Raw genomic sequence first — 115,343 nt, 5'->3', positions numbered from 1 at the left:
CTTGGTCAAGGCGTAGAAGTTTCAATGTGCTGGTACCTAGTGCTATAGCCCTCTCCTACGAACGCAGTTTATTGGAGGCTAATCAGCCGTACGCCAAGGGAAACTGCCGGGCCTATGGCAGCCCTCTTTCCCGTTTAACCAACGCCGCCGGGGTAACGGCGCAACCCCTCATCCTTTTTTGATGGTCAAACAGAACGAACGTTTGTCTATCCTTAGTCGGGCTGTTTGCCGTCACGCAGCACGGGAGGACAATTCGGCAGTTCCAGAGAGCGTGGGGAGCGTGCGCCCAAGCGCCAGTGTTCCAGCTGGAAGTCGCCCTTATTCGGGTGGGCATCCTTGCATCCACTAAGCAGCATTTTCCACGAAGCCGATAAGGACGTAGCTGCCCTCTTCTTCCTTCTGGTGCCCGCCACGACTACCGTCGGGCTGAAATCTTGCCACACTGCCATTGGTGCCTCCCTCCACGCGAAGAGTAATATTGCCACCGGCGCAGGCTTGGCTGACGGCCCATCACAGGCTGTCACAAAATTCAAACAATCATGGGAGGGTGGCCGGTGAGCACCATCTACTATTCGGTGCGAATCGGAGCATTCATCATTGAGGAGCAAGGATGTATTTCACCTTCACGAGACCGGATCTGTTTGGGCCAATGCGCACATTCGGCCGCGGCATCGCCGTCGCGCCTGAAAATCATCTAACGGAACAACGGGCCGTACTCCTAGTAAAGACGTCGAAGGAGATCATACTGACGGCTCGCTCCCGAAAAGGGCTGAAGTGGTACCTGGCTCCCGTTGAGATGAAGGGTACGCACGGCCTGGCTCTGATATCTGCATTTTTTGACGATCTGGACAATCCCCTCGCTATCACTACACCGTTAGTGCCCAGTGATTCCCTGTGCTCAGCGTTGGCTGACCTACCGGACGAATTCGATGTCTGCTTTCTCGATGAACACAACAGGGAGCAGCTCAGCTGTCGAGCATCCGCATCACTCGCATATTTGCGGGCCAAAATTCGAGACCTACCGGTGCTATGTGACCCCGATTCTCACATGATGATTGATCAAGCGGAGCAATGGTTCTCTATACGTACTGATTCAGATGACCGCGAAGCGTTTCCCGTTCTGCTTGGTGAGGAGCTGTTCCCTAGCGATTTCGTATATTTCGATCTGCGTGAAGATCAACACGCATTCCATGGATCATCCGGATTTTCGACCAGCACGTTGGTTCGCCCTGAGCCAGGCCGTTACCAGGAACAGGATATCGTGTTTCTCTTGCAACGGGTGTTCTCAGCCAACGAAATCATTCACGGCCCGATCAAGCCTAGTGACAACGAAGAGCTTGTCGACGTCGCCGTTCTGGGCGGCGAAATAAATCTCTTCCTGCAGGCCAAGGACAGTCCCAACACGGAAGCGATGATCAATAGATCAATGGACAGAAAACGCCGGGTATCGCTCAACCAGCTCGTTGGAGGGTTATCCCAGCTTGGCGGCGCGTTCTCGACGGCTCTGCGGGCACCGGTTCAGCAACTGAGACTGCCATCCGGTGAAAGTATCCAAGTCGATTTTTCTGACAAGCCAATGGTGGGCATAGTGATCGTGAAGGAGCTCTTCACAGACATGTATGAGGAGTACAGTGAGCGGGCTCTGGCTTTCATGGATAAACATCAGGTTCCTGTGGTGTTCTTCGACTACCCCGAGCTGGAGGTACTAACACGTCGGTGCGAGACTGAAGCAGCCTTCCTTTCTGCATGCCATGCCGTATTTCGGTTCGCTGTCGAAAACGGCGAATATCCAAAACTGCGCTTCTAGGAGAGCCTCCAATGGACGTTCTCCCCTTCCCTTCGCCTGTAAACTGGAGTCATAGCTAGGGTGATCACGGGGCGTTCGATAAAGCCGAGGGGTCAACTGCGTCCATGGGCTCGCGCCGCAGCTAATCCAAGAATATCAGGATCGCTATTACCAAGATGGAACCACTAGTGCTCAGTACTTTCGCCAAAGGTGATCTCTTCGAGGAGCAGGTTTTCCAATTCCTGAATCGCGAGATCGATGAGGGGCGGTTTTTTTGCCGACCTGAGCATTGCCGGATTTTCAGGAAGCGGCGCTATTACTCTCGCGATCGAGAAGACGACATCGTTTTTGACATCGCCATAGAGATCTTCCTTCCTGGCCAACCTAAGCCGTCAATGATCGTTCTTGTCGAATGTAAGAATTATGCGGGCACCGTTCCGGTTGGAGATATCGAGGAGTTTGGGACCAAGATCCGCCAAGTCACAGGATTCAATGCAAAAGGGATATTCGTATCGGCAAGCGCCTTCCAGTCCGGCACGATCAACATCGCCAGGAATCAGGGTTTCGGTGTTATTCGGTATTTTCCGGACGAAGGCTTCCAATGGGAGCTGGCTCGCGCCCTCCTCACGGGAGTGAGAAATGCGTCGTCGCGAAAGCGTGCTGAAATTGAGTACGCTCTGACCCAGCCTGGCTTCCGGCCGACTCTCACGGGAGCTTATGCTGTTACCCCTGGGGGCTACACTAATGCTTGGGGGGGGATCTGGACAGGGCTTGATCTGGCTGGCAGTTTCGATCCAGCCATATTGGAAATCATTCGGCCTCCTCACCTGCCAGTCCTCAGAATTGGCTATATCTCTAAGGGAGCAATTGAAAATCTGTCAGAGCAGGTTTTGCGATCTGCCGGTTATACAAGGGGGGTAGTAGATCTGGAAGCCGTAGTCGCTGGTGCGACCACGTCGAGTGCCTTGACCGTTAGCTACGTAGATGAGCCAGACGGTGCTTTAGGTAGGATCACATTTGCCCCCTTGGAGATAAAAATCAATTCTCGCGACAAAACAGCCCCGATGACCCGGTTCACGCTTGCTCACGAGCTGGGGCACTATTATCTCAATCACGGCCGCTACATTGCACGGGAGAGCCTACGTTCGAAGGACATTGATCAGCTTGAGCGCATCGCTGTCCCCAAAAGCGAATTGGAACGCCTCGAATGGCAAGCGAATACATTTGCGTCTTACCTACTGATGCCTGAACGGCATTTTCTCGAAGCTTTCTCGCTTCTGGTTGAGCACCACGATATTCGCAACCGAGGACATGGCGCCCTTTTTCTCGATGACCAGCGGGACAACATCAGAAATTACCACCTGGTGCTCGACGCACTGAGCCGATATTTTGCTGTTTCTAAAAGCGCCGCGGCCATCCGTTTGCGTGGTCTTGGAGTCTTAGTCGAAACCTGATCCAGCGTAGGTTATTCAGTGGCGCGGAACGCTTGTGGCGAACGAGGAGCCATCTCCGCGGGCGAAAGTGACTTGCATAGCCCGCTTCTTCAGCAGCGCCCTAACCCAGATAGGATGCAGCATCGGGCATTTTTATGGGCAGGCTGCCGATCTGGTGGGCTACAGTCCCGAGTGCCCGGCCCGCTGTTAAAGACCAAGACATGCCAGCGATTTTTCCCAGCCACCTATCGACGAGCCTATATGGAACGACACCTGTACCGCTTCCGGACAGCGGAGCGCTTATTGGGGAATGAGGCTACTGACATCAAGAAAGGCCTCCCCGGCGAGCTAGAAAATCTTGAGATTTATTTTGCGCCACCTGAACAACTCAATGATCCTCTAGAAGGCTACAAAGAAATCTACTGGGCAGGCGATGAGATCATATGGAGAAACTTCTTCAGGCACTACCTCCTGGTGCTGGCGCTCAGAAGTTGGGAGTTGGATGAAGCGGTGCGACTCGGAACGCCCCTGCCAAAAAATCTTCCCATAGAGCAGTACCCCTCCAACCTACGTGGAGCTTTCCAAGCCGGGTACCAAGAGATGGATGCGCTGATCGGTGGCTGCGATGTCATCCAAGGCTATGTGCGCGCTCTTTCAAAGAATGAAGCGAGGCACTACAGGCCAGAGCTGTCGTTCTATCTTGCGACCTTGCACACTCGCTTGTTGTCCACCGTGCTGCTCGTCAACTTCAAGCACGGACTGTCTGGTGTGTACCCCGACCAGACGTCCGAGGATCCGCTAGGTGATCGCGACCTACACCTTCAGGCCATCTCTAACATCGAAGCTCAGGATGGCACGCTTCGAGACGCTGGCTCGTATGAAAAAATGGCGTTACTCAATGCGACATACGCCATTAGAACCGCGCACGTTATGCCAGGTGGTCACATCGGGGCACGTGAATTAATCACCGCTTTCGTGCCCCACTACCTGATCAGATCGAACGACTGATGCACCCGCAATGGTATGTCGCCTGCTTCATGAAAGAGTGCAATAACTCGGCGATTTGGGGTAGCTATGGTGATAATCATAGGGGAATCTGTTTGAGATATCGCGTTCTCGGCGACGCGCCCTCAATGACAATGGAAATGAATAAGCCAGACGGCAGAGGATACAACGGTATCTCTCACAGCTTCCAAAACATGAGCTTTAAAGAGGTGTTTTATGATCGAGAATTTTCAGAGATGGACTTCTTCAGATTCCTCGGTAACGTTTCGAATGAAGCCCTGAGTGGCTTCTGGTACAGCGATGCCCAAGGAAATCTCAGCAGCAAAAGCGAGTGGTTGAGATCCCACTCGAATGAGCTTTGGATGGAGCACCACAAAAATGTCGATTTCGCGCTGACGTCCAAGCTTCCTCAATGGGGATCAGAAAAAGAGTATCGCCTGGTGCTGAGTTCCTACCTCGATATTTCCGACGAAAAGCACCGGATCCTCAAGTACCGTTTTACAAGCCTGGATGGCCTGATTTTTGGCATCAAGACTCCGCTGGAAGACAAGCTGAAATGCATCCGAATCATCAGAGCCCACTGCGAGCGGGAAGACATTCAGTCGTTCAATTTCTATCAGGCTTACTACGATCCGCAGACTAAATCCATCGAGCATGGATTGCTACCGATCACCCTCTATGAAGCTGATCCTGAGTCCGAAGAGCCGTCAGACCGCGAAGTTTTTTAACGTTGCAGTACCTATGAACACTGTAAGCGTCTGCTAATCACACCTTGCGACCCTGGCTTTTAGCTGGCGCTACTCCTTGGATAAAAATCGTTCGGTGATCATCGCCACCGCCACCGCCTGCGCCGGAGACGTCAGGGCTGTGTCTATCTTAAACGGAGCGCTTCCCACGCCTCGTATTCATGATCCAGTACAGACTGCCAGGTTGGTGGAGTCAGTCCAGGAATATCAATCTTTCTGGTTTCTACCCGGCGCTGGTGTTCATATTTATCAGAGCAGATCACTTGGATGTTCACTAATGGAGCACCAGAGCGTGTGGCGATATCACTCCACGTCTTTCGGCTTTCGATTACTGGGTTAACACAGTCAACTATAACAGTGCTGCCAAAACGAAGATTGCTCAGAGCAAGCTCATTGGCGACCATGTAACCGCTCCGCCCTACGTCTTTTGCAGGAGCACCGGAGTCACGAATAGCCTGTTCAATCGTATCGACCCGCAGATACACGGCACTCGTTCTGCTAGCAAGGTCACTTGCGATAGTCGTTTTTCCGGTACCTGGAAGTCCGCTGAAGACAATGAGCATTCTATCCCCTTAGGTTAGTGAGTTAACCCAGTTTAGGTAGCTGCCAGTTATGCGGCAGCAACTAATCGAGTTCACTAGCCCGCTGCATCGGCAGCGCGCGTTAGAACATCCGAAGCGTCCGGCGAAGTCAACTATCCGATTCCCCATGACGATGCTGTCCAGGGATTTTCAAGCGGGCGTGCGGCACCCACCGCTTTTTGTGAGGCATCTTAAGATGATCCGCATCAACTCGGGGTCATGCCGAGATAAAGGAAAATTAGGACACTCTTAATGTAACCGTATGATATATATATATATATATTAAATTTTTTACTGTGTTGCTTTTCCTCGTCCCGAGTTTAGCCGTCTATGCTGAAGCTTTTGCTTTTTCTTGAGGGAAGAACTCCATGGCCTCTCTGGAGCGGACAGCCTATCCGAAGCTGCCGACGAATCTGTCGTCGAAAGAACTTCATCAGAGCTATTCGCTCTCAGAATCGGAGCTCGAATGGCTCTCTAGAACGGCTAAAAGCCCTGCTCTTACCATTGGGTTAGCCGTTCTGCTTAAAGCATTCCAACAGCTTCATTACTTCCCTGTTTTCGAGGAAATTCCAGCTGAAATCGTCAACCATGTCAGGTCTTGCCTGAGTTACGGGGCGCGCATAGTTCCTCGTTATGCAACCCCCCGAACCCTGTATCGTCATCAAACAGCTATCCGCCAATACCTACAGATCACTCCATTTTATGGGACCGATGCCCTAAAAATTGCGCAGGAAGCTGCCCACGAAGCGGTAGTGATCCTTGATCAGCGTGTTGACGTCATCAATGTCCTGATTGGCGAGCTGCTTGAGCGAGGCTACGAACTCCCGGCCTACTCGACGCTCAATGACGCGGCTGAAGACGCCCAAGTTGTTCTCCAGGAAAAGATTTTCAATCGAGTCGTCGATAGAGCTCCGATAGATGTGATCTACCGTCTCAGAGAGCTTCTTGACACCGATTTCGGTCGTCGCCAAAGCGACTTCAATGCCCTGAAGCATGTCCCCAAAAAGCCCTCTCGCAAACACTTGGAGATACTGATCGATCACTTAAGTTGGTTGGAGGGATTCGGTGATCTCGACTCCATCTTTGAAGGGATCGTTGATACTAAGATTTGGTTTTTTGCGAATCAAGCGGAGAAAGCGGATGTTTCTGAACTTAAGGATTGTTCGCTTCCAAAGCGCTACACTTTGATGCTGGCTCTGATCTACCTCATGCGTGTACGAGCACGGGATCACCTTGCTGAGATGTTCATCAAGCGTATCGCGACTATTCACAAGCGAGCCAAGGATGAGTTGGAGCAAATCCAGCAGCGTCAGCGCAAAAAACTAGAGCTGCTCGTGGCCACTTTGGATGGTGTGATTCAGATTCTCAGCCAAGAACCAAGCGATCAGGAAGCTGGCAGTTTGATTCGCGAGTATCTGTCCCCCGAAGGGAATCTTGATCACCTTCGCGAGGCCTGCGCCGAAGTCCAGGCCACAGGCGGCAGTAACTATCTCCCGCTACTCTGGAAGCACTTCAAATCCCATCGATCATTGCTGTTCCGCCTGAGTCATCTGCTGCAACTGGAGCCAACAACCCAGGATCGCTCGCTGATCGAGGCTCTGCACTTGGTCCAGGCCAACGAGATCCTGCATAGGGAATGGATCGACGAGCATGTGGACCTGTCATTCGCCTCGGATCGCTGGATCAAAGTTGTCCGTCGTGCCCCCAGCGAAGGGCCACCGACCAATCGGCGCTTCCTGGAAGTCTGCGTTTTTTCCCATCTGGCCAATGAGCTTCGCTCTGGCGATATCTGTGTGCTTGGCTCGGAGTCGTTTGCTGACTACCGCAAACAGTTACTGCCTTGGGATGAGTGTCTGGCTCGTCTGCCGGAGTACTGCGAAAAGGTCGGCCTGCCGAGTACGGCCACAGAGTTTGTCGCCAGCTTGAAGGAGCAACTTGAGAGTACTGCTCAGCAGTTGGATGACAAGTTTCCCAGTTGCCGCGGTGATGTGTCGATTAATGAGGCCGGTGATCCTGTGTTGCGCCGAGTGGTCGCCCGTGACATCCCGCCTTCAGCAATCTCGTTACAAACGGCTATCACACAGCGTATGCCTGCCAGGCATGTGCTCGACATCATGGCCAACATCGAACACTGGATTCAGTTCACCCGTCATTTCGGGCCGATGTCCGGCAGCGATCCCAAACTGAAGGAGCCGGCCGAGCGCTACCTGATGACGATCTTCGCCATGGGCTGCAACCTAGGGCCGAACCAGGCTGCTCGCCATCTGGCGGGTAACGTGACCCCACACATGCTGTCTTACACCAATCGTCGGCACCTGCCACTCGACAAGCTGGATAAGGCTAACCGGGAGTTGGTCGAGCTTTATCTCCAGCTTGATCTGCCCAAGCTCTGGGGCGACGGTAAGGCGGTAGCGGCCGACGGGACACAATTTGACTTTTACGATGAAAACTTGCTCGCAGGCTACCATTTCCGATATCGCAAGATGGGCGCGGTCGCCTACCGACATGTGGCAAATAACTACATCGCAGTCTTTCAGCACTTCATCCCTCCAGGCATCTGGGAGGCTATCTATGTCATTGAGGGCCTGCTGAAAGCGGATCATAGCGTTGAAGTCAATACGGTTTATTCAGACACTCAAGGCCAGTCCGCAACAGTGTTTGCATTCACCCATTTGCTGGGCATCAATCTAATGCCTCGCATTCGCAACTGGCGCAACCTAGTAATGTATCGGCCCGATCGCTCGGTCAAGTACAAGCATATCAACAGCCTCTTTACTGATACCGTCAACTGGAGCCAGATAGAAACCCATTGGCAGGATCTGATGCAGGTGGCGCTGTCGATTCAGGCCGGCAAAATATCCTCGCCAATGCTGCTGCGTAAACTCGGTTCTTACAGTAGGCGCAACAAGCTCTACCATGCAGCGCAGGAGTTGGGATGTGTGATCCGGACCATTTTCCTACTCAAATGGATTGGCAACCGTGAGTTGCGCCAAGAAGTAACCGCCAATACCAACAAGATCGAGTCCTACAACGGTTTCTCGAAGTGGCTGTCCTTCGGCGGCGATGTCATCGCCGAGAACGATCCAGATGAGCAACAGAAGCGCTTGCGTTACAACGACATGATTGCTTCCTCAGTGATCTTGCAGAACACCGTTGACATGATGCGCATCCTGCAGAAGCTCGCCCGTGACGGCTGGCAGTTTACCGATGAAGATGTATCGTTTCTCAGCCCCTACCTGACCAGCAACGTCAAACGCTTTGGAGAATTCAATCTCAGCCTCAAGCGCCCCCCTGAGCCCTGGATCAAAGACTCCATTTTCCAGCAGGCTGCGGGTTCGATTCGTGGGCAACAGATGTCCCATAGCAAAGTTGAGGAGACGAACTGATGCACATCCCACCCGCTTCGTTTCGAGTGACACCCTATGGGGAAGTTGATGCCAAGGCACTCGATTCCCTACGCGTGAGCTACGACACCTCTCAATTGCTTAATTTGGTGGACCGGCTAGATGCCTGTCTTGCTGAAATTGGTGGGATCGGCGGCATTCGGGACAACTTCTTACGTCTGCATGCCATGGCCATGACGATATTGGAAGATTCTCCTCTCGCCGTAGCTATCACTGATGTTGACAGTATTTGGGAACAGGCGGTGGTCCTTCAAGAGGATATTTCTACCCTGTGTTCTTGCTTGCAAACAGGCTCTAAACATCTGGCTCCTTTGGCAGCACTTGCTCCTGACTTTTAGGACTGGACCTCAACGATGGTCACGGTAAGAGAACTCACGTATCGAGGTTCTGCGCTAGAAAGTCCACTAGCTCGAGCGGGCTTCGGCTATTAATCACCGTGTAAATGAGATCACGTTTGCCGCGCGGCAACTTCTTTACACAGCTCTTCGCAGAGGCCCTGACAGCCTCATCTGTCCCATGAATGCGCGCCGCCAAGAGCAACACGAGAGTAGCGTCAGTGAGTGTCATAGTAGTGCTCACGAGGTTTCTCACACAGTATATCGACTTTTTCTAACCCGGCTCTAACTCGCTCTCGGCGCTTCACCTGATCTTGTTCCCACGCACTCGCTTTTAGCTGGCACTCCTCGAGAACCAAGGGGGCATAAATCGAATCGCCAGCAGAATACCGAGTGGCAGAATGATTACATCGTCCAGATACCCCAACTTCGGGATGAAATCAGGAATGAGGTCGATGGGACTTAGCGCATAGGTCATCACGAAACCGAAATCCATTTTGGTAGCCAAGGCGTTTGAGGGTGGTGGTAGCAAAACCATAGAATCATGGTCTGCCGTTTCAGGTTTTTTGCCCAACGCCGCAGATGCTCAAGAAGACCTTTCATTTCTACATTGAAAGCCCAAATAGCTGGACAGGCCAGCGAGGCGGCTTATGACAGGCTGGTCAAAGGCTTGATCAAGCCTGCGCCCTGATTTCGCACGTTGCCAACACCGGGGTTGACCCTAAACCACTCAAAGGCCTCGGTCGGATCGCCATGGCGCAGCACCATCTGCTCTGCGCGCTCCTTTGACGTGGTCGGGTCCAGCCATTCCCGAGCTAACTTTGGCTCCAGAACCACCGGGCGCCGGTCGTGAATGTCGATCATGCCACCGGCGCTGTCGGCGGTGATGATCACAAATCCATCATGCTCCCCTGGGCCTTCATTTGTGTCAGGGAACTGGCCGATGGTCGCACACAGGATGGGCGATCTGTCTCGGTGCCGGATGAGATAGGGTTGTTTTTTTATTCCGTTCTCAACAACCCATTCGAACCAGTTGTCGATCGGCACGATGGCGCGGTGAGGCCAGATCGCCCGGAAGAAGAGGCCATGTGCGACTTTCTCGGCGCGGGCATTGATCGGCGGCAGACGATCGGTAGCCCAATGAGGGTGCCACCCCCAGCGTACCAGGTCGGCACGAAGTGTTTCATCTTCAAGATGAAGCAGGGCAACTTGAGTCGATGGCGCCACGTTGTACCGTTCCAGCGGTGCTTCTCCGACTGAGTTGACCACGGGGTTTGGCATGCTCAGCGCGGCGACGAAATCGTGAATACCGTGGTACTGGGACAGTCTTCCACACATCAGGACATCCTCCAAAAGGAGAGTTCTAAGCATAACTGGCCGAAGAAACCCGAACGCGCTGCTGGATTACGCGAGGAGTGACATCCGGGTGAAGTTGTAATTACTGGAGAAGGACGCTCTGTCGAAGCGCTGTTTCATTGTAACCGTCCTGCCAACACACCTTCATGATCTCAGCGCTTGGGGTGATGGTGTCCACCTAATGTGTGATCTGACCCCGAAGGTTGGGCATCGCTTTCGGGGGGCAAATCAATTTAGTTGGACACCATGTCCGGGCTTTACCGACGCTTACATTTAAGCGAGTGCCAGCTGAATGACCTTGTAAATCACCATGACCATTGCCACCACCAGATAGCCGCGCAGCACGCCCATCCAGATACGGTTACGTTGCGACAGTACCATCGGCTTCAGTTGTGCCAGTGGAGGCATCCGCCAGGCGTGCATCATTTGTTGGGTGAAGGTAACGGTGTTCTCAGGCAGCGCCCCGTTGTCGACTTCTTTGCGAGCGTGCAGCACATTTACCGCAATGGCGATGACGAGTCCCACCAAGCCGCCACCGATGAGGATGTTGGTGATGGTTTCACCGGACATATCCGGGAAGGCCACCGCAGCTGTCAAGACGATCGACAGCAGTACGAGTACCGCGACAATGACCGCAGTAATGAGGTTGGTGAAGCGCTTGTTCGTCCATGGGCCCAGCACTTCCTTGTCGTTGCACAGCAGCAACAGGAACACGGTGGCGCTTGGCAGCAGTACACCCGCCAGCGTCTGTACTGCGTTGGTCAGCAGACCGAGCGGCACACCCGGAATCAACACCAGCGCCGCAGCGAGGGCGATCAAGCCGCAGTACATCAGGTAAAAGCCCTTGGCATCGCTTGGTTTACGATGCAGCGAGTGTTTCAGGTTCAGTACATCGCCCAGTGCGTAGGCGGTCGACAGCGACACCGCCATTGCACCGATGATGCTGGCGTCGATCAATGCGATGGCAAACAATACGCCCGGCAGGCGCCCGTGATATTTGGCGATACCTGTGGCGATGGCGCCGGCATCGGTGAACTGGCCGAACTCAGGGTGACCGACAAACACTTGCGCGGTGAAGGCGATCATGGCCACTGCACCAATCACCACCATCGCAATGCCCAGCCATAGATCGGCGCGTTCGTACTTGATGAAGCGCGGGGTGATACGTTTGTCGATCACGTAGCTTTGCTGGAAGAACAGCTGCCATGGTGCGACGGTGGTACCCACGATGCCGATGATCAGCAGCAACACCTCCGACAATTTGCCATCAGTCGGCAGTTGCGGGATGAAAAAATCGTGAGCGACTTGTGCCATCGGTGGATGGATCATCACGAAAATGGGTACCAAGAGCAGGCTGCCAATCACCAGGATCAATGCGAAGCGTTCGAAGCGCCGGAAGTCGCCGGTACAGGCTGCGAGCATGATGAACACCGCTGCCACGCACACACCGGCCACCTTGGGCACACCGAGAAACTCCATCCCGAGGCTGATGCCGATGAACTCGGTGACGATGGTCAGCGCGTTGAGGATGAACAGGTCGATCGCACTAAACGCACCCCAGAACTTGCCGAAGCGTTCGATGATCAGCCGGGCGTGGCCGACACCCGTCACAGCACCCAGACGCAGCACCATTTCCTGGTTGACATACAGCACCGGGATCAACAGTGCCATGGTCCACAGCAGCATGGTTCCGTAGTTCTGGCCGGCCTGGCCGTAGGTGCTGAATGCGCCGGCGTCATTATCGCCGACCATCACGATCAACCCGGGGCCGAGGATGGCCATCAGTGTTTTGAAGCGTTGCCACCAACTATTGCGCGGGGCGATGTCGTCATGACGGATGGTGCCGAATGCTCCTCGGATGTCTCCGACGTGGGCACTGTCAAGAACAGCAATTTCAATCTTCAAGTTGGACATAACGAAATCTCTCCAAAGCGTAACGCTGGATGCCGCTTTCGATTCCCGCCGGACAGGTGCGCAGGTGCTTTCCCTCTGCAAACCAAAGCCTAAAGCTGGATCAGAGTGGAAAATCAGCCATCCTGGCGCTGAGGGGCGCGAAATAAACGGGCACTAAACCGTCGACCAAAAGTGGTCAGGGTCGTGAAGAGGTCACGCGGAGAGAAATGCGGGGGGAAGTACAGGGAGGAGATCAGCCAGTGATGGTTGTACTGCTACCCGCTAGACGCCGCCCTTTCAATCAGAGTGACCGGACTACTACTACTACTACTGGGGTCCATAAGAGGTCTCTCCTTCATGTTTTTCGTGGAGGCACAGCTTCAAATATTGAGATGGCCTTGGATTATTTTCGGGTGGCATGACGCCCTCCTTTACGTACCCGGTGGTACGAACACGTTAAAACAATCGCTGCTGCACAAACGGAGGCAGACGATGGGTGCACAAACCTGCGATCGTAGCGAGCGCAAGACGCAAGCGACGATCAGGGCGAGTACAGAAAAATCTGCTCGCTCAGGCTTGATGTTTTAGTTACGCGAAGGAGTTTGATACTGATGCGCGCAACGCCTGCACTTGGCAAGACGTTGGCTAAGGGAATCTAGCTGAGGTCGTGCCAAGCTTGTGCGGAGAATTTCTCCGAGTGACGACAATGACTGTCCAATACAATACGACCTCAATTGTTACAATATGTGAATTCTAAGCGTGCCGCGTTACGAAAGTCAACGCAGCTCAGCTCATTCCGCCGCCAGCCGGCTATCTGATGGCCGGCAGGTGCAGTTGTCCACGGCGCCGTGCCGGATGAAAATTCCGCCAATGGGCGTCTTGCGGGGCGGCCAGCAGTTCTCGATCACCCGGGTATCGCCCCAAGCTCTGAGTCGGACTGACTCAGAGGACCATAGACAGCCTCAAGGCGAAGAACTTTATTCTCGCACCGACAGTTGTTGCCGGTGATATGTCCTATCAGCAATCCTTCGATGACCTCCAGTTCGGTGCCAATCAGCTTGATGCCGAGGCCATCGGCGAAAGGTTGCAACACCAAGGTTGGAAAAGCAGAACAGAGCGTTACTACCGCCCCGGACTCGACTTCGGTCGCGACTGATCGTAAACCTGCTTATCGCATCAGCCTAGTCCAAAACACCCTCCTGGAATCCTCAGCTTTCTGCTTGACCCATTCCTTTCCCCCTTCAGGAATGTGCTGATCAGATGAGCCTTGAGTTCATCACGGTTGAGCCGACGTGTGAGGAATCGCAGGCTAGGCACCGCCAGTCTTGCATTCTCCGGCTGAACTCTCGCCTCCCAAAAGCAAACCTCAGGAATGGAAAAAGCTGTTGTGCCTGGTCAGGTGCCCAAAGTCAAAGACCGACAGCACCTTGACTCCCGGCCGATCGGATTCGAGTATCCGCTGGCTCACCGGCTGGCCTCGACCATGTGAAACGGTTTTTCACAGCCCTCAGACTGGGGTTCATGCGCAGGATTCAGACAGGAGGCGGTCACCAGATTTAGATTCTCTAACATTACAGGTCAGTCTGAGCAGCACGGAGAGAGAACCAGCGTCCACTTGAGTTTCCGGATTGCGAACGGTGGATAGCGCTTGAACGCGCACGGTTCACATGTGCGGCGCGCGCTTTCTGTTATATCGATGAATGCATCACCCGGATCTTGGGGCGTTAGGATGACGGGGTCGGTTCCATCCTCCTGAACTCCGCGAGCTGACTGGATAGCACTGCTTTTTCTTGCAGGAGTAGCTGCTTTTCTGTGGCCAGCTCAGTCAATTGCGTTTCGGCCTGAGTTAAACGTTCCGCCACAAAGCTCCGTTCTCTCTCGATCACGGCCAGGCGCGTCAGTGTCTCGACCAAACACTGCTCGCCCTGGGCATGGTGCTGTTGCAGAGTCATATGGCCCTGTTTCAGTTCGGTGAGTTGATATGTCAGGTGCTCCTGCGCACTGCGGCTCTGAGTGAGCGCCTCCTCGGCCGTGAGCAGGGCGTCCTTGAGCAGATCATTGTCCTGCGCCCGGCGTTGTTCCTGTGCCTGCAGCTCACCCAGGCGGGTTTGCTGCGCGAGCCGGAGCTGGCGGAGTTCTGTCAGCTCCTGTTCCAGGCGATGGTGGCGTTGTTCAGCGCTCTGGCGCTCGTCGGCGCGTTGTTGCGCGACCGATGCCTGGTAGTGCTCGAACTGCACCCGCGAGTGTTGCAATTGCTGGGTCAGCGAGGCGACTTCGGCGGCGCGGTCAGCCAGGCGCTGTTCGAGCCCGAGCTTTTCACTGCCTAGACCGGCCAAGACGATCTCCTGACGCTGCACGGTGTCAGCCAGCTCTTGGCTGCGGGTAGTGGCTGCGGCCAGTGCATGGGTCTGCTGCTTCTGAACGTTGAGTGACGCGTCGCGCTCGACAAACGCTTGCTGCAACTGCTCCTGCAACGCGGCGGTCTCTGACTGGTGAGCCTCTACGGCCTGCTGGAGTTGAATGGCCGCCTCCGCCTGAACTTTTTCGTACAGTCCCTTCAGCGCCAGGACGAGCTCCGCGGGCAACCCCAGTTCGGCCTGCGCCAGCGTGCCGGGATGCGCGGCTTTCCAACGTTTTAACAACGGGGCAATCGTGCTTTTGCTGCCCGTCTCGCCTAGGGCGGCGCGGATGCTGTCAATCGTCGGATTGCGGCCGTCTGCGACGAGCTGGGCCGCCGCATGGGCGACATGCACATAAAGGACGCCGGAACGGGCCATGAACGAACACCTCAGATTTTTTCGTACCGTATTATGGGAAACGTAATACATCGATTTAAGTAAAGAATAGTTAAGCTCGTCGAGAGCGCCAATTAACCCACGATAAGCTTGGTTATCGTGAGTTAGGTGCACAGGTTTGGCATGCGCTTCTATAATCCGCAGTACACACGGCCTAAACAGGCGTTTTGGGATGACAGCCAGCCATCACGACGAAAATCTCCCCGCCAGGTGGCTCGACACACCCGCGGTGCCCCCGCGTACCCCCGGTACGCTGGCCACGCCCGCGCAGTTGGCCGAGCAACACCAACGTTTTCTGGCGGCGGCCACCGCCGACAACACCCGGCGCACCTACCGCTCGGCCATTCGCCACTTTCTCGCCTGGGGCGGCGTGCTGCCGTGCGATGAAGCCGCGCTGATTCGCTACCTGCTGGCCTTCGCGGAAGTGCTGAACCCACGCACTTTGGCCCTGCGCCTGACCGCGCTGTCGCAATGGCATCGCTATCAGGGCTTTCCCGACCCAGGCGCCAGCGCCACCGTACGCAAAACCTTGCGTGGGATTGAGCGAGTGCACGGACGCCCTCGACAAAAAGCCAAGGCCCTGCTGCTGGAGGATCTAGAACGCATCGTGGCGCACCTGGACACGCTTGAAGGGCTCACCGCGCTTCGTGACAGCGCATTGTTACAAGTGGGGTACTTCGGGGCGTTCCGACGCAGCGAGCTAGTCATGTTGGAAGTGCAATATTTACAGTGGGAGCGGGAAGGACTGCGGATCACACTGCCTCGCTCCAAGACCGATCAGGAGGGCGAGGGACTGGACAAAGCGATCCCGTTCGGCGACAGCATATGCTGCCCAGCGAAGGCACTACGGGGCTGGTTGGATACGGCGCAGATCGAGCAAGGTCCACTGTTCCGGCGCATCAGTCGCTGGGGAGTACTCGGCGAGGTTGGACTGCACGAAGGTAGCGTTAATGCCATCCTGTCGGCACGTGCCGAAGCAGCAGGGCTGTCGTATGTGCCCGAGATGAGCAGCCATAGTCTACGCCGTGGACTGGCCACAAGCGCCCATCGGGCTGGGGCGGGCTTTCTCGAGATCAAACGTCAGGGTGGCTGGCGGCATGACGGCACCGTACACGGTTATATCGAAGAGGCTAGAGCCTTCGAGGAGAACGCTGCGGGCTCTTTACTGCGGCGCAAGCCATAGCTAGATACGGGATGACAGCCTCTTGGGTATTGGCTTAAGCCACAACGAGAATAAATAAAAAACAACGTAATTACAGTCAGTTACAGAACGAATGTCCTAAATTTCCTTTATCTCGGCACAACCCCTCGATATCTCGCAGCTCAGGAAATTGAGGGGTTGTTGCTCGACCCACTCCCCTCCTATTTTAAACGCGCAATTGAAGACCTGGTGGGCTTACGTGGACGCCTAAAATCCCTGGATAAATTGTCCTATGATCAGCTTGTGCATGTGCTCCATACGCTAGGGTTGGAGGCTGTTTATCCGGTGTTCGACACCACCATGCCCCATAAGACAGGGTTCACCGCACATAACAAGTTTTGCCGACTCACTATGTCTGTGCGGCGACGAGAGACTGGGCGAGGCATCGTCTTCTTCAACCAGAAATCTGAAGAGCAGGCTATAAACGTATTGGTCGCGACCGGGGAATGGACGGTTGCTGAACTCCGTACAGTTCTGAATGAACAAACCCAGTTTTTACACGATCGAATGATCCTGATTTCAGGACGAGATCTGTCAAACGACGAGCGTAACGACCTCGCAAGCTTCTCCAAACGAGAACGACATACGCTATTGCATGTCGACCCGATTTTGCTCACCGTCCTTGCAGGTTTGAACGTCCAGGAAACCTCGCGCCTTAAGACCTTTTTGCAGCTGAGTCTACCGTGGACGTTCTTTAATCCGTACACGGGTAACCAGATGCAGCCGGCGCCCCCTGAGATGCGCTACGGTCGAGAGAACGACATCAAAATGCTGACAACGATGCGCAATGGCGCAGCGATGATCTTTGGCGGCCGGCAATTGGGTAAGACGACACTACTCAATGAGACACAGCGTCGCTTTCATAATCCTGAGCAACGATCCCACGCCTTCCTGCACCAGATGGATGGCAATCTTGACCGAGCCAACCTGTCGGGTAACGAACTCGATAAGCATCGCGCTTTCGTCTGGAAGACTATTTATAACTATGCCGTGACCAGCAAACTGATCAATGAAACCTATGGGATCGATACAGCCGGTCAGGTTGCGGCTTTGCAGGACTATTTCCGCCGAGAGAACCCGGATGCGTTCATGGTGTGTCTCGACGAAATCGATCCGATCCTTGGTTTGGACGCTGCTAACGGTTTCCGGATCTTCCGCGAACTAAGCGGTCTGGTTAACAATAGTAACGGGCGCTTCAAGGTAGTCATCGCAGGCTTGGAAAACGTACGTCGCTTCGCTGACGCCCCAAACTATCCGCTACATCAGCTCGGGAGCGCGATCCAGGTGTCCATTATGACTCCTACCGAAGCTCTTCAGTTAATTCGCGAGCCTTTGGGTCATCTGGGCTACGAGTTCGAAACACCGCTTCTCATGAACCGTATCCTGGTAGAGACCAACCGCCACCCAGGTCTGATTCATATCGTTTGCCATGAACTTATCCAGACCTTGAGTGCTCGCCATCAAAACAAAGTTGGCAGCCTCGTCATCACAACGGATGACATTGAGCAGATCCGGCGTGACCACAACATTAACCAGCTGATTTGTGATCGGTTCGACATCACGCTCAACCTTGACCTGCGCTACAAGCTGATCGCCTACAGCCTGATCGCGCAGAGCAAACGAACCTTCTCGCCAAGCCGAGCCAAGGCGATTGTCGAAGAGTGGGCTCCCGATATTTTTGAACCAATGACCGTCGCACTGTTTGAAGCATTTCTGGATGAGTTGTGCGGGTTAGGGGTGCTGCAATGCACGCGGCGCAACGAAGGTGGCAAAGAATACTCCCTGCGCAACGCCAACATCATGAACCTGGTCGGCGGCCCGCAGAAAAAAGTCGAGGACAAACTCCTCGAAGCCATTGATGCGATTAACGAAAATGATCCACTTTCCGCACACGCCTTCCCTGAAAAAGCGGTTCGCCCGTCACCTCTCACCTTACGGGACGAAAAGCTCCTCATCAGCGAAGAAAAAAACGAAAAAACTCAAGAAAGCACGGTAGAGGCTAGATCGTCCAACTACTCGGTCGGTGTCATCACCGGGTCAGAGGCACTCGGTTTGAATCCCCTCTGGATGGTGGAGTCTCTTCTTGCGATCGGAGAAGAAGAACCGGTTCTCAACGGCAATCCATTTGGTCGCTATCAATCCGCTCACAAAAAAGACACAGACCTTGGCTCGGCGGGCGACTTCAAAAAGCTTCTCAACGAAAGCGTTCTGGGTGTCCAAGCACTTAAAAAACATATCATGCTGTTCGTGGAACTGACCGGTGATCAACCTATTAGCAAAACGCTGGACTTGCTTGATATCGCCCACGAAGCACGACTTAACATCAACGCTAAGCGCAACCGCGTGCGGGTCATCTTCCTCATGACACCGAAGGCGCTGTGGCAGTGGGAAAGTCATACCGAGCTTACGGCAGGACGTGAATCCATGCAGCCGTTCGTGGCGCTGGACGTTTGGAAAACAACCGCACTCGCTCATCTCCTCAACAAGCTGGAACTGGAGAACACCTCAACGTCCGTCACCACCCTCGAAAAATTCAGTCAGGGCTGGTACTTCTCGTTGGATAGGCTGTTTGAGGCCAAAAAGAAAAAGCCTGACGTAGTGCGCGTCAGCGCCTTCGGGCAAAACTACCAGTCGCTACTGCAAGCGAAGCCGAAGAGCATGGATGAATTTCTCGTCAAGGCCGGCGTTTCCGCTGTTCCTTGGGCGACATCTGTGCTGAGCGCGGTATGCGAAGAGGAAAAGTTTGATGAAGACGACATCGCACTTCAGCTCATGGACGTCTACCCCGATGTGAATCCGCAAGACGCGCTTCGCTGGTTGTCTCGTCTGCGGTTGATCGCACCCGTGAAGAGCAAGAAAAACTTCTACAAAGTACCGGAAAGCATCAAGGCGGCGCTGCTGTCTAAATCTACCCAAGAAGCCAAGGCCTAATCATGGCCATGGAAATCGCAGTCCCTGCTCAGTGGCTTACGCAAATGCGGGAGTCTTGGGGCGCTGTACCCGCTGGCGACTTGCTGAACCCCTCCTCCACCGCGTGGGGCACCTTAGGCTTGTTGCCATCCGACTCTGCGGAAGCAGCAAGCTTCGCCGTGGCCGGGCGCGCGCTGAAGTATGGGCAATCGATCGCCATCGCATTGCCCGTATTGAGTGGCGAAGGCATTACACGGCTAATGGTGTATTTGCATCGCATTCGGATGGATGCGCTTCAAGGCGGGATTCGGGCTCCATGGCTCAATCCCGGAAACGTGGAACAGTATCCAGACATAGTATTTATATCTAGGCCTCGTCTTGGGGCCCAAGATCTTTCACGAGTTGCTGCCTTGCATACTCGCGTTCTTCGCCCCGCAAACCTAAAGGAACACAAAACCTCGCACACATCTCAGACGTTGGTGGTGGATGGATCCGCTGATCTGATGGAGCTCACTGACCTTATCAGTCGAGGCTCTCGCCCTTTTGTCATCGTGGTCGATGGTACGCGCGGCGGTAATGACAACGCTTGGGCGGTAGACAGTGCGCTTGACGAGTGTTTCCCACAGACTCCCCGAATAGTATTGCTATCCTTGGGCGACAGCGACGCAATCGCCAAAATGCGAACGAATCGAACTCGCACCCATCTGTGGATCATGCGTCTTTCAGATAAGGCATCGCTAGACTCCGTGACGCCTCCCCAGCTGGATTTCCAGCAGGCGTCCATCAGCGACGACATCGCAAATGCAGCTCTCGCAGATATCGCTACCCGTTTTTTCCAGCTGCGACGCGAACTTGAACGCTCCAAAGATCCTGCCCTCAAAGATCGGCTGGCCATTATCGGAAAGCTGTTTCGCGGACTAAACGAGCTGATTGTCCCTCTGGCGCGCCTTGAAGCAGTCCTTCAGGCAGCGACGCGCCCTGGCCTGTTTCCTGTGCGATCGCTGTATCGCTGGCTGGAAATGGCGGAGAAAGGAACATGTCACTATGGCGAGACCGAAATGGCATCGCGCTATTTGATCAGGCAAATTTCTGAGTTACATGGCTTGCTGATGCAATCCGTCTCAGGCAAGGCCGGGTGGCTAAAGCAGCACCTCATCAGAGCCCGGGCTGGCAAGGTGAAAACGCTCGTCTTATGTGGCAGCCCACACGAGGCTTTGGCCTTAGGCAATTGGCTGGATGACATACTCGATGCTGAGTGGATCGAAATAATACAGCTAACGGCTATGGATGGTGTGAAAGCTTATCGGCAATACCACGGCATGCTCGATGAAGTCATCATTACCGGCATGCTGTGGCCGACGCGGCAACACTGGGTCGCTATCCCGTGCAAAAAAATGATAATACCCGTGTATGCCTATGAGGCAGACCAGATAGTGCGCGTGCTGCAGCGCTGGTGGTTGGAACATGGTACGGCTAGCGCAGACCGAGGCGACAAGTTAAGACATTGGCAGCTAGATTGGGGTGGCATTCGCTGCAAGGACGGTGAAACAATGCCCCAATCTCTGGCACTCACCGTTGTCACTGAATCTGATCACAGCGAATATCCGCCACGCAAACATCACGCGGTAATCCCGCTCGAAATGGAAATGGATAACTGGCTGGAGCTGTTACTGGAGCAGCCGGCTGAGCCCGTGACTGAAGTCCAGGATGGTGATGTTTTAAGCCCGGAGCTTGTCTGGATTACGATTGATGAATCGCCTACCCCCCTGCCGTGGAGTAAGACACGCCCAGTGTTGGTTCTCCAAAACGAGGACATTCACCCTACTCCGGCGGAACAACTGGAGGCCGGTGATCAGATCATCCTGCTCAAGTACACCAATGAGCGCTTGGCAACTCAGGAAAAACTCTTCGAGATGGTGGCCCTTTCGGAAGGCATGCAGCAAATGATTCGGGCGGCCGATCGATGGAAATTAATGGTCGACGCCGTCTCAGCCCGTTTCAAGCCATCTCAGGTGCAAGTTCACTTGAAGAAGGAAAATGTAAGCGTCAGCGATGCAACTGTTTCGAACTGGTACAGGCATAACGTGTATGGCCCACGAGATCGTACCGCTGTGCTGGTATTTGCGCGTCTTGCAGGCGTCAAGCAGCCGGAAAATGCTGCAGTCTACGTTTCAAATGCTATCGAGCAAGTACGTTGCGCTCATCAGCAGGTGGGTAAACAGCTTAGAAAAGCCCTCCTTGATCGAAGCAAGGGTGCCACTACCATCACCATCGGCACCCTCACATTAGATGGGCATGCGTTTGATGACATGATTGAAATTGCCACCGTGAGATCAATCCGGCTGCCGGTTACTCAGGCTGTCGCCGTAAAGGATGAAGGTCTGTCGGATGTAGTGAACAGCATCCTGGCGATGCACCCGGAACGCATCCATTTGACGATCCCAGCCCTGAAATCGATGCGTGATTCGGTCTATCGTGATACCGCCAAGTTTCGGGCATGTCTATTGCTCATGGCCACCAAGCTTTACGAGCACTATCGGAATAAAACCGAGCGTCTTCACGACGTCCTCGAAAACTTCACACAGGAAAGCATCGACTTTCAACCCAAGATGTCCACCGTGACGATGGGGCAGCACTCCGACAACCGAAAATATAAAGGCAAGCCAGCCGATATCAACAGGCACTTTTGTCTGGGCAACGCACGCGATCCTTCACGCACGTTACGCATCCATTTCGACTGGGATGAGGACGATCAGCTGCTCGTCATTCATCAAGCTGGCAAACACCTGGAAACCACACAGACTTAAGGAAGCTCCATGACGCTCAATTATCGAGAGGAAATGGGACTGACAGCCGCATTTCTCAGTGAGATGCGCCTGCGACTCAGTGACAAGGATGCGGACGTACTGCCTCCTGAAGGCAAATTGTATGACGGCACTGAGCCTAATCGGCTTAGCTTGGTGGGCTGCATTGGCCCCGCACCGGACATTGACTACACCGGGCCGCAGCCCCCTAACTCGGTGGGAATTGTGCTGCTGGTCTCGCCGGACGCTGAAGGGCTAATCCAGTGCGAACTAAGCGGGCAATTTGATCTGGTGCACAGATACATACCGGACATCCGCAGCATGGCGCGAGACGTCATTCTCGACGGTGCAACGCCGCGCAGAAGCCAAACCATTTCGGTAACGTTCAAACGATACACGGTCTGTTTTTCGGAAATCACACTCGCGTTTGATCCAGCTAAGCCAAACGAGTGGATGTCCGCCAAGTCGGTGGTCACCGCTACCCTCAACATAGAGAAAAATCGGTGGTTGGACGACCCCCGAATCATGCGCCGCTGCCGCCTGAACCCCAACGGGGGGGCCAGACTCAGTTTCGAATGGAGTGAAGCTGCGTTAGCTGATCAGCGAGGGCTGAACTACGCCGTATATGAACAAATTATCTCTGACCCCAATGAGATTCTCAGCTATGAGATCAACCTCCGCGGTCGTTTGCGCCCTGCGCCAACTGCCTTTGGGGCGAACATGGAAGGCCGCTTTTTGCTTGAGCTGTTTTTGGAGAACCAGACCACCACCGCAAATGCCCGTGCTTTCGGTATCGAGTTTCCATACCTCCTCGATGCTCGCCTGGTGGCACAGCTGGCTGCCGGGACAAGCCACAAAGTTCCTCACCGCCTGCAGCCCGAGGACTATCGGTACAGGGATGATGACGGTCTGCCGGGTTATGGGGTCAGTTGCGGTGTTATTCAGCTCGACGACAATAAGTTCATGACCGATGGCATGCCCACTTCAGCCCAGGCCCGGGTTGACGCACCCCGGCCAGGCGATGTGGGCATGACGCACGCTCCTGATTATAAACGACTCGCGCACGACCCTTTGGTCGTCTGTGAAAGTTTCCTCAACGCCCAGGAACAATACTTGGGGCTGTGGGCCTCTAGAATTCATTCTCTGGAGTCAGCAGGGCTCATGGCAGATCGTGATATAGCCATTGCAGACCGGGACTCCTTCCAATTTGAAATCAGCAGGATCCGAGACGGTGTAGACCTGTTGCGAGAGCATGACGATCTGCGCCAGTGCTTCCAGTGGATGAACGAGGCCATGGCCCGGGCCATCAAAATGCAGGGTAAGAAGTTTGCCGGCTGGCATCTGTTTCAGCTCGGCTTCATCCTGACCCAAATACGCTCGATCTACGAACGCCATGCTCCTGTAACAGAACTTCGGGGCAGCATGGAAACCGCAGACGTTCTATGGTTTGCCACCGGCGGCGGTAAGACAGAGGCGTACTTGGGCATCATCAGCATGGCGATGCTATTCGCACGGATGAGAGGCCGGGATCACGGTACCACCGCATGGATACGGTTCCCTTTACGCATGTTGTCGGTGCAACAATTCCAACGACTTTCCTTCGTGCTAGCCCAAACCAATAAGATCCGCCAGCGTGAAAACCTCGGCGGCTGGCCGCTGACGATTGGCTACTACACCGGTGACGGAACGCCCAGTCGCATTAGCAGCACATTTGGGGACGACGTACAAAAAGGCTTTTTACCTGCTATTAGCGAAGAACGGCTGAAGGCCTATCAATTCATCAGTGACTGTCCCTACTGCGGTTCATCGGGCTCTGTAAGCATCGAGAAAGATCTGGTTCGCGCACGCATCAAGCATGTGTGTACCAACGAGGGATGTTGGTCAAACACCGAAGCGGACGCCGGGATCCACGGCGAGGGGATCAGGGGTGAAATCGGCATCTACGTATCAGATGAAGAATGCTACCGATATCTGCCCTCGGTTCTGGTTGGCACCGTGGATAAGCTCGCGGTGATTGGCCACAACAAAAGGTTCGCGAATTATTTCGGCGGCGCGCGCTATTTTTGTCCCGAGCATGGATTTACGCAGGCATCCAAATGCGAGCATCGTCGGATCGTAAAGAAAAACGACGCTTGGGAAGGTGTCCAGTGCGGCAATAACACCAGGACAAGCGAACTGAAAGTGGTCGCCGTACCGCCAATGAAAGACCCTGGGTTTGCCCTGCTCGTGCAGGACGAATTGCACTTGTTGCGCGAGTCGCTGGGAAATTTCGACGCGCACTATGAAACGCTGTTGAGCACCCTCCAGATCAGCCACCATGGTCGGGCCCCCAAAGTGCTGGCGGCCACGGCTACGATCAAGGATTTCGAAGACCATATCCATCATTTGTACCTGCGAAAGGCGGTAAGATTCCCAGCCCCTGGGGTACATCAGGGTGAGTCTTTCTATGCGCGTAAAGTTCAGGATACTGAAACCGAAGTACCACTGATTCGTCGGTGGTTTGCTGGCATTCTTCCTATTGGCCGAGGAAGAATTGCGATGCAGGCGGTGGCTGAAGTCAGCTCTCGGTTTCTGGATCAGGTGGATCAATGGCGGATCCGCCTCGCCGCCGGCGATCCCTCCCTACTCACGCAGTTGGAACTCACCGCGGCACAAGCTGGTGACGCATTGCGCTACATTGAGAAAAATCTCAACACTGATCTGGTGTATGCGAACAGCAAGCGCAATATCACGGAAATCATGCGCTACATGGAAGAGGTCAACAACAAAACAGGGGTAGAGCGTAACGCCCGCTTGTTAGACGGTGAGACCCGTTTGGACATGATCCTCGATGCCATCCGCCATGTCGAAACGAAAGCCCCGGACGATAACTGCCGGCACATTATTGCCACCAGCGTGGTATCACACAGGGTGGATATCGCTGAACTGAATTTTATGATCATGGCCGGATGGCCAAAATCCACAGCTGAATATATCCAGGCATCTGCACGGAGTGGGCGCGTACATCCGGGAATCGTATTTTGCGTGCTTTCTTCGCACCAACTTTTCGAGTCCGGCGTATTCATGAACTTTGGGGACTACCACACCTTCCTTGATCGCCTCGTCGACTCGGTTCCGATCAACCGGTTTGCACCCAATATCATCGACCGTACACTGCCGGGAATCCTCTCATCAATCATCCTGAACTGGGCACGGCAACAACCGTGGGGATCAGATATCTCAAACTATGTAAGCCCACTGGTCTCTTTATTACGCGGCAGCAGTGGCAAAGCGATCGCTGAGCAAATCAAAACCGTGGTCATCAATTCCCTACGTATCCCCGCATCGCTGCAGGGAAAGTTCGATCAGCGCGTCATATCCGGATTCAATACCGCCCTCAAGGAGCGCGTAGACAATGCGTTTTTTGAACTGGAAAACTGGCCCGGGAGTAAAAATGCTCAAACGATAAGCGAAGCGCTAGGTGACATATTTGGCTATGCGCCCTTCCGTTCGTTTCGCGATATTGAGAACCAGATTTTGATCAAACCGGTCAACAGCGCTGCTGACCAGGTTCTTATGGCCCTAGCCAGGTAAGGATACGAATATGGATAAGGAATATGTGAGCCGCAGCCGTCTCTTCAGAGAGTCCTTTCTCCCTGGTGCCTACACGCGACTACGAAACCAAGCTTATGGCCGTGTGGTTGGAGTGCTTAGCAGTGGTTCCTCGTTGGATGGTGTAGACAAAGAGCAACTGCGTGAAGCCGTGCTCAACTTCGTGAACGACTGGGTTAGATTAGGCGGCGTTGTAGACCCTACTTTCATGACAGCGGCTGAAAAGAAGCGACTTGAAATTCAGTCGCCTTCGGAAATCTCGGTCACTCCCGCGCCGTTGATGCTTACTTGCAAAAAATGCAAGGTCATCGACTTTCACGACTCTTGGTTAACCGAAGACCAGGCGCTCTCTAAGATGGAATCTCGGATCAAGAATCGAGCCGGGCGAAGCTATATATCCTGCAAGCGCGCTGGATGCTCCGGAGAGATGATCCAGATTCCGTATCTGGCAGTACATCGATGCGGCTACGGCAGCCCGATCTACATACATCATTCGGCGCGGCGCAACAGGAATATTGGGTATCGAGATGCTGGCTCGTTCATTCACTCCTCTTTTTTTGACGTCGAAACTAACGACAAGCTGGCAGGTTCGCTTCAAGACAACTGCCCTGCCTGCAACGACCGCTACCAACAAGAAATCAACAAGCGGGGCACCCCGCTCACGAGCGGAGAATCGTTTTACGCCCAAAGCACCCAATACATCGCACTGAGCGAGGATCGAGGCAAGCTCATTGCGAAATTGCTGCAGTGTCTGCATGACGAGCAGCCCGCAGGAACCGGGCCCGCGCAAGACATTGCGCAGGGTGTAGCGCTCGCCCTGCTACGCAAAATCACCGGACGCGAGCTGGAACAAAAACTTTCACAACTGTTGTCCTCCAGTGTTGCAGATGAGGCCGAACAAGAGGCGCTTCGGGCCATTAGAGCCAAAAAATACGAAAGCGTCCTCAGGTTCACCCAACTGGCCAAAGCCGATGAGTTCATGGCCGAGATGCTGAAGTCCACCAATAAAGAAATTGCGGAAATTGACGCCAAGCTTGCTAGCTCATCAGGTTGCTTTAAGGAGGTGCGCTCCCTCGTTCCAGACGAGAGCACGCTGATTGGATTGATGCAGCACCGCCGATCACTTGAGGCCGTTTTCCTTCAGCATGACGTTACCGGCATATCGGTTGAGCAACAAATCGCAGCGACTACTGACCCGTTGGAGCGCGCGGCCCTTAGCGAGCAATGGAGCAGCGTACAAGCGCGTTACGCAATTGAATCGATCTCTCACATTCCGGACTTGCGAGTTGTTTTGGCTACACTTGGGTATACACGTGAAAAAAGCAGCCCATCCGGCACTGAAGGAGTGCCGCCAGTCGTACTCAACGCGTTTGCTGATCGGATAGACGAGGCCATGAGAGGCAAAACGTCGGTGTATGCCATGTCAGCAAAAACTGAAGCGCTCTGGATCCGGCTAGATCCTTGCAGGGTGTTGCGATGGTGTATCGACTCTGCGCACCTGGAAACACCAGGCGATGATGTACTTGTAGACAGGTCTAAGAGCCATGCCTATATCCTGAGCCATTACCCGACGCTGTCGCTGCATCCGGGCATGGTTGCGAAAGCGATCCCTCAGGCCCATCCGGAGAAAGGTGCTCCTTTTCATCTGTTGCACTCAATCAGCCATTCCCTGATGCTCACGGCGCGCCGCCACACGGGGTACGACTCCAAGAGTATTCAGGAATACCTGCTGCCGATGGATTTGTCAGTGATCTTGTACGTCTCATCAGTCCAGAACTATACCGCAGGGGGTCTGCTGACTCTTTTTCAGCATTACCTGAAGCGTTGGTTCGACGATGCCAGTATGTTTGCCTTCAGCTGTGCTTTCGACCCGGTGTGCACGGACATGGGGAGCTCCTGCAGCGGCTGCGTGCAGGTTGAGATCGGATGCGAAACCTTTAATCAAGGGTTGTCCCGTGCATACATTCATGGAGGGCCCGCAAACAGGGAAGCGTCGCTGACGATTCGGAAGGGGTTCTGGAGCGGCTCATAGAGCAAACGCTGGCCTAGGGACGTTGATTGAACTGTCTTCGCTCCTAGGGCGTTAGTTTTTCGCCGGGTGGTGTTGCTTAATTTGCGTCTTTGTTAAAGTATAAGGGCGCAGGTTTACAAATTCACTAGCAAAAGCATCTCCTCGAAGACGTCTGCACCCATGCCTCTCTACTACCGCCCGCCCTGCAGCCGGACAGACCATTGGAATATCAAAGGATTGTTCGGGTATTTTCACTTTGAGCCAAAATTAAGTGAGTGACCATCCGGATTGACAAATACTCAGCATGCCACCTGAGCGGGTACTATATACGATAGGCAGATACCAAAACTTCCGATATCAATACTGATTTTATCCTCCACTCGGATTCTGCAGACTTCAAAAACTCCTTTCTCACTTGTTCTCCCGTCTTTGATGTTTTTCAGCTCTATCTATACCTCGGCATCGCTCTAGCGCATGCGTATTTAGGCGGCAGACTAGTGCCTTAGCCACTGAAAATATCAGAGCAGAGAAGCGTACTCCAGCCTGCCCTAAGTTAGCATTGCCAAAAAAACGGTAAGTTCCTGGGTATCCGACTTTCATAACTACCGGTCGCCACCTGTGCGGCACCGATTCAGAAATAACACTTGCACGCTGCGCTGGCGGACGCGTGAAAACGTCCATCACATAGGAGTATGTATCATACCCGTTCAACCTTCCCGATTGGATCAAATTCATAATCGCAGCCGCCCGTTTTCCGCTACGTAGTGAAACAGTAAATAACCAGTATTTACGACCCAGAGCCCACGGCCGACCTTGGTTGTCGGATAGTCAGACGCGGGCGAATAGAGCGATAATCAACCCTGTTAGTCACGACTGCTTGCAAAGCAGGCAAGTACCCTCATCATCCAAAACGTTCGCGCCACAATTAGCAGGGCACGGCTTCCGCCTCACTTTGTGCTCGGAATCACATACAGGGCAATACAATTTTCTTGTCTTAGCCCCCTTAGGATTCAACACTGCCAAAGGGTATTCAAAACTATCGTCGGAACTAGCGTCTTGTATACACTGTGGGCAAAAAAAGCGATGTTGCTTCTTATCGATGCCAAAATACCGAGACACCGAAGCCGGAGGAAGTTTGTCGATCGCGATCTTTGCTTCCCAACAAACTCGGTTAGTCGCAAATTCGCCGCTACCAAGCTAAGATGCTGGCCCCGTTTTCAAAAAATCTCTACGAATACCTAACCAGGATTCGTTCGGGCAAAGTTCAGAGTAAGAAAACAGGATCACCTCAACGATTTCAGTAGCCTGGATGCGAAAGTCTTTACCCGTCGAATGCATAATAGCGTTACGTTGTTCACGTTGCGAGCGGAAAGCTTCCGCGAACTTCTTAGATAAGGGAGAACTGGAGAAAGTATCATATATTCTGGGCAAGTCTTGAGCATCAGGCATCCTGAAGGTATTGAAGCTTATAGACTTCCCTCCGTAAGGTGATGGCCATTTTGCAGGGGGTTCACTGATTAAAAGGAATGGGGAAATTTCGCATATTTTTCCCTTCAACAATTGTTCAACACCCTGCTGGGCAACAGCAAGAGAGGTGCTCAGTCGGCGTTTAGCTGCAATCCAATACGGCTCAGACATCTCCGCCTGATCATAGCCAAAATACTCCGCTTGATCTAAATCAGTGAAAAGATCAAAAAGTGTACCCCAAGCAAAGTCCAGCAACTCTTTACCTGCGGAAAAAAACTCATCTGACGTCGGAAGATCATTAATCAATTGCTAATTCTCTTAAATTCCATATATAAAAAAACTGACACATCTCCGATCAGCTCTATTATGTACCTCAGTATAGTCTGGGTCGGTACCCAGGTAGCAAGCCAAATTCCCGACATCCTTTACCGCCTTGGTAAAATGCTTCTAGAGATACTCTGCCGACGCACGCGCATTGACTGCCCAGCCTGCAGTAGTCGGTACGGCCTTGTGATCGGCGGCTGCCAGGGAGAGAGTAAAGTGACATAAACGCCCCATCATCAAAATCGAAGCTGCTTGAGCAATCGCTTAATCGTCTGCGAACCTCGCGCCTACCAATAAGCGCCCATCCCACGGAAGTCAGAGATGAATTATCTAGAGCAGATAAAGCACCAAGCCGAACAGACTTTTGGCAACAAAGAAAAGGCAGATGCTTGGCTCAATCAGCCCAAAAAGCTTTCGGTGACCGAGCGCCTCTGGAGCTTGCACGCGAGGCTGAAGGATACCTACTGGTCAGGGATGAGCTTGAGCGAATGACCCACGGGTTCTTCGCTTAGCGGCCGCTCGGATTCAATCAAAATGATGCAAATTCCCTGCTTTAATATGTTGATTCATTTATGACTGGGGATCCCGGATGCTATCGCCTGAAGTTCGACCCGGTGGAGAACATCCAATACGTTGGAAACATTAGGATCTCCTGAGCTCGCGGCCTCACCTTGCCGAGGCTCATCATCTGAAGTCAATCGCAGCATGCAGGGCGGCAGGTGCCAAGCGCTGGTAAAGCTCAACACGCCTGAGGGAATCATCGAGATAATGGAGCGGTTACAAACAGATAGAGTCGACGGTGAGGGAAACCACGCTTCTGATCCCTATGCACAAGTGATACCCATGTATAGCTATTGTACAAGTATGTGCAAGTTCGTATCATCAGTCATGGCCTCGTGCTGGCATGGTTCTAGCGCTCTTGGGCTCACAGTTTAAGGCCACCTCCAAACCGCTCTGAAGGACGATTAATGAACCTCAATATTGCACGCCTAATGTTTGGCAGCGCGACCACAATGGTTCTTGTGGCGTTAGGTCTTTCTTTATGGACGTCTTCGCAGGTTGAGAGGATGGATGAGCTTGGCTATCAATCAGAGAAAATCAGCGAGGCGCGCGAAGTCGTTCAAGAGCTTCGTTATCACGCTGCACAAGTCCAGCAGTTCTACACGGATGCCAGTTTGACCAGTGAGCGAGACTCTGTTGTTCAAGGTCATCAAAATTCTCTACAGGCAGTTGAAAAACTGAATGAGCTAAAAACGTTGATACCCGAACTGGGCCGTGAGCTGGAAATTTCTCGTGGGCCTATAGAGGCGCTTGATCGCATCGGCGACCGCATGTTTCAGGCCTACAGCGCCTCAGGCAAAGCCGCTGGCGATAAGGTGATGGAGGATTTTGACAAGCGCTCGGAAGAGGTAATAGAAAATTTCTCTGCCCTTCATGAGCCTTTGGTCAAAAAATATCAGGCGAACCAGGACGTCACAGCAGCAGTACGTAAGTCTCTCAAACTTAATAATTTGCTGGCGTGGGGGCTTGTACTGGTATTCATGCTCATCACGCTGTGGCTGATCAACCGAAGAGTGTTGCCGCCGCTAAATCACTTGTCGGGTTCATTGCGAAAGTTGAGTGCTGGCAGCGGTGACCTACGCGTCGTCTTGCATCAGGAGAATGATGATGAAATTGGTGTGGTGGTCGCCGATTTTAATCAGTTCATCGCTGGGCTACGTGGGCAAATCGCAACAGTTGCCGAAGTGGGTAATACCTTGGGGCAATCGTCCGGCTATCTGGTCTCGGATGCATTGGCGGCTGAGCAAAGCGCCGAAGTACTGCGGGTCGAAATTGAACAGGTCGCCACCGCCATCAACCAAATGGCCGCCACCGTTCAAGGTGTCGCCTCCAATGCCCGAGCTAGCGCAGCTCAAACAGAAGATGCTGATCGTGAGGCGAAAACCGCAATCGGTGTGGTTAATCAAACAATTGATGATATACGCACTTTGGCCGAAGAAATGCGTGAAGCCGCCGAGGTTATTCAAGCACTGCAGACGCATTCGCAGTCCATCGGCGGTGTACTTGAAGTTATTCGCAACATTGCTGACCAGACAAATCTACTTGCACTCAATGCTGCCATCGAAGCCGCGCGTGCGGGTGAACAGGGGCGCGGATTCGCTGTGGTGGCCGATGAGGTGCGGACACTGGCCAGCCGCACGCAAGCCTCAACACAAGAAATCCAAAGCATGATTGAGCGACTACAAAGTGTCTCGCAACACGCTGTAAAAGTGATGCAGGAAAGCCGTGAGCACGCCGAAAATGGCGTAGCTAGAGTTGAAACAGCAGGTCAGGCCCTTATCAATATTAGCGTGTTAGTGGCTTCCATATCGAAAATGAGCCTGCACATTGCGGAAGCTGCCCGCGAGCAATCGACGGTAAGTGACGAAATCAACCAGCGGATAACCAATGTAGCCAACGTTGCTGGACACACCGCCAAGCTGTCGGAAAGCACCTTGGCACGTGGTCGCGCGGCAGGAGAAGATGCGCAACGTCTTGGGCATATTGTGAGTCTGTTTCAGCATTGAGTAGCGCTTCATAATCTCCGACGCCCCACCATAAATGCTCGCCACGCGTGTATCAACCCACGCAGATACCAACCATTCGAGAACGATTATATCGAGTGTCGATTTATCAAGGGACTAGCAATGACGCAACTTATACCTCTGGCTGTCGGATGCGCGGAATGTCGAAATCTTGAAGGTCTGGGCTTCGAATTCACCATGGCTTTTCAACCCATCTACAATGTCCGCACAGGGGCACCTTACGCCTACGAAGCATTAGTACGTGGTGTCAATGGTGAATCAGCCGCACACATCCTCGGCTTGGTGAATGACACCAATCGCTATCGGTTTGATCAGGCCTGCAGAGTTAGGGCAATTGAACTCGCCGCCCGCCTTGGCCTGCCTGCCATCCCCGAATGCAAGCTAAGTATCAATTTTCTACCCAATGCCGTGTACAGGGCTGAGACGTGCATCCGCGCAACCCTGGAAGCAGCTCGCATATTCGACTTTCCGGTCAATCGCCTTATGTTTGAGGTGACAGAGGGCGAACGCGTGGATGATCCGGATCATTTGAAATCCATTTTCCAAGAGTACGAGCGCCAAGGCTTCACCACGGCTATCGACGACTTCGGATCTGGCTATTCTGGCCTCAACTTTCTGGCGATGTTCCAGCCGCAAGTCATAAAGATCGATATGGCGCTCACGCGCGGAATCGACAAAGACCGAGCGCGGCGCGCCATAGTCGAAAGCATCGCTTTGCTTTCAAACCGGCTGAACATCACCGTTGTTGCTGAGGGAATTGAGACTAGCGAGGAGCGCGATGCCCTACTGGAGTTGGGAGTTGAACTCATGCAGGGTTATTTATTCGCCAGGCCAGTGATTGGGGCGCTGCAATCGATGCCGCTGGAGCTGGTCTGCCCATAGACATCTCGTGTCCCTGGCCCCACATAGCGCAGATGCCTGACCTTGCCCCTCAAGTCCACTGTGCAACGGCTTGAGGGGCAGCTGTTACAGCAGGCCGAATAGTGCTTGTCGGTCAGCGATGGCAAGTCAGCGGATGGCGTGTACACTCTCATGCAATCGCGACTTCGCCCTTACGCCAAATCCTTCAAAATTCAGGTCACCCAGGAGTACGACCGCCCGGCACTTCGACTGCCAGCGTCGTACTTAGCCACAACATCTGATAGCCAACACACGGCGGGCCTGTAGAGAACGTCTGACCAGTCGCTCAAAAAATTATAACCACTGCCGATACATCGATGATAGAGGCACGCCTCCCCTTTCATTGCTTGGTACGATATGTCACAGCCTAACTTTCCCAAGGGATCCCATAGGAGCCCGACTCTTACAAGCGTGGCGCTTGTCAGAAGATCTCTGGTCAATTTCGCGAGGCTGTTGGCTTTTGTTTTTGTTCTTGCAAGCTGTCTGCTTATCTACGTAGCGCAAAATCTCGACAGCACAGAAGAACAAGAAAGCGCGTTTTACGCTAAGAAAGCGGTGCAAACTCTCCAGAAAAACCTAGTAATGACTGTCAAGGATTACGCTTTTTGGGGCGATGCCTACAAACATTTGCATACAGCCATAGACACCGACTGGGCCTTCCGTAGGCAAAACCTTGGATCGACGCTCTACTCTGACTTTGGCGTCCAAGGCGTGTTCGTTGTGAACGCGTTGGATCGCACCGTCTATTCGGTGGTAAGAGGAAAGCTAGTTGCAACCAAGGCTGCCGATTGGCTTGGACAGCCCGTCGGAGCCCTTCTTGATCGGGCTAGGGCAGGCGCGAGAAGTGAGACCCCGGTGGCAACATTTGTCGATGTTGGTGGTGTGCCTGCTTTGGTTGTGGCGGCCGCTTTAACGCCAGGGGCTGATCCGACTGTTGAGAGGGATGATGGGCCAGCCTCGGTTTTGTTCTTCGTTGAAACGCTGGATAGCAGTAGATTGGAGACGATAGGCAAAGAGTACGGGGTTGAAGAGTTGCACTTGTCCACGTCCGATGAGATTGAGGGGGCGTCTATTCTGCCTCTGGGTAAGGACGGGGCCGCTGGCCGACTTCACTGGAACCCTGCGAAGCCTGGCCGCCACCTGCTTAGTTTCATGCTGCCGCTTGTCGCCGTTGCCGCCTTTCTAGCTTGGCTCATGACGTGGGCGATACTTCGCCGAACAACAGTTGCTGCCCTCGCCTTGGACTTGAGCTTTGAGTCCCTGAAGCAAAGTCAGGCGGCGCTTGCAACCAGCGAAGCACGTTTTCGCGATGTCGTTGGGGCTAGCTCGGACTGGATATGGGAAATCGACAGAGACTGGCGATTTACTTACCTTTCCGAGCGGTTTGAAAGTGTGACAGGGCTGCGCAGAGACGATTGGATCGGTGCAACCATTGATGACCTGCTCCATACCGACCTCGGCGCGATATCTCAATGGCTAAGCATCCCAAACCGTCGACACAACATCAGCGTGCAATGTAGCTACGTTGACATTAGAGACAACGCCCGAATTACTCGACTATCGGCACGCGGATTAATCCGTGAGGGATTTCGAGGCACCGCAACGGACGTAACCGACGAAGTTGAAGCGCGTCGGCGTATTGAATACCTGTCGCAACACGACGCTCTGACCGGACTGCCAAACAGGACTCGGCTACAAGAGTTCCTCGACGGGAAACTTAAGTCTGCGCCCTCCCAAGAACAGCCTTTGGTGATGCTCAGTCTCGACCTTGACCGCTTTAAGCCTGTAAATGATCTGCTCGGCCATGCCGCCGGTGATCAAGTTCTTAACGAAGTCTCTCGTCGGTTGGGCGACTGCGTCCGCAGCGGTGACCTGGTTGCGAGAATTGGTGGTGATGAGTTTGTATTGATTCTTAATGATGTCAGCTCCCCAGACGAGGTGGAGGCGGCGTGTCGGCGCTTGATCGATTCTATTGAACAGCCAATAGCGATTGAGGATCAGGAGGTTTTTGTGAGTGCGAGCGTTGGCATTGCCATGGCCCCCCACGACGCTATTCAGGCAGCGGAGCTGCTGCGGTATGCCGACATTGCGTTGTATGAGGCTAAAGCCGGAGGGCGCAATACATGGCGATTCTATGCCAGCGACATGAATACAAAAATCATCGAACGCCGCCAGCTCGAAAACGACCTTCGTTACGGGATAAAACATGGAGAGTTGCGCCTGCATTTCCAACCCCGCTTCCGCATTAATAATGGAGAACTGGTTGGAGCGGAAGCTTTAGTGCGCTGGCAGCACCCCAAGCGAGGCCTGATTTCGCCGGATACATTTATACCTATCGCTGAAGAAACCGGACTCATCCTCCCACTTAGCAACTGGGTGCTAACAACGGCCTGCGCAACCGCAGCTCGCTGGCCAGAAAACCTCTTTGTGTCGGTTAACTTATCTTCCACCGAATTCCAACGCGGTAATTTGGTTGAGCGAATCGGCAAAGCAATCGAGGACACTGGACTCGAAGCGAAGCGCTTGGAGTTAGAGGTAACCGAAAGCGTTATGCTTGAAGACGCTTCTGGAGCTCTTGAAGTGATGCGAGTTCTGAAAGATTTAGGCGTGCGCATATCCATGGATGACTTTGGAACCGGCTACTCATCCCTCAGCTACCTACGTTCGTTTCCGTTCGACGGGCTCAAAATAGACCGCAGTTTCGTCAGCCGACTGGGTGAAAGCGAAGACGATAGATCGATCATTCAAGCCATTGTAGGCCTGGGCCGCGCATTGTCTTTGACTGTAACTGCGGAAGGTATTGAAACCATCGAGCATCTTGATTTACTCAAAGCAGTCTGTTGCGATGAGGGCCAAGGGTATTTCTTGAGCCGACCTTTAGAGAGCGATGCTTTCGACTCCTTACTAATGGCGAAGATACCGGTGGGTTAGATTTAACACTCTAGTTGTTTGTCTCGCGAACACCTATCACTGTGGGAAAGGTAATAGGTGACGGTTCGCCAACCATTGCCGCACCAGTTACCCCCCGTATAACTCAGCCTGAGGCGCGCGGGTGAGCATGCGCGCAACTTGAACGGCAAGGTGGTTTTCGATGGTTTTACGGGCTACAAAACAGGCTTGGAGAAAGGCATGACCGAAATCGAGCCTCATCCGGTTACTGTCAGCAAGTTTTTCTGGGCGTTGTCAGTTAGCCTGCGGATTCCACGCCATTCGGCCACTCATTCCACTAACATCGGGCCACCTGTTCCACGCTTATCCGGCCGGGCAGTCGGAGCGCAGCGACGCAGATTTGCATTGTTTACCCGCTGTCGTCAATTTCGTTGAGCGCCTGCGCATCGATTCGCCCTTCAGTTCGAGGCGGTAAGCGTTGTGTACTACCCGGTCGAGGATCGCGTCGGCCAAGGTCGGCTGCCGATCAGCTCGTGCCATTTGTCCACCGGCATCTGGCTGGTCACCAGTGTTGAGCGATGGCCGTAAAGGTCGTCCAGCAGTTCCAGCATGTTGCGCCGTTGCGCAGCGGTAAACGGAGCCAAGCCCCAGTCATCCAGGATCAGCAGATCTGTCTTGGCGTATCCGGCCGTAACCAGGGGCCGCTGCCCAGTTGCAGGATCAGTGACTGTCCGGGCCACGGGGACTGCGGTAATCGATGTCCTCTAGGCAAGCGTTATGACGCAGTCGGGCCGCTTTAGACGACTACTCATGGCTGAGGCGGTACTCTTGCCAGAGCAGAGCCAGCATGACACCGGGGTGGCGCAGTTCAGCGTGAGCCTTGGTATCGGACGTTGATCCCTGGGAACCGCAGGCGGTGGTGGGAAAAGACGTCGTTGCAGCTCGGTATCGGTCACAGCCGAGGGCCAAATCAGCCCGCTGGCAGCAAAGCGATTGAGATAGTCACCGACGCTGGCTCGACTCACTTGCAAGCTGACGGCGATCTGGCGAGCAGACAGGCCGACCTCGAATTTGAGACGTAATACTTCTCTAATCTTACGCATGGATAAGCTTTCCACGACGACCTCTTTGCTTCGATAAAAGAGGTCGATAGTAGTGGATTAATCCTGCTTCGCTGCCTGCCTTAGGGGTGGCCAAATGGCCGTGGAATCCCCTCCCCGCGCGTCTATCGCAAGCGTCGCGTGGGCCACCGCATCCACGCCAATCTTGTGCGAAAAGGGAAACCGAATTTCCGCAACGTGGACGATAAAAACCTGCGATTTGCGTATCTTTAAAAAACTAGAGCCGGACGTCCCCAAGCTTACCGAGTCGTGCTGGCGGCAAAAGGACAAAAGGCCCGGTTGGACGCTAAGCAAGGTATTTTGAAAAACGCCGACACGTCGATTTATAACTCCATATATCGATCACGAATTTTAAGTATTTCGTCCAGATGCTCCAAGAAAATGGCCACAACAGCAGGGTCAAAGTGTACGCCAGCCCCGTCATTTATATGTTGGACAGCATCATCGATTGACCAGGCCACTTTATAGGGGCGGTTTGAAGTCAGCGCATCGAATACATCCGCAACCGCAACAATACGCCCCTCCAGAGGTATTGCGGCTCTCGACAACCCCTGTGGATAGCCACTGCCATCCCACTTCTCATGATGTGTCAGCGCAATGCTGCGAGCCATACAAATGAGTGGAGCGTCGCCTTGCTCAAGAATTTTCGCGCCGATACGCGAATGGGTTTTCATAATCTCCCATTCATCGTCATTGAAATTTCCAGGTTTGAGCAAAATTCGGTCAGGAATACCAATTTTTCCAATATCGTGCATCTGGCTAGCGTATTGCAAAAGCTCGCATTGTTTGTCAGAACAGCCTAAATATTTAGCTAGCAAGGCGCTGTACTGACTCATGCGCAGAATATGAAAACCTGTTTCGTTGTCTCTATACTCGGCAGCACGTCCCAAACACTGCACAGCCTGAATTCGAGCATTATTGAGTTCCTGCGTCCGCGTCTGAACCAATTGCTCTAATAGCGTGTGGTTGTCGTGCAAAAGCCGATGAGCTATTTGCGCATCTAGCAAATTTCGCACCCGCATCAAGAACTCTACACGGGAGAATGGTTTGCTGACGAAGTCGCGGGCGCCCGCAGCAAGCGCTTTCAACAGCTCATCCTTACCATTCTGTGCGGTCAGGATGATCACAGGAGGCAGCAGTGGGTCATCCAGTGCCTGTAACTGCTCCAACACCTTGTACCCGTCAAGATACGGCATGTTGATATCAAGCAAAATGAGGTCTGGACGTGCCTCTAGGTAATGCGCAATAACCTGCCGGGAGTCTTGGATTAGGACAGGGGCTGGATAGCCCTGACGGACGAGCATTTTTTCCAGTAGCTTAAGATTACTGGGTTCGTCGTCTACGGCAAATATACGGGCCTGCATAACAGGTGGGTGACTCATGCCAACTCCTCGACGCCCAGATTAAGGTGCCGGTTCAATATTTCAAGTAACTGATGAAAGTTTATCGGCTTGGTTAGATAACTATCGAATCCGGCTTGCTGTGCTCGCTCAACATCAGATGGCATGGCATTGGCCGTGACGGCAATGACTGGCACTACGCGAGTGCGGGGATCTGACTGAAGAATGGCTAGTAATTGGTAGCCGTCCATTTCCGGCATGTTGATGTCGAGCAAAATCAGATCGGGTGTCTGGGTGAGGGCAATTTCGAGTCCCTGCGCCGGGGAGCTAGCAGTGAGGACTTGAATATGAGGGTGCTTTTTAAAATACGTGCTGATCAGTTTCAGATTGATCGGATTGTCGTCCACGCACAGCACGCGCTGAGCTGCAAAGTTGTTGCCAGCCTGCCGAATGCGGATGCAGTCAGGCTCAATGGTGGTGCTTTGAGTGAGTGCTTCGTCAGCATATAGTTCAAGCCAGAACGTACTGCCCTGACCTTCAATGCTATTGACGCCAATGCTACCCCCCATGAGTTTCACCAGACGTTTGGCAATGCTCAAGCCAATGCCAGTCCCTTCTATTTCGCTGTATTCCGCATCAAGTCGACTGAATGGCTGAAATAACTCATCGATACGAGTTGCGGGAATTCCCATCCCAGTGTCAGAGACTTCAATACGCAACATGCCCACATCGCAAGGGGTCGCTTTTAGCGTTATCTGACCACCAACTCGATTGTATTTCACTGCATTTGAGAGCAAGTTCAGTAGCACTTGTTTCAAGCGCATGCGATCAGCTTTTACAATGATTTCCTCGGAAATGAAAAAATGGGTCGATAGGTCGCGAGCATCTGCTAAAGGCTGAATAAGGCTCCAACACTCAGCCACAATACAGTGAAGTGCTACAGGCTCTATAGACAGGGTGAGGCTGCTGGATTCAATTTTGGCTAAGTCTAAAATTTCATTGATCAACGCCAACAGATGATCACCGCCGTTGAGAATCTCCCGGACGCTATCAAGTTGATCGGCACCCAGACTATCGTCGCACTCAAGCATTTGGGCGAAGCCGAGAATAGCATTCATCGGCGTACGCAATTCATGACTCATGCTCGATAGAAAATCAGTTTTAGCCTGATTAGCTGCATTGGCAGCCACCTTGGCTTGGCCAAGTTCTCTATGGCGTGCAATTTCTTCGCTAAAGTCAGTAAAAATATTAAATCCGTACTGGAACTGACCTTGTTCATCCTTAACAAGACCTACACAACTATTAGAGATGAATTCAGAACCATTTTTTCGTCTAAGAGGTAACTGTCCTTGCCAATTGCGTCCTTCTGAAATGCTTCTCAGCAATTTTTTTGACGACGGCGACTCTTTGTCGACGATGAAATTCTTGAAATTTTGCCCAAGGAGATCAACATCTTCGTATCCTAACTCGATACGTAGCGCTCGGTTTTGATAGAACATATGACACCTATCATCGAAAATGCCGATGCACTGCTCGCTAGACTCAAAAATCTGCCCGAATAGGGTAAGTCGGTGCTCTGCTGCTTTGCGCTGGGTAATGTCTTGAACTTGGCAAACAAAATGCAGCGGCTGCTGATCGGCATTGCGAACCAAAGAAATATTAAGCTCGGCGATGACCGTCCGTCCGCCCTTGGTGAAGTACCGATTCTCAAATTGTTGAGGCACACAGTCATTACAAATAAAACGATTAAGAACCTCTTGATAATGGTTTAAATCATCAGGGTGGATAATTGCTTGAGGGAAGCTTTTCAACAACTCATCGTTGCTAAAATCAAACATCGCACAGAGCGTTTGATTTAACTGCAACCAGCGGCCATCCAAACCGATCAATGCCATGCCTATGCCAGAGGAGTCGAAGGCGCTGCGAAAGCGCAATTCGCTCTCCTGAAGGGTCTGCTCTACGATTTTTAATGCATGTATATCCTGAGTGACGCCAAAAAGCCGAATTGCTCGCCCATTGGCATCGAACTCCGCCTCTCCACGCTGAAGTAACCAGTGCCACGACCCATCAGGCCAAATCGCTCGATGCTCGACTTCGTATGTGTCGATATTCGAAAGCATGCGATTAATACTGTTGAGTACATGCGGAAGATCATCCGTATGAATAAGGCTCAAAAATGTTTCGTAGCTGACTTCTGCAAATTCCTCTGTGCGCCCAAACAGACCTATCATCGAAGAGGATAGCTGGAAGGCGCGCGACCTCATGTCAAACTCCCATGTGCCGACTCGACCCGCAATCTGGCTGCGCTGAAGACATTCATGGCTGACTCGGAGGGCCGTCTCATTCGCTTTGTGCTGAGTCATGTCAGTGCGTATGGAAATGTACTGTATGGGTTTCCCCTGCTCGTTGAGGAACGGTACGATGGTGGTCTCAACCCAATACAGTTGCCCGTCCTTACGTCGGTTACAGACTTCGCCATGCCAGATTTTACCGCAGCGAATAGTCATCCACATATCCTGGTAAAACTCGTGAGGGTGTATACCCGACTTTACAATGCGATGAGTTTTCCCAATAAGTTCTGCGCGGCTATAACCGCTTATTTCACAAAAACTATGGCTTACATGAAGAATGCGCCCTTGGGTGTCAGCCAAACTGACAGTCGAGTGTTGGTCGATCGCGTGGCGAAAGTTTTTCAAGCGCGCTCGGGCCCTCTCGGCGTCCTTAACACATGTTTGATGACTCCTCCTACGATTTTGCGCTGCCCCTGCGCGTTGTTTGGCAATGTCGGCTAGCAGTCCGGGGGCAATCTGCTTAGCATGCCAGTCGAGTAGAACGAGCGCTTTGGCCTGACGAAGTTGGAATATGCAGTCCTCACTGAACAACGCAATTACCGGTAAGTCATCAGTTTCCGGCCATTGTTTTGCGATCTCCGCTATCTCCAACACATGGGAGCATGCATCGGTCAGATCAATAATAAGAACGTCCGGTCGCACCTGCCCTAGGGTTTGCAGCGCATGATCTACCTCGCGATTTAAAATGATCTCTAGACCCTCTTCATTTAATGCATCGACGAGCAGATCAGCATGCACATCATCAGATAGAAGTAATATCTTTGGCAGTGCAGATTTTTCTGGCTGATTGAGGTTGAGGCGGCCGATCAATTGCTCAAGCGAACTACGCTGATGTATTAAATGGTGGGCGCCCATGCCAATCCAATAGCGTTGTTGCACTACGGTGCTGTGATCATCGGTGATCACGATCCACTCATTACAGTTACGCGTTTTGTCCAATAGCAATGTGTGTTGCAAATCTTCAAGTGATTCAAGCCAAGTCAGCTCGGACAGCAGGCAATCGCTATTTCTCAATAAGGGTAGGCACTCAACATCAGTGCAGGTTATGAGCGTGGAGCCTTGAGCGTTTAATTCCTCAGCGAGGGGCGCCAAACTCAGTAAAAACGTGCCTAATGTATAGACGCCCAACAATGGTGGCTGATTACCCTTCTTCATGCTGAAATCCGTCATGGTAATAACAGTCTTAAATTATCGTGAGCCAGTCGGCTCTCTTGATTTTTCGTTCAGACGGAGTGCAAAATCACGGCTTCAATGCCGAGTTTCTCGTGATTTCAAAAGCCTGCATGCCGCGTTGGTCAATCTGGAAATAGACATCGCGGTGCCCAAGTTCGAATCAGAACAATCAGTGGTAGGCCCTCGTAACCAGGTCTACACCGAAAAACTTGCCACCAATCGATTCAGGTCAACGGCAAGTAAGGAAAGTTCATAGCTGGCCGCTGATGTTTGACTGGCGGCAGACGAGCTTTGTATGGATAAGTCTCGAATACTGATAAGGTTCTCATCTACGGATCGAGCGACCTGCGCTTGCTGCTCAGAAGCAGCAGCAATCATCAGATTTCGATCATTGATTTCGGAGATAGCGACCGCTATTTGCTCAATCGCAACCCCCGCCTCACGGGCGATCAGCAGGGTCGACTCAGCTTCTTCGCTGCTTTGCTTCATTGACTGTACGGCCGTAGAGGAATCTTTCTGGATACTTTGGATCATCTGCTCTATTTCTTGGGTCGATGACTGGGTACGGTGCGCCAGCGCCCTGACTTCATCGGCGACCACTGCGAATCCACGTCCCTGCTCTCCCGCACGTGCCGCTTCGATGGCAGCGTTCAAAGCCAAGAGGTTAGTCTGCTCGGCAATTGAGCGAATCACATCAAGAACCTTAGCGATGTTCTGTGTTTGATTTGCCAAACCTTCGACTTCCACGCCGGTCTGCCCAACGGTGCTACTTAGCTTTTGAAGCGAAGCAATCGTCCGGCCGACACGCTCCTGGCCAGTATGGGCAGAACGTTCGGAGGCTTGGGTGGATTTGGAGGCCGAGACAGCGTTGCGTGCGACTTCCTCGACGGCAGCAGTCATCTCATTGACCGCTGTAGCAGCCTGGTCGGTTTCCAGGCTTTGGCGTTGTATTCCAACGTTCGACTCGTTGGTAATCGCGCTCATCTGTTCGGCGGCTGAAGCCAATTGGCTGGAGGATTCAGAGATATGTTGGATCGTATTCTTGAGACTTAAACGCATCGCTGCGGTTGCGTTTTGTAGGTCAGTTATCTCGTCGGCACCATCAACCTCCACGGGAGTGCGCAAGTCGCCGTTAGCTATTTTGCGAGTGCTGAGCAGCAGTGCCAAGATCGGTTGGCTGATACTTCGAGTAAACACGACCGCAACTACGATGGTGAAAAAAATAGCGAGGACGCTCAGGACAATGGTAATCATCAATCCACTTTTGAAGCTGTCGTCAGCAATTTTGCCTGACTGCTCAGCACCTTTCTCATTGAGAGCAATCAATTCCTCAATAGAGGCTTGCAATGCGACAGCTTGAGGTTTGGTAGTATTTTTGACAAAAGCTGCCATCTCTGGATATGACGCTATTTTGCTTAGTTGTACAAGTTCGTCGACCTTGGCTTGATACGCGACTACATTTACCTTCACTTGATTGAATAATTCTTGTTCGGCAACACTAGAAACCAAATGTGTATACGCTTCAGCCGTTTGGGTTAATGCGCGCTTCGTGAGATCAATTTTTTGCAGAGAGCCTTCGCTCAATCTGTCATCGTCCATCACGTAGCGCCTACTATCCACGCGGTAAAGCAGTGCTGCCGTTTCTATTTTTCCAGCCTGTAAAACACTGGGAAGCCAATCGGTCTGCAGCTGGGACGCAGACTTGTGCACGTCGTTAAGCTTAGAGAGAACAGTTACGGCCAGTGCGATCAAGATAGAACAAATAACGCCGAAACTGAGAAGGGCTCTCGCGGCTAGTCTTACGTTACGTATTTTCATATCATAATTCTCGAAACATTACACTGCGGTGAATGGCGCTCAATGTGCCATAGTTGGTCAGTATGTATTGATTAGATTAGCACCTGCGGATTTAGACCTTCCCTCCTCGAGCTAACGTTATCGACGACCGCAGCGATATTGACTGAATAGAATCAATGACGTTTCTCCCAAAACTGTTTGGCCAGTTCGCTCATTGTCGAAGATAACTGTGCAACAGCTGCTGCGCTTTCGAAATTGCTCAGTACTGTCTGGACGTTAGCATTAGCGGTATCTCGAATGCTGTTGATACTGCGGTTAATGTCCTCACTAACCCCGCCTTGCTGCTCGACAGCTGCCGCTATCTGCGCATTCATATCGGTGATTTCATTTACTCGCTTCCCGATACCGTTAAGTGCGGTGGCGGCGTCTTGGGCATGACTGACACTGGAGTGTGCTTGCTGGCTGCTCTGCTCCATCACAGTCACGGCAGCGCGGGCCCTTTCTTGCAAAGCGCTGATCATGCCTTGGATATCTGTCGTTGACTGCTGAGTACGGGCCGCAAGGTTGCGTACTTCATCCGCCACCACGGCAAACCCTCGCCCCTGCTCTCCGGCGCGAGCAGCCTCAATCGCAGCATTCAGGGCTAGTAAGTTGGTCTGATCGGCAATACTGCGAATTACGTCCAACACCTTCGAGATTTCATTGCTTTGACCCTCAAGCTCATGAATAACTTGTGCGGCCTGCTGAATCTCACCTTCCAGTTCGGTAATAGACTGACTGGTATGAGCAACCAAGCGTTGTCCCGACGAGGTTTCGCTGTAAGCCCTTCCCGCTCTATCGGCAGCATGTTGAGCGTTGGCGGCCACTTCCTGAATACTAGCAGCCATCTGATTAACAGCCGTCGCAATTTGGTCTGTCTCTGCGTGTTGCTCGGCGGTCAATAAGTTGCTTATCTCGATCTCACTAAGAAGCCGGTTGGCGTGCTCCCCCAGTCGATTGGACGCATCGCCAATGCGTCCAATAATAGATCCTGTTTAAGACTCCATCATGTGTAAGGCGAAGTCTATTTGGCCGAACTCATCGCTACGTCCTGTGTAGAGCAACTGGCTAAGGGGATTATCTGCAATAGCCAGGGCCCTTAGAGTGAGGCGATTCAGAGGAGACAACAAGGCCACGATAGCGACTGAGCTCAAGCCGCCAGCTAAGAGCATCGCAAGCATCGTGCCGCTGAAAGTCATAGGCATGATAAAATTTGCCACTGCCACGCTGACCAGATTGCCCATCCAAACAAGCAAAGCCAATTTAATCCCAAGACCCGGCGACCACTTTCCTGGTAGTGATTTACCCTCTCTCAAATGCGCGTATAACTTTTTCGCAGCCAGAATCTGCGCAGGTTTTGGCTTGGTTCTTATGGACTGGCATTCAACAACTTTACCATTCTTGCTGATAGGTGTGACAAAGGCGCTGACCCAGTAATGGTCACCGTTTTTGCAACGGTTTTTCACTAAACCCATCCATGAGCGACCTGCTTTCAGCGTAGCCCACATGTGCGTAAAAGCGGCAGGGGGCATGTCCGGGTGTCTTACGATGTTATGTGATTGTCCCAATAGCTCCGCTTCGGTGAAACCACTGATATTGATGAAGTCATGGTTAACGTATGAGATATGGCCTTCAGGATCGGTCGTCCCGGGACAGTTCCAGATTACGTCCCGTCACAGGGAGGTTTTGGCGCATAAATAGTCCTGTAAATATTAGAGTTCACAACGGGTGGCACCACGATATAAGACCAATTAACTATGTCTCCATTTGGATAAGTGAGTTTCCGACCTTAAATAAGTCTAGAATTGGCGCCCTTAAACTGACGCCAATATTACTCCCTTGTCTATTAAGAACACTGCCGAACTAGAATCATATCCTAAATACCTCTATTTTCTGATTCGGATAATGTCATAGGAATAAAACTCTGCGCAATGCTCTTAGGAGTATATATGTATATAGATACCATTCATCCGAGTGAATTTTGAAATAGTATTGCGAAAGAAAACAGAAAGCCTTCATGCCGAAGAAGTCGGCGCCGCGCAATCCGTAGGTCACTAACAAGTACGAGCCTAAATACAATGAGCTTCAACTTCAGGTAATAGGCCAACCGGTTTTCTTGGCCGGACTAGAGTGACCATTGCAGTCGGCATGTTGCTCAGACCGCTTTTAAAAGTATTCAGATTTTTATCAACATAAATCAAGACTGCACAAAGCGGCCACTTGTCTAAAGGTAAACTGTCTTCAGTTGCCTCTACAAGTTCTGTTAATAATTCAAAAATAGCTTTTCACTCTATCATTTCCATGAGTAAAGCTTCAGCCGAAATACCCGCCTTTATCGGCCAGTCGCTTTGTTTACCCATTAGGTTATGTGGCAGCGTCAGGCCAAAAGTGAACGCTTTAGGGCGTTCAACTGCCATGAGATTACGTATGCACCAGGCATGTAGGAACGCCTCTAGAGCCTCATGGTCAACATAACCTTCGACAGGCACGATGAAGGCTTTCAGGCGTTCACCTTCGAGCGCAGACATAAGCCGAACAGCCGCAGCCGCAACCTCGGGGAGACTCTGCAAACGCTCGGTAATGCGGGACGGAAACACATTGATCCCACCCACCTGTACACACTCATCGCGGCGACCTTCAGGCAGAAAATGTGTCTGACCCAGCCACTTCAGTTCATCGTCCAATTCATATTCAGTGCCAGTTTCACACTCTGCCAAGGTGGTGGCATTATTACCGCGTTGCCATCGAGGAAGTAATTGGAAGGGTGAGTCGGGATTGCTTCGAACACCAATTCCAGCTGTCTCACTTGAGCCATATACCTCGACCATGCAATCAATGCCTTGATTTTGCAACTCGCGAATTATCGTAGGGTCGCATGGGCCAGTAGAGGTGATGGCTTTAGTCCCCGCCGGAAAGCTGGTGCCCTGACGACTTAGTTGTCGCCAGATAAACGGAAAACCAATCATCAAGTCGCCTGCCCGCAGTTTGCGCTGGTGGATCATCGCGAGTGCTTTCGGCGCGCGTATTACGGCTGGTAATTGCAGCTGTAGCGGCAACAGTATGCTGAAAATAAAGCCATAAATATGGTGGCATGGACTGAGTGCGATGATTCGTTGCGTCGGCAGGTTAGAGCTGGAGCCAAAGTACTCAGCAAAAAAAGATGTCTCCGTGACTAGGGCATCCCACTGCTGCAAGCATTGCTTAGGTGTACCCGTGCTTCCGGACGTAGCAAACGTAACGTTCTCAGTTCCTCGACGGCGGGCAGTTGCAACCAAATCTGCCCACTCCCCTAGGGTCTTAAAGCGCAGCAGATAGTCTTCAAGACCACTCTCATAGATGTTGAAGAACATTGCGACACACGTCGCTAGACTCAGGAGCTCCAGTGAGTCGGCGCCGATTGCTATCTCGTCTTGGTCGAGCGGGGATGTTTCCTGCATTTCACCTATCAGGGTCGACGCGCTCCAGCGCTCGCTACCCGTCTGGTGTGAAGATAGGTGACGCAGGGCTTTGAGCTCGTCAGCCAGTAGCGAGATTATGACAGCCAGGATGCTGGCTTTATCCAGTTCAAGTCGGTTCAAGATGATCCCTGCTGGCTGATTAACGTAAAAGAAGGGTCAGAGACGCTTGACGAAAACCCAATAGGTTTCGCCGGTTAAGGCCTTCTTCATGTGCACTTTTACTTTGGTGGGCTTCATTTGATAGTCGAAGACATATTCGAACATCGTATTGAGGTTGCCATTCTTGACGCCGTCGGCAAAGCGGCCTTGGAACTCGGGTCGATTGGTGCAAGGTGCTACATCACGGAAAAAGTTTTTACCTATTACTTCGCCCGGCTTGCGGCCGGTAATGTCCCCTTCCGCAGCGTTGTACTGCAAGATTTTACCGGATGCGTCGAGCTGAATAGCGCCAAATGCAACCTTGTCGAGCTGTCCAGCCGACATCTTGGCGAGAGTATTCTCGATGTCATTAGATCCAAAGCTTATCAATTGCATGGGTAACTCCTGCTGCTTAACTGCAGCGACATTGTTCAAAATCGTACAAATCTGTACAAACAATATCTTATGTACAGGGGTTGTACAACTCCGGTTTTAAGCAGTTGGTCATTTGTGAATGTGCTCAGGATTAGCGTCCCCGGCCAAGACTGGTCGTGCTCGGCGCGGTTTCAATCATCAGATTATTGGGGGGCTGAGTCGCCTCAGCGAGAGGGAAATGCTAGGTCGCTTACCTGCATTGAGTCCACTGGACGCTACGGCATGGAAATGGGTTGTCACGTCACACTTGTGAAAGACGCCGCCGCCGCGTTCAGTGCAGAATCCAAGCGTGCTGGGTATCACATGGCATCCCTCTATGTGGATCTATGCCCCCACAGGCCTGGCGGCGGAAACTTGCTCACGATTCTTCGAAGGGTTGGTGACACTCCTTAGCCAAGCCTTGGCGGACTTTCCCAATCAACCATTGAAGAATTTGCGCCCGGTATTAGAGGCTGGCATTAGAATCAAGCATGGACTGAAAAAATCTCCGAAGATTGCTCTCTTGGCATTCATCTACCTGAAGCATTACTACCTCGGTTGCGAACAAGGTGAGTCGTCACTGAAGAAGGGTGATGTCGAGCTTCTCAACCAGCCTAGCCTGGAGTCGCTGATTGCTCAGGCCATAGCGGGTTCCGATACAGAGTGGCCACCTTCTGAACACCTAAAGCACCTGAACGGCTACTACGGTCAATGCTTCAAGCCCACAGGAATCAAGGTGCCACTGCAGGTCGAAGCTTGTATGGCCCTCGCGCTGGTAGAGCGGTACCGAGTAGCAGGTCAATTCCAATATGCGAAGGAAGCATTGGCCGCCGCCGCAGTAGATTTCCCGCGACTACCTTACATGAGGGAGGTTCAGCTTGACCCAGACACCGCTATTCGCTGGCTTGACATCATCTATCCGAAACGTGCGCCAGGAAAAATCTCGACACTTGAATGTTACGGTCTGTAGAAGATCGACGGGTTTGGTAAGGTGGTAGGTGTGATCGAATTGCCATTCGCAAAGGATGTCTGCTAATGACCCGAATTCTGCCTCATCTGATCGGCAGCTATGGGTCGCTTTCTGCCGGTCTTAACTCCGGTGTGCTGGTCAAGTCGAACGCGAACACACCGATACTAAGACTAGCAGCAACCATAACCTCTAGCGGTAGATCGACAATGGGGTCAACACTTCCATCTCCTGCGTCACGGCATGTCGCTGTTCAACATTGACTGTTCGCACTCACGTCTGTGCGATCATTCGTCATCTCTGCCCTCCTTGGTTTCCGCTGCGGTAGGGACAGGTGAACATGAGATATGGACAGCACAGCGAACCCCAAACCAACGATCGCCAATCAACTCTCCTGTGGCACTGCATACCTCGCAGACAGTCAACGACGCCTCTACCGCCCTCCTCACCATTTCTCGGCAGACCTCGTCACCGCCATGGTAAATGAATCGCAGCTCGCCCCATTTTTCTTTGATCCGCACTACGGTAATTGCTGGAACTTCGGAATGCGCATCTAGATAAATTTTGAGTTTTGCGCACAGGTCATCCAAAAGCGTCAGCCAGCCTGGGAAACATCCAATTTCACAGAGATTTGGATCGCCCAGCAGCGAGGGATAGCGTTCGCGCAGAATCGGCAGAAGATCGCTAGTCATGGTTCCTCCGGAAGTCACGACCGCATTTTTCTGCCAAGGCAAAAACAGTGGGAACGCCGGCGCTTTTCCGCGCCCCACGTCCCGCGAGTACATAAATCATGTCTTCTGTCTCGAAAAAACAATCTTGGTATTTTCTCTGAAAACCCGAGAGAACCCCATGTGATGTATCGCTCTGCGCATCGGCCGCGTAGGTAGTCGAATTGGCATAAAGCACTGTTGGGCTCAAATCATCTTTTTCAAGCAGACGGACGAGGCGTGGAGTGAATTCAACATCGATGAGCATCCAGATTCTTACAATACAAAAAGACCGTGCGGGAAAAGTCTCAGATGTAATGCGCGCGAGCTCTGCATCGTTGAGCTCTGAACCGTGCCGCATCAATGCAGGCCCAAAGAGCAGCTCCCCCAGTAACTCATCATCCGAAACCGGCATTTTAGATTGCAGTTGTTTCTTATCGTCGGCGGCTGGGTTCATTCGAGGATCGCCAGGATAGTCTTGGCGCTGACGTTTTTCCTGACCCCCGGGCCGAGCAAAACGTAGGTCGTATTCTTGGTTTTAAACAAGTGCACTTCGCTATTAGAACGCTGAAAAGTACTGCGCACCCAATCGCCCCCGCGCCGCTTGCCAGCACTATGAAGTACAACATTAAAAGCATAGATGACATTCGGTTCCAAACCATCGGCAGAGAGCGAAGCACGATAGTCGTCAGGCACTTCAACGTGCGCGATTATCCACTCACGCACCACACAATACTGGCGGCCTGAACAATTCAAAATCGCTTCGGCTTCAGCCTGGGCATCATCCCCCTCAAAGCCAAGAAGTGGCTCGCCGTTGCCATGAAGAAATCCGGCAACGGCATTCAGTGAGTCAGACATTAAGTAACTCTCAAAATTAATACGTTTAGGTTATTCGCCCGCTCGGCTGTAACTCATTTCTGCTTGCTTGTTTAGCTGCAAGGCTTTGAGCAGCAAGTGCCCGACACTGCGATCCAACCTCATCCGATCCATTCGCTGAGTCGTTGGCACCCGCCTGATCGTTGTCAATTATTTGAGCAATCGACAGCGGGATCTAAGTAGCAAAATGGATCAAGAAGCTCATGGAGTGAGATCGACTCTTCCGTCTCCAAGGGGTACGTCAGTGCGTAGCCCCCAAGAACCGTGGCCCAAATTCCTCGGTGGCCCAAGTGCAAATGACGTAACGACTATTGAATGTTTCAATGACGCTATAGCCGCTGATCATGGTTCTGCTCAAGACGCTTGAAGTATGGATAGCGTTGCCGTCGGCAAACCTTCCAAAGCGATCTCCAAAAACCAGGCCTACCGCGCAATATCCGTGAAGTCGGGCATGGCAAAGGTATGCCGTAATAGGCTCGCCGAAATTGATCCTCATGGCTGCTGCGACTACGCGTGGTACTACTGGCGCGTCGGCCTGGGTGAGTATCCGAGAGGCAAGAGCCTCTTTTCTTGTCTTCATATTCATTGGACTGAGTGAAACGGCCCGAGAGCACCATTCTCAAACCACCAATGTGCGACCACATATAGCCCTCCTCCCTCCACTTGGACGACCATGTATCCGTCGCGGTGCGATCTTTTTTCAATCGGAGGTGTATGCACAGGCAGTCCTTCGGGAAATCGATTGCAATGATCACAAAACATCAGCCCAGTCATCCTCGGCGGCCGCTCAAGTGCACAAGCCAAAAATCCAACAACGTCATAATCAGGAATTGCCTCCCGAGCTCTTTGAACGACGGTAGGCAGACGCGAAAACCTGAAGTCAGCCATGGTCGCTCCAAAAGTTTTGATCCGGTACCGGCTATACCTTGGGTCATTCCGATCCTGCAAAATAAAGGTCATTGAATATGCACCTCCAAGCCCTCTTTAAACCCAGTGCTCTCTCCTGGGTAACCTCGTGGATTCGAGATGATCCGGCAGCCCACAAGCTCAATATCAACAGCTTGATGCGTGTGTCCGAACACCCACACATCCGCCTTTTCAATTAACTCAGGCCAGTGGTTTGTGTACGCGGCAGTCAAATGTCCATCATGCTTGTCGCCGACAACCGCAGGCGTTGGAGAGTGGTGAGTCACGACAACAGTCGGGCCAGAAAATGGTTTTTCCAGTTCTTGAGTTAGCCAGGCGCGAGACTTTTTGTTTCGGGTGACAAGGTCATCCGGGTGCAAGCGTCGAAAGGTAGAATCTGCCCGAATCAATCTGAAATCATTCATCCACTCCCACGCCAAATTGCTGGCTGCGACTGCATCGCCGGTCGATGAAAAATCAGTCCAGGCTGTTGTTCCAAGAAAACGAATTTGCTGCCAAACAAATACTTCGTTTTCGAGTACGTGGACATGGGGCGCGGCTGCGTCTTTCATTTTTTTCAGCGTTTTGTCGATGTGACCTTTGTAATATTCATGGTTACCGCAAACATAAATCACGGGGCACGAAAACGTCTCGTTGGCCCAGGTCACGCCTCGGGCAAGGACGTCGATGTCACCCGCCAAAATGACAGCATCTGCATTTACGTTGGGCGGTTGAAACTCGCAAAATTCAAGATGAAGGTCTGAGTAGATCTGGATTTTCATTACGTCACGCAACTCGATTTAGCGGGATATAGGACAGTTTTGTAAGGGGAACCGGAGAGCCGAAATAGATCGACTAAACCCGGCGATTTCTCGATTTACATATATATTGATAGATATCTAATTCCTTAACGGGCAACCAATGGCGAGCCTCATGGATTCGGCCAATCCATCGATGTTCGCCGTCGCGGGCTACCGAGCAACTCGCTCGACGACGCAATCGTTGTCGTCGAATGACTATAAGCATTTGTGCGCAACGATGCAATCGCGGCATACCGTTTTGTTTTACAGGAACGTCTAAAATGTCGCTTCGCAACGCCTTTGCAGCAGCGCTGCAATTCCTGCGGGCCCACCAGCGATTATCTCAACTGGACATCTCCAAGCAGACCGACCCATCCCACGTGAGCAGATTAGAGTCAGCACAAAGATCTGTTTCTCTTGAGAAAAGCAAAGAGCTCGCCCAAGCACTGAATCTGGAGCCTCTCTCTTTCTTAGCGCTTGTGTATGCGTCTGAGAATAGGGAGTCGCCGCGTTCTGTTCTCCAGCGTGCTCACGATGACCTCGAATCGTTTGGCTTGTTGGATTCAGAAATCCCGGCGCAGCCGAGCAAGACGGATCATCCGCGAGTAGTTGAGTCAGCTGATTTGAAGCAAAAAATCGTCAAGCTTTTGGAGGAAGGGAATTCTCAGGCGCAGGTCGCCCGGATCCTTGGTGTGGCTAAGTCGACAGTTACCCGGCGCTTGCAGAAGAAAGAAGACAACTGACACCAAATGGAATCAACTTTATAGGTGCCATTGGCTGAGCCTTTTGATGATATTTGGCAGACAGGAAGCGAGTTCTGTTGGCAACGTTTTCGGCGCGGCCCCTTCACTCGCGTATACGTGTTAAACCTTATAGCGCATCGGCATGTGTTCTAGCAGAAGGTCGACAAGCGCTTTCGTTTTGGCGGCAGTAGCTGCGTTTTGGGTAAATCAGCACCGCCGCGCCTGTGAAATAGTTAGGAACGATAAGAATTGAGTCAGCACTTCAGCCAGAGCTCCCGATCCGGGCTGGCGCTGTCAAAGCGAGTCTTTGTTTCGGATATTCAGTTAGCAAATCCAAGCTGATTCAACTGCCCTTTCAGAAAGCTTTCTTTCAACACTTTCGGAAATGAGAACGCCAGCTTCCACATCACGTAGATAAAGCCGATCGGTACGACCAATCCCATCCATCCGCCCATCAACAGTCCAACGAAGCTGAGCGGAATGAAAAGCAACGCAAGCACGCCGGCGCTCAATCGCATCTTGCTGATCCACGTCTTGAATCCATTTTCTTCATAGATTTTCTGGCCGTCAGACTTTTTGATTGCAAACAAAATGTAGCCAAGTCGCCCCAGCTTCACGAAGTAAAATTCACCTTCGATGCCTGGCCGCACGTAGGACTGAACGAGCTGCCCTACCCCTACCTTTTTCACAAGTTTCGTGCTTCCGTCGTTCTGGGCAATGCGAAGGTAGGTGTATTCACTACCGTCTGGTTTGTCCTGAGATGGCCCAACCACTTCCAGCTTTCCGCTGACAACTGTTACTTCTGACATCACACGCATCCTTGGCCATTAATTTTTTGACATCAAAACGCCATTACGGCGAAATCCTAAGTAAGTCTTAGCACGACGTAAATTCAAATCTAAGAATCTCTTAGCTTTTGGGCAAAAGAGAAATGACGATTTTTGGTAAGCGTCTTAATCAGGCCAGGAAGGCGGTGGGTCTCTTTCAGGAAAGGCTGGGGATTCTCGCAGGGATCGAAGAGGCTTCTGCCAGCGCAAGGATGAACCAATATGAGAAAGGTGTTCACGAGCCTGGCGTGGGGACGGTCAAACAGATCGCTGAGGCCTGTGGTTACCCAGTGGCTTTCTTTTACTGCGAGCAGGATGATGAGGCTGAGCTGGTTGCCTTATTTCATAAATTGAAGAAGGGGCAGCGGGGGGAAGTGTTGGCTGCGGCCAAGAAATTAATTGATGGCTGACTTCAGACGAGACCGGACTGCTTTGGGGGTGATGTTGGGTAATACCAAAGCAACAAACAGCCTCTGGTAATTGGCTTCGCGTTGCGTGACGACCTCGGCGAAGCATCGCCGAGATCTTGCCGCACGGCAGTTAAAGACGGATCAGTGGATACTGCTGCTTCAAATTTCGTATTACTCTTCGGGCAAAACGAGTAACAACAACCACAGTTAAACATCCGAACGCAAAAGGCCAAGCTTTCCATCCTTGCTCACGCAATAAATCGAGAGTGGCAAGGCAAACTTGCCGCGAAGAATTGGCAATCCCGACCATGACCAACGGCAGAAGTACCCACGCGGCTATTTTACGTGCCAATGGCGATTCTACACGCAGCTTTGCCTGTTCTAGCAGTCGTTTAAGTTGATGCATTACGTCCATCCTGTTGTATTTCGCTGGTGGTGGTAGCTGGAGGTTTTATCATGGCATCGAGCGGGTTAGGCGCCTAACCAAACTAGGCCTTTAAAATTCACTGACGCTCCGAAAGTTGCTGACTCCGCCCCCCTACAGTTAGAAATAGATGTGGGGTTGTCTGGGCATAGATGCAAAACAGTTTTGAACCCGATGGGATCTGAGAAGGCTGTGCTTGGGCATGAAAAAACTGAGTAAAACGCTGACGAACTTCGCCTCATGTTCGAACAAAAAGACTTATGCTGACGATAGAGGCTGATGCGCCCCTCATTCTTAAGTTCCCCCACTCGCTTACGGTCTTGATGGCACCCTTCAGGCTCTATACTTGAAAATAACGAGCACAAAATTCACTACAGATGTGCCTTCGTCTTTGGACGATAGCGTGAGCAAGACGGCCTCCCGGTTGCGATGGAGCGCTTACGAGAGCCTGATATCCGGGAGAGAGCTTTTGGCCCAGTGGTCAGGTGCTTCGCCGCTCAGGTAGGGTAAAACCTCGCGGGGCGTATCTGCGAAACGAGTAGTACTGTTACCTTTATCGTCATACCTGAACCGGTGATTGCCTCCGATGACCGCCCCCAAGGAAGCACGCTTGTTCGGATGCAAATCTCCCGCGGTCACTTTTGCAGGAAGGATCCTGAACTGGCCTAATGATTCTGGACACCTTCATCGGGCGCTATGATGGCGCCCAAATCAGAGGTGTAAATTGACTAAAGCCATGCGGGTTTCCTGCTCCACCGAGGTCAAGCTCAAGGCTGCCGCCTTGGTGTTGGACGAGAATAAGTCTGTCCAAGATGTCTGCGCCAACATGAATATCGGCCTGACCGCACTGCGTCGGTGGGTGGATCAGTTGCCCTATACACCCATCCGACCTCCGTACCTTTCACGTATGATCCTCAGAGGATGCGCAGTATGGCTCTAGAAGCCGGTTAGCCCGGCCCGAGGGATACGCCGGCTGGCCACATTGTTCGCAAAGTCGTTTGATTGGTCAACGGGTGGGACGAAGGATGAAATGGAAGACCAAAACTTTGGAGCAGATCGCAGTGATGATCTGCGGCGACAACACTGAAAGCTATTTTCAGTACCTCAGCGGCCCCAACCTGACACGCTTCTTCAAGGATGCGGACACCGACCTCGTCCATGATGGCGGAACTCGTCGATTCTGGGTGGCCAACGCCCTGGAAAAACTCCTCGACTTCCCTTCAACAAACGCCCAGATGCCGCCGGATGCCATGTTGCGTGTAATCCGCCTGCTGATGGACGCCGAGGATGCCCACAACGAGAAGCCACCCCGCCTGCTGGCTCTCAAGGCACTCAACGGCGCGATCAAGCGTGAAGGGTTTGAAGCCTTCTACGGTGACGATGACCAATGCTATGTCCGACATGTCGGAAGCGGCACGGTAGCGAGCGAATCGGCAAGCCCCCACCGGCCTCTCACGGCGGCAGAAACGGAGAAGAAGAACCGGCTAATCGAGTACCTCGACCAATGCTCCGAAGACGACCTTATCGAGCACGTCCTGCTTCCCCTCTTCCGTCAGCTTGGCTTTGCCCGGATAACCTCAGCCGGGCACAAGGACAAAGCCCTGGAATACGGGAAAGACATCTGGATGAAATTCGTCCTGCCTACCCAACATGTCCTGTACTTCGGAATTCAGGTAAAAAAAGGGAAGCTGGACTCTTCAAGTGTGACCAAGGGCAGCCAGGCCAACGTCGCTGAAATACACAACCAAGTACTCATGATGCTGGGCCATGAGATCTTCGACTCGGAGCTCAGTAGACGAGTCCTCGTCGATCACGCCTTCATCGTTGCCGGGGGTGAAATCACCAAAGCGGCTCGCAACTGGATCGGTAACAAGCTCGATCAATCCAAGCGGAGCCAGATTCTTTTCATGGACAGAGAAGACATCGTCAACCTCTTCGTGGTGTCGCCATTACCCGCCCCTCAAATGCCCAGAGCATCATACGACCCGGTGTTCGATGACCCGATCCCCTTCTGACGGCATATCTGATCTCCCAAGGCTGACATCGCGCTGAAAGCCTACCTGATAACGCAAGTTGTCCGGGATCGAAGAGGCTCGGGGCTTTTGATTCACAAGGAAGATATGACTCAAAAGGGAAGGCGCCCGGGAGGCATAGACTCATAGCGAATTGCGGCCCTCGCCCACTGGTCGCCCTTACCCGCTGCCCTTTGAATGGACGAAGGCGTGGTAACAAGCCACTTCCCAATCTTGGGCTTAACCAGTGGCTTGGACATCCGGGCGTGGCATGCGGCAAGAAAGGGCTCCATTTTCTCAACAATATGCGGCTCAAGATGAGCCGTTTCTGTCGATTCATAACGAGCTACTGCGCGATATACCAACCCTCTAGGCAGTTCATAACCGGTATCCCAGAACACTGCTGGAACCTCCGAAGCAGGAAAGCTCGACTCCACAGGCAAGTAGTAAGGGCCAAGGTCAATGATGAAGCCGTTGAGCTCAACCCAATAGTGGGAATGCTCTCCAGCGTCGGATGCGTACCCTTGGATCGAGGCGCTACGTTCGTCTCGCGATACAAGAAAGGCTCCGAAGTTTCCGCCCACGACGGCAGGACTGTGCCCCAACGCCTTGAGAAGCCTGTGAATCCCGAAAGACGCGTACATGCACCGCTTATGGTAGTCGTCAGGAAACTGGCCTCTCAGGCACCTGTCGACCACACAGAGAATTCGCTCAATCATCACAGCGTCAACCAAAACGACCTCCTGTATGGAAAATGCAGCTCGGTCAGAGAGCAGATGTACCGAACCAGTTCGCTGATTTACCCGGCTTATGAAGCGATCGCCCAAAGGCCTTTCTGGACATGAGCCAGTTTTTGAAGATGTAGCTACCTGAGAGCAGATCATCCCCGATGCTAAGACCTCAGGTACGCGAAGAATCCGGCCCAGTCATGGGCCTGATACTTTTCCAGCATCCGCTTGGGAAGCTTGATTTGGGAAATGCTGTAGTCAATGGACTTTTGCCATTCAGCCTCATCTAGAATCTGCCGGCCTGTGAAATATCGAACCTCGTCCTCGAGAGTGTTATAGATCAAGAAAATACGATCAGGATTCACGCTGACGGCAGCACGACTAAGCCCTCGCTGATTATTCCAGTTTTCCCCACTCTTGATTTGGACTTCGAAGTAGCGACCTTCATGCCCGACGATCCCATCGATGCCCTTGTCGTCAACCAGCGATGGGAACACGTCAAATACTTCCCCGAGCAAGTATCCCCAGATGGCAAATTCGTTCCGCTTGCCGATCGCGAGCTTGTTTTTGATCTCTGCTTTCACTGACCTACCCTACCCTACCCTACGCCAACTCAATTGAAGCCTTAGGCTACCACTGCCGGCGGATCCAGGACGTGTCTTGGTCAAGATGGGGCTTCGGTCACCCCGCACCAGCCTTATGATCATGGTCTAGCTGTCTGGGGAGGACTGGGTCACTCACATACAGTCAAGCCAGGCGGTCGGTCGATCGGTCGGTGGCCAGCTTGAGCAAAGCCCAGATAGCTCGCCACCACCAGAGCCACGTTGTTAATTCCAGGCGTTTACGATCAAACCCGGAAGCTCATTTTCGCCTCAAAGATCATCAGATCGCTGACTTCGTCTCTCACCATTTTTCTGACGATGCGCGAGTCGACGTGGACTTCGCCATCCGATCCGATCCAGACCATTTCTGCATAATCTGCGAGCATGAGGTCGGCCAGGCCACGGCTGAAGCCGTCCCGAATCGGCTTGATCCTGAGATCATCGTCGGTACCGTATTTGATCCGCTTATAGAAGCCAGCCTCCAAAGCACCGACACCGTTGAGCACTTCCACGAACTTGAAGATTCGGTTGTCGAAGAAATCCTCCTCGTTCTTCAAATGCACGATAGCCAGGGGTTGACGTACCTCACCGGGATAAATACAGACATGCACGGCTTGCATTCGTCAGTGCGATCGATACCTGTACTGCTATGACGCCGAAGCCGCAACCAACGCTGACTTGATGACGTCGGCATACAACGCCAGCTTGGATCTGGTCAAAAAATATGACGGGATCCATGGAAAGCAATGTGGAGCCGCACCAACAGCACCGTTGTTGAGCAAGGCAGAATGATCCGCTGATCTTCAAATAGCCAAAAATCGACCACTCGAACCAATGCTGGCCTCCCTGATTTTTCCATCACCTAGGCCAGTGTCGTGCCCGCTCCCCCGAAGACCCGCACTCTAATCGCCCGGCCAACCCGGCGCAGCTCTGATCGATACCGCGACAGCCACAGGGCTGATTCGCCCCGCATCGCCACCAACAGATTGGCTGCGGCAGCAAGCTTAGGCCTCTACTGTCGATTTTTAAAAAACGTGATTGCGCCGCAGGCTCGACACGTTGCCAAAACAAACCGCGTGCTAGATCCTGAAGCTGCTCAAAATCCATTTTATCTCACGACTTGCCGAATGTATGGCCAGGCAACTTGCCTAGCTCCAGCGGCGTTCCGTCTGCTAGACACCAATCCATCATGCACAGGAGGCCATCCGCCGGCGCCCCTAGATAAATTAGTCACCAGCTTTGGCCTTCTTTACTCAAGCAAGCCGAACTGTCCCTTATTAAGACTTTGAGCTAACCCGCATATTGCCCCTTGAGATTATCTCCATCATCTGAATCGATTCTACATGACGCCAGAGATGCACGATGATTTGAATCAAGCAGTCAACGGACGCTTTCAATTGCGGCGCTGATACCGGCATCGAATTGACATAGTTATCTGGAAAACGGAGAGCATCATGAAATCCAATACGAATTCGAATTATCGAGAAGTGCTGTTTCACGATACTGCTGCCGATGCCTTCTTTCTTATCGGCTCTACCGCCAACACCAACAGGGTGCAAAAGCACAGTGACGGGAATACCTACCCCTACGTTGCGTTGGATGTATCGAGCGCCTCGCATCCCATCTACACAGGTCAGCAGCGTACGGCTACCCATGAAGGCCGCATTGCTGGTTTCAACCAACGCTTCGCTGGATTTAGCTCGCGCGACCAGCTGTGATTCATTATCTACTAGCTCATCCGCTTCCCAAACCAGCGACCCCGAGCAGCCCCTTAACCCAAGGGGCTGCTTTCGTTTGGTCGCAAACAAGTGGTCTAGATTCGTTGTTGCATCACAGAGGTGCGGGCCGTGCCTGGACAGATCCAAATTGCTTTGGGTTTTGTGATTGATTCCAGGAAACATAAGTGAGGCGACGCCTGCCCTACTCTCGTCCGTCTTATCGTCTACGCCATCGCCCCCTTCATCAGCCCCTGCCAGAATGCTGTACGAGCCATCATTCAACCGGTTCCTTCCGCCGTTATATTGCCGGTCAATCGCGCCCATATCTATCCAACTCGCTTCGCTCTACGACTGCGGTCACGTAACCGTGCTCCAGTGTCCAGAAACACATCTGAATATTTTTGCTTTCAAAAGAGCCATGCCGGGTTTGGGCTGGTTGAGTTCGAAGATCGTCAGCCGTGATTGGCGGAGCTTCTGGTTAAACAGCAATGCAGTCTTGGAGCCCTCCCTCGTTGTCTTATGGTCGATGCCGAACTGTGCGGCATCCGCATCCGCATCAGCTTCCGACTCTGGCACGTAGAACCTATCGGGGAGTAATGCCAGATGTCGAAAACTGCTTCGCATCCCATCTACACAGGGAAGATTCTAGCCGTTGCAAAAAGCCCGCCCTGACCGCCGGGCCATCTTATTAGCCGTGTAGGTAGGCCGCCCCCTCGGTAGAGGGGCCCGTATTGAGGAGAACGTCGAGAAGGCAATACGTGACGTTATGTAGAGCCTCAGCGGCGCTTCGGGCCATAAAGCTGGTTTAAAGATCAGCAAATATGAACCATAGGAGAAGCCCAGCCGGGGTGCTATGACGCGAAGGGTGACTAGAGGAGACTCTACTTGGACAATTATAACTCTCTCCAACTAGGCAGCACATCTGCACCATATTGCGTTTTCCACTCTTTAAGGCGGCCATGATTTGAGCCCCGGGTTTCCACGACTTCTCCGGTGTGAGGGTTTCGATACCGGCGCAACGGTTTTGTAGTTGAATTCGCAGCGGCCTTCAACTTCTCTTCTGATAAGAGTGCTTCGAACAGATCTTCAACCAGTGAGGGCGCAGAGACCGACGCCGCTGGCCTCAATAATCTGAGAACATCTGTAGCACTAAAACTGTATCGGGCTTTCAACGCTACAAATTCCTGATAGAATCGGGCGTCCCTATCTAGAGAAGTGTCATCTTCGATTTTCTTTAGCTTCCCCATAAGCGCTAAGTAATCCATGATCGCAGTCATCACCTATCCCCCCTATAATAAACACCGACTCGTTGATTATCCTCGCCCGCGCGATCGTATAGCCCACAAGTGGCAACTGCGAAACCTGACAGGACGGCAGGCGTGCCATTGAGAGTTACATACCTCACGCCTCATCACCTGCGCTAGTGTCAATGCCCGGAGAGATGCGATCTATCAGCACTTTTATACCATCACTGCCGTGAGTTTCATGAGCCTCAACGAGCTCTACCAGCTCCACTACTTCCTGATCCGTGTACCCGTATCGGCTTATTAGCTCATCAAGCTCGGCACTGAATGCCCGATCCAGTTGATAGTTGACATCGCTGGTCTCAAGCGCATGCATGTCGCTGTCAATTCGTGCCAGCAAACTCTTAATTTGTAGGTGCCTTACAAACGTATGGGGTCGATTCATAGCTGCCTGCCCGCTCGGACTTGACTTGAGTGTAGCGCATGAAATGCACCGCTCAAAGCCGACAGTAGCGTTTAGCATGCGTGTCGCAAAACATAAAAGCCTGTATAATCAAGTAATTAACTTTTCCCGTGGAAAGACCAAAGACTTCCTGACGCGACGGACGGACGTTTTGCTATTCATTGGCCATCCCACAACAGATGATCATAGACGCCCATCTAAATTTATCTTTCTAAAACAGATAGTTAAAGCGATTGCATCACCAAACCGTAACAATCGATCGAACCGTTTTCCGATGAGAAATACAGTGCCATCATAGGCGGGCCAGCTATGCGTGAATGGCATATTATCAATTTATGCTTAAAGACGCTTAAAGCGAGCGCTAAATTTAACATTTTTGAGAATATCGGCCTTGCGGTTTTTTTCGATAGCAGCGCCTAGCCCCCTGCTCCGTCGCTCCCCGAAGCATAAATGCTCTATCTCGGTGGTGTCAGAGCTTCTCGAATATAGACATTTTCTCATATATTGACAGTTGGGTCGTGCATTCTTGGACGGCGGATGTGCACGATCACGCTAAATTTTACGGTGACAAAGAGGGAAATAGCGACTCAACCCGATCGGCGCTCGGCGTCCTTTAACCCTCCGTGCTTCCATGTCTCCGTGGGAACGGTGCAACCTATGGGTGTATCCCATCGCCTAGCTCCTCACGCCTACACTGCCTCCGTGAGGATTGAACGCGCTTGCATGGTCAGGTAGCTGTTTGTTTTTGATTCTAAGTAGTACCAACTTGGGTACCTTGACCACTATCAGAAGATCTACCTTTCTAACGAGCCACTGCTGCACTTCGATGTTCCATAATTTTTGAAGGTAACAGATTTTCTCCGCCGCTTGTTCATATTTAGAGTCATTAACGATCCCTTAGCAACCAAGCCAGTCGAACGAGATCGTCGATGGGTAGATTCTGAAGTGCGCTGCTCCAGATGGCATCGAGGTGATAAGACTGGAAGCACCGTGTTAGTAATTTAAGCTCGTCGCGCGTCACCGGAAAAGAACTGGCAGTGAATATTAAAGTTTGGCGTATAAACCACACCTCTTCTTTGGAGATAAGATCAAATGCCGAACCCAGAAGTAAGTAAGCAATCGCTAACGAGCGTGGCGGGGCCGACTCGATATTTTTAACCATCTGCGCAACGGTTGGTTTGTCATACTCATGCGAATTTAACTTCGAACCTCGGGCAGCTACCAGGAACCAACGGGCGGCGCCGCCATCGCTAACAAGGTTACCCTGGTACAAGAAGATGCCAAGCAAGAAGTACAGCGAATATTTGGATGGGCGCATATACGCAGGTACCACAGGCGCATATTCCACCCAAACCTGAATCCGCAAAACTATTCGACAAATTCTAGTTTCGGCTGATGCAGTTTGGTATCCCCAACGGTCGCGAGAAACCAGCCCTACCCCATGATCGAAGTACCCTCGCGTTGTTTGCTGCATATACGCTTGCCAGCCTCCCGTGAAGTTGCTCAGGTGCCCTTTTTCCAACTGCTGTAGCAATACTGGCTGGCGATGTGCGGCACAGAGAGCTGAGCCTCTGTTACGCCATGCACGCCGCAACGCAGGAGCTCTCATCGCGGCCACATCTTCCTCTAGGCATTGGGCGCAGAAGCGGCGGTTATCATTTTGATCCACTGCATTGATCGGCAGACGAAAGCGCTCCGTCACATGGGTGCTTGTCGGGTCAGGGAACGCCTTCAGGAAGACCTCAGACCTGTAGAGGTCATCGCACTCAAGGTCTCTCGCATCCTGGCCATGATCTTGGGAGCGAGGGCTGCCAAGCAGCACCTCCGGATTCCAGGGTTTGTGTTCATCTGCATAGTCGACCTGCTCCGCAGCATTCTTGGTGCTGGAGAGCTGACTGAGATCGTGAGCGGTAGCTAGCGCAAACGGGGTGGCCGTAGGCTGCAGCAGCGCGGTGCACCATTCCAGAAATCCATCGTGAATGACAGTGACCGCGCTCGACGCCGCATTCCGTGATAACCATGAGCCCAAGGTTTCGTCATGAAGTGGCGTCAAGTAACCTGAGAATGCCCCGCGTTGCTTGCGGCTGCCGCTAGTAAGCGAATCGATTGAAGCTGAGCGCTGGTTATAAAGACAGCTTGAGCTGCCCGACACAGTACTCAATGAAAGACCTTTTTCTGTAGCTCCTCCAGGAGCGACAAACGGCGCAGCGACTGGCCGATCTGTCCGTGTGATAGGGATGACAAGGTTAAGCTCCAACTGTACCTCTATCTGCCGATCCTCGCCCAATACGAAAGGCAGTAGGATTTGCATGCCGCGTAGAGTGTCAGATGCGTCGGGTTGGCGCCTAAATAAGTCATCGCACCCAAGTTCGCTTTCAGGGCTTAAAAGATCTTCTGATCCTGCTGGTTGATCAAGTGCTGCGTCGCTTGAGTGACTGAGTTCGTCGGCGATTGAGCCGATTGATGAAATGGCGGCCTCTGCTTCTTTAGCTTGTTTGGTTTCTTCAGTGCCTTCTGCTCCTTTTGTTTCCTGTGCCACCTTCTGCTGTTTCGCTCGTTCAAAGCGGGCAGGTGAGCTCGGAAACGCATCATTTGGTGGCAGCGGGTAGGAGTCAAACGTGTCAAAGTAGGTGGAAGCCTTAGTTGCCACTGAGGCTGCCATAAGCCCCCTGACCACCGTCACGGTGTTCCCGACCAACCCCTTTGTGTGTGCGTGCAGAATGCCAACGTCGAGCCCACAGAAGGTCAAGGGGCAAGGATAAAGCGCTAGAAAGGATGACGCACCCAGGTGAGTCTGCTCAGTCGCGAGATCGGAATCTGCTCCGACGGAGGCCAGCGTAGATTGTCGAACCAGCACCTCCCGTGGCTCGCTGGCTGGTAGCGGTAAGAGCGCCCGTCCCTTCGCTCTGAGAGAGAGTAGGAATGTGTTAACACGGTTGCCGGGATTGCCCATCCGCATGACCGTCGCAATGTCACGGACGAAGTCCAGGTAGTGCGGGTCGCAAGGCATTGGCTCCAGATCGACGTACTCGACATCAATCTTCATCGCTTGCGCAACGTGCCCCACTTCAGTCAATGGATCGCGTAGTCCACAAAGCACAACGCAGTGGCCGTAAGGTGGTTGGGTCAGTTGCTGGATGGATCCATAGATGTTTTGGACTTTCATCTGGCGCTTATGAAAAAAATCGTGAGCATCTTCGCAGATAACAGCCTGATAACGACGCAGATGGATCGCTGCCTCGTAATGCAGCCTGACTTTCTGGCCTGAGATCATGTCAACAGAAGAGCTGGGTAAGCCCAGTGACTTCAAGAAGTGGGAAGAAAAAACAAAGTCTGCGTTAAAGGGGGCTCGGGGGACGAAAACGGCTCGGATGTTTTTGCGCAACAGCATTGAATGGAGACGTGAAGCGAAAGCGCTAGCTCCCGCTCCAGCCTCTCCTCTAACGATAATCAGCTTGCCATGAGTATTCCCTCCATACTCGCCGATCGACTCAAGTACGCTTTCAAGCGGCGCTTGGTTTGCAGAGCTCCCAATCCAGCGCCGCCCCATGTTGAAGGCTACTCCAGGAAAGCTGGAAGCCGGGCCTCAAAACAGGCATCCAGCAGCGCTTCGTCGATGCATTCATGCCCGGTCTCGATGGCCAGCTTGGCGGAGGTGATCAAGACCCAAACGATATCGCGAGTGCTACCACGGCAGTTCGATACCAGGCTTTCTTGGATTTCACAGGTATCCAGGGTTGATGGCTTGCGCAACGGCATGAACCGAACGAACGCCTTCAGGAAGCGAGACAAGTCTTCCCCAGCTGCATGCCACTGGCGGATTTCCCACACGCCGAAACGCGATCGCAGTTGAGAATCAATGCCCAAGAAGACCTTCAAATCTTCTGTACCCGCAACCACTAAGCTGACCCCAAAATCACGATTCGCCATCGCACGCAGGTATGTGTAATTGGGCTGGATCAGCATGCTTTTCACGCCAGCGAGCGCATTGCCTTCATCGAGAATGCAGACAGCCAGCTTCATCTCTTTGATACGCTCGGAAATGCGTTTGATGCCGGACGCGGTGCAAAGGGATTTTACCGACTGCGTGAACCCCAGATGGCTGAGGAAAACCTGCTGCAAGTCAATGTGCCGGCCGTAGTCAGACAGATCGATGGTGAGAATCGATGTGGCGTCGGGAGTATTGAGCCGCGTTACAGCATGCTCAATCATTTTCGTCTTTCCGATACCACTGATGCCTATGAGCCCCATACAGGATCGGCTACCAATTCGCGTCGCGTGGATCATTCGCTCGATCCCCGTGATGAATGTTTCGCTAGTGTTAGTCTTGATCCAGAGCGGGTTATCGCAATACATGATGCGCTCAGGGCCATCGAGCATTGCTACCTGCTGAAGCTTCTGAGCGAGATGCGGAAAGTCCATAGCTATTCCCCCTCGAAAGGTTCGACATCAAGAGCAAAGTTGCGGGTAGCCTGCTTGCTTTTTTTGCCAGGCCGCTGGTGATGGGTCACCAGCCCAACTTCCTTATCAGCGTCATTGATCTCAAGCTGCTTACGCATGGCGGGAGTATCAAGCAGGATCGACTGGCGAAGCTGATCTGCGCGGGCGAGGAACGCCTTTACGGCGCGCTCACCCAGCTTGCCAGCGCGTTTGAGGTACTTCTGCAGGATCGCCTTCGCGGTGAGCGTACCGGTGGTTTTCTCGCAGCAAGGTACTTCAATCCACTGCCCTTCGAACCGAGCCAACACCATCGACAGGTTGGCCGAATCATATTTCACTCGAATTGGCTTCCCGATCATGTGGCGAAGCACATCGTTTGAGTAGCGGAAGCCGTTCACCTTGAGGCCGGTTTTCGACATCTTAGGGTGCTTCTCTGGCAGCACCTCGATGATGAAATTCTTCACATCGTGCACGCGACGAGGCGCCAAAGGACGGCCTTTCGCATCCCGAAGCGCTTCCCGCCAGCGATCACGTGGAGTCTTGCCATCCTCTCCAGCGGTGTCGTGGTATTCACACACGGCCAAGGTGAAGTACCGGGTGAACTCTTCCAGCGTCATTACAGCGTGCTTTTGCGGATTGAAATCGCGATCCTTGCGCGGCCGCGATCCTGTTCCTCCGGGAAGCATATGGACAAACCCAACGTTCAAGGTACCGAGGACGCGCTCGCAGATACCCCCGTCTTGCTTCTGGTGGCGATGTCGTAGCTTGATCCCCTCCAAGGCGCAGGCAGCGACGAGGTTGCCCGAACGGAACTCACGAGCATTGTCGGTTAACAGTTCATCGAACACGCCGTAGAACTCGTACTCATGATCCTTCAGGCCAACGCTCTTCATGAACGTTTCTTTACTCATCACTGCATGCTTCAAGGTGTGAGCAACACTGGCCAAGCTGGGATACCGAAAGCTGATATAGAAGCCGAGGATGACTTTCGTTTTCGCGCAAACGGCTATTGTGATCCAGGGGCGCCCAACAGGGTCTTTTCGGTCATACCGACTCGCGAGGAAAACGTCGGCTATGGTGTGATCCATTTGTACCTGTTCGAGCGCGCGACTGAGCTCGCGGAAGCCGTCCCGAAGCTTGAAAGCGTCGTCAGCATGATTCTTCCCGTTTACCTGACGATCTTTCATGTGCTCAGGCAGGTTATTCATCCGATCGCATACAGTTTCATACGAGGGCACGTTGTCGATTTTCAATTCAAAGCAGGCTGCTTGGACGCCCTTCCAAACTGTCCGATAAGATGCACCCTCCCCCCGAAAAAGCCATACATGCTCAGCGATGATCTTTTCGACTTCAGGGGAGATGGCCTTAGTTCCTTTCTTGCGCCCGCGCTTTTTACCGAGCAAGCTGATAGGGCCTACTTCAATATTAAAACGCTTACGCACTTCGTAGTAGCGCTGGACACTCAAACCGCATTCCTTGGCGGCTTCATCGACTGACAAGTTATCGGCAAACTGCTTTTCTATGATTTCAAAGCGATGGCGCGCCTGCTCTTTCTGCTCTGGTGTGAAATCATCACCCAGGATTAAGGCTCGCTTCGCGGTTTTGTCTGCAATCTTCGCAACAGCCGCCTGAAGTAACGTCTCGTGATCGACGGACTCTACCTGGGCGGAGCTCACAAGACGCAGTGTGTCGTTACGGATGCTTTTAAGATGCAGCTTTCGGGTGGTCTCGTCGATGCCCTCGACGACCCAGATATCCCCTTCAAAATTTACAAGCTGTTTGCTGCCGTCTGGATTGGTGTATGTGCCCATGGCACACCTCCACGCGACCAGCCGGCGCCGCTGAGGCGCAAGCACCGCGCTGGTCAATAGTCCTTGAGACACCGATGATACCGGCGCTTCCAAGGATATAAGTTTTGGGCTATTCCGAAGGGTAGCCCCCTGGCTTTTCCGTAAACGCCTCGCGATTCAGCGGGTGGAAGCGCAGCACCTCATGAGAAAACAGTCGATCAATTTCTGTAGCCACCGTCTTGTAGGATGGCGACTTGATGCCCGCTTCTTGGCACCTGGCCCTGACGTCGTTCCACACAGCTCGCTTAGTGCTGCATGCGTCGAGCCACCCGGCTCGGATAGCATGCTCGACGATCTCTGCAGTTCTCGCAGGAAGCGCTGACGGCTCTTGCGCCAGTTCTGCGATTCCGCGCAGCGACCGGGCGTCAAGGGACTGAGGGTCGAACGGACTTTTATGAGGCCAACTTTCGCTGGCCTTAAACTCATCAGCACCCATAGGAAGTTTCACTGCCGCAGGCGCGATAATCACCTTCGCAGGAAGGTGAGTGAACGACACCGGTTTGAACTCATGCTTTCCTGGATGCTGAACGCAAAGCATCAGTGAAGCATCGGCTCTCATGAATCGGAGCTTAGGCAGCAACTGACACGATCCCGGTATTGCCGGGAAAAACCCATTGCCTTGAATCAAAGTGCGAGGGCTGTACGTGGTCGGGATAGCACCGGTTTTGATGAGCCTTAACTTGGGTGATTTAGCATGAGCCATGAAGAGCCTCGCTTAGTAAGTTCTGCTAGCACGTGAAGAAGGTTCTGCCTACTTGGCATCCGACACTTTTCGACTTAGGCAACACTTCCTGAGTAGGTTGTGTATGCATGACCATTAATGGCGTTAAGCCATAAATTTTCAAAACAACACAGCCTTGTTTGAGGTCTAGCAGGCAAACCGACTACGTCAAATTCTATAAATTTGTTTTTTTAATTAGTTCAATTAGTTCAATAGGTTGAATGTAAAATCTTTACGCTGTCAAAAAACTGAAATGAAGAAAATCCAGGGTGGATTTTATTTTTTTTAACCCTGCAGAGGGCGTGAGGGAGGAAACGCGAGGGTTGCGAGGGGATCGGTTTTTAGCGGCTGGTCACACGCGCTTACAATACTGCTGCGGCAAATTTGCGTGCGATCCAGGCTTTCTACACTTATGCCAAAAGCCGTGACCTCAATATTGATGACGCCATCTTGGCCTGCCAATTCGAATCGATTCTGGCTTTACTGGACGGTTACGCCATTTGGCTCCAAAGCGGCCGTCGAGCCGACAACCTAGTCGCCCGAATCGGCAAAGCTGAAACCGCACCTTTTCCGCAGATCGATCCGCGCACCCGTGACCAGTACCTGCGGCTGCTGAAGCAGTACCTGTCCTGGTGTGTCACCTGTTACATCCCGCGCGTCCGTCAGAACTCAACTAACTTGGCTAACATCGAGGTTATATTTACAGATGTCGCCGACGTCACTGAACGGCGCTTTGAGAGCCATATCATCAATGCTCGGCCGGACCGCAGTCGTTACCGCAGCCTGACAGATACGCAACTCCAGATCATTCACACACTGATTCGCCCGGGCGACGCAGAGAATCCGTTTCCGGAACGACTGCAGTTGCGCAATTGGCTAATGATTGAATTGCTGCTGGAGACCGGTATCCGTCGCGGAGAGCTTCTGAAGCTCTACACCACGGATATCAACCAGGGTTCTCAGCATGCCTATGTCAGCATCAATGATCGCGAACATGACCCAGGCGACCCGCGCGCTGAAGAGCCCGCGTTGAAAACACACGGGCGGACGGTAGGTATTTCCGCGCAGTTGTATGAGGTCTATGAGCGCTATATCCAGTGCGATCGGCGCCCCATACGTAACGGCAGACCAATGAAAATGCTGTACCGCTATTTGTTCATCTCTGACCGAGGCCGTCCGCTGTCGATCCGCGCGTTGTCTAACGTCCTTGATCGGCTGTTTCTGACCATTGAACTGGCTCATCCGAGACTATTGCCTACACTTTTCGCTCATGACTTTCGCCACACTTTTGCCGACCGCTTTTTGGCTTACCTGGTGGAGAAGCGTGGGCGTGACCTGGAGCGGGCCACGGACGAACTCCGACGAGTCTGCGGCTGGTCTGACACTTCGACGATGCCACGCTGTTATGCAAGTCGTTATCTAGCCAAGTCGGCCAACCTCCACAATGCCCAGGGTGCCTCGGCAGCCTAGAGCCGACTTTAAAGTTAAGGAGGTTCGCCGTGACCAAATCAGCCGATCAAGAACACGCGTCCCCCTCCTCCTCTTTGCCGGCTTACGTATTCAAGGGTCCGGCTCAGGTTGCTATTCGAACTCGCACTAATGACCAGCCAAGGTACGTCGATACTCGATTGAATGTGTGGACATGGTACGACGGTGGAGTTGCACTGAAAATTGATTGGGCCGAACTTGACTTAACTCCAGAGTTTAATGAAATCGCCAAAGGCTTTATGGCATATGCATTAGAGAAGTATGCTCCCCATACAGCGTTCATGTTTGCAAGAACTTTTGTTTATTTATCAAGTGCCAGTCTCGCCCGCCGCTTTCCTTGGGATCGTCAAGATTTAATCGCCCAATTAGAAGGGTTCAAACGCTCCCGGCATAATCTCATTGGTTCCGCAGGCTTTATCCCTGGGGAGTTGATAGAGGGATTAAAGGTTTTGATCTAAATACTTACCTAACGATCAAAGATACAAAGTCAGTACGGATTGACCCGTATGCGCGAATTTTTCTCTCGCAGTCTGGTTTAGACCTTGATGAGCAAGTTCGGTTGCTCAAACGCATCGAACGAGAGGTTTTATCTAACTCTTATGTCGCGTGTTCGCGCGCGCGAGGCTCGCTCTATTTTGTTCCTGATAAACTTCTCAAAGCCTTTAAGCAAGCGAAATGACCTGACCCGCCCATCTAAACGTTTTGTCTATCTGACAGGATCTTTCCATGTACTGGTCAAAGTACCCGCTGCAGCCCTCCCTTACTGACGCATGTATACAGAACCCACACAAAATGAGTGTTCATTGGAACAAAAAAAGGGCCTTACTGACAACCTTAGGTATGACACCACATTGCTAGCCTGCCCGGTCAAGAGGATAGTCCGCCCGGTGCCAACTCCCCGTGCCACAGCGCCTTGAGTTTTTCGATGAACCACAATCCCGCCGGTCCCGGCGGTTGCGACGGCCGATGAAAGGCCGACATGGTCAGAATAAATGTAGCATCCGCGCTTTCATATTCATTTCACGTTAACCTCCAGCTCATGGATGAACATGGTTGAGCGCTTCTATCGAGACATCACGGTGTACTTGCGCGACGGCACCTTCCCTCGGTGCGCAAGTTAGAAAGCCCATTACAACGTTCATGGCATTACGCAATGCTCAGCCGACCCGGTACGTTTGGATCGCAAAGGGAGAGGAGATTTTGAACAAAATCCAACGCGCGCGTGAGGCACTTGAAGCTGCATCCAACAAATACATTATTTCGAGAACGGCAGACTAGCTATTTCTGGGGTGAGCAACGCTCTTCCTGCCAAAAACATAGCGTCTAACTTCCTGCCATCTCATCTTCACCAGCCAATTTGCGTCGCATTGAAAGTTTCTGGTGGGAGAACAAAAGAATGGCTCGTATTCAAAGAAGGAGCTGTAATCCAATGTGTGGGCGTGCATTGCGGATGAATACTGAGGGTTACTTATTAGGTCCTGTTTAACAGCATCTCGATTAGTCCATCTGATAGAACTTGCAAAAGTCGTAGTCCCGTTAATGAAAAGATCGATGTCAGCCTTGTATGCTTCATTTTCCATAAGCTCACGAAGTACTGCGCCTTGATTTGTATGAGCGTTTAATTCAGTGCGCGCTATTTTATGTTCGTTCGCGTATTCCACGGAACTCATGTTGGCTGTCGCCAAGTCATGGCAGTGAGTTAATTCGTGTGCCAGTACACACGCCTTTTGAGGGACAGATAGCCCATGCGCGCCGACCAAGAGGAGGTTGCCACTAATCGCCTGCCCATAAGCCTTCAAAGTCAAATCTTCACGCACTACAACTGCTGCCAAAACAGGGTCAGCCAACATTGCTCCACCAGTCTTGGTAGAGCCCAATGCCTCTAAAGCTTTTACCCAATCTTGCGGGACGTTCAATTAGGTAATCTCCATGTTAAATCAACTAGATTCCGAGTGAAGCACAAACTAGCACCGAATTAGGTGGCCGTCAAAGCAGGCAGAATAGTTGACCGTCTACGCGCCCACACCACCAGCGGCCCAATCTGGGAGCGCGACATGTTGCCTCTGTCCGCCTTTTCTGTAGCAATGCCAATCATCAGGGTCGATCATGATGCAGCATGCCATAGGAAAAATAACCTAGGGCTTGTGCTCTGTCGAGACACTTACGAACCCAAAGCGCTATGAACGTTCACCCACTGTGTCATTGATGAAAGCACCCTACTCAAGATTGAAGACCCACTACTGTCAGGCCTAGCCTATTAAGTTCGGCACACATTCGACGGCATGCGACACAAAGGCACCAGGAAGTGGTACGCAGACGACCCAACCCCTATCTATGGATTCGACTACATTTGACCAACATGATTGTCCAGATGGGCTTATTAGGAGAAGGTCTTGCCTTCATCCTGACCGTGACGAGAAATGACAAAGCGGTAATTTACCAGTTGGTAAAGTACAGTGCTGGATGGCCTCAATGCGATGCTGCCCCTGCGAGCGAGCAAATTTACCAGTCAGTGCTCATGCTCGCTTAATTATGTGGAAATAGCGTTAATGAAAAATCCATTGCAAGGACGAGTTACTTTCTGACGTTGACCCCAGCCAAGAGAAAAACCGAACAGGCCGGTATAATGGATATGCTTCGCCCACTCACTGCGATCAACAATCCTCTCCGTTCTATGGTATTTGAGCGATTCACCGAATGGTCGGATTACCCACTACAAATGGTGACTCAGCCGAAAACAACAGAGTTGCACCGCTTAGCACACATGAAAAGAACGAGGCATGTAGGTAACGACGAATGCAGTTCTTCCAACGCTGGCTCGGAGCCGAGTTATCCTTGCTTCCGCAGCGACTGTTATACTATCTAAATCCAATTCACGATTCTAACGAGTAGATATTGTCACAGCGTGTGCCTCTTGACATGTCCAACGGGAATCTAAAACTGTCACTACACGCGTAATGCTTCCCTTTTGTCATGCGGCAAGTAATAGAAACTGTCGAACTTAGTTGAAGTCGGCGTCCGCGGTGCGCGATATACACTGTACGACGCAAAGTGAAATGATCTGTCTGGCTCGGCTGCAAATCACCCCAATCCCAAGGCGACATATCCAAAGCATCGGCAGCAGACAACGTTTATTTGACCACGTGCGGTTTAAACACTAGGTCTGCCATTTCAGGGCCGCAATAGTACGGTTCAATCCTGATCACTTTAGAATCGCGGAATCCTTTTCCGAAATGCTGAACTTTCCAGTGTCCTAGTACTATGTTTCTAATTGTGGCTTCGTCCCATTTTTGTGGTTGGTTTCTTCATTGGCCCAATCGTGTCCGCGTTTGATTTGAATTGGCTGGACGGATGCACCGGCTACGTTGTGATCAAGCTCTGAATATTTTGCTGCATTTTTGACCGATCGAGCCTCATAGTCGTAGCGCTGGCTCTGCATAAAAAATGAGTCGTGAGCAAAACTGGCTTGCCCCTACCTCGATGAGATCTAACCCGTCAAAAAACACACAATCGCTTGGACACCAGCGCTCCGCATCGAACTGCGGTTAATTAATATCACCCCCAAATAGACCGATATAGCCAGTAAAGGGCATCGAAGCAATTACAAAACCCCGAGTAAAGTCCATAACCGCCTAGCTTCTGGATCCGCCGAGATCAATTCCGAAAGTAATTCCTTTAGGGGTTTGTTACCCCACTCCACTCCCCGTTTGATCAAGTATGGCACCGGGCTGTGAGGCTCCGTTCTGCCCAGATAATCGGCTATAAGCAGTAATTGGCGATAGGCTTCCTCACGACTGCGTGGTTCAGTGAAGACTGCGGTAGTTTCCACAACCGTTTGCTCACTGGTGTTATTCACGATTGCCTGCGATGCTGAGTCTGGAAGGTCAGCCACCACGATCTGAGGCGGGTGCATTGCAATGAACTCCTTGAAAAGTACCGTCAACGACTGCAGAATTTTCTGCAGCAAGACATAAGTAGGTGCAAGTTCCTGTAGTTGAAGGTCGCTCCAGCTTTCCAGCACCGCCAATTGTTTAGTCGCCAGTTGTATCGCGGCTAGGCTGCGTAACCACCACACAAGTGGCGTGCTGCGCACTTGCTCGTTAAATTTGTTTTGTTGGCTTAACGCGAGCCCAGCGGCAACCTTGGCTGCCTTGGTATCGTTCACAGCCACTTGCTTGCGCTGCATCTGCTGCCAATCGAAGAGGCTGAACCCGGCGAAATCACCTTCTCTGTCACCGAGCAACGGAAGTTGAGTGTGCAGCAACTCCCCGTAACGTCGAGCCAACCAGTCCAGCGGAGTGACGCGCCATGACTGGTCGCCGTCCTCCGCTTGAGGGTGCAAATCTTGCGGATAACGCGCGCATAGCTGGCTGACCAACGCGAGTGCATCGGTGATCCCCAGCAGTGCGTCCTTATGCAGCCAAGCCTCGCCCAGCCATACAGCGACCATCAAGTCTTTGCTGCGCTCCAGCAACAACGTGGTGGCGAGTGCTTCTACGCCACTCCAGTCCGCGCGCTTGATATCCGACTTCCACACCCCCGTCGGCAAACTGGTGTCGTCCTCACGTCGCAGATCCCGCAGCCGGTCCAAGTCGGGTTCATAACGCAGGCTCTTGCCACAGGGTAAATCCGCAGTCAACGGTTCGAGCAGTTCGCTGACCCGATCGGTGCAAGGCAGCAAAATACTGCTCATGGATTGCTCCCTGTACCAGCATCAACAATGGCCCGCGGAGCGTACCCGTAGGGCGAACGCGGAGCTTGAACCGGTAACGGCTGGATAGACAGTGGGGCTTTGCCTCCCTGGCTCATGAGCGATAGGCGCACGAACATCAACGTCTGGTTCTCTTCATTCTGCGGCGCATGCACGGGCACTTCCAAACTCAGCGGGAAATCGGTGTAGTCCATATTCGGTTGGCGTTGTGTCGATACGTGCGCCCCCATTAAGCGCAACAAAGACCATGGCCCCTGGTATTGCCATTCAGCTTCGAGTCCGCTTACACGAAGGTCAGCCTGAAGCGGATCGTTAACCGGTTGTTGGGTCCCGCTTTTAGCCCAACGCAGCATCAGGCTGATCGGCTGACCCACGTTCCAATGCAACACTTGCTGCTCTTCGCCGGGGTAGCCAATACCCTGATTGCCGGCGCCCAAAGTCCAGGCAATCACTTGGTCGGCGCCATGTTCACTGTCTCGATCGGTGCGCCAGCGGACCTCCATATCTATCCCCACCAGGCCAGCCTTGTCACGCAGCAACATCGCTCCCAGCCACGGACGAGCCTGCTTCAGGCGTTCGAGAAACTCGTTGGCCGCCAGTCGATCATGAGGAGCACTGCTTTTGAGTCCGTCCTGTGCCTGCGATAAATGGGCGTCGATCAAGCTCAGGAAATGCTGAACCCGAGCGGGATCGGCGTCTTTGGCCCGCAGGTCGGTGGAGAACGGAAAGCGTCCCGCAAGGTATTGATTGAAGTAACCGGCCAAGGCGTTCCAGGCAGCCGAGGCTTGTTGTTGCTGCAACGCTTTGCAGCGTTGGAGGGCGCCTTGTTGCAGGCCAAGCCAGCGCTGGGTCAATTGCCCTGCCGCCGTCGGCGCAGACGCCGACAACAAGATGCTCATACAGCTGCTGTCATCCATGTCATTGAAGTCGCGGCTGAGCAACTGGGTAATTAGCGCCGGAGAACTGGTTGGGTTCTGCGCCTTGTATTTGATCATTTCTTCGTTCATGGAACCAAAGTGATTGACCATTTCAACCTCTCCTAACGGGAGGTTGTGCGTCTGAGTCTGAAGCCATTGCAGTGCCGGTCCGTGCTGTTCGGTAATGGCAGAGATAACCGTGAACTGTTGATCCAGACTGCGCTTGAGATCCTGAGCGTCGGTGGCGCGGAACAATAGCAGACCAAAATTCTTCGACCCGTCCCACTCACTGATATCGGCCCGGTTGCTGAATAACGGCTGCTCCATGATCGAATTATCCGCCATCGTCACATCCGCAAGCGCAACCCGGTTAAGGTAATTCTGCAGGCTGATGGCAAGATCAGGACGACGTAGCTCAATGAATGCTGCGTGCAGCGCCAGCGCCTGATCGGTTCTGACATCGAACACCGGAACGTTTTCCTGGTCGGGCTGGACCACACGACTTCGCAGGCTAAGCACCATGGACTCGGCTGCCGTCTGCTCGGCGGCGCCGAGCATTGCCTGTCGGTAAATGGGCGGAATGCTCGACAAGGCTTCGTGAGCATAAAGCTTGTAGCTGTCGTAATAGCCTAAGGCGACGCTCAAGCTTTCGTTATCCACTTGCTGGATCTGCTCGGATTCAGCAGGGCCCCGTCTGCGTAAGGCCCGCGCCACGAAGTTGCGTTTAAGCAGTAGAGCGACCGCGGTGTGCAGTTCGGTAATGCGATCCTGCAACGCCAACTGCCCCCCGCCGCCCTGCACCAAGAGGTTGCTGCCGGCTGCCCCCTGCGCGATAAACTGAACTTTGAAGCTGTGCTGCATCTCCGCAGCCTGGCTTTCTATTTCTTCCGCCACCAGCGGGCCAAGAAGTTTGCTTTGCTTGGCGCGTTCTATCAACTCAACATATCCCGGCACCAATTCCTGACCCTTGCCGCGACTCCACGTCGAGTTGGTCAGGTCGACCGCTGCCTGTAAATCGTCAATCAGCGTATTTAGGCTTTCCAGCTCTTGAAGGCTGTTTTCCGAATTCGACTCCAAGTGTTGCAAATTCAGCTTGAGAGACTCGGCCGACTTTTCGAAGTTATCCACTCGGAAGTAATGCCCCAACCACCTTTCCAAGAGTTTGGTGAAATGCATGGCAATCAGTTTGCGGTCGGCGGGGGTGCCCATTGGTTCTAACGGCGACAAACTTTTTTCGACTAACAGACGGTTATAAAATGCCACACGATGCAAGGTGCCCACATTGAGGTTCAAGCCTAGCGCGCTGTTGCTTAACGGCACTAAATCGTCCAACGGCGTCCTCTGGTTGGTCATCGCCTGAGTGTATAGCTGGCTTAGGTGTTCCAGATGTATCGACCGTGCCACTATCTCCTCTGCCCGCAGGTAGCTGTGCCATTGAGCGGGATCGTCACCATCTTTACCGGAAAGCCGCCGGGCTTCGGTAATCGCCAGCAGGTCCCTCAGTTCAGCCTTTAGCAAATCATGCAGCGGTTGTCGCATGTGGCTCATAAAAGTGTGTTGCAAGACCAGATCCAGACGATCGTCCAACGATGAAAACCACGACGTCGGATAGACCACAGCTGTGAAATGCCAGCGCGGGGCGTTTTCCAGGACGGACCAAAAGCTCTGCACATTGCGTCGGGTCACATCAAGGCGGTCGGTCTCATCGCTGACCACGCCATAATCTCGCTGGGAATCCTGTAGCAACCGGGACAGCTGATCGGCGTCCGCCACCGAATGGCGCCATACCCACAGCATGACTAACGTCCATAGCACGCCAACGATCACCACTACCACGCCGGCAATACGCTGCCAGCGCTGGCGCAGTTGCAGCAGGCGCGGAACAGGTCGTCCCAGGCCGCGCTCGGCGTTTATCCGGAGGCGCCAAAGTTGCTGCGTAAACACGCTGTGCATAGCGGGTGCATCGAAGGCCGAAAGTGCATCATCCCCCGCTGCCGTCTGGCCTGAGGTACCGGTGAAATACAGCCCGCGAAATACGGCGGCCTCACCTTGGGAGTTGCCCTGAAAAACCGGTTCCAACAGCATTTGCAGATTGCGCCGCAGGCCCTCGAAACCCTCCGGCAGGAAACTCAGGTCATCCGTCAAATGTCCCGACAGTGCGCCGATCTGAATCGAGGCCTCCGACAGAGCTTGAATCACCTGATCAAGGGCGATATCGCTCCACTGCGATTCCCACACAGCATCAGGAGAATATGGCGAGGACCAACCGAGCATCTGTTGCTGGGCATCCTCAGGTAACGCAGCGACCAAGTCCTGAAACCCAGGGACTTCGTTCATGCCGTTGACCACCACATACACCGGCAGGCTTAAGCCCAGACGCTGCAAAAGATCAACGAAGCGCCGCCGTGCGGATAATCCCAATGCCGCAGCCCGATCCGTGTCCAGCAGATCGGCGGCAGACACATTCCAAATCACCGCATCCAACGGTCGGCGCGAACGTATACGCAGGAACAGGCCGAGCAGACTCCACCAGCCGCTACCCTGTAGCTTCATGCCTTCGTCGGGCAAGAACACTGACTGCGGCACAACCAACACCGCGCCTTCAGGATCCGACCACCAACGGCCGAACCAGGCGGGCTTGCCCGCCGGTGAAAGACTCCAACTGGTGCACAACTGCGAGCCTTGAGGCTCATCGCCGACCATCATCAGCCAAGGGGTCTGATAGTGGTCGCGCACACCCTGCTCCTGCTCCATTTGGCGCACGGCAAAATAAAAACTGCGAATCGCCGCACCGCTGCGATTGCGCAGCCACCAGATGCACAACAGCAATATCAGCAACACCAGAATGACGCCGACCACCCAGCCCAGCATGGAGACCGTCATACGCCCTGATCCTCGGCCACGAACGGAATCGCCAGGTCGAGCACTGGCTCCAGTTCTTGGTTGATGTCACGCCAAAACAGATGACCGACGCCGACCAGCAACAACGAAAATGCCAGAATCACCAAGCCAAGCCGCCAGCCATCCGGCAAAGATCTGCGCACCGCCAATTGGCGTGGCGTGACGTCGGCGGGCTCAGACAACAGCCGGCTGACGTTGGCATAGCCGGGGTCACGATGACGGGTGAAGATGAACAGCGCGTGACGCCATTTTTCATGCAGCGCCTGACCGCGCTCGTCGCGCAAGCGCCCATGAAATCCCATGATCAGGCACAGCAAATAGACGTTACCCAGATCGCGGCTAGTCGGCGCCTGCTCGTCGAGCAAGCGCTTGATTTCCAGCGGCAGCCGCTGCCCGGCCTGTCGGCTGGAATACAGCCGCGATTCGAGCGGTTTTTCTTGCCAGACCGTCTGCCCGGGCCAGTCAGCGTACAGCAGGGTTTCATCCACCAGCGCGACAAAAGCGTAGACCATCGCCTTAAGTTGCAACGTGGCGGAATCACCGACGCTGGCAAATGCGTTGCGCCACAATCGACGGGTGATCCGCGTCGAGAGTTCGACGACGCTGTCCACCAGTTTTGCGGTGTCTTCAACGGTTTTGTCCAGCTCTTTCCAGGCGTTCAACCACTCCTGCCAAGCCTGACGAAAAGCGCTACTCAATGGTGCTTCCTGCATCGCGCGTAACCGCGAGACGGCATTCCCTTCAGGCATACAACTTCCTTATCCTACTCAGCGACTTGATGGGTATTGTCGATTAACAGAACAACTTGCCAAGGGCTAACCGCACCACCGGCGACCGGCGAAACGATGTGCAACGGCTGCGCCGGATCGAACCATTGGCCGTTTGCCTGAATGACAAATAACCGGGTGTCGTCGCCGACGCTGTAAGCCACTTGTTCTTGGCGGCTCATGGCCTGATGCGCCAGGCCACTCATGCGTTGACGCGCCAACACCGGGATATGCACACCAGACGCGATAATTGCCCGCCCCAGCCACTCAACCGCAGCCTGTTCCAGAACACCGGCCGGCATGCGCAGGCCGATGACCAGGCGCTGGCGAGGTTGCAGATCCGGCAGTTGAATGGAAAAAACCTGCTCTGCCTGTTCGAAAGGCAGGCTGCGAAAGCCGACCCGCACCTGCTCCAGCGTGCGTTCCAGCCATGTCAGTACTTCGTCATAACCGCGATTCAGATCGAGAAAGTCCAGTGGCGCGTAGGCCGGGACACCCGCAATCGGGTCCAGCGCCGACCAGCAGCCAGCCATGCCAAGCAACAGACCGTGCAGCGCTTGAGGCACCGCGATACGACTGTTGAGCGCACCTTCCACCTCCGGTAACCTGGCCCACAGCGCGGCCGACTGACGGCGAACTTCTGTCGCATCGTCCTGGTTGCCCGCCTGTTGCGCCTGCCGCAAGCGACCGGCAAGAAACATGCATTTTTCCCTGGTTTGCACACACAGGGCTGCGACTCTGCGACCCAATAGGGATTCAGGCAGAATGCGCGGCGTTGGCGCCACAAAAGGCAACTGAACGAAACCGCCGCCTTCTTTGCGCAACCGCAGTAACGGCAAGCAGATAGAGTCAGCGCGGTTGGCTTCAGTAACCAGCCGCGGATTGGGACGCCATACACTGATCGATTCAGGATGTTCGCCACTGGCAAGGTCGGGGATCGCATCGCCAAGCGCCGATTGCAACCGGCCTTTGAGCGGCAGCAATTGCCCGGCCCGCCATAAAGGACTGATCGCCAGGTACACCGTCACGGTCAACGTTGGTGAGACTGCGACATCCTCCACAATATCCAGCTCGACCATTGGCCCGACACCCGCACGAATATTCAATACCAGGCCATCGGGCAATGTAGCGTCCAACGCGAGAACTCGAACCTGCCCGGCAAATAACGCCGAGGGATCAAATTCAACGGACGAAACGCCCCAATACCAAGGGTTGGCCGCGAGGGCGAGATGAGCGGCCATGGCCTCGGCGCGCAAACCCTGCAACTGAAAATGCTGGGGCAGCAACTGCATGCCTTCGTGCCAGCAAACCGCATCAGGTAGCAATCTCATAGATTCCCTTCACATCCGGTGATACGCCTGTCTGGTCTCTGAATTGAGACCTAAAATTCAGTGCGCGTTTTCGTCGAGTAGTGTCATGTCCCGGCTATCGAACTTCAGCCAAATCTTGCGTTCTCCTTCCAATCGCAGCCGATGAGGACCGGGATTGTTGTAGTTGGCAAACACCAAAAGGCCCACGGCCGGTTTGCCGTCCAGAGGAAAAATTCCTGACTCGATCAACTGCCCTGGCACCAACTCCAGGCCCCATACGGAGATGTGCTGACGGAAGTCGCGCTGAAACTGATTGCGCTCAGCAAACCATTGTTTTGCAGTCAAACCTGACAACTGCTTGAGCAACTCCACATCGTTGACCGCGATAAAATCCACAGCGACAGGCGAGTCGTCGTTGGCCTGCAACGCCACGTCCAGGACAAGGCCATCAACGTTTACTTTGGGCGCAAAAAAGAAGCACCCCGAGAGCACGATTATTGTCAGCAGCACTGCAGAGCATTTAAAAAAATTGAACTGTTTTTCGTTCATATTTGTCCAAGGCAAATTTTTTATCTTGCTTTTCAGCGGTCCTGTTATAGCATCCAAGGCAATTCGCCACCACGAGGAATTGAATGGATCGTAGAAAAAGCCGCCCTCGGGTTGGCGGTTCCTACGCTCTGGCAAGGGAATGCGATCAGTGGGAAACCGTTGCCTAGCGCCCGCCTTCTGCAACGGAGTCAGCCACCATGGCCGAGAGTACTCAGCACAAGCTAGACAGGGTTCGCCCTCCTCGTGTTCAGATCACATACGACGTAGAAATCGGTAACGCCATCGAGAAAAAAGAGTTGCCTTTAGTGGTCGGTATCCTCGCCGATCTGTCTGGGAACCCTGTAAGCCCCCTGCCTAAGTTGATTGATCGGCGCTTTATCGAGATCGATCGTGACAACTTCAACGACGTCCTCAAATCAATCGGTCCGCGCACCACGCTTCAGGTCGATAACACCCTCACGGGTGACGGCAGCAAGCTCAACGTTGAATTGAAATTTGAGCACATCGACGACTTCGACCCCATCAATGTGGTCAAGCATGTGGCGCCTCTGAGTCGACTGTTCAAAGCCCGCCAACACCTTCGCGACCTGCTCACCAAGCTCGATGGCAACGACGATTTGGACAAGCTTCTACGCGATGTCGTGGCTAACACCGAAGGCTTGCAAGAGATCAAATCAGCACATCCGGAAAGCGCACCGGTAGCGGCCCCCGACGCCGATGCTTTGGCACCGGCCGAACCGACCGAACCGCAAGCCTGATAGCCAACCCATTCGCGGAGGATAAACCATGGCCGAGTCATCCAGTGCTGAGAGCCAAACCAGCGCAACTACCACTCAAACGTTGACACTGCTCGACCGGATCATCGCCGAAGGGCGCATGGCCCACGATGACAGTCAGCAAGACTATGCCCGGGAAATGCTGGCCGAGTTCGCCACTCAAGTTCTCGATGAAGGCATGGTGGTCAATAAAGACACCGTCGCTATGATCAACGACCGCATCAGCCAGATCGATTCGCTCATTAGCAACCAGCTAAACCAGATCCTTCATCATCCGGATATGCAAAAGCTCGAAGCTTCGTGGCGTGGTCTGCATCAACTGGTTCAGAACACCGAAACCAGTACCCGATTGAAACTGCGTTTGCTCAATGTGTCGCAGAAAGATCTGCAGACTGACCTTGAAAAGGCCGTCGAATTCGACCAGAGCGCGCTGTTCAAGAAAATCTACGAAGAAGAGTACGGCACCTTCGGCGGTCATCCGTTCAGCGTGCTGGTGGGCGACTATACGTTCGGCCGCCATCCGCAGGACATCGGTCTGCTGGAGAAACTGTCCAACGTCGCGGCCGCCGCTCACGCGCCGTTCATTGCAGCAGCCAGCCCGCGTCTGTTCGACATGAGCAGCTTCATGGAAATGGCCGTACCGCGTGATTTGGCGAAGATTTTCGAAAGCCAGGAATTGATCAAGTGGCGTTCGTTCCGCGAAAGCGAAGATTCGCGCTACGTGTCACTGGTTCTGCCCAACTACCTGCTGCGCCTGCCCTACGGCCCGGATACCAATCCTGTTGAAGGCATGAACTTCGTAGAAGACGTCAACGGCACCGACCACAGCAAATACCTGTGGGGCAACGCAGCCTGGGCCCTGTCCCAACGCATCACCGAGGCCTACGCCAAGTTCGGCTGGTGCGCGGCGATTCGGGGTGCTGAAGGTGGTGGCGCGGTGGAAGGTTTGCCCGCGCATACATTCCGCACCAGCTCGGGTGATTTGTCGCTCAAGTGCCCGACCGAAGTGGCGATCACTGACCGTCGTGAGAAAGAACTGAACGACTTGGGCTTCATCTCCCTTTGCCACAAGAAAAATACCGATGTCGCGGTGTTCTTTGGCGGGCAGACCACCAACAAGCCCAAGACGTACAACACCAACGAAGCCAACGCCAACGCTCGAATTTCGGCAATGCTGCCGTACGTGCTGGCCGCATCGCGTTTCGCGCATTACCTGAAAGTGATCATGCGCGACAAGATCGGCAGTTTCATGACCCGTGACAACGTTCAGACCTATCTGAACAACTGGATCGCGGATTACGTGCTGATCAACGACAACGCCCCGCAAGACATCAAGGCCCAGTACCCCTTGCGTGAAGCACGGGTCGATATCACCGAAGTGGCTGGCAAGCCGGGCGCCTATCGGGCCACGGTCTTCCTGCGTCCTCACTTCCAGCTTGAAGAACTGACCGCCTCGATTCGCTTGGTAGCTAATCTGCCGCCACCGGCAGCAGCCTGATATATCCCCCGCAGGCCTGGCCTGCGGGGGCTTCTTGTGAATCTTTCTTTTTTCTAATGGCAGGAGTTCTACGCGATGGATGCAATCATTCTTGATCTGGGCGATGACATCAAAGGCGACAGCATGCTGGAAGGCTTCACCGATAAAATCGAGATCATGTCTTACAGCCACAACGTCGCTATGCAAGTTACCAACGACGTCAGCAACTCCGAGCGTACCTCCGGCAAGCCGCACATCGGCGAGTTCACCCTGACCAAGTTCGTGGACAGCTCCACGCCCAACCTGAACAGCTACTGCTGCGCCGGTAAACCCATCGCGACAGCCACGATCACCATCGGCCGTAACGCCTCCGAAGGCAGTGGCCAGATCATGCCGTTCATTGTCTACACCCTGAGCAACGTAGTGCTGTCAAACGTCAGCGTCAGCGGCGGTTCGGGCGGCAAACCGGTGGAGACCATTTCCTTGAACTTCACCAAGATCAAATGGGAGCTGACTGCGCAAAAAGACGATGGCACCAAAGAAGGCGTTGCAGGCACCAGTTGGGACTTGGCTGCCAACAAAGTTCCAGCTTAAGCCCGGTAATCCATCATGCCCGGTACAGGCATTCGTCCGCCGTTGTTCGAACGCCTAGCTTTCAGCGAGGAGGAATCGCAGCGCCCAAGGTTTCTCGACCGATATGCACTGGCAGAATCGGTCCGCAACGAATTGCTGCGATTGCTTAATACCCGCCGCGCGGCGAGCCCCATGACGTCGCCGCCGACGCTGCTGGATTACGGCATCGCTGATTGGACCGCCATGCAGGCCCAAAACAGTGATGACCGTCGCCGGATGACCAGAGAAATCCGCGCGGCGGTCACTCATTTTGAACCACGCTTGCACCTGCTGGATGTTGACGTCCAGCGCGTACCTGACCAACCACAACGGCTGAGCATTCGGCTCAGCGGTACGATTCGCCATGACAAGCAGCAATGGCCCGTGGCGTTCATTCTTGATAAATCCGCAGCAGGCGTGGAGGTGAATCATGAGCGACTCGATTGATCCGCAACTGCTCGACTATTACCAGCGCGAACTGACCTGGCTGCGCCACGCCGGCAGTGTGTTCGCCGACCGCTACCCTAAAGTTGCCCGCCGCCTGGAACTCTCTCCGGGAGAAAGCCAAGACCCGCATGTCGAACGCCTGCTCGAAGGTTTCGCCTTGCTTGCAGCACGCTTGCAACGCCGTCTCGATGACGATTACGCCGAATTCAGCGACGCCCTACTTGAACAGCTGTACCCACTGGCCATCAGGCCGCTGCCCTCGTGCTCCATTGTTCAGTTCGAACCAGACCCGAGCAAGGGCAACCTTGCCGCTGGCTATCAACTGCCGCGTGATACCCCGCTGTTCGTGACCACGACCAAGGGCGAGAGCATTCACTTTCGCACCAGCGCCGAAGTAACCCTGTGGCCGATTCAGATCAGCGAAGCCCTGGTGCTAAACGCTGAAGAAGCACAAGCCTTGACCGGCGTCGCACAGGCACGTTCGGCCCTGCGGTTGCGTTTGGATTGTCTAGGTGAAACACGGTGGTCCGAACTGAGCATCGCCCAGCTACGCCTGCACTTGAACGCCTCGCCAGTGGTGAATGCCGCGCTCTACGACCTGCTGGGCGCACATGCCATAAAGGTCTTGATTGGAGCGCCAGGCAGCTTGCCGCTGGTTCAGCAGCACGTGCCGAAAATCGTCGGTTTTGCCGCCAACGAAGCGTTGCTTCCCGAGGAAGATGGTGTCCATCCGGGCCTGCGTTTAATCGCTGAATATTTTGCCTTCCCGGAAAAATTCAGCTTCTTTGATATCGCCTTGAGCCCAGAGGACATCGACGGTAACGCGCTGTACTTGTACATCGTTTTCGACCAAGCCCCGCAGAGCCGTCTGCACCTTCAGGCCAGCGACATCGCTTTGGGCTGCACCCCAGCGATCAACCTGTTCCCGCGTACGTCCGAGCCGTTGCGCCCGGATGGCACTCAGAGCGAATACCGCCTGATCGCTGACAGCCATCGGGAAAACAGCGTCGAGATTCATAGTATCTGCGGGATGCGCGCCACCTCCGCTCAAGGCGTACGACAAGTGCCCGCGTATTACGGCAGTCAGCACAACGCTGGCGATAACCACCTGTATTGGCATGCTCGGCGCATCAACGGACTAACACCCAACCGCCTCGGCAGCGATATGTTGCTCAGTGTGGTGGACACCCGTTTCAACCCACTGGCCGACGCGCCGAATTACAGCCTGACCGCAGAACTGTTGTGCACCAACCGTCATTTGGCCCAGAGCTTGAGTGCCGGAACCGCGCTCAGTTTCGAACGGCCAGGACCGATTGCCCGAGCCACATTGATCAACCCGCCTAGCTCACAAAGCTCACCCAAATTGGGGGGCGAATCACGCTGGCAGTTAGTGTCACAGCTGACGCTTAACCACCTGTCATTGGTGGAAGGTCCCAAGGCGCTCGAAGCGCTCAAAGAAATTCTCAGCCTGCACAACCTGCGGGACGAGGCCAGTGCCCGTCGGCAAATAGACGGCTTGTTGCAATTGGGCTGTGAGCGGGTGGTCGCGCAGATTGGCGACGACGCCTGGCGCGGCTGGCGTAATGGGCTTGAGGTCAGCCTGCACCTGGACCCTGAACATTTTGTCGGCAATAGCGCGGTGCTGTTTTCGGCAGTGCTGGCGCAGTTTTTCTCACTCTATGCCACGGCCAACCGCTTTGTGCGCACGGTTCTGGTCGACTCAGGCAAGGAGGTCAAGACGTGGAAACCCCAAGCCGGCATGCCCCTGTCCCTCTAAGCGAACACCTGCGAAGCAACCCGCAAGCCTTTGAATTACTCCAGGCGCTGTTGGTGCTTGAGCGCGAACACCCGCAAGCCGTTCCATTGGGGGGCGGCACTGCGCCACAAGCCGAAGCCATTCGCTTGCGCGGTCCGCTGACACCGGTTTTCGCTTCCAGCCAGATTGAAAGTTTGACCCAGGAAGACGGGCAAAAGGCGGTGCTAACTACCCCGGTGTTTGGTCTCGGCGGTCCCGATGGACCATTACCCTATGCGTTCCAGGAGTGGCTGCAACAACGCGCGCGGGCCAAAGATCATGCGCCCGCCGAATTCCTCGACATGTTTCAGCATCGCTTGCTCAGCCTGCTGTATCGCGTGTTGCGCAAACATCGAGTTGCCGTTGGATTTGCCGTGCCCGCCGCGACGCCAGTACACGCCCAGTTGCGAGCATTGACCGGCCTGTTACCCAAGGCCTTGCAAGAACGCCAAGCCGTGCCGGACGCCGCCGCTTTGGCCCGTAGCGCGCTGTTTGCCGGAGGACGCCGCTCCATCGCTGGTTTCGCGTCCATCGTTCGACAGCACTTCAGTCTGCCGGTGCAGATCAGCGCTTACGAAGGAGCCTGGCGCAGCATTCCTGCGGCCAGTCGCAGTGTTTTGAAACGCGGCGCACGTAACTTGAAACTTGGCAGTACCGCCATCGCGGGCACCTGGGTGTGGGACGAGCACGCAGGCATTCGCTTGACTATCGGACCGCTGCAGGCGGAGCTAGCCAGACGCCTGCTGCCCAACGGCGAGGCGCATCTGTCCTTAGCCAGCCTAGCCGCGCTGTACTTCGGTCCTGATCTGGACTGTGCTTTGACTTTGCTGGTGTCCGGCGCAGAACCAATGGTCCTCGACCGCCACAACCCACCGACACTGAACTGGAACGGCGGCCTGCTGTTTCAACCCAATCAGGATGTGCAGCGCATTGACACGCAGCTGCGCCAAACGGAGATGGCTTGAACATGGAACTCGGTAGCCTGATCGCCCGCCTCAATGCTGACAGCCGCCGTGCGCTGGAACGCGCGGCGCAACGCTGCCTGCAACGCGGCCACCACTACGTTGAAATCGAGCACTTGCTACTTGAGCTGGTAGACATCGAAGGCGGTGACTTCGCCTGCTTGTTGCCGCGCTTCGGCCTGGAACGTGATGCACTGGCGGCGGAGATTAACCGAGCGCTGGAGCTGTTCAAGTCCGGCAGCACCCGCACCCCGGCGCTGTCCGCGCACACCATTGGTTTGCTGGAAGACACCGTGGTGCAAGCCAGCGTAATTGGGCTACCCAGTATTCGTTCTGGCTTGCTGCTGCTGGCCCTGCTGGACCGCGATGAGCGCCGCAGTCTGCTGCTTAACAGCGCCTCTTCGCTGTTACGCATCCCTCGCGACACCTTGCGCAGCAATCTGCAGGAATGGACGGTGCCCTCGCGGGAGCACGTTGCCATTGCGGCCCTGAATCAACCTGATAAAGCGGCTGCGAAAGCGACGCCCAACGCCTTCCTGGATCAGTACACCCAAGACCTCACCGCCGACGCCCATGCCGGTCGCATCGACCCGATTGTTGGGCGTGACGGCGAAATTCGCCAATGCATCGACATTCTGCTGCGGCGGCGTCAGAACAATCCGATTCTGGTGGGCGCACCCGGCGTCGGCAAAACTGCTGTGGTCGAAGGTTTGGCGTTACGCATTGCTGCCGGTGACGTACCACCGTCGTTGCAGGACGTCAGCCTGCGTGTGCTCGACCTTGGCTTGTTGCAAGCCGGTGCCGGGGTCAAAGGCGAATTTGAACAGCGTCTTAAAGGCGTGATTGACGCAGTGCGCAGTGCGGAAAAACCGATCATTTTGTTCATCGACGAAGCCCACACCCTGATCGGTGCGGGCGGCGCGGAAGGAGGCAGCGACGCGGCCAACCTGCTGAAACCGGCCCTGGCCCGTGGCGAGCTGCGCACCTTAGCCGCCACCACCTGGATGGAGTACAAAAAATACTTCGAGAAAGACCCGGCCCTGGCCCGGCGCTTCCAGTTAGTACAGGTCGAAGAACCGGACGAAGCCACTGCCGTGGAAATGCTGCGCGGCGTGGCGACCAAACTCGAACAGCACCACGGCGTGCAGGTTCTCGATGCGGCAATTCACGACGCGGTGAAACTCTCCCATCGCTACATCTCTGGTCGGCAACTGCCGGACAAAGCCATCAGCGTGCTCGACACCGCCTGCGCCCGCGTCGCCCTCGGCCAACACGACGTGCCACCGCCGCTGGAAAGCCTGCGCCACCGCCAGCAAAGCCTCAAAGAAGAAGTCGAACGATTGCGCCGTGAGCAAGCCACGGGGCTTGATCACCGTGAGCGCATCACGTTGTTGGAGAACGAGTCCGTCACCAATGTGCAGGCGATTCGCGAGCTGGAAATTCGCTGGAACGAAGAACGAGTTGCCGTTCGAGAACTGCTGGAAACCCGCCGCGAACTGTTAGCGTTGAGCGAACTCGCCGACAGCGACAAACCGGACGAAGGTACCGACAGCCGCATCGACTACTTGGCATCTGAACTTGTGCGTCTGGAAGCTGGACTGGACGCCATTCGCCAAGACGATCCGTTGGTGCCGGAGCAAGTCGACTCGAAAACCGTCGCTGCGGTCATCGCGGGCTGGACCGGTATCCCGGTCGGCAAAATGCTCGCCGACGAAGCCCATGCCGTGCGCACCCTCGGTCAACGTATGGGTCAGCGTGTCATGGGCCAAAAAAACGCCTTGGGCACCATCGCCCAACGCCTGCAAGCCTACCGCGCCGGACTTACCGACCCGCAGAAACCTGTCGGCGTGCTCCTGCTCCTCGGCCCTACCGGCGTCGGCAAAACCGAAACCGCCTACGCCTTGGCCGATGCCTTGTACGGTGGCGAACGCAACCTGATCAGCATCAACCTTTCCGAATACCAGGAAGCCCACACCGTCAGCCAACTCAAAGGCGCCCCACCCGGTTACGTTGGCTACGGCAGCGGTGGTGTGCTCACCGAAGCTGTGCGGCGTAAACCGTATTCAGTGGTCCTGCTGGATGAAATCGAAAAGGCGCATCCAGATGTATTGGAGGCTTTCTACAACGTATTCGACAAAGGCGTGATGGAAGACGGCACAGGGTTGGTGGTGGATTTTAAAAACACAGTGATGTTGGCCACCAGCAACGTTGGGGCTGAGTTGATTCTCGACACACCGGCTTCGGAATTGGACGGTGATGCTTTTAATGAGGCGTTGCATAAGGTGTTGTTGCAAGCATTTAGGCCGGCGTTTCTGGCGCGGATGACGGTGGTGCCTTACCGGCCGCTGGATGAGGCGACGTTGGAAGGGATCGTGTTGGCCAAGCTGGAGACGTTACGCGGGAGGTATAAAGCGGCGACTGGGAAGCAGTTTGATTTTGATAATGGGGTTGTGAAGGCAGTATTGGCTAAATGCAGCGGGGCTGGGGCTAGGGATATTGAGAGTGTGTTAATGAAACAGGTGACAGGGAAGTTGGCTGAGTGGGTGTTGGAGTGAGACTAATCGAGGTTGTTAGCCGACGAGGACACCATACACGGCCTCCAAATATAAACAAAACTGACCAGGCTTGCCGCGAACTCACGCTAGCAAAATCTAAGTCATAGTATAGATACTTGCTATATTTTAATAATAACATTTGTCATTCATCGAGAGCATAAAATGGCCTTAACAGAAGAAGATAAATCAAACGTTAGAGAAGTGATTAACAACACCGCACCAGTAGAATTGAGGATGATTATAAACAACTTGAAAGTGGTACAAGCATCAGAATATTGGGCCAAAATCAACAATTTGAGCAATAACCCGTGGAAGGACCCAAAACCCAGTAATGAAAGGATTAAGCTAATAGGTGTTGAGCTGATAAAAGTTTTTGACGAAACCACTAACAGCTTTAGTAACGACTATAACAAGTTGTACTTATCTAGTATTTCTCGGTGGGGGGACAACAAAAATTCACCCCGGGAGCTGTCTGACCTTGATCGTGCAGCCAGAATTCTGTTAAAAAAGTTTCCTGAAGAAAAATGTATCGCTGTTTGTGCATCTCCTCACGACCCTTTAAAAATACTTGTTACATCCAATCCAAGCACCTTTAACCGTGTGGAATATAAATTTACAGAGCAAAATATCTCTGTCGTCATGGCGAATCTTTTGAATGATGAAAAACCATCAGTGGAAGAAAATAATGTAAATCGAAAAATATATAATAAACGCGAGACAGATCTGGATCCTGAAGTACGTTACTGGCGCTATATATATGACATCGATAATTTTTATGGTAGCGCGATACACAACAAGCTAAAATCATCAAGCAACATATTTCTCGTTAAGGGTGATTCACCTAACGTGCATGCGGAGTTGAGACTTCTGGAGTGGATGGAGTCCAACAATGAAGTTCTCCCACCAAGATTAGAAGAAGAAGAAGAAAAAAAAGAAAACGAGGCGCGCAATCCTCAAAAGACCCCCATTAACATCGGTGTATCTCTTCGTTGCTGCGGAAAATGTTCTGCGTTTATTGCTAAGTACCGAGTGAGCAAGAATGGTAAATATCTTCCATTTGTCAGAGGCAGTCACGGCGTTTTTGATCTCAGCGGCTGGGAGCTACCAGATACTCTTAGCGAACTCACCGGAACCCTAGGTATAGCTTTAAAGTTTTTTGAACGGACTTCACAAGAATCGGGAAAGTCGCAAATGACCCATGATGCTTCAGACACCGAAGATGATTGACGGTATCTTTTGGTAATCTAACCCTTGGTCGCTATTATATAATTAACCTTTTGACGGGCGTGCAAAATTTAATGGATAGTTACCACTACCGAGACTAATTGACTATTTTTTTTCTGGTCACTGCGAACGCAACAGGTAGATACTGAATGGTCCGACCATAAACACACGCAGTCTTAAGCTTTCTTAACCTTATAACCGGTTATAATATGAGACAGCCACTTGCCTTATACATCTTCCGCTGTTAAACGTTAGCTCTCTAACCTTATTTTTTATTAGAAATACAAGCGACGCACTATTAAAATAGGCAGACCGTAAACTCAAACGAGAACAAATAGCATCCAAATAATAGAGCAAGAATTTCTTTTTCCCGCTCCCATAATTATTCTATATTTCAATTTCAGAGTTGAGTGCAATAGATGCCCCGCACCACTGATCGCAACACGCACCTCTCTCTCACAGCGACCTCGCTTTCGGTGCTTCACGCCACGTCACTGTCGGGGGAAGAAGCGCTCAACGCGCTGAGCCATCACCTTCTGCACGGCCAGTGTGACGCCTCGTTGACGCTGACAACTGCCATCGCCACCCACGTCACCACGGCCCTACACAACGACGCCCAACGCCGCCCTATCGACACCCTGGTCGCCGAAATTCGCCAACTGCCCGCCGACCGCTATCAAGTTCTGCTCCGTCCTTGGCTGTGGTGGTTAACGCTCGCCAGCAACAACCGGGTTTTCCAAAACCTCGTCACCTCAGACATCGTCACGAAAATTTTCATCGCGCACGGTTTTAGTGATTACAAGCTGTCACTCACTGGCACTTACACGCCCCGCGAATATTGCGTGCAGTACGGCGAAAGCGATTTTTCCTTCGTCTCGCGGTTGCTGGAAGAAGAAGGGATTTTCTGGTTTTTTACCCACGAGGACGGTAAACACACGCTGGTGCTGGCAGACAGCAACGACGCATTTCCGGCGATCCCCAACGGCCCGGCAGTGAAGTACCTCGGCCAAAAAATCGGTGAGCGGGAGTTGCACGGGATTCGTTCCGGGCAGGTGGTGTTACAGGCCGTTTCCGGAGTGTACTCGGCGACGGATTATGCGTTTGCCACGCCGGCCACTTCGCTCTACAGCCAGGCCGCCGCCATGGCTGGGCCGTTGTCGATGTATGAGCATCCGGGCGGTTACATCGTCAAGGCGACAGGTGATGCGTTGACCAAGCTACGGGTCGATGGCTTGCGCAGTCAGGAGAAACGTTTCGTAGGTGAAAGCGATTGCCGCTGGTTGGTGCCGGGCCACTATTTTACTCTGGCGGGACATGACGATACGACGCTGAACATCGACTGGGTGGTTACTTCGATTTCCTATGAAGTCAGCCATGACCACTATCGTAATCGCTTCGAAGCTATTCCCAAGGCCACGACATATCGACCGGGACGTGTGACGCCGAAACCGCGCATGCACACCCAAACCGCGGTTGTGGTCGGCAAGGCCGGCGAAGAAATATGGACCGACCAGTACGGTCGGATCAAGATCCAATTCCCTTGGGATCGGGACGGCAAGAACGACGAAACCAGCTCCTGCTGGGTCCGCGTGGTACTGCCGTGGAGCGGTAAAGGTTTCGGCATGCAGTTCGTGCCGCGTATTGGCCAGGAAGTAATCGTGACCTTTATCGACGGCGATCCAGATCGACCGCTGGTGACCGGCTGCGTGTACAACGGCGACAACGCCCTGCCCTATGCCCTGCCCGCGAATCAGACCCAATCCGGGATCAAAACTCAATCGTCCAAGGGCGGTGGTGGTTTCAACGAGTTGCGATTTGAGGACAAAAAAGACGCCGAGGAATTGTTCATCCAAGCGCAGAAGGACTTCAAAACCAACGTACTCAACGACACCACGGTCACCGTCGGCCACGATGAAACACTGACGGTACAGAACGCCCGCACCCGCACGGTGAAAGAAGGTGATGAAACCGTCACCCTGGAAAAGGGCAAGCGCAGCGTCACGATTCAGACCGGCAGCGACACGCTGGATGTGAAAGACACCCGTACTCTCACGGTCGGAGGCGACCAGACCCACAGCACTGGCGGCAATTACACGGACAAAGTCACGGGCAATTACAGCCTGACGGTGGACGGCAACCTGACCATCAAAGTCAGCGGCACCCTCACCCTGCAGAGCGGCGGCAGTTTTAGCATCAAAAGTGGTGCCGATCTGGCCTCCGTGGCCAGCACGTCTATCAGCCAGAAAGCCGGGACTTCATTGAGCAATCAGGCCGGTACTTCACTGGAAAACAAGGCAGGCACTAGCATGACCAACGATGCCGGAATCAGCCTAACCAACAAAGGCGGCGCCTCGCAGACGGTGGACGGCGGGGGCGTGCTGACCATCAAAGGCGGAATGGTGATGGTCAATTGAAGCCAATAAATGTGGCGAAAACCCAGGTTGTTGACGTGGTCAGCGGCGATGCGCACTTGACGGGTCAATTATGCGAGGGGCAGTTGCAAGGTCTGTTGCGTATCGACGAACACAACCGCCCGCTGGCAAACCTCAGTTACAGCGAGGGGCAGTTACAGGGCATGAGCCAGACCTATCACCCCAACGGCCGAGTGTCTGCGCAGTTACCTTATGTGGCAGACAAGCTACACGGCGTGGCCACCTATTATTCAGCCGAGGGGCAATTGCAGCGTAAGGCAGGTTATCGCAAGGGGTTGCTGCATGGCGAGGCCAGTATTCATTACCCGGACGGGCAAATGGCTGAGCGCGAACAATATCGGGACGGGGTAAAGGATGGCTTGTATGAACGTTTCCATAACAACGGCGCGATCGCGTTAAAAGCGCGTTACTTTAACGGCCTGCTGCTCGACTTAGGGCAACAATTCGCGCAAGACGGTCGACCGCTTGATAGCAAAGGCAAGCCCATCTCACGGCTGCGCTGGTGGTGGATGAACACGGCCTCGCCCGCAGAAGGTTAAGGCGTCATGTGAAATTCAAGGGATGAGCATCTGCACCTGCCCAGGCATCACCACCTTGATCACCCCGGCCCAGGTGCACATCAACATGCTGTTGGCATCCAGTGCCGGCATTTTCCCCAGCATCACTGTGGGCGCACCCGGAACCCAGGGTGCGGCTGTCACGGGGATGCACGGCATCGGTGTGAGAACACCCAACGCCGCAGCGGTTGCAGCAATAACCATCGGATTGGCGGCGCTCATGCACATGCCAAAGGTCGGGATATTAAGCATGGGAATGTGATCCATGATGTTCGCCGCCGGCATGCTACTGGTCATAACGCGGTTGATCGGCAGCACGTTAAGCGCTGCCGGGGCGGCGCCGAAGCTGCATTGCAAGATGGCGCCTGAACAGACTTGGGGGCATGACATTGTGTTGTCTCGAGCATGACGATATGGGAGTGCGTTAATTTAGACTCACTGACTTGACCTGATCAAGGTTCTCGCACCCTATGGGTGACTGAAACCATCGAAATTGTATAACTGCGGCTGCTAATCCAGCTTTCGTTCCCTGTTCATTCAGCAACATTGGCGACTAGCGCTTCAAAATATATCTTGTTGTAACGAGTCACCAGATCGCTGTCTGGCCACCGGGGCTAATCTAAGGAGTTCTGAAAAGGGTTCCAAATCTGTTGAAAGACCTCCATCACACAGTTTGAAATCGCAGGCCCAGAAATTCTTGCAGCAATTACGAGAACGACTGGCCAGAGTCGGTTTATCGCTCAATGCTTGGAAGACACGGCTGATTGAGTTTGGTCGTTTTGCTGGGAGAAATCGTAGCGATCGAGGCTTAGTTAAACCGGAGACGTTTGAGTTCCTAGGCTTCACACACTGTTGTCGGACCAACAGAAACGGTGACTTTCAAACTGCGTCTGACGGTCAAGAATCGAATGCGTGCAACGCTGCCGGTCATTCGTGACGAGCTGAAACGCCGAAGTCATGAATCCATCCGGGTTCAAGCGCAATGGCTTAACCAAGTGGTCAGCGGGTATTTCAATTACCACGCGGTGCCGGGAAGCTTGATACGTCTTGGCGGTTTTCGTTTAGCGGTGTGCCTTCTATGACGCCAGGGTCTCAAGCGACAGAGCCAGCGTAAACGGCTTCAGTGGCCAAGATACTTACCTCTTGCCGACCTCTACATACCTAGACCCAGAAATGCACACCCGTAGCGGAGGGTCGCTCCGCGTCACGTACCCAAGGCAGGTGCCGTATGCGGTAGTTCCGCGAATACGGATCTGTGCGGGGGCGGCAGGTAACTGCCGTCCCTACCGCGACCTCCGATTGTATGATCCGGACAATAGAAAAGAAATACATCGCCTTGAATGGTGGCTATGCGAGTCTAGGGAAAGGCCATCGAATCATCGACCGAAACTCCTGTTGCCAGAGCGTATCACGCTCCAAGGTTACACTGCGCGGAGCGAATCAATCGATGGATTGCCTGCGGACACGCTGCATTCAGTAACCCGTCGTCATCGATTTCCGATCCAGATTCCAAAGCGTGTTTTCTGAAAACCAGCATCACTGATCCCCTGAGTTAGGACCGTTACAGGTTGGGGCGGCGAGGCTAAGGACGGCGGGAAAAACTAGGCCTATGAACGTCAATTTATGAACAGTTACGTTAATATCGAGAGCATTAAGGCAGTAATCTCAGTCCTGTAGCTGCTCATGAACATCTGACATCGCCCACTTGTTAAATTAAATGCTATGTTAGAAATGTTCATAATGTCACCGGTACTCGTAAACCATAAAGTGCTCTGAAGTAAAAATAACCATAGATTCCCTCCCAACCGCCGAATCTGGACGAAGTACGCCTTAAACGCCGTTTGCTTCAAATTCCCGACGTCTTTTCCCCCTCTGTACGCCTCAGGCTGCATTTACTTCCAAACCTCACACATCTATTCGTTTGTGGGCCCCCATGCACATGTGCACCTTTGGTGCAATCACAGTTTAGGTAAACACCTTCGCTTTGGGCTTCGGGCTCCGGAAGGTGTGTTTATCAAACACATAAGAAGCAATGTGCTGACCCGCTGCTGCAATTGCTGATCCATCCCTTGCAACTAGATCAAATGCAGAGCGCCTGCTGTGAGCAGCCCTTGACCGTTCAAACAACTAGTTGACGTGTTCAAGTTCGCGTAATCAGAGCCACTTCAAGTCGTGCGTCACGACGAACCTTATCAGTATTTTCACGGATGATTGCCGGAATAAGGAAAGCATCTGAAAGTATATTTGGCGGGTCAGAGGTAGAGAACCTATCCATCTAGATCGCTAGCCGTCTAGAGCTGAAGATGCGTCCCCCAATTATCGCTCAATAGCGCATCCCATGACTTCATGCACAATCCGTCTAGGTCTATCCAAAAAAAGAGTGATCCCGTTCAATTTTTGATCTGTTTTTACTTTTGTTGGAATCAAAAACTAGCTTCGCCTGCGGTGCAAATAAACGGCCTTTCTAAGCCCTGCGGACTTGAAGCGCGGCGGTGGCCCAACCCCACCGAAATAACGCATCAGAACCACTTCCGAAAACCGAAAAAGACGAAGCTTTAAATCCATGCAATCGAGTCGATTGCTCAAAAGCATGCAAAAAAATCAGTAAGGAGTAAACCTGTGGAGATCCCTGCTTTTTCTTTTGTTCTCAAATATAACAACTCCGTTTTCAATTTTTGATTTCAAGGGGTGGGGAGAAATATATTTTTGCCATACGATACGTTGCGACATCCCTACATAGTTATTTCGTAAACGAGTATGGTTGTCTTTTTATCTTAAGGATGATCATGGCGAGGCACACACCTACTCTCACGCAAACGCACCTCGCTGTGCTAATCGATGCCGACAACGCTTCTGCTGCAATCGTAGAAGGACTGTTCGAGGAAATCGCCAAGTGGCGAAGAAAAAACGCCCAGACCGTTTGTTGCTGCATGCGACAAATTCGTCTATATCGAACTGCTGCGCGAAGATGTCTCCGTAGCTATAAATGGGGAACCTCCTCACGACACCGTGACGAGCGAAGCAGTTAAGCCTGGCCAACCCGTAGAGCCAAGAAAAAACCCAAAGCTCCTGTGAGTTTTATTGCTAAGGTCATGGACGATATCGCCGACGAGGATGGCTGGGCTCACCTAAGTGCGTTAGGTACCCACATCACAAAACTGAACCCCGGGTTTACCCCCGAACTCATGGCTACAAAAAGCTCAGCGACTTGATCAAAGTTGCCATTAAAAACAATGGAGAAAACGTCATTGACCAAGGAATCGTCGGATCCGCCTCAACTTTGTTTTCGAGCCCCTGTTGCTGAGGTTTTCGCAGCGGCTAAATACCTGGATGCGGCGGTAGATGCACACTTGCTTGGAAACACTGAACTCGCTTAACACTTGATTCGTGCGGCAGACATGGCCGAGGTGAGGCAGTGGACAGAGTCTCTGTGGGGCAAAGCGTGCCTCTATGTGAAACGACGCACAGTGTCCAACGCACCTCCGGTCGTGGATAAGACGACCACGATTGAACGATGGTTCTATAGTACCCGGCACGCATTAATGGCCTCCCTCTGGTCTACTCATGAGAGCACAAGTAGATCGCCAGCGAAGGTATGCCAAGTGATTGTAGATGAGACCCATGCCGGAGCTCTGCCCGACCTCTCGATAGGACAGATATAAAATAGCCCATCTTGATTTTGATTTCACATGATGAGGATCAAGTCCTACTCAGACGCGCCGATACTGATTTCGGGCAAGTTTGTTTAGTCCCCAATTATTCACTTCATTTAAAAACAACACGGAATGTAGCTCCAATGATGCGTTATACCCCGACTGTCATTTTGCAAAGAGTCGCTGCACTTCTTTGCTCTGTCACCCTCTTCGTTACGGCTGGATGTGTGATGATTCCCTATGAAACACCCGAGGCTAGAAATAATATTCAGCGAGATTTGAAGCTGAATCCAGGTGATATTCAAGCCGTGTCAGAGACCAATTGGTGCGCGCTAGGCTACGGTACCGAGCCCGTGTGCAAAATGACGCAAGGCTTAGGAGTTTTGACCAATAAAGGACTAATTTTGAGCGTCTATAAGAATAAAACCTACAAAGAGATAGGACGCGTCACTACTGAACAGGTCAATTGCGCGAAAACCGTGCTTGGTGGTGATGCTGAAGAACTATTCACGGTGTTTACTCAAAATTTTGGAGTCACCCTTGCACCTATCACCCCCGGTGGTCGATTGAACGTCCCCGCAAAAATCAAGTTCTTCAACTATCTGATGAGTCGAGGACAACCCGAATTCAAGGGCGCAGACGGTGCATTCGTTCGCAATACAGACAGGAAGCGGACAGTGGGAGGGATAGTGGCTGGTACATCCATTGCTTGGCACTTTCAGGAAGAAATATGGGAGGGTTTTAACCCCTGTCCTGTAGGTGCCTGACCGGCCAACTCACATATCAACCGGATGCGCACTTGGATCGCATGGCAGAGCAACCCGCTGCAAGAGCCCCTTGGCCATGGAAAGACATTGGCTTGAGAGTCTTGCGTTGTTACGCTGCTATGCGATCACCCTCGGGAAGTGCCCCATGTTAATGCCTGATTTCGAAGCTTTACCGTGCCGCGACCCAGATAACCAGCTTCGCAGAGGTCATGATAGGTCTCGCTCTAATCAGCAACGTTGAATCGACGGTATACAAAGGCGAGCCAACCGTTGTCGTCAAAAGGACAGCGTAACGATATAAATGGGCCCAGACATGAATGGCACTTACTTAACAGCTAACCCCTTGAGCTGAAAGCGAAAAACGAAGAGGGACTGGTCTTGGCCTGCGGTGATAGTTGCGAACACACGCCGACGACCAAGGACACAGCCCCAATGAATCGTAGACGTCAAACTCTCCAGCATCAACAGCAACGCCTTCATCGGCACGCTTCGAACTGTGATGCCTATGCTTTTTTCAATCTTCTCACTGCTCCCGAGCTGCTACAGCGCGTCGAGTCTGCACTGCCAGAATATCGGGAGCGCCTGTTTCCTCCGACTGAAACGCTGTCCATGGCTCCCGGGCGCCCGGTCGCGTTGAGGATCTCCGAGACCAACTCCCAGTCTGCATCGGAAATTGCGTATCGCTGTTGAGGATCGCTGGATGCTTGAGCAGATCGAGCGGACGGCGCTACCCTCAGATGCCTGGGTCAAGAAATTGGACAAGTTCAACCGTCTCTTCTTGCTGCCTCCAATCCATCCTCATGCACAGGAATATATGTGAACAACGAGCATCGCCCCCTTGTTAAATAACGTAGTAAATGCTGTTGCTTGTGGATTCGACGGTGCTTATGCTTCCCGGCCATTTGGCCATTCTTATAAGCCATATAGCTTCTCAATCCACGTTGCCTAAAGAGACTCACATGGACGTTGTCTAAGAAAAACCATTGGTTATCGAAAAGCCTATCGTTGCATTAGCGGCCCGCATTGGCTCTCTCGTTGCGGTCCCGATTCTCGCATCGATTTGCTATGCAGCGTTCTACCTTACCGGACTGGTTTACAGGCAGGTTTACCTTGATCGGCGTGTGTACGTAAATACCAAAGCTAAGGTCATTCCAATCAAGAATTACACAATCGAGACTTTGCCACCTAAAGACTATTTAGCGTTGACTGCTGCCGGTAAAATTGTTGGGTTTAGAAACATTAACTAGTCAACGGTGACAATCTTAACTCGAAGCCATAGAGATTAGAGAAATTAACGCCCTCCTCTGCCTTCGTTCACGTTGCGGGCGTGCGCTGTCAACTGGCGGGATTTTGTACCTGCTCGGTCGAAGACACGTTGCCCGGGCGACTTGCCTAAAAATGGCCAGTCCCGAATTGATTTGAATAGCTTGGTGGCGCCGCTTACGGTGGCGTGCGAACCAAACGTCACTCGTGCTGCGGCCCCACTAACAGTTTCGCCATCGTCCCTAAGCAGAACGGCGACCGCGCTCGATACCACGTTGGTTCAATTCTGGCGGGTGCGATCGAATGGGAAAATCAGGCCAGCGGAGTACGTCGACCCTGAGGGATTAGCCATGTGCCACCAGCGCCTCAAAAAAACCAATTACCCCATGTTCAGGAAACAGTGTTTATCGCAAATCTGCCTACTCAGTGTTACATCACTTCCTTAAGATCCGAGCCCCTGCAAAGGTGGCTGTAACTTCCAAACCAAACTCCAATCGATAACTACCGACAGGTAACGTTGGCGCGTCACGCTTGTTAATCATTCATAATAAATACGCTTTGGGGCAACTATGCACAGCAAATCACTGTCAGCCACGTTGGTGCTGACAAGCTTAATCGTGGGTCTTGGATTAACCGCAACCGCACGTGCAGATTTTGTCCAAGACAGTAAATTATCGCTGGGTATGCGTAACTTTTTTTTCAACTCTGATAACCACTCCGGTGGTGCAGATCAAAAAGAATGGGCGCAGGGGTTCAAGCTCGACTATATCTCAGGGTTTACTGAAGGCACTGTCGGTTTTGGCTTGGACGTTGAAGGTATGCTCGGTCTGCACCTTGATGGCGGCAAAGGCATGCACCCGGCGATAAATACTTTTACTCCGAGTAAAAGTGACGGTTCGGCGCAATCCACCTGGGCCAGTGCTGGTGCTACGGCCAAGGCGCGCGTCTCCAAGACTGAAATTCGTTATGGCAACACGCTGACCCCGGCCCTGCCGATCCTGATGGCCAACGATGGGCGCCTGCAGTTGCAGACCTTCGAGGGGGGCATGATCACCTCCAAGGAAATCGATAACCTGACGCTGACCGGTGGCCAGATCGAAGGCGTCAAAGGCCGCGCCTCGACCAACACCACCGGTTTATCAGTATCCGGCGCAACCCACGGCAGTAATAAATTCCGTTTTGCCGGAGGCGACTGGAAGGTCAGCAGTGACCTGACCCTGCAGTATTACTTCGCCAATATGGAGAACTTCTACTCGCAGAACTTCTTGGGACTGGTGCATGTGCTACCCATCACCGACGACTCTTCGTTCAAGACCGATCTGCGCTACTTCAAAAGCACCTCGGACGGACTCAACGGTGACGCAGGCTACAAGTTCAATAACAACGGTGGCTACGCGAAGAACAATGGCAAGGTGGACAACAACACCTGGAGCACGATGTTCACCTACTCCTTGGGCAACCAATCGCTGATGCTGGGTCGAACTCAGGTCTCTGACAACGGCGGTTTCGTCTGGAACAACGACGCCACCGAGACTAACAAGTACGGTAATAACGAAGGTGAAGGCGGCTATAGTTTTTATCTGTTCAACGACGCTACCGTCGGTAGTTTCGTCCGAGCGGGTGAGCACACCAACTTCGGCCAGTACAGCTATAACTTTGCCAGTCTTGGCATCTCCGGCCTGAAGGCGTCAATCAGCTATCTGCGAGGCGAAAATATCAAAGCAGTCGACGGCCAGGGGACCGATCAACACGAGTCGGAAATCGACACGCGCGTCGACTATGTTTTGCAAAACGGCCCTTTGAAAGGCTTTGGCACTACCCTGCGCCACGGTACTTACCATGCAGGAACCACTGGGGCTGCTAACCTGGATCAGACCCGATTGTTCTTCAACTACACGTACAATTTCTTCTGATTCAACACAGGGTCAAACCATTAGCAGGCAACTCACCAAACGTGATGGTCAAGTTTTTGGCATCACGCCTTTTCTCCGACCCGATCTATTAAATCATTCGAAATCAAGTGTGGCTGAGGGTCCTGGCCTTCAGCCACGTTCAAAAATGCTCGTCGCTCCTCCCCCGCCAATAAATTTCGCTTGGCCGTGTTCAAAAGAGGTGTTTCAGCCCGCAGTTTGAATTTAAAGAAGTCGGCTGCCATTTCCGCGAGGGTGCTCAAGGTTAACTCCTGACTAATGCGCCTTTCGGAGCACGTCGATGCGAAAATATGGATATAGGATTCAGCGCCAATTTCCAGTTGTTGAGGACGCTGGACCTGATCCGGTGCAACGATCAGACCATCGTCCAATCTAAGAACCTGCCATCTATCGGAGAGCTGAAGACTACGAAGCTTAACGTTTGATAATCCCTTTCTCCAACCTGATCTCAGGTCCGTTGCTCAAGCTAGCACCCACGGCGCGGCACCCATGATGGTAGAAATGGCTCGGCGCTCATTTGCCGCCAATGACATCAAGGAGCGTGCCGCTGCCACACCCGCGCGCATCGATGCTGTACGGGCACGATGGCGGACATCACACGAAAACAGAGCAGCCATTGCAAGTCGGTTTTATTCGGCATATCTTGTACAAAACCTATACAAGGTATGTATCAATGTATAACGCCGAGCAATGGCCACTGACACTCTACTTTGACGGTGAATGCCCGCTCTGCGCTCGAGAAATAAAGCTCCTGCGCCGACGTGCCATAGAGGCTCGACTGCTGTTGATTGACATCAGCAGCGAGGACTTCAATGCCAGCGCGCTGGGGTTCACTTTCGAGCAAATGCAGTCCTCACTTCATGCCAGCTTTGCCGATGGCAGATGGGTTACGGGTCTGGACGCTACCCTATGGAGCTGGCGAGCAGCCGGGTTGGGCATCTGGGCCACCCCACTGACATGGCGTGCGTTGCGACCGTTGTTTGAACTCGGCTACAGCCTGTTCTGCCGCCTACGCCCTCATTTGGCATGGCTGCCTCACCCTGATGGCGGCCGTCGCTGTCTCGACGACCGGTGCACGATACCGGAGCTAAATTCCGCGCCAAGCGCCCCGTCTGATGTAAAACGAAAACAGACCTAGTCCAGATGTTACAGGTGACGTTGCTTTCCAGCGTCGGTCTGCGGGAGAGACAGAAAAAATGACAGAATTCTTGCGGATGAATTCCCTTGGCGATGACTATCGAGTCTTAGTGATAGGCGCCAGCGGAGCACTTGGTTCGGCCTTTTGTGAATTGCTCAATCAGGATCCACGTTGCTCAGGGGTTCGAGAGTTGGGACGCAAAAGTTCTCCGCGGTTGGACCTGGAGGAACCTGAGAGTATCGCCAAGGCTGCAGCTGAATTGGCCAAAGAGGCGCCGTATCAGTTGATCTTGCATGCCGCAGGTTTGCTCCATCGTGGGGAAATAAAACCTGAAAAAAGTTATGGCGCTATTGAAGACGATGCGTTCAAGGCCGTATTTCAAGTGAATACGTTTGGCCCCGCTCTGGTGTTACGCCACTTCTTGCCATTGCTTGACCCTCATGGAGCAATGGCGCTGCTGTCTGCAAAGGTCGGGAGCATCAGCGATAACCGCTTGGGCGGTTGGTACGCCTATCGCGCGTCAAAGGCGGCGTTGAATATGCTGATTAAAACGGCCGCAATCGAACTGGCACGAACCCGCCCCCAGTCGCGCTTGCTGAGTCTCCATCCCGGTACGGTTATTTCGGACCTGTCCCAACCCTTTCGTGGCGCCGCAGCGGCAAGACCGGCAAGCGTCGCTGCGCAAGAGCTGCTGTCGCTGATTGACCGGTTGGGGCCTGCCGACAGCGGCAATTTCTTTGCTTATGATGGAGAGCGCCTACCCTGGTAGGCAGGGAGTGAATGTTGAATCTGAAAAAGTTGACCGAACTGGCCGCCAATGGCGAGATACGTGAGCTGGAACTGCTGTCGCTGGAGGGCGGTTTTTATATAGCGCGCATCCGGCTTGATAACGGCCAGCTTACGCTGCTGAACGATTTGGCGAGGCCCATGCACCTTCGCTCTGTCACTCATCTGCGCGATCTGCTGCAACAGGTTCCGCCATTTCCGTGCGTGCTTGTGCAGCAGTGTGTTCACGATGAAATGTGCGGCCGACGTGAAGGCCCCATCGAGTCGATGAGAATTCCCTTTTCGCTGGCGACGCCTCGTTGAGATCGCAGGGTCGAAATCTGGGACTGGTGCTGGGTGATCAGCTGTCTTTCGATCTAAGTCTGTTCGACGTATTGGATGCAGATCACGACACCATACTGATGGCAGAGGTTATCGCCGAGGCCAACTACGTCCCCCACCATCCTCAGAAGATCGTACTTATCTTCAGCGCCATGCGTCATTTTGCGCATGCCTTGCGCGAGCGGGGGTGGAACGTCATTTATGTCCAAATCAATGATGTCGGCAATTGCGGCACTTTGGCTGGAGAATTACGTCGTTGGGCTGAAGAATTGACCGCAGATCAGGTTCACATGACTGAATGCGGGGAATGGCGTTTGGAACAGGAATTACGAGGGTGTAGTCTGCCAATCATCTGGCATGCCGACCGGCGCTTTCTCTGCTCCCGAGAAGATTTTGCACAGTGGTCAGGGGCACGTGCTCATTTGCGAATGGAAGTGTTCTACCGTCGGATGCGCAAGCGTACTCAACTGCTTCTCGAACCAGATGGCAGCCCAGTGGGTGGTGTCTGGAACCTTGACACGGAAAATCGAAAAAAACTGCCGAAGGGTTTGCGCGGTCCTTTCCATGCGCGTTTCGCGGCAGATGACATTACCCGCGAAGTAATGGAAACGGTTCGCGACCGCTTCAAGGATCATTACGGCAGCCTGGATCGTTTCGATTACCCGGTGACCCACGCAGAAGCCCAAGAGCTGTGGCGGCATTTCCTCGATTTTTCTTTAGCGGCTTTTGGCAACTACCAGGATGCAATGGCTGAGGGAGAGCCTTTTCTGTTCCATGCGCGAATCAGCGCAGCCCTCAACATTGGCTTGCTCGATGTACGCCAACTCTGCGCCGAAGTGGAGAGCGAATATCGCCAAGGTCGGGTGCCGCTTAATGCTGCTGAAGGGTTTATCAGACAACTGATCGGCTGGCGAGAATATGTTCGCGGCATCTATTGGCTACGCATGCCGGAATATGCTGGTCTAAACACTTTCGGCAACAGCCGGGTGCTACCCGAGTTTTATTGGACCGGCTCCACCAATATGCGCTGTATGTCTCAGGTGATCGGGCAAACCATGGAGTTTGGCTACGCACATCACATACAGCGGCTGATGATCACTGGTAATTTCGCACTGCTTGCCGGCATCTTGCCCAAGGCAATATGTGACTGGTATTTGGCTGTTTACTTGGACGCATTCGATTGGGTTGAGCTACCCAACACCCTAGGCATGGTGATGCACGCGGACGGAGGCTATCTTGGCTCCAAGCCTTATTGTGCCAGCGGTCGCTATATTCAACGGATGTCTGACTATTGCGGTGGATGCGTATACCGGGTGGACGAATCAGTCGGCCCCCAGGCTTGCCCATTCAATTCGCTGTACTGGCACTTTCTGATACGCCATAAAGACCTGTTGGAGAGTAACCCCCGATTGGCTATGGTGTATCACAATTTGCAGGGCATGGATCAAGCTCGACGAGAGGCGATCTGGTTGAAAGGCGAAGAGCTGCTTACAAAATTAGACCTTGGCGAATCTCTGTGAAAATAATTGAGGCCCTGCTGATCAACCGATTTTTTCAGGCTGTATTGGAAGCCGACTTACTGGCGAAGAACTCCAAAAACTTCGTCAGGGCTCGTCTGTTAAATAACACGTTCGCACCTACCGATAATTTCAATTCCAATGAGTTATTCAATAGGAGATGAATGATGCACAAGGGCACATTAGGTAACAGCGGCCTTGAAGTCTCAGCCATAGGCTTGGGATGTATGGGCTTGAGTTTCGCCTATGGTCCAGCGATGGAGAAGTCAGCTGCTATATCGCTGATTCGGAGTGCCTTTGACGCAGGTGTCACGCTTTTTGACACCGCTGAGGTTTATGGACCGTACGTAAACGAAGCCTTGCTGGGCGAGGCGTTAGCCCCATTTCGCGAAGAAGTCGTAATCGCTACAAAATTCGGCTTCAAAAATGCAGATGTCGCCCAAGGTCTAGACAGCCGTCCTGAAACCATTCGAGCAGTGGTCGAAGCCTCCCTCAAGCGTCTGAAAACGGACCGTATCGATCTTTTATATCAGCATCGCGTCGATACAAATGTTCCCATCGAAGACGTCGCGGGCGCGGTTAAACAGTTGATTGAGCAAGGCAAAGTTAAACACTTCGGCCTGTCGGAAGCCGGCGTACAATCAATCCGGCGAGCCCATGCAGTGCAACCGGTCGCCGCGCTGCAAAGCGAGTATTCGATGTGGTGGCGAGAGCCGGAAAAAGATATTTTTCCCGTGTTGGAGGAGCTAGGCATTGGCTTCGTGCCGTTCAGCCCTTTGGGCAGAGGGTTCTTGACCGGAGCCATCGACGCCACCACCACATTCGCAAAAGACGACTTCCGTAATACGGTTCCGCGCTTTAACGAGGAAAACCGCAGGGCCAATGCGCAATTGGTCGAGGCGCTAGGCCATATAGCCGACGGAAAAGGCGCAACGCGCGCTCAAATCGCACTTGCTTGGCTGCTGAGTCAAAAACCTTGGATAGTGCCTATTCCGGGCACCACTAAACTACAACGTCTTGAGGAAAATATGGGGGCTGCGACCATCGAGTTAAGCCCGACTGACTTGGCCACCATCGAATCGGCACTGGCGCTTATTAAGGTGGCGGGAGATCGCTACCCTGCCCACTTGCAACAGCGCGTCGACCGCTGATGTCGTTCCCGTTGAACCGCCTGCGCTCATATACGAGCATGGGCGGTTCATCTGTATTAAAGGAAGATAGCGACCTTTGATAATTCATTTCTTTCGCGATTACGACGTGATTCGTATTGCCGCCGCTTTCGATTCTTTCTCTATCCGCTGAAAGAATGTCTGCGCGCGAATGTCCTGGGTGTAGGCCACATTCAGACGTAGCCAGCCGTACGCCTCACCCTCTGGCATAAACGCTGACCCCAGCGACAGTTGAACATGCAGCTCCTTGGCAATTTGATTGACCTTGCGGGTGTTTAAATGCCGGGGGCGCACCCATACGAACATACCTCCAGTGGGCTCGCAAAATACCTCCCAATGAACCTCGTGAAGTTGCCGAAGTGTACTCGCCATTTGCTTGTTTAGACGTTGGCGCAAGCGCTGAACCACTTTGCGATAAGACCCATTGGCCAGCAATGTGGCAACCACGTTTTCAGCGAATAGTGGGCAACCTAAACCGGTAATCATTTTGACCTCGGCCAACTGATTGATGAGGTCTGGCTGGGCAACGACATAGCCTACTCGTAATGAACTGGTCAGCGTTTTGGAAAAACTGGCGAGGTAAATTACACGATCCAAGGCATCCAGGGTTGCTAGACGAGATGTCGCGCCGTTCTGAAAGTCAGCGTAGATATCGTCTTCGACGATTCGTAAATTATGCTGCGTTGCCAATTGCAATAATCGGTAAGCAACACTCGGGGCGAGGCTGGTGCCGGTGGGGTTTTGGTACATGCTATTGATGAAAAAATAAGAAGGGGAATATTGGCAGAGGATTGCCTCAAGACTGGCGATATCCGGCCCCTGATGGGTTCTGGGTACAGCCAGGGTTTTGATCCCGTGGAACTTCAACAGGTTGAATAGATTGTAATAGCCAGGACTTTCCACCAACACCAAGTCACCCGGTTTGAGCAAGGTGCGCACCAAGAGGTCGAGGCCATGACTGGCACCCTGAGTGGTAATAATCTGGTTCGGTTCAACGTGAAGATCGATCAGACTTAGACGTTTCTGAATATGCTGCCGTAAGTGAGCAGAGCCCAGCGGGGAGCTGTAGTTGAATAACGATCGGGGGTCGCTGCGCACCACCTGACGGATTGCCAAACCTAGGTCAGCGCCCTCTCGCCACGACTCGGGCAGCCAGCCACAACCCAGTTTTAGCTCCGTTGACTCACTGTCGAACAGCTCCCATGCCCCGTTGTCCTCCTCAAGTTTAGTCCCTATGGACTGAGGCCGCGTCTGCGCCACGAAGAAGCCCGATCCGTGACGAGACTCCAGTACGCCGATGGCCACCAGTTGATCATAGGCGTTTATAACGCTGGAAAGGCTTACGCCATTTTCCTGCGCCAGTTGTCGGATTGACGGCAATCGAGCGCCGGGGCGAATGCGATGTAGGCCTATCCAATTAACAACATTATTCACGAGCTGCTGAGCGACACCCGATGCAGCGTTACAATCAATGTTCAAGTCCACGGCGAGTACTGTTCTCAACTTTTGAGCAAACAGTTAAGCACAAAAGGTAGCGGTCTGTTCCTTGTTTGCGTCATGCCTGGAACGGATAGTCAGTGGGCTTTATAAGGACACTGAAACCCCTGCTATTGAGGAACACCCTTGAACTTACAGCATCGACATACGTGGGGCCTGGCTTTTGCTCTTTGCTTGATAACCCTCGCGGTAAACCTTCAGGCACCCCTGTATACGACCTACGCGCAGTTGTCTGGCTATGGGGCGGGCGCTACTGCGGTGGCTTTTTCTGGTTATGTGCTGGGAGTGTTGCCGGTTTTACTTGCCCTCGGAGGGCTGGCTGACCGGGTGGGACGCAAACCGTTAATACTAACGGCACTGAGTTTATCAATAACGGCGACAATCATCATGTTGCTATGGCCAAACTTGATGGCACTGAGTTTGGCGCGACTGTTGCTGGGCGTAGGAACAGGGCTCGCCTCGGCTACCGGCACTGCCTACATGACAGAATTAATGGCAACCGGGGACGCGCGCGCGCCAGCCCACTGGGTCACGGCCAGTACGTCCTTAGGCTTCGGATTGGGGGCGGCGTTGACCAGCCTGTTTCTGCTCTCGCACGATAGCGTCAGGCCGGGTAGTTTTTGGCTGCAGTTGGCTTTAGCCTGCTTGGCGATCGTCGTGGTTGTGCGACTGCCGGACTCTATTGTGAAGATCAAAAAAACACCGTTATTGCGCCTGCCTACATTTCCCGCCGGTAGTCTCCCCTACGGTTTCTCTATTTTGTTGGCGTGGGCGACAGTAGGGGTGGTTATCGCCCTATTGCCTTCGGTGCTTGCAACCCATGATCTGGAGCGCTGGTCGGGCCTGTCTACTTTCACGGTGATTAGCGGGGGAATACTTTTTCAGCCCTTGGTCAGGCGCATGCAACCTGCTAACGCCACGGGGTTGGGACTTTTGGTATTACCCTTGAGCTACGCATTCTTGGCATGGGGCGCTCTCAGCGGCTCTTTGGTCGCGGTATTGATTGGCGCATTGGCCGCCAGCAGCTCGTGTTACGGATTTATATACTTGGGCGGGCTCTCGGCGGTCACGACGATGGCCGGTGCAAACAAAGTTCGCGCCAATGCCGGTTTTTTTCTATTGGCGTATGTGGGATTCAGTATTCCAGTCATTCTCACCGGTTTAATGGCCGATTACTTCGGTGCCCACATTGCGCTGCTGGTGTTTGGGCTGTTTCTATTACTGGGCGCGACCACGGTAGGAATCATCATTATTCGAGATAAAGCCTATGTCGCCAAAGGCTGTGGTAACGGACGAAGTACCGCCATGACCGCCGCGCAGGCCGCCATCATGACAAACGTGCCGATAAACACCCTTCGCATACCGAAATGACCGCCTAAATACCGACCGGTCAAGAGTCCAATAACCTGGCCGACGAGATTCATTGTGTGATTCGTTACCCAGCTAAGAAACCAGGTTTCTATTACTCGGATTTGCAGGAGCTGAAACGACTTGATTTCGGCCGGATTGCTTAGCGGTATAGAGCATAATGTCTGCCAGCTTCAGGACTTCATTGACATTGGATGAACTGTGCGGCCAATGAGCGATTCCCAACGAAATAGTGATGTGACCCGCGCTCACGAACATCGAGCTCTCTACGTGTTGACGCAAACGTTCAGAAACTCGTAGGGCCACCTCCGGTGAACTATTAGGTAAAAGAATTAAAAACTCTTCACCCCCAACCCGGCATAAAACATCGTTGTCTCGTGTATTGACCCGCATCAACTCGCCAAGCCGCTTGAGCACTTGATCGCCCACACCGTGCCCGAAGTTATCGTTCACTCGCTTGAAGTGATCTATGTCTACAGCCACCGCCGCAAATGGAGTCTTTTCAGTTTCCAGTCGCTCTAAAGAGCTTTCCAAAACACGACGATTGTATAAACCGGTGAGGGAGTCCGTTTGGGCTTCGCTTGTGAGTAGACCAATTTTTGCATGCAGTAAACGAACCCCCACCAGCATAACGCGCTTAAGTTGCGCCGCCTCGTAGTACCAAGGCTTTACGCGTTCAATCCGCCCTGCCGCTCCGGGCATTTGCATTTCTTGAGCGCTTTCAGCTAATTGAAGCAGTGGACGTGAAATTAGGCGTGCTAGCCACCACACAATGATAAAACCGAGAATTCCCAACGGGAGCGTGTTACGCAGCACATCAAGCATCAGATTATTGAGTGCTGCCAGCGTCGCTTGAGTTTGCTTTTGCGCCACAATTCCCCAATGCGCTGACGGCACATTGGCATAGCCAGCCAACATACTGATGCCCTGACTGTTAATCAGCCGCTTCTTGCCGTTCTCGCCGCGAATCACCGCTTCGACCACGGGGTTACCGTGCACTATCTGACCCACCCTTGAAGGGTCCGGGTGATACAACAGGCGGCGGTTCTGATCCACCACGTACAGGTAAGAACCATCGTGGTAATACTGTTCGCCTAAAAGATCGTTGAGAATGCTTTTTTTCTTGAGGTACAGCGTACCGCCGATATAGCCGAAATAGTGGCCCGTCTGATCGACAATGGGATGAGAAATAAATACCAGTAAATTTCCTGCGACCGAGATGTAGGGCTGACTGATAAGGGGTAGCTGTTTGGCCAATGCTTCAGCAGCGCCGGGTGTCTTCGTCATTTTTTGCTTTCCAGCAAATAAATCAGGCGAGAGCGCCACTATCCAGCCCTGCTCATTCACGATCACGACTGAATTAAAGCTGTTCGTCTGTAATTGCAATCGCCGTACTTCCGATTGCACTAGCTGTTTGTTTTCAAGCTGATCACTTAACAGCGCCGCACTGTAGGCCAGTTGCTGCCTGGCCGCGATGAGAAATACGTCTGTGCTGTTAGCCAACTTGGTGGCGTAGGTACGGTTTGCCTCCAATGTGTTGTCGATCAATAATTGACGTTGGACACGGTAACTGGCGTAAAGGCTGTTGACCAAGGTAAGCGCCGCACTTAAAAGTGCCAGAGTAATAATAAGGCGGCGCAAATTGATGCTAAATAAATGTTGGGGTGGCATGCAGGCTATCCGGTGAGTCATCCTTGATCTTGCGACGGTTTTTTGTATGTCGTCAGGATCAAGTCGCTAATGCAACTTCGCCCAAAACTGCTTGGTCAATTCATGCAGTGCAGATGTCAACCGTAAAGCTTCACTTGCGTTGTCATGATTATTTTGGCTGGTGCTGACGCTCAGATCGGCAGCGTCTCTAATGTTAGAAACACTGCGGTTAATACCTTCGCTCACTGCACCCTGCTCTTCTACCGCCGCCGCAATCTGCATGTTCATTTCCGTAATTTCATGGACACCACGGCCGATGCCCCCAAGGGACTCCCTTGCCTGGCGGGCTTGGCTAACGCTTAATTGTGCGTGGTCACGGCTTTGCTCCATGACACTTACCGCAGCGCGTGTGCCATCTTGCAGCGCGCTGATCATTTGCTGAATATCGGCGGTTGACTGCTGGGTCCGCGCAGCCAAACTGCGCACCTCATCGGCGACCACTGCAAAACCGCGTCCTTGATCCCCTGCACGTGCAGCCTCGATGGCGGCATTGAGAGCCAACATATTTATTTGCGCAGTGATATCCCCAATCACGTCCAAGACATGGGAAATATCATTGCTGTGGTTTTCAAGCGCATAAATCACGTGAGTGGCCTGATGGATTTCAATTTCCAGAGCGGTAATCATGCGGCTCGTATCGCTTACCAATTGCTGTCCGAAGCGAGTCTCATTGCCGGCTTTTTCCGCCGCGCTGGCAGCACTCTGAGCATTGCGCGCGACGTCTTGGATGCTGGCCGCCATTTGAGTGATCGCGGTGGCGATTTGATCAGTTTCGACCTGCTGCTCGACAGTCAATCGGTTACTTGCATGGATCTCGTCAAGCAGGTTTTTTGCACAACCTCCCAACCGATCAGAGGCGTCGGCAATACGACCGATAACAGCACCGGTTTCCGCCTGAGCGGTCAACAACGCAAACTGAATCTGACCGACCTCGTCCGTTCGTCCCGTGTAAAGAATCTGGCTCACCGGGTTATCCGCCAACTCCCGTGTCTGGCGCGCCAAACTCCGGAGGGGACCGAGTACGAAGGCTATTGCGATATAGCTCAATGCACAATTGAGCGCGGCTTGCATGAATGAAACATACGGCGGAATGGACAACATGCTGTCGAGACCAAAGGTGCCAAGGGCAATCAAGCTACATACCAGCAAAGAGATTTTTGCGCCCAATCCTAAACGCAACCAACGGCTGATCGAGCCTCGCCCATTACGCAAATGTACATAAAGTTTTTCTGCTGCTTCGATTTGCGCCGTGGTAGGTGCTGTGCGCACTGATTGGAATTCAACCGTTTTGCCATTCTTTCGAATAGGTGTGACGTATGCACTGACCCAGTAATGATCGCCGTTCTTACAACGATTCTTAACCAGTCCCATCCAGGAGTGTCCAGCATTCAATGTCGCCCACATGTGCTTAAACGCTAACGTGGGCATGTCCGGATGCCTAACGATATTATGGGGTTGGCCTAGCAGTTCCGCTTCGCTGTAGCCACTAAACTTAATAAAGTCGGGGTTCACATACGTGATTAGGCTGGCGCCATCGGTGGTTGAGAGAATATTTGCATCGTCTGGAAGTTTAATTGCACGGCCAGTTACTGGTAAATTATTTCTCATGAAAAACCCTTGTTATCAATGCCGCGTAGCGACCGCAGGGCAGTGAATGCGTAGCAAAGATACTGCTGATAATTAGCAATGCAGTGTTCCATGTCAGACAGCAAATATAATTTTGTAGTGCTCTTTAGTAAGGCACCGCAACGCATGATTTTATAGATTTTTGTTTACTGACTTATTACTGCCGTCAGAACGTTTTCGTATAAATATGGCGGGTCGGCAGTTAATTGCTTAGCTAACTATATAACTATGGCCTCACCTAAAAAGTCGCTATGACGTAGCTGCCTGTCACGAGGGCAGAGTGATTAGTATAAAGTTTTAAAGTATCGGGCAACCAAGGGAACCCATAGCCAATACGTCGATGCTTGGACGAGACCGTACAATAACGTGTAACTATGTACAAGGTGTAAATTACTGGAGGCAAAAAAATTTGCAAATATCAGCCGGGACCATGCGCGATTATCGTTAGGAAAAAGTTTTTTTAATCTGGCTCACCTGACCTGCTGTGGCCCGGCTTAGAAATCCAAGTGAGCTAACGTGTAAGCCATTGCCCCTATCTTGCGCGAGGCACTGCGCCCCGCGAACACGTTCGCTTTCACAGAATCTACATCAACTGCATGTTAATCGACGAATTAGAGGGGTTTTCGACGGGTTAATCATAAAACGGCTCCACCGATTTTCGACTGCCTATAAAAAAGCTGTCGGCCACCAGTCGTAAAGGCTGAAGGTCAAGGTCGCTGGTTTTCCGTTGAATCAATTGCTCGAAGTGTCTGTACACGGCCTCGTACTCTCCTTCGTCAGCTACCGATTGAGCCACTCCATCAATGGTCAGAGACGCCCCGCCGTTGTACAGCCGCAGTGTGCCTTCGATACAGCGAATCTCAATACTCCAGAGCTCATCATGCCCGTGGTCGAAATCAAACTCGGCCTTAATGTCCAGATGATTTGAGTCTGACAAACGCAACAACGCAGCAATTGGCGACTGGCAGTTGCTGGGCACTCTCAACTCTGCCGACTCAACGAACAGGGGCAATGGTAATAAATGAGTAACAATGGATAACGCATTAATACCCGGATCAAACACACCCAAGCCGCCTGGTTGCCAGATCCATGCTTGGCCGGGGTGCCATTTGCGCACATCTTCTTTCCAATCGATTTGTACAGACTGGAGAGTACGGCTCGATAGCCATTCGCGTGCCGCTTCAACGCCCGGGGCAAAACGCGAGTGCCAAGCAAACAAACCGCTTACGCCCAGGTCACGAACTTGTTCCACCAATGCCATTGCCTCCCCCAGGGTGGCACAGGGCGGTTTTTCAACCAAAACGTGTTTTCCCGCAGCCAAGGCGGCACGCACTAGCGCGTAACGGCCTTGAGGCGGCGTACAAAAAGCGATGGCATCTAGCGATGGCAATTGCTTGAGCATTTCCTCCAACGAACTGAAGTTCGCAACTCCTGGGCATGCTTGCCCCAGGGTTGCGACTGCAAGCAGTTGAAATGCAGAGTTAGCGAGAATCGCTGGTACGTGTTGATCCTGAGCAATCTTGCCGTAGCCCACCAAACCGAGACGAATCGGTTGCATCGTTGACTCCTGTTTTTGTATTTATGGTCGATGCAGCAACCTAGACGCAAATCATCGGCTAAACAACTGGCGGACGTGACGATATTCATTCCAATGCCAGTAGATATCGCCTTTTTCGACCTGAAACGCTCAGAAGCTAAAGTCGACTTTGGTCCACAGGGTTCGGCCTGGCTCGTTGACAGCCTTGCCACCCGGATAACCAAAGCCCGCGTTGCCCGCAAGGTTCAGATGCTCGGTGTAATCTTTGCCCAGCACGTTATCGACGCTGGTGCTGATCTTCAGCTGCTTACTGAGCCGATAGCTGCTGTTAAGTGAGACCACGCCAAATCCTGCGCTCTTGCCAAAATCCCGCCCCACCACATTGCCTGTATGAAGGGGTATTCAGCCATATGCGACATAACGGCGCATGCCTTGGCATTCAGCGTATTTTTTAAGTTTGCCGGGAAGGCAGGAAGGCTGCCAGACTGATTAGCCGCCAGCCTTTTCGTTAAACGTACAGAGCATCCCATGATTCATATCCGCCCCATGACCGCCTCCGACTTCGAGGGCTTTTGGCCGACCTTTCAAGCAATCGTCTCTGCCCAGCAGACCTATGCCTATGAACCTGCGACAACCCAAGAGCAGGCACTACAGTTGTGGTTTCACACCCCGCTACACACTTTAGTAGCCGAAGAGGACGGTGTATTGCTCGGCAGTTATTACCTCAAAGCCAACGCTGCAGGCCCGGGCAGTCATGTCAGCAATTGCGGCTATATGGTCAGCGAGGTAGCCCGTGGGCGTGGAGTCGCTCGACAGATGTGCGAACACTCACAGCAATTGGCGCGTGAAAGCGGCTTTTCGGCCATGCAATTCAACTCGGTGGTGGTCAGCAACGAAGTGGCCGTTGCGCTATGGCACTCGCTTGGATTTGAGACAGTCGGACGCATACCCCGCGCCTATCGGCATAAGCAGTTGGGGCTGGTAGATTGTCTGGTGATGTTCAAATGGCTCGCGAACCCTGTAAAAAAATCTTTCCCGGAACAGGCCAAGTTAATCGGTCGCAAGAACATTGAATCCGTCGTTTCGCGCCCGCGCCGGGGTTAGTTGCAATGGCTGATCATCGCGATCGGTAGTCGAGTATGTGTTGGCTAAAAGGCCGAGCGGTTTAGCTTAGATACCCAGACGTATTTCTTAGCGAACAAGTCGGCTCCCACAGAGTGAACTGCGCCCCAAATGTTGGACACCCATCCAACTACCGGGGTGTTTTTCATGGGTAAATATTCAACGCAGTTCAA

General features: G+C 53.0%; 84 protein-coding genes and 10 pseudogenes (1 of these 94 running past the window's edge). 48 read left to right on the top strand and 46 right to left on the bottom strand.

The features are described from left to right. Positions 1–16 carry the 3' portion of a hypothetical protein gene (locus QN378_RS06835; RefSeq protein ID WP_322183888.1) on the top strand. The gene continues 1,070 nt to the left of window position 1, outside the view, so the window shows 16 of its 1,086 coding nt (coding positions 1,071–1,086); the start codon falls outside the window, past its left edge; its stop codon occupies positions 14–16. Between the two features lie 196 nt (positions 17–212). Here QN378_RS06835 and QN378_RS06830 read toward each other — a convergent pair whose 3' ends face one another. After that, positions 213–449 (bottom strand): hypothetical protein, encoded by a 237-nt coding sequence (locus tag QN378_RS06830; protein WP_322203571.1) that lies wholly within the window; start codon positions 447–449, stop codon positions 213–215. Between the two features lie 161 nt (positions 450–610). On the opposite strand from QN378_RS06830, the gene QN378_RS06825 reads away from it, so the two are divergent. The 4 genes from QN378_RS06825 to QN378_RS06810 all read left to right on the top strand — a co-directional run bounded on the left by QN378_RS06825 (position 611) and on the right by QN378_RS06810 (position 4,952). Then, a complete protein-coding gene (locus QN378_RS06825) occupies positions 611–1,807 on the top strand; it encodes a hypothetical protein (protein WP_322183886.1) in 1,197 nt (398 codons plus the stop codon). A 167-nt stretch (positions 1,808–1,974) separates the two neighbouring features. Continuing rightward, the gene (locus QN378_RS06820; RefSeq protein ID WP_322170228.1) at positions 1,975–3,240 is read left to right on the top strand and encodes an ImmA/IrrE family metallo-endopeptidase; all 1,266 of its coding nucleotides are present in this window, start codon (positions 1,975–1,977) and stop codon (positions 3,238–3,240) included. A 240-nt stretch (positions 3,241–3,480) separates the two neighbouring features. Beyond that, complete coding sequence (locus QN378_RS06815; RefSeq protein ID WP_322170231.1) at positions 3,481–4,227, top strand: hypothetical protein; 747 nt, start codon at positions 3,481–3,483, stop codon at positions 4,225–4,227. After that, on the top strand, positions 4,227–4,952 hold the full coding sequence (locus tag QN378_RS06810) for a DUF2971 domain-containing protein (protein WP_322183884.1): 726 nt from the start codon (positions 4,227–4,229) through the stop codon (positions 4,950–4,952). The genes QN378_RS06815 and QN378_RS06810 overlap by 1 nt, the downstream gene beginning before the upstream one ends. A gap of 69 nt (positions 4,953–5,021) precedes the next feature. Here QN378_RS06810 and QN378_RS06805 read toward each other — a convergent pair. Further along, positions 5,022–5,533: pseudogene (locus QN378_RS06805) on the bottom strand (AAA family ATPase). Positions 5,534–5,919: 386 nt separating this feature from the next. Here QN378_RS06805 and QN378_RS06800 point away from each other — a divergent pair. Together QN378_RS06800 and tnpC are read left to right on the top strand one after the other, a co-directional pair. Further along, positions 5,920–8,937, top strand: a complete 3,018-nt coding sequence (locus QN378_RS06800) for a Tn3 family transposase (protein WP_322183882.1) — start codon at positions 5,920–5,922, stop codon at positions 8,935–8,937. Next, positions 8,937–9,293, top strand: coding sequence for a Tn3 family transposase post-transcriptional regulator TnpC (gene tnpC, locus QN378_RS06795; RefSeq protein WP_407074095.1), 357 nt, complete (start codon positions 8,937–8,939; stop codon positions 9,291–9,293). The genes QN378_RS06800 and tnpC overlap by 1 nt, the downstream gene beginning before the upstream one ends. Before the next feature lie 34 nt (positions 9,294–9,327). On the opposite strand, the gene QN378_RS06790 is transcribed toward tnpC, so the two are convergent. The 6 genes and pseudogenes from QN378_RS06790 to QN378_RS06765 all read right to left on the bottom strand — a co-directional run bounded on the left by QN378_RS06790 (position 9,328) and on the right by QN378_RS06765 (position 15,316). Beyond that, the gene (locus QN378_RS06790) at positions 9,328–9,522 is read right to left on the bottom strand and encodes a hypothetical protein (RefSeq protein ID WP_322170234.1); all 195 of its coding nucleotides are present in this window, start codon (positions 9,520–9,522) and stop codon (positions 9,328–9,330) included. A gap of 102 nt (positions 9,523–9,624) precedes the next feature. Continuing rightward, positions 9,625–9,786, bottom strand: coding sequence for a YkvA family protein (locus QN378_RS23565; protein ID WP_407074096.1), 162 nt, complete (start codon positions 9,784–9,786; stop codon positions 9,625–9,627). A 152-nt stretch (positions 9,787–9,938) separates the two neighbouring features. After that, positions 9,939–10,628 (bottom strand): SOS response-associated peptidase family protein, encoded by a 690-nt coding sequence (locus QN378_RS06780; protein WP_322170236.1) that lies wholly within the window; start codon positions 10,626–10,628, stop codon positions 9,939–9,941. 291 nt (positions 10,629–10,919) lie between these two features. Then, complete coding sequence (locus tag QN378_RS06775) at positions 10,920–12,560, bottom strand: Nramp family divalent metal transporter (RefSeq protein WP_322170239.1); 1,641 nt, start codon at positions 12,558–12,560, stop codon at positions 10,920–10,922. A 789-nt stretch (positions 12,561–13,349) separates the two neighbouring features. After that, positions 13,350–14,007: pseudogene (locus QN378_RS06770) on the bottom strand (HAD-IB family phosphatase). 256 nt (positions 14,008–14,263) lie between these two features. After that, positions 14,264–15,316: a DNA-binding protein gene (locus tag QN378_RS06765; protein ID WP_322170242.1), complete on the bottom strand. Its 1,053-nt coding sequence runs from the start codon at positions 15,314–15,316 to the stop codon at positions 14,264–14,266. Positions 15,317–15,506: 190 nt separating this feature from the next. On the opposite strand from QN378_RS06765, the gene QN378_RS06760 reads away from it, so the two are divergent. The 5 genes from QN378_RS06760 to QN378_RS06740 all read left to right on the top strand — a co-directional run bounded on the left by QN378_RS06760 (position 15,507) and on the right by QN378_RS06740 (position 27,872). After that, complete coding sequence (locus QN378_RS06760) at positions 15,507–16,517, top strand: site-specific integrase (protein WP_322170245.1); 1,011 nt, start codon at positions 15,507–15,509, stop codon at positions 16,515–16,517. A gap of 156 nt (positions 16,518–16,673) precedes the next feature. Beyond that, on the top strand, positions 16,674–19,466 hold the full coding sequence (locus QN378_RS06755; RefSeq protein WP_322183880.1) for a hypothetical protein: 2,793 nt from the start codon (positions 16,674–16,676) through the stop codon (positions 19,464–19,466). A 629-nt stretch (positions 19,467–20,095) separates the two neighbouring features. Then, entirely contained in the window at positions 20,096–22,252 is a 2,157-nt protein-coding gene (locus QN378_RS06750) for a hypothetical protein (RefSeq protein ID WP_323546622.1), read from the top strand. Between the two features lie 9 nt (positions 22,253–22,261). Next, positions 22,262–25,822, top strand: a complete 3,561-nt coding sequence (locus QN378_RS06745) for a helicase-related protein (protein WP_322183878.1) — start codon at positions 22,262–22,264, stop codon at positions 25,820–25,822. Positions 25,823–25,832: 10 nt separating this feature from the next. After that, a complete protein-coding gene (locus tag QN378_RS06740) occupies positions 25,833–27,872 on the top strand; it encodes a hypothetical protein (RefSeq protein WP_322170259.1) in 2,040 nt (679 codons plus the stop codon). A 591-nt stretch (positions 27,873–28,463) separates the two neighbouring features. On the opposite strand, the pseudogene QN378_RS06735 reads toward QN378_RS06740, so the two are convergent. Both QN378_RS06735 and QN378_RS06730 read right to left on the bottom strand, forming a co-directional pair. Beyond that, positions 28,464–28,673: pseudogene (locus tag QN378_RS06735) on the bottom strand (IS66 family transposase); the annotation flags it as partial. A 375-nt stretch (positions 28,674–29,048) separates the two neighbouring features. Next, positions 29,049–29,624 (bottom strand): hypothetical protein, encoded by a 576-nt coding sequence (locus QN378_RS06730; RefSeq protein ID WP_322170262.1) that lies wholly within the window; start codon positions 29,622–29,624, stop codon positions 29,049–29,051. A gap of 407 nt (positions 29,625–30,031) precedes the next feature. Between QN378_RS06730 and QN378_RS06725 the strand changes: the two genes are divergently transcribed. The 5 genes and pseudogenes from QN378_RS06725 to QN378_RS06710 all read left to right on the top strand — a co-directional run bounded on the left by QN378_RS06725 (position 30,032) and on the right by QN378_RS06710 (position 36,058). Beyond that, positions 30,032–30,154 carry an antitoxin Xre/MbcA/ParS toxin-binding domain-containing protein gene (locus tag QN378_RS06725; RefSeq protein WP_322170265.1) on the top strand — a complete coding sequence of 41 codons (123 nt, stop codon included), beginning with the start codon at positions 30,032–30,034 and terminating at the stop codon, positions 30,152–30,154. Positions 30,155–30,610: 456 nt separating this feature from the next. Continuing rightward, positions 30,611–31,351 (top strand): annotated as a pseudogene (locus QN378_RS23560) (HAMP domain-containing protein); the annotation flags it as partial. Positions 31,352–31,504: 153 nt separating this feature from the next. Then, positions 31,505–32,209: a methyl-accepting chemotaxis protein gene (locus tag QN378_RS23555; RefSeq protein WP_416194845.1), complete on the top strand. Its 705-nt coding sequence runs from the start codon at positions 31,505–31,507 to the stop codon at positions 32,207–32,209. 120 nt (positions 32,210–32,329) lie between these two features. After that, positions 32,330–33,109: an EAL domain-containing protein gene (locus QN378_RS06715; protein WP_322170271.1), complete on the top strand. Its 780-nt coding sequence runs from the start codon at positions 32,330–32,332 to the stop codon at positions 33,107–33,109. Between the two features lie 375 nt (positions 33,110–33,484). Continuing rightward, complete coding sequence (locus QN378_RS06710; protein ID WP_322203555.1) at positions 33,485–36,058, top strand: EAL domain-containing protein; 2,574 nt, start codon at positions 33,485–33,487, stop codon at positions 36,056–36,058. Positions 36,059–36,379: 321 nt separating this feature from the next. Here the strand turns inward: QN378_RS06710 and QN378_RS06705 are convergent. From QN378_RS06705 to pyp, 9 genes and pseudogenes are all read right to left on the bottom strand, one after another. Beyond that, positions 36,380–36,814, bottom strand: a pseudogene (locus tag QN378_RS06705) (ATP-binding protein); the annotation flags it as partial. Between the two features lie 15 nt (positions 36,815–36,829). Continuing rightward, a pseudogene (locus QN378_RS06700) lies at positions 36,830–37,119 on the bottom strand (IS21 family transposase); the annotation flags it as partial. Between the two features lie 341 nt (positions 37,120–37,460). Then, entirely contained in the window at positions 37,461–38,519 is a 1,059-nt protein-coding gene (locus tag QN378_RS06695) for an HD domain-containing phosphohydrolase (protein WP_322183874.1), read from the bottom strand. Next, positions 38,516–41,983 carry a PAS domain S-box protein gene (locus tag QN378_RS06690; protein ID WP_322183872.1) on the bottom strand — a complete coding sequence of 1,156 codons (3,468 nt, stop codon included), beginning with the start codon at positions 41,981–41,983 and terminating at the stop codon, positions 38,516–38,518. The genes QN378_RS06695 and QN378_RS06690 overlap by 4 nt, the downstream gene beginning before the upstream one ends. Positions 41,984–42,196: 213 nt before the next feature. After that, complete coding sequence (locus tag QN378_RS06685; protein ID WP_322183870.1) at positions 42,197–43,819, bottom strand: methyl-accepting chemotaxis protein; 1,623 nt, start codon at positions 43,817–43,819, stop codon at positions 42,197–42,199. A gap of 152 nt (positions 43,820–43,971) precedes the next feature. Beyond that, positions 43,972–44,685, bottom strand: a complete 714-nt coding sequence (locus QN378_RS23550) for a methyl-accepting chemotaxis protein (RefSeq protein ID WP_407074082.1) — start codon at positions 44,683–44,685, stop codon at positions 43,972–43,974. A 147-nt stretch (positions 44,686–44,832) separates the two neighbouring features. Beyond that, the gene (locus tag QN378_RS23545; RefSeq protein ID WP_416350624.1) at positions 44,833–45,432 is read right to left on the bottom strand and encodes a PAS domain-containing protein; all 600 of its coding nucleotides are present in this window, start codon (positions 45,430–45,432) and stop codon (positions 44,833–44,835) included. Positions 45,433–46,122: 690 nt separating this feature from the next. Then, positions 46,123–47,415, bottom strand: a complete 1,293-nt coding sequence (locus QN378_RS06675; protein ID WP_322170292.1) for an AMP-binding protein — start codon at positions 47,413–47,415, stop codon at positions 46,123–46,125. Between the two features lie 36 nt (positions 47,416–47,451). Then, positions 47,452–47,829, bottom strand: coding sequence for a photoactive yellow protein (pyp, locus tag QN378_RS06670; RefSeq protein WP_322170296.1), 378 nt, complete (start codon positions 47,827–47,829; stop codon positions 47,452–47,454). 355 nt (positions 47,830–48,184) lie between these two features. Between pyp and QN378_RS06660 the strand changes: the two genes are divergently transcribed. Then, complete coding sequence (locus tag QN378_RS06660) at positions 48,185–48,817, top strand: hypothetical protein (protein WP_322183866.1); 633 nt, start codon at positions 48,185–48,187, stop codon at positions 48,815–48,817. 284 nt (positions 48,818–49,101) lie between these two features. On the opposite strand, the gene QN378_RS06655 is transcribed toward QN378_RS06660, so the two are convergent. The 4 genes from QN378_RS06655 to QN378_RS06640 all read right to left on the bottom strand — a co-directional run bounded on the left by QN378_RS06655 (position 49,102) and on the right by QN378_RS06640 (position 52,085). Next, positions 49,102–49,506, bottom strand: coding sequence for a hypothetical protein (locus tag QN378_RS06655; RefSeq protein ID WP_322170299.1), 405 nt, complete (start codon positions 49,504–49,506; stop codon positions 49,102–49,104). Next, positions 49,499–49,978 (bottom strand): DUF6957 family protein, encoded by a 480-nt coding sequence (locus QN378_RS06650; protein WP_322170301.1) that lies wholly within the window; start codon positions 49,976–49,978, stop codon positions 49,499–49,501. Before QN378_RS06650 ends, QN378_RS06655 begins: the two co-directional genes overlap by 8 nt. Next, the gene (locus QN378_RS06645; protein ID WP_322170304.1) at positions 49,975–50,379 is read right to left on the bottom strand and encodes a DUF6957 family protein; all 405 of its coding nucleotides are present in this window, start codon (positions 50,377–50,379) and stop codon (positions 49,975–49,977) included. The genes QN378_RS06650 and QN378_RS06645 overlap by 4 nt, the downstream gene beginning before the upstream one ends. 974 nt (positions 50,380–51,353) lie before the next feature. After that, the gene (locus QN378_RS06640) at positions 51,354–52,085 is read right to left on the bottom strand and encodes a metallophosphoesterase (RefSeq protein WP_322170306.1); all 732 of its coding nucleotides are present in this window, start codon (positions 52,083–52,085) and stop codon (positions 51,354–51,356) included. Positions 52,086–52,384: 299 nt separating this feature from the next. Between QN378_RS06640 and QN378_RS06635 the strand changes: the two genes are divergently transcribed. Then, positions 52,385–52,846, top strand: a complete 462-nt coding sequence (locus QN378_RS06635; RefSeq protein WP_322170308.1) for a helix-turn-helix domain-containing protein — start codon at positions 52,385–52,387, stop codon at positions 52,844–52,846. A 320-nt stretch (positions 52,847–53,166) separates the two neighbouring features. On the opposite strand, the gene QN378_RS06630 is transcribed toward QN378_RS06635, so the two are convergent. Then, entirely contained in the window at positions 53,167–53,655 is a 489-nt protein-coding gene (locus tag QN378_RS06630; RefSeq protein WP_322170311.1) for a hypothetical protein, read from the bottom strand. A gap of 122 nt (positions 53,656–53,777) precedes the next feature. On the opposite strand from QN378_RS06630, the gene QN378_RS06625 reads away from it, so the two are divergent. After that, positions 53,778–54,083: a helix-turn-helix transcriptional regulator gene (locus QN378_RS06625; RefSeq protein WP_322170314.1), complete on the top strand. Its 306-nt coding sequence runs from the start codon at positions 53,778–53,780 to the stop codon at positions 54,081–54,083. 130 nt (positions 54,084–54,213) lie between these two features. Here QN378_RS06625 and QN378_RS06620 read toward each other — a convergent pair whose 3' ends face one another. Next, the gene (locus QN378_RS06620) at positions 54,214–54,489 is read right to left on the bottom strand and encodes a hypothetical protein (RefSeq protein WP_322170316.1); all 276 of its coding nucleotides are present in this window, start codon (positions 54,487–54,489) and stop codon (positions 54,214–54,216) included. Positions 54,490–55,231: 742 nt separating this feature from the next. Here QN378_RS06620 and QN378_RS06615 point away from each other — a divergent pair. Further along, positions 55,232–55,447, top strand: a complete 216-nt coding sequence (locus QN378_RS06615; protein WP_322203547.1) for a transposase — start codon at positions 55,232–55,234, stop codon at positions 55,445–55,447. An 85-nt stretch (positions 55,448–55,532) separates the two neighbouring features. Further along, on the top strand, positions 55,533–56,522 hold the full coding sequence (locus QN378_RS06610; RefSeq protein WP_322170318.1) for a hypothetical protein: 990 nt from the start codon (positions 55,533–55,535) through the stop codon (positions 56,520–56,522). An 889-nt stretch (positions 56,523–57,411) separates the two neighbouring features. Here the strand turns inward: QN378_RS06610 and QN378_RS06605 are convergent. Together QN378_RS06605 and QN378_RS06600 are read right to left on the bottom strand one after the other, a co-directional pair. Then, positions 57,412–57,831 (bottom strand): hypothetical protein, encoded by a 420-nt coding sequence (locus QN378_RS06605; RefSeq protein ID WP_322170321.1) that lies wholly within the window; start codon positions 57,829–57,831, stop codon positions 57,412–57,414. Positions 57,832–58,094: 263 nt separating this feature from the next. Further along, a complete protein-coding gene (locus tag QN378_RS06600) occupies positions 58,095–58,469 on the bottom strand; it encodes a hypothetical protein (RefSeq protein ID WP_322170324.1) in 375 nt (124 codons plus the stop codon). A gap of 834 nt (positions 58,470–59,303) precedes the next feature. Between QN378_RS06600 and QN378_RS06595 the strand changes: the two genes are divergently transcribed. After that, positions 59,304–59,567: a type B 50S ribosomal protein L31 gene (locus QN378_RS06595; RefSeq protein WP_322170327.1), complete on the top strand. Its 264-nt coding sequence runs from the start codon at positions 59,304–59,306 to the stop codon at positions 59,565–59,567. A gap of 893 nt (positions 59,568–60,460) precedes the next feature. Here QN378_RS06595 and QN378_RS06590 read toward each other — a convergent pair. The 6 genes from QN378_RS06590 to QN378_RS06565 form a co-directional block, all read right to left on the bottom strand. After that, complete coding sequence (locus tag QN378_RS06590) at positions 60,461–60,844, bottom strand: histone-like nucleoid-structuring protein, MvaT/MvaU family (RefSeq protein ID WP_322170330.1); 384 nt, start codon at positions 60,842–60,844, stop codon at positions 60,461–60,463. Between the two features lie 124 nt (positions 60,845–60,968). Continuing rightward, positions 60,969–61,256 (bottom strand): hypothetical protein, encoded by a 288-nt coding sequence (locus tag QN378_RS06585; RefSeq protein ID WP_322170332.1) that lies wholly within the window; start codon positions 61,254–61,256, stop codon positions 60,969–60,971. Positions 61,257–62,160: 904 nt separating this feature from the next. After that, a complete protein-coding gene (locus tag QN378_RS06580; protein ID WP_322170335.1) occupies positions 62,161–64,824 on the bottom strand; it encodes a TniQ family protein in 2,664 nt (887 codons plus the stop codon). A gap of 8 nt (positions 64,825–64,832) precedes the next feature. Then, positions 64,833–65,696, bottom strand: a complete 864-nt coding sequence (locus tag QN378_RS06575; RefSeq protein WP_322170338.1) for an ATP-binding protein — start codon at positions 65,694–65,696, stop codon at positions 64,833–64,835. A 2-nt stretch (positions 65,697–65,698) separates the two neighbouring features. Beyond that, a complete protein-coding gene (locus tag QN378_RS06570) occupies positions 65,699–67,525 on the bottom strand; it encodes a Mu transposase C-terminal domain-containing protein (protein WP_322170341.1) in 1,827 nt (608 codons plus the stop codon). A 109-nt stretch (positions 67,526–67,634) separates the two neighbouring features. Continuing rightward, positions 67,635–68,267: a hypothetical protein gene (locus tag QN378_RS06565; RefSeq protein ID WP_322170344.1), complete on the bottom strand. Its 633-nt coding sequence runs from the start codon at positions 68,265–68,267 to the stop codon at positions 67,635–67,637. A gap of 366 nt (positions 68,268–68,633) precedes the next feature. Between QN378_RS06565 and QN378_RS06560 the strand changes: the two genes are divergently transcribed. From QN378_RS06560 to QN378_RS06550, 3 genes and pseudogenes are all read left to right on the top strand, one after another. Next, a complete protein-coding gene (locus QN378_RS06560; protein WP_323548393.1) occupies positions 68,634–69,755 on the top strand; it encodes a site-specific integrase in 1,122 nt (373 codons plus the stop codon). Positions 69,756–69,784: 29 nt separating this feature from the next. Next, positions 69,785–70,231 carry a hypothetical protein gene (locus tag QN378_RS06555; RefSeq protein WP_322203539.1) on the top strand — a complete coding sequence of 149 codons (447 nt, stop codon included), beginning with the start codon at positions 69,785–69,787 and terminating at the stop codon, positions 70,229–70,231. A 540-nt stretch (positions 70,232–70,771) separates the two neighbouring features. Then, positions 70,772–71,051: pseudogene (locus QN378_RS06550) on the top strand (IS630 family transposase); the annotation flags it as partial. On the opposite strand, the gene QN378_RS06545 reads toward QN378_RS06550, so the two are convergent. From QN378_RS06545 to QN378_RS06520, 6 genes are all read right to left on the bottom strand, one after another. Continuing rightward, on the bottom strand, positions 71,048–71,689 hold the full coding sequence (locus tag QN378_RS06545; protein ID WP_322203537.1) for a hypothetical protein: 642 nt from the start codon (positions 71,687–71,689) through the stop codon (positions 71,048–71,050). The pseudogene QN378_RS06550 and the gene QN378_RS06545 sit on opposite strands and share 4 nt — an antisense overlap. A gap of 1,685 nt (positions 71,690–73,374) precedes the next feature. Continuing rightward, complete coding sequence (gene tssA / locus QN378_RS06540; protein ID WP_322203535.1) at positions 73,375–74,466, bottom strand: type VI secretion system protein TssA; 1,092 nt, start codon at positions 74,464–74,466, stop codon at positions 73,375–73,377. After that, positions 74,463–78,284 carry a type VI secretion system protein gene (locus QN378_RS06535; protein ID WP_322203534.1) on the bottom strand — a complete coding sequence of 1,274 codons (3,822 nt, stop codon included), beginning with the start codon at positions 78,282–78,284 and terminating at the stop codon, positions 74,463–74,465. The genes tssA and QN378_RS06535 overlap by 4 nt, the downstream gene beginning before the upstream one ends. Further along, positions 78,281–79,051, bottom strand: coding sequence for a DotU family type IV/VI secretion system protein (locus tag QN378_RS06530; RefSeq protein ID WP_322203533.1), 771 nt, complete (start codon positions 79,049–79,051; stop codon positions 78,281–78,283). The genes QN378_RS06535 and QN378_RS06530 overlap by 4 nt, the downstream gene beginning before the upstream one ends. A 14-nt stretch (positions 79,052–79,065) precedes the next feature. Continuing rightward, positions 79,066–80,400 carry a type VI secretion system baseplate subunit TssK gene (tssK, locus tag QN378_RS06525; protein ID WP_323548379.1) on the bottom strand — a complete coding sequence of 445 codons (1,335 nt, stop codon included), beginning with the start codon at positions 80,398–80,400 and terminating at the stop codon, positions 79,066–79,068. A 57-nt stretch (positions 80,401–80,457) separates the two neighbouring features. Further along, positions 80,458–80,928 (bottom strand): type VI secretion protein, encoded by a 471-nt coding sequence (locus tag QN378_RS06520; protein WP_323548377.1) that lies wholly within the window; start codon positions 80,926–80,928, stop codon positions 80,458–80,460. Between the two features lie 197 nt (positions 80,929–81,125). On the opposite strand from QN378_RS06520, the gene tssB reads away from it, so the two are divergent. The 10 genes from tssB (at position 81,126) to QN378_RS06470 (ending at position 93,747) form a co-directional block, all read left to right on the top strand. After that, complete coding sequence (gene tssB / locus QN378_RS06515) at positions 81,126–81,686, top strand: type VI secretion system contractile sheath small subunit (protein WP_323548376.1); 561 nt, start codon at positions 81,126–81,128, stop codon at positions 81,684–81,686. Between the two features lie 28 nt (positions 81,687–81,714). Further along, positions 81,715–83,202 (top strand): type VI secretion system contractile sheath large subunit, encoded by a 1,488-nt coding sequence (gene tssC / locus QN378_RS06510; protein ID WP_323548374.1) that lies wholly within the window; start codon positions 81,715–81,717, stop codon positions 83,200–83,202. Between the two features lie 75 nt (positions 83,203–83,277). Further along, positions 83,278–83,775: an Hcp family type VI secretion system effector gene (locus tag QN378_RS06505; protein ID WP_322203525.1), complete on the top strand. Its 498-nt coding sequence runs from the start codon at positions 83,278–83,280 to the stop codon at positions 83,773–83,775. Positions 83,776–83,790: 15 nt separating this feature from the next. Then, positions 83,791–84,240, top strand: coding sequence for a type VI secretion system baseplate subunit TssE (gene tssE / locus QN378_RS06500; protein ID WP_322203524.1), 450 nt, complete (start codon positions 83,791–83,793; stop codon positions 84,238–84,240). After that, a complete protein-coding gene (gene tssF / locus QN378_RS06495; RefSeq protein WP_323548372.1) occupies positions 84,224–86,017 on the top strand; it encodes a type VI secretion system baseplate subunit TssF in 1,794 nt (597 codons plus the stop codon). The genes tssE and tssF overlap by 17 nt, the downstream gene beginning before the upstream one ends. Further along, positions 85,981–87,000, top strand: a complete 1,020-nt coding sequence (gene tssG / locus QN378_RS06490) for a type VI secretion system baseplate subunit TssG (protein WP_323548371.1) — start codon at positions 85,981–85,983, stop codon at positions 86,998–87,000. The genes tssF and tssG overlap by 37 nt, the downstream gene beginning before the upstream one ends. Before the next feature lie 2 nt (positions 87,001–87,002). Further along, the gene (tssH, locus tag QN378_RS06485; RefSeq protein ID WP_323548369.1) at positions 87,003–89,552 is read left to right on the top strand and encodes a type VI secretion system ATPase TssH; all 2,550 of its coding nucleotides are present in this window, start codon (positions 87,003–87,005) and stop codon (positions 89,550–89,552) included. Between the two features lie 162 nt (positions 89,553–89,714). Then, on the top strand, positions 89,715–90,779 hold the full coding sequence (locus QN378_RS06480) for a nucleic acid/nucleotide deaminase domain-containing protein (RefSeq protein WP_322203519.1): 1,065 nt from the start codon (positions 89,715–89,717) through the stop codon (positions 90,777–90,779). A 416-nt stretch (positions 90,780–91,195) separates the two neighbouring features. Beyond that, on the top strand, positions 91,196–93,190 hold the full coding sequence (tssI, locus tag QN378_RS06475) for a type VI secretion system tip protein VgrG (protein ID WP_322203518.1): 1,995 nt from the start codon (positions 91,196–91,198) through the stop codon (positions 93,188–93,190). A gap of 11 nt (positions 93,191–93,201) precedes the next feature. After that, the gene (locus QN378_RS06470) at positions 93,202–93,747 is read left to right on the top strand and encodes a toxin-antitoxin system YwqK family antitoxin (protein WP_322206866.1); all 546 of its coding nucleotides are present in this window, start codon (positions 93,202–93,204) and stop codon (positions 93,745–93,747) included. 15 nt (positions 93,748–93,762) lie between these two features. Here QN378_RS06470 and QN378_RS06465 read toward each other — a convergent pair whose 3' ends face one another. Then, positions 93,763–94,155: a DUF4280 domain-containing protein gene (locus QN378_RS06465; RefSeq protein ID WP_323548367.1), complete on the bottom strand. Its 393-nt coding sequence runs from the start codon at positions 94,153–94,155 to the stop codon at positions 93,763–93,765. Positions 94,156–94,637: 482 nt separating this feature from the next. On the opposite strand from QN378_RS06465, the gene QN378_RS06460 reads away from it, so the two are divergent. From QN378_RS06460 to QN378_RS06440, 5 genes and pseudogenes are all read left to right on the top strand, one after another. After that, a complete protein-coding gene (locus QN378_RS06460) occupies positions 94,638–94,847 on the top strand; it encodes a hypothetical protein (protein ID WP_322203516.1) in 210 nt (69 codons plus the stop codon). Between the two features lie 1,704 nt (positions 94,848–96,551). Beyond that, positions 96,552–97,069: pseudogene (locus QN378_RS06455) on the top strand (NYN domain-containing protein). A 492-nt stretch (positions 97,070–97,561) separates the two neighbouring features. Next, on the top strand, positions 97,562–98,185 hold the full coding sequence (locus QN378_RS06450; protein WP_322203515.1) for a hypothetical protein: 624 nt from the start codon (positions 97,562–97,564) through the stop codon (positions 98,183–98,185). Between the two features lie 432 nt (positions 98,186–98,617). Continuing rightward, a pseudogene (locus QN378_RS06445) lies at positions 98,618–98,797 on the top strand (IS4 family transposase); the annotation flags it as partial. 1,220 nt (positions 98,798–100,017) lie between these two features. Then, complete coding sequence (locus tag QN378_RS06440) at positions 100,018–101,361, top strand: OprD family outer membrane porin (RefSeq protein ID WP_323548366.1); 1,344 nt, start codon at positions 100,018–100,020, stop codon at positions 101,359–101,361. Positions 101,362–101,423: 62 nt separating this feature from the next. Here QN378_RS06440 and QN378_RS06435 read toward each other — a convergent pair whose 3' ends face one another. Continuing rightward, entirely contained in the window at positions 101,424–101,750 is a 327-nt protein-coding gene (locus QN378_RS06435; RefSeq protein ID WP_323548365.1) for a hypothetical protein, read from the bottom strand. 302 nt (positions 101,751–102,052) lie between these two features. Here QN378_RS06435 and QN378_RS06430 point away from each other — a divergent pair, with 302 nt between their 5' ends. The 5 genes from QN378_RS06430 to QN378_RS06410 all read left to right on the top strand — a co-directional run bounded on the left by QN378_RS06430 (position 102,053) and on the right by QN378_RS06410 (position 106,292). Next, a complete protein-coding gene (locus QN378_RS06430) occupies positions 102,053–102,517 on the top strand; it encodes a DUF393 domain-containing protein (RefSeq protein ID WP_323548363.1) in 465 nt (154 codons plus the stop codon). Between the two features lie 58 nt (positions 102,518–102,575). After that, positions 102,576–103,286 (top strand): SDR family NAD(P)-dependent oxidoreductase, encoded by a 711-nt coding sequence (locus tag QN378_RS06425; protein ID WP_323548362.1) that lies wholly within the window; start codon positions 102,576–102,578, stop codon positions 103,284–103,286. A gap of 14 nt (positions 103,287–103,300) precedes the next feature. Beyond that, positions 103,301–103,606 carry a DUF6482 family protein gene (locus tag QN378_RS06420; protein WP_323548391.1) on the top strand — a complete coding sequence of 102 codons (306 nt, stop codon included), beginning with the start codon at positions 103,301–103,303 and terminating at the stop codon, positions 103,604–103,606. Beyond that, entirely contained in the window at positions 103,603–105,144 is a 1,542-nt protein-coding gene (locus tag QN378_RS06415; protein WP_323548360.1) for a cryptochrome/photolyase family protein, read from the top strand. Before QN378_RS06420 ends, QN378_RS06415 begins: the two co-directional genes overlap by 4 nt. Positions 105,145–105,308: 164 nt before the next feature. Further along, on the top strand, positions 105,309–106,292 hold the full coding sequence (locus tag QN378_RS06410) for an aldo/keto reductase (protein WP_323548358.1): 984 nt from the start codon (positions 105,309–105,311) through the stop codon (positions 106,290–106,292). 99 nt (positions 106,293–106,391) lie between these two features. Here QN378_RS06410 and QN378_RS06405 read toward each other — a convergent pair whose 3' ends face one another. Further along, on the bottom strand, positions 106,392–107,795 hold the full coding sequence (locus QN378_RS06405) for a PLP-dependent aminotransferase family protein (protein WP_323548356.1): 1,404 nt from the start codon (positions 107,793–107,795) through the stop codon (positions 106,392–106,394). 138 nt (positions 107,796–107,933) lie between these two features. Between QN378_RS06405 and QN378_RS06400 the strand changes: the two genes are divergently transcribed. Then, positions 107,934–109,178: an MFS transporter gene (locus QN378_RS06400; protein WP_323548354.1), complete on the top strand. Its 1,245-nt coding sequence runs from the start codon at positions 107,934–107,936 to the stop codon at positions 109,176–109,178. Between the two features lie 72 nt (positions 109,179–109,250). Here the strand turns inward: QN378_RS06400 and QN378_RS06395 are convergent, their stop codons facing one another. The 4 genes and pseudogenes from QN378_RS06395 to QN378_RS06380 form a co-directional block, all read right to left on the bottom strand. Then, a complete protein-coding gene (locus tag QN378_RS06395; RefSeq protein WP_323548352.1) occupies positions 109,251–110,846 on the bottom strand; it encodes a sensor domain-containing diguanylate cyclase in 1,596 nt (531 codons plus the stop codon). A 66-nt stretch (positions 110,847–110,912) separates the two neighbouring features. Next, positions 110,913–112,493 (bottom strand): PAS domain-containing methyl-accepting chemotaxis protein, encoded by a 1,581-nt coding sequence (locus QN378_RS06390; protein ID WP_323548350.1) that lies wholly within the window; start codon positions 112,491–112,493, stop codon positions 110,913–110,915. Between the two features lie 649 nt (positions 112,494–113,142). Next, entirely contained in the window at positions 113,143–114,069 is a 927-nt protein-coding gene (locus QN378_RS06385) for a Gfo/Idh/MocA family oxidoreductase (RefSeq protein WP_323548348.1), read from the bottom strand. 129 nt (positions 114,070–114,198) lie between these two features. Next, a pseudogene (locus QN378_RS06380) lies at positions 114,199–114,450 on the bottom strand (TonB-dependent copper receptor); the annotation flags it as partial. Positions 114,451–114,576: 126 nt separating this feature from the next. On the opposite strand from QN378_RS06380, the gene QN378_RS06375 reads away from it, so the two are divergent. Next, positions 114,577–115,152 carry a GNAT family N-acetyltransferase gene (locus QN378_RS06375; protein WP_323548346.1) on the top strand — a complete coding sequence of 192 codons (576 nt, stop codon included), beginning with the start codon at positions 114,577–114,579 and terminating at the stop codon, positions 115,150–115,152. The last annotated feature ends 191 nt before the right edge of the window (positions 115,153–115,343 follow it).

The organism is Pseudomonas sp. 10S5, from assembly GCF_035019745.1.
GTDB lineage: Bacteria > Pseudomonadota > Gammaproteobacteria > Pseudomonadales > Pseudomonadaceae > Aquipseudomonas.
The sequence above is the reverse complement of the archived record's forward strand: the minus strand, read 5'-3'. Positions and strand labels throughout refer to the sequence as shown.

Bases quoted from the DNA above. Each gene is read 5' to 3' on its own strand.
- QN378_RS06830 (WP_322203571.1), bottom strand. From the start codon at position 449: ATGGCAGTGTGGCAAGATTTCAGCCCGACGGTAGTCGTGGCGGGCACC.
- QN378_RS06825 (WP_322183886.1), top strand. From the start codon at position 611: ATGTATTTCACCTTCACGAGACCGGATCTGTTTGGGCCAATGCGCACA.
- QN378_RS06815 (WP_322170231.1), top strand. From the start codon at position 3,481: ATGGAACGACACCTGTACCGCTTCCGGACAGCGGAGCGCTTATTGGGG.
- QN378_RS06810 (WP_322183884.1), top strand. From the start codon at position 4,227: ATGCACCCGCAATGGTATGTCGCCTGCTTCATGAAAGAGTGCAATAAC.
- QN378_RS06800 (WP_322183882.1), top strand. From the start codon at position 5,920: ATGGCCTCTCTGGAGCGGACAGCCTATCCGAAGCTGCCGACGAATCTG.
- tnpC (WP_407074095.1), top strand. From the start codon at position 8,937: ATGCACATCCCACCCGCTTCGTTTCGAGTGACACCCTATGGGGAAGTT.
- QN378_RS06790 (WP_322170234.1), bottom strand. From the start codon at position 9,522: ATGACACTCACTGACGCTACTCTCGTGTTGCTCTTGGCGGCGCGCATT.
- QN378_RS23565 (WP_407074096.1), bottom strand. From the start codon at position 9,786: ATGGATTTCGGTTTCGTGATGACCTATGCGCTAAGTCCCATCGACCTC.
- QN378_RS06780 (WP_322170236.1), bottom strand. From the start codon at position 10,628: ATGTGTGGAAGACTGTCCCAGTACCACGGTATTCACGATTTCGTCGCC.
- QN378_RS06775 (WP_322170239.1), bottom strand. From the start codon at position 12,560: ATGTCCAACTTGAAGATTGAAATTGCTGTTCTTGACAGTGCCCACGTC.
- QN378_RS06765 (WP_322170242.1), bottom strand. From the start codon at position 15,316: ATGGCCCGTTCCGGCGTCCTTTATGTGCATGTCGCCCATGCGGCGGCC.
- QN378_RS06760 (WP_322170245.1), top strand. From the start codon at position 15,507: ATGACAGCCAGCCATCACGACGAAAATCTCCCCGCCAGGTGGCTCGAC.
- QN378_RS06745 (WP_322183878.1), top strand. From the start codon at position 22,262: ATGACGCTCAATTATCGAGAGGAAATGGGACTGACAGCCGCATTTCTC.
- QN378_RS06740 (WP_322170259.1), top strand. From the start codon at position 25,833: ATGGATAAGGAATATGTGAGCCGCAGCCGTCTCTTCAGAGAGTCCTTT.
- QN378_RS23555 (WP_416194845.1), top strand. From the start codon at position 31,505: ATGGCCGCCACCGTTCAAGGTGTCGCCTCCAATGCCCGAGCTAGCGCA.
- QN378_RS06715 (WP_322170271.1), top strand. From the start codon at position 32,330: ATGACGCAACTTATACCTCTGGCTGTCGGATGCGCGGAATGTCGAAAT.
- QN378_RS06710 (WP_322203555.1), top strand. From the start codon at position 33,485: ATGTCACAGCCTAACTTTCCCAAGGGATCCCATAGGAGCCCGACTCTT.
- QN378_RS06695 (WP_322183874.1), bottom strand. From the start codon at position 38,519: ATGAGTCACCCACCTGTTATGCAGGCCCGTATATTTGCCGTAGACGAC.
- QN378_RS06690 (WP_322183872.1), bottom strand. From the start codon at position 41,983: ATGAAGAAGGGTAATCAGCCACCATTGTTGGGCGTCTATACATTAGGC.
- QN378_RS06685 (WP_322183870.1), bottom strand. From the start codon at position 43,819: ATGAAAATACGTAACGTAAGACTAGCCGCGAGAGCCCTTCTCAGTTTC.
- QN378_RS23550 (WP_407074082.1), bottom strand. From the start codon at position 44,685: ATGGCTGCTAGTATTCAGGAAGTGGCCGCCAACGCTCAACATGCTGCC.
- pyp (WP_322170296.1), bottom strand. From the start codon at position 47,829: ATGCAATTGATAAGCTTTGGATCTAATGACATCGAGAATACTCTCGCC.
- QN378_RS06660 (WP_322183866.1), top strand. From the start codon at position 48,185: ATGTGGATCTATGCCCCCACAGGCCTGGCGGCGGAAACTTGCTCACGA.
- QN378_RS06655 (WP_322170299.1), bottom strand. From the start codon at position 49,506: ATGACTAGCGATCTTCTGCCGATTCTGCGCGAACGCTATCCCTCGCTG.
- QN378_RS06650 (WP_322170301.1), bottom strand. From the start codon at position 49,978: ATGAACCCAGCCGCCGACGATAAGAAACAACTGCAATCTAAAATGCCG.
- QN378_RS06645 (WP_322170304.1), bottom strand. From the start codon at position 50,379: ATGTCTGACTCACTGAATGCCGTTGCCGGATTTCTTCATGGCAACGGC.
- QN378_RS06640 (WP_322170306.1), bottom strand. From the start codon at position 52,085: ATGAAAATCCAGATCTACTCAGACCTTCATCTTGAATTTTGCGAGTTT.
- QN378_RS06635 (WP_322170308.1), top strand. From the start codon at position 52,385: ATGTCGCTTCGCAACGCCTTTGCAGCAGCGCTGCAATTCCTGCGGGCC.
- QN378_RS06630 (WP_322170311.1), bottom strand. From the start codon at position 53,655: ATGTCAGAAGTAACAGTTGTCAGCGGAAAGCTGGAAGTGGTTGGGCCA.
- QN378_RS06625 (WP_322170314.1), top strand. From the start codon at position 53,778: ATGACGATTTTTGGTAAGCGTCTTAATCAGGCCAGGAAGGCGGTGGGT.
- QN378_RS06620 (WP_322170316.1), bottom strand. From the start codon at position 54,489: ATGCATCAACTTAAACGACTGCTAGAACAGGCAAAGCTGCGTGTAGAA.
- QN378_RS06610 (WP_322170318.1), top strand. From the start codon at position 55,533: ATGAAATGGAAGACCAAAACTTTGGAGCAGATCGCAGTGATGATCTGC.
- QN378_RS06600 (WP_322170324.1), bottom strand. From the start codon at position 58,469: ATGCAAGCCGTGCATGTCTGTATTTATCCCGGTGAGGTACGTCAACCC.
- QN378_RS06595 (WP_322170327.1), top strand. From the start codon at position 59,304: ATGAAATCCAATACGAATTCGAATTATCGAGAAGTGCTGTTTCACGAT.
- QN378_RS06590 (WP_322170330.1), bottom strand. From the start codon at position 60,844: ATGACTGCGATCATGGATTACTTAGCGCTTATGGGGAAGCTAAAGAAA.
- QN378_RS06585 (WP_322170332.1), bottom strand. From the start codon at position 61,256: ATGAATCGACCCCATACGTTTGTAAGGCACCTACAAATTAAGAGTTTG.
- QN378_RS06580 (WP_322170335.1), bottom strand. From the start codon at position 64,824: ATGGGGCGGCGCTGGATTGGGAGCTCTGCAAACCAAGCGCCGCTTGAA.
- QN378_RS06575 (WP_322170338.1), bottom strand. From the start codon at position 65,696: ATGGACTTTCCGCATCTCGCTCAGAAGCTTCAGCAGGTAGCAATGCTC.
- QN378_RS06570 (WP_322170341.1), bottom strand. From the start codon at position 67,525: ATGGGCACATACACCAATCCAGACGGCAGCAAACAGCTTGTAAATTTT.
- QN378_RS06565 (WP_322170344.1), bottom strand. From the start codon at position 68,267: ATGGCTCATGCTAAATCACCCAAGTTAAGGCTCATCAAAACCGGTGCT.
- tssA (WP_322203535.1), bottom strand. From the start codon at position 74,466: ATGAGCAGTATTTTGCTGCCTTGCACCGATCGGGTCAGCGAACTGCTC.
- QN378_RS06535 (WP_322203534.1), bottom strand. From the start codon at position 78,284: ATGACGGTCTCCATGCTGGGCTGGGTGGTCGGCGTCATTCTGGTGTTG.
- QN378_RS06530 (WP_322203533.1), bottom strand. From the start codon at position 79,051: ATGCCTGAAGGGAATGCCGTCTCGCGGTTACGCGCGATGCAGGAAGCA.
- tssK (WP_323548379.1), bottom strand. From the start codon at position 80,400: ATGAGATTGCTACCTGATGCGGTTTGCTGGCACGAAGGCATGCAGTTG.
- QN378_RS06520 (WP_323548377.1), bottom strand. From the start codon at position 80,928: ATGAACGAAAAACAGTTCAATTTTTTTAAATGCTCTGCAGTGCTGCTG.
- tssB (WP_323548376.1), top strand. From the start codon at position 81,126: ATGGCCGAGAGTACTCAGCACAAGCTAGACAGGGTTCGCCCTCCTCGT.
- tssC (WP_323548374.1), top strand. From the start codon at position 81,715: ATGGCCGAGTCATCCAGTGCTGAGAGCCAAACCAGCGCAACTACCACT.
- QN378_RS06505 (WP_322203525.1), top strand. From the start codon at position 83,278: ATGGATGCAATCATTCTTGATCTGGGCGATGACATCAAAGGCGACAGC.
- tssE (WP_322203524.1), top strand. From the start codon at position 83,791: ATGCCCGGTACAGGCATTCGTCCGCCGTTGTTCGAACGCCTAGCTTTC.
- tssF (WP_323548372.1), top strand. From the start codon at position 84,224: ATGAGCGACTCGATTGATCCGCAACTGCTCGACTATTACCAGCGCGAA.
- tssH (WP_323548369.1), top strand. From the start codon at position 87,003: ATGGAACTCGGTAGCCTGATCGCCCGCCTCAATGCTGACAGCCGCCGT.
- QN378_RS06480 (WP_322203519.1), top strand. From the start codon at position 89,715: ATGGCCTTAACAGAAGAAGATAAATCAAACGTTAGAGAAGTGATTAAC.
- tssI (WP_322203518.1), top strand. From the start codon at position 91,196: ATGCCCCGCACCACTGATCGCAACACGCACCTCTCTCTCACAGCGACC.
- QN378_RS06465 (WP_323548367.1), bottom strand. From the start codon at position 94,155: ATGTCATGCCCCCAAGTCTGTTCAGGCGCCATCTTGCAATGCAGCTTC.
- QN378_RS06450 (WP_322203515.1), top strand. From the start codon at position 97,562: ATGATGCGTTATACCCCGACTGTCATTTTGCAAAGAGTCGCTGCACTT.
- QN378_RS06440 (WP_323548366.1), top strand. From the start codon at position 100,018: ATGCACAGCAAATCACTGTCAGCCACGTTGGTGCTGACAAGCTTAATC.
- QN378_RS06430 (WP_323548363.1), top strand. From the start codon at position 102,053: ATGTATAACGCCGAGCAATGGCCACTGACACTCTACTTTGACGGTGAA.
- QN378_RS06425 (WP_323548362.1), top strand. From the start codon at position 102,576: ATGACAGAATTCTTGCGGATGAATTCCCTTGGCGATGACTATCGAGTC.
- QN378_RS06410 (WP_323548358.1), top strand. From the start codon at position 105,309: ATGCACAAGGGCACATTAGGTAACAGCGGCCTTGAAGTCTCAGCCATA.
- QN378_RS06395 (WP_323548352.1), bottom strand. From the start codon at position 110,846: ATGCCACCCCAACATTTATTTAGCATCAATTTGCGCCGCCTTATTATT.
- QN378_RS06390 (WP_323548350.1), bottom strand. From the start codon at position 112,493: ATGAGAAATAATTTACCAGTAACTGGCCGTGCAATTAAACTTCCAGAC.
- QN378_RS06385 (WP_323548348.1), bottom strand. From the start codon at position 114,069: ATGCAACCGATTCGTCTCGGTTTGGTGGGCTACGGCAAGATTGCTCAG.
- QN378_RS06375 (WP_323548346.1), top strand. From the start codon at position 114,577: ATGATTCATATCCGCCCCATGACCGCCTCCGACTTCGAGGGCTTTTGG.